Origin of the sequence: Pseudomonas sp. TE3-3-F2023, assembly GCF_036784815.1 — a bacterium.
Taxonomy (GTDB): Bacteria; Pseudomonadota; Gammaproteobacteria; order Pseudomonadales; family Pseudomonadaceae; genus Aquipseudomonas; species Aquipseudomonas pudica.
Genome location: NZ_CP145113.1, coordinates 4,487,178 through 4,602,520 on the forward strand (window position 1 = coordinate 4,487,178; position 115,343 = coordinate 4,602,520).

A 115,343-nucleotide genomic window follows, 5' to 3' on the forward strand; every position below is an offset into this window, starting at 1 on the left:
TCGCCCAGTGCGCCACCGGCGGAGAACGGCATGCTCGCAGGCGGGTGGAAATGAATATGCGCCAGCGCCGCACCCGACAGCACCAGGAATACAAGGCCGATCAGCCGCCAGGAAAACAGCCAGCCGCTCCAGTCCCAGGGCTGGTGGCGTTCGCGAAAGATCTGCCAGGTCTTTATCGCCAGCAGCAGCGGGAAGATGTAGGCAAAGTACCCCAGTACCATGAACAGGATGTCGGCGAAGTAGGCACCGGCACGCCCGGCGGCGTTCTGCACCTGGTCGACGTTGCTGGTGTGGCTGAAGCCCGGGTCCGACGTATCGTAGGTCAGCAGCGCCATCCACAGGTACAGGCACAGGGCGCCGACAGCGATCAACGCACCTTCCTTGAGGCGATAATGCAGCTGCTGCCGCCACAGAGGGACGGGCAAGGGAGCTGGAGTTGCGGTGGATTTCTTCAAAACGCGTCTATTCCTGCGCGTGCTGCGCGTCCAATAGTGATCGGCCGACGGTGCGGCCAATGAACCACTACTTTTAACATTACTGCCCGCCAGCCGCCATGGCAGCACGCCGTAAGGAGCTTGAGTGGGGGCGACTTTCGTATACCTGCAATTTGAGCACGCATTGTCTTCTGTGACAAAGGCTTATGCTGTGTTTTTGCACAGGTGTGACAGCAAATGTAGCGGATGGTGCCTGCGGTTTCATGAATGTGTAGGAAATTGCCTATTTTCATCGCCAGTGCCGGCCTCTTTGCGGGCTCGCCCGCTCCCACAGGTACCCCGCAGGGTTCAGAGCCTGTAAATGGCCTGTGGAAGCGGGCAAGCCCGCGAAGAAGCCAAAGAGATTGACCCTGCTTTTCACCCGCGCCATGCTGCCCTCTCCCCTCCCCCACCGCACGATAGACCATGCTCACCTGGCTGACCCGCGACTCGTTGACCTTCCCGCCCCTGGAAAAGGCCCTGCACGACCCCAACGGCCTGCTCGCCGCTGGCGGCGACCTGAGCCCCGAGCGCCTGGTGCAGGCCTATCGCCATGGCTGCTTCCCGTGGTACCAGGACGGCCAGCCGATCCTCTGGTGGTCACCCGACCCGCGCACCGTGCTGCTTCCGGACCAGCTGCACGTGTCGCGCTCGCTGGCCAAGTTGATGCGCCAGGGCCGCTACCAGGTCAGCTTCGACACCGACTTCCCGGCGGTGATCGCCGCCTGCGCCGCGCCACGCGACTACGCCGACGGCACCTGGATCACCGACACCATGCGCGCCGCCTACTGCGAGCTGCACCGACGCGGCATCGCTCATTCGGTGGAGGTGCGCCAGGACGGCGAGCTGGTTGGTGGCCTGTACGGCCTGGCCATCGGCCAGCTGTTCTTCGGTGAATCGATGTTCAGCCGCGCCGACAATGCATCCAAGGTCGGCTTCGTGACCCTGGTCAACCACCTGCGCCAAGCCGGTTTCGTCCTCATCGACTGCCAGATGCCGACCAACCACCTGCACAGTCTGGGGGCACATGCCATCAGCCGCGCCGAGTTCGCCGCCTACCTGGCACGCCACCTCGACCAGCCCAACAGCGCCACATGGCTTCCCTAGGCGAGTTCCCATAGCTGGCTTACACTTAAAGCAAAGTCTCACCGAGGGGGTTGATCATGACAGAGTTGGCGCGGTTGAAGTTCTATGCCACTCAGCCCCACTCCTGCAGCTACCTGCCCGACGAACAGGCAACCACGCTGTTCCTCGACCCCAGCCAGCCGATGGACGTGCACGTGTACGCCGACCTTTCGGAAATGGGTTTTCGCCGCAGTGGCGATCACCTGTACCGCCCGCACTGCCAGAACTGCAATGCCTGCGTGCCGGCACGCATCCCGGCGGCGCGCTTCATCCCCAACCGCCAGCAACGGCGCATTCTCAAGCGCAACGCCGACCTGACCGTGACCGCCGCACGCCCGGCGTTCAAGGAAGAGTACTTCGAGCTGTACCGGCGCTACATCGAAACGCGCCACGCCGATGGTGACATGTACCCGCCCAGCCGCGACCAGTTTTCCACCTTCCTGGTGCGCGACCTGCCGTTCTGCTGGTTCTACGAATTCCGCCTGGAAGGCCGTTTGATGGCAGTGGCCGTGTGCGACCTGCTGCCCAACGGGCTGTCGGCGGTGTACACCTTCTACGAGCCGGAGGAAGAACGCCGCAGCCTGGGCCGCTTTGCCATCCTCTGGCAGATCACCGAAGCCCTGCGCCAGGACCTGGAGGCGGTTTACCTGGGTTACTGGATCAAGAACTGCAAGAAAATGAACTACAAGACGCAGTATCGGCCTATCGAATTGTTGATAAATCAGCGCTGGGTCACCCTCAACTGAAAGGCATTGGCTTGACACACAGTTTTCGGGCATAATCCACGCCACTTTTTTGCCCGGTGCGGTTATGCGTCGGGCCAACACTGGATCCGAGGGCTCTACTGCATGTCGAAAGAAGACAGCTTCGAAATGGAAGGTACTGTCGTCGACACCCTGCCCAACACCATGTTCCGCGTGGAGTTGGAAAACGGGCACGTCGTAACCGCGCACATCTCCGGAAAGATGCGCAAGAACTACATCCGTATTCTCACTGGCGACAAAGTCCGCGTCGAACTGACGCCGTACGACCTGAGCAAGGGCCGCATCACTTATCGTGCGCGCTAAGCTCAAGCCATGAAAAAGCCCGGCCATGTGCCGGGCTTTTTTGTACCTGTCAGATTGCAGGGGCTGCGTAGCAGCCCTGTGGGAGCAGGTTCACCCGCGAAGAGCCCAACGCGATGGAAGGCACCGGCTGCGCCGGTGTTCGCGGCTAAAGCCGCTCCCACAGGTACAGCCCTGCCCCGTTGTCACGCAACCTCGGCCGTCGTCTCGAAGTCGAACACCAGCTCGCCATCACGCAGGTCGACATGCACCACGCCACCATGCTCGGCCAGTTCGCCAAACAGGATCTCCTCGGCCAGCGGCCGCTTGATCTTGTCCTGGATCAGCCGCGCCATCGGCCGCGCGCCCATCTGCACATCGTAGCCCGAGGCCGCCAGCCAGCCACGTGCATCATCGCTGACTTCCAGTAGCACCCGTTTGTCTTCCAGCTGCGCCTGCAGTTCGATAAGGAACTTGTCGACGATGCTCTTGATCGTCTCGTGGCTCAGGCGACCAAACTGGATGATGGTGTCCAGGCGGTTGCGGAACTCCGGCGTGAAGCTCTTGCGGATGACTTCCATTGCATCGGACGCATGGTCCTGATGGGTGAAGCCGATCGAGGCCCGCGCGGCTGTTTCTGCGCCGGCGTTGGTGGTCATGATCAGGATCACGTTGCGGAAGTCGGCCTTGCGCCCGTTGTTGTCGGTCAGGGTGCCATGGTCCATAACCTGCAGCAGCAGGTTGAAGACTTCCGGGTGGGCCTTCTCGATTTCGTCGAGCAGCAATACGCAGTGCGGCTGCTTGGTGATCGCCTCGGTCAGCAAACCACCCTGGTCGAAGCCAACATAGCCAGGAGGCGCACCGATCAGGCGCGACACAGTGTGGCGCTCCATGTACTCGGACATGTCGAAGCGCACCAGCTCAACGCCCAGCGCCTTGGCCAGCTGCCGTGCAGCTTCGGTCTTGCCGACGCCGGTCGGGCCGGCGAACAGGAACGAACCGACAGGCTTGTCCGGCGACTTGAGCCCCGCGCGAGACAGCTTGATGGCGGTGGCCAGCGAATCGATCGCCTGGTCCTGACCAAATACGGTCAGCTTCAGGTCACGCTCGAGGTTGCGCAGCAGTTCCTTGTCGGAACTGGTCACGTGCTTCGGCGGAATCCGAGCGATCTTGGCGACGATGTCTTCGACCTGTGGCACATCGATGCGCTTGACGCGGTTGGCCTCCGGCTGCAGGCGCTGGTAGGCACCGGCTTCGTCGATCACGTCGATGGCCTTGTCCGGCATGTGCCGGTCATTGATGTAGCGTGAGGCCAGTTCAGCAGCGGCGCGCAAGGCTTCGTCGCTGTACTCGATGTTGTGGTGGCTTTCGAAGCGGCCTTTCAGGCCACGCAGGATGCCCACGGTGTCTTCGACCGATGGCTCGCTGACATCGACCTTCTGGAAGCGCCGCGCCAGGGCACGGTCCTTCTCGAAGATGCCGCGAAACTCCTGGAAGGTGGTCGAGCCGATGCAACGGATTTCACCGGACGACAGCAATGGCTTGAGCAGGTTGGACGCATCCATCACCCCACCCGACGCCGCACCGGCACCAATGATGGTGTGGATTTCGTCGATGAACAGGATCGCCTGCGGGCGCTTGCGCAGCTCGCCGAGCAGCGCCTTGAAGCGCTTCTCGAAATCGCCGCGGTATTTGGTGCCGGCCAGCAGCGCGCCGAGATCGAGGGAATACACCACGCTCTGCGCCAGCAGATCGGGCACCTGGCCATCGACGATGCGCTTGGCCAGGCCCTCGGCGATGGCAGTCTTGCCCACGCCTGCCTCGCCCACCAGCAACGGGTTGTTCTTGCGCCGACGGGCAAGAATCTGCGCCACGCGCTCCACTTCCTGCTCGCGGCCTACCAGCGGGTCGATACGGCCGGCACGGGCCAGTTCGTTCAGGTTGCTGGCATAGGCATCCAGCGGGTTGCTCGAGGAAGCGGTATCGCCGCCCTCTTCGTCCTGCATTTCCTGGTCGCTTTCGGAATGCGAACCATGGCCCGGCACCTTGGAGATGCCATGGGCGATGTAGTTGACCACGTCGATGCGGGCCACGCTCTGCTGCTTGAGCAGGAACACGGCCTGGCTTTCCTGTTCGCTGAAGATCGCAACCAGCACGTTGGCGCCGGTGACTTCACGCTTGCCGGAGCTTTGCACGTGGAACACGGCACGCTGCAGTACACGCTGGAAGCCCAGGGTCGGCTGGGTTTCGCGATCTTCGTCATTGACCGGGATCAGGGGTGTGGTGGAATCGATGAACTCTTGCAGGTCGTGCTTGAGTTTGTCGAGATTGGCGCCACAGGCGCGCAGAACGGTCGCGGCAGCCTCATTGTCAAGGAGTGCCAGCAGCAGATGTTCGACAGTCATGAACTCATGACGCTTCGAACGAGCCTCCTTGAAGGCAAGATTGAGGGTGACTTCGAGCTCGCGGTTTAACATAGCTTCACCTCATACCCAAGTGGTCGGCGATTAACCGTCCTTCTCGATTTCACAGAGTAGCGGATGCTGGCTTTCCCTGGCGTATTGGTTGACCTGCATAGCCTTTGTTTCGGCGATGTCACGGGTAAACAATCCGCACACTGCCCGCCCTTCGGTATGGACGGTCAGCATGATCTTGGTCGCCAGCTCGCGGTTCAGATTGAAGAACGTCTCGAGCACTTCGACGACGAAATCCATCGGCGTGTAGTCATCGTTGAACAAAACCACCTTGTACATCGGTGGCGCCTGCAGGATCGGCTTGGCTTCCTGAACTGCAAGACCTGAGCCGTCGTCCTCATTCGATTGCGGGCGATCCTGATTGAATGTTAGTCGAATCTCACTAGGTGCATGCATGGAAAGAATTTCATCATGAGCGACAGGTTAAGGTTGTGGGTTGACTGCGAAAGGCACGGCCAGCACAGGCGCCGGGCGACCTTGACTATCGGCAAAACGGTGTTACAACCAATAAGAACCCACCGTGGTCGATAAAGATCCGCGCAGTCAACCAGATTTTTCGCATGGTTCGTATGCGGATGACGTGGATGATACTCCAGTGATGGAGTCCTTTGCAGAGGGACATAGGGATGGCAAGCGGTAAAGTCAAGTGGTTCAACAATGCCAAGGGCTACGGATTCATCAATGAAGAGGGCAAGACTGACGACTTGTTCGCTCATTATTCAGCCATCCAGATGGACGGGTACAAGACGCTCAAGGCCGGCCAGGTCGTGAGCTTCGACATCGTCCAGGGCCCCAAAGGCCTGCACGCGGTGAATATCAGCAGCGCCACTGCCGCCGCGACCGCCAGGGCTCCGCAGACCAGCAGCACTGCCGACGCCTGAACTGCGGCGCCGCCTGCCGGCACGAAAAAACCGGCCGCTTCCTGACTGGAAGCGGCCGGTTTTCCGTTGCCTTACATGTGCTTGATCATTTCATCGCCAAAGCCAGAACTGCTCACCAGTCTGGCGCCGTCCATCAGGCGTTCAAAGTCATAGGTCACGGTCTTGGCAGCAATCGCGCCATTGGTGCCTTTGATGATCAGGTCCGCCGCCTCGGTCCAGCCCATGTGCCGCAGCATCATCTCCGCCGACAGGATCACCGAACCCGGGTTGACCTTGTCCTGCCCGGCATACTTGGGCGCGGTGCCGTGGGTGGCCTCGAACATGGCCACGGTGTCGGACAGGTTGGCACCCGGCGCAATGCCGATACCGCCCACTTCCGCCGCCAAGGCATCGGACAGGTAGTCACCGTTGAGGTTGAGGGTGGCGATCACGTCATACTCGGCCGGGCGCAGCAGTATCTGCTGCAGCATGGCATCAGCGATGGCGTCCTTGACGATGACCTCACGGCCGCTCTTGGGGTTCTTGAACTTCATCCACGGGCCACCATCGAGCAGCTCGGCCCCGAACTCGTCGCGCGCCACTTCATAGCCCCAGTCCTTGAAGGCACCCTCGGTGAACTTCATGATGTTGCCCTTGTGCACCAGGGTCAGCGACTCGCGGTCGTTGTCCACCACATACTGTAGGGCCTTGCGCACCAGGCGCTTGGTGCCCTCGCGGGACACCGGCTTGACGCCAATGCCGCAGTCCTGGTCGAAGCGGATCTTGGTAACGCCCATTTCCTCCTTCAGGAACTTGATTACCTTGTTCGCCTCGGGCGAACCGGCCTTCCACTCGATGCCGGCATAAATGTCCTCGGAGTTCTCGCGGAAGATCACCATGTCCACATCGCCGGGTTTTTTCACCGGGCTGGGCACGCCCTGGAACCACAGCACCGGGCGCAGGCACACGTACAGGTCCAGTTGCTGGCGCAAGGCCACGTTGAGCGACCGGATGCCACCGCCCACCGGGGTGGTCAGCGGCCCCTTGATCGACACCACATAATCACGCACGGCATCGAGGGTCTCCTGGGGCAGCCAGGTATCCTGATCGTACACCTGGGTGGCTTTTTCACCGGCGTACACCTCCATCCAGGCGATCCTGCGCTTGCCGCCGTAGGCCTTCTGCACGGCGGCATCGACCACCTTGATCATTACCGGCGAAACATCGACGCCAATCCCGTCGCCCTCGATATAAGGAATGATCGGGTTGTCAGGAACGTTAAGCGAATGGTCGGCATTGACGGTGATCTTCGCGCCGTCGGTCGGAACCTTGATTTTCTGGTATCCCATGCTTGCACTACTCCGCTGTCGGGTGTGATTGGACATCATGCGATCCACTGAGCCTAAACCACATCTGTCGACCTGCAAGCTGCAGGAGCGGCGGTGCGGCGATCCGACTGGCCTGTGAAGAATGCACCGCCGGCGCTGCGGCGTTTCGCCACATTGCCGCTTAGTCTTTGGTCTTATAAGTGGGCCGATATCACTTGGCCTTGCTGATTAGCCCGAATGGTTTGGTATACTCCGCCGCGACCGAAGGGTCATTGGGGCGATCCCTTGGAAAAATGCGGACCGCCCTTGGCCATGAAAGGCCGTAAAGCCCGGGCTGTTACCGCAGCTCAGCACTTGACGCTCGACTGATGCATCCACCATCACCGCTCGCAGCCTCTCGACTTTCCGCTCATGGCGCTGCCAGGGCGATGCGCCTACCCTGCGCACCACGAGACTCGAGCACGCTCAGCACACAGAGAGTTAACCCGCATGCCCACCCGTTCCAAGATCATCTATACCTTCACCGACGAAGCCCCCGCCCTCGCCACTTACTCGCTGCTGCCGATCATCGAAGCCTTCACCGCTTCGGCCGACATCGCCGTCGAAACCCGCGACATCTCCCTGGCTGGCCGCATCCTCGCCGCCTTCCCGGAGCAACTGGGCGCAGAGAAGCAAGTAGGCGATCACCTGGCGGAACTGGGCCAGCTGGCTACCACCCCTGAAGCCAACATCATCAAGCTGCCGAACATCAGCGCCTCGGTACCGCAACTGAAAGCCGCGATCAAGGAACTGCAGGGCAAGGGCTTCAACATCCCTGACTACGCCGACGAGCCGGCCACCGCGGAAGAGAAAGAATCCCGCGCCCGCTACGACCGCATCAAGGGTTCCGCCGTGAACCCGGTACTGCGCGAAGGCAACTCCGACCGCCGCGCGCCGCTGTCGGTCAAGAACTATGCCCGCAAGCACCCGCACAAGATGGGCGCCTGGGCTGCCGACTCCAAGTCGCACGTTGCTCACATGACCCAGGGCGACTTCTACGGCAGCGAGAAAGCCGCACTGATCGAAGCTGACGACAGCCTGCGCATCGAGCTGGTCGGCAAAGACGGCAACACCACCGTACTGAAAGATAAGACCGCGGTAAAAGCTGCCGAAGTCATCGACTGCGCCACCATGAGCCGCAAGGCCCTGAAAGCCTTCATCGCCGAGCAGATCGCCGATGCCAAGGCTTCCGGCGTGCTGCTGTCGGTACACTTGAAAGCCACCATGATGAAGGTCTCCGACCCGATCATGTTCGGCGTCATCGTCGAAGAGTTCTACAACGACGTGCTGGCCAAGCATGCCGCCGCCTTGGCTGAAGTCGGCTTCAACCCCAACAACGGCATCGGCGACCTGTACGCCCGCATCAAGGACCTGCCAGCCGAGAAGCAGGCCGAGATCGAAGCCGACATCCAGGCCCTGTACGCCCAGCGTCCGGCCCTGGCCATGGTCAACTCCGACAAAGGCATCACCAACCTGCACGTGCCGAGCGACGTCATTGTCGACGCCTCGATGCCAGCCATGATCCGCGACTCGGGCAAGATGTGGAACGCCGCCGGCGAACTGCAGGATGCCAAGGCGATCATCCCGGACCGCTGCTACGCCGGCATCTACCAGGCCACCATCGAAGACTGCAAGGCCAACGGCGCCTTCGACCCGACTACCATGGGCAGCGTACCGAACGTCGGCCTGATGGCACAGAAGGCCGAGGAATACGGCTCCCACGACAAGACCTTCCAGATCAAGGCCGACGGTGTCGTGCGCGTGGTCGACAGCAAAGGCCAGGTCGTTCTCGAGCAGAACGTCGAAGCCGGTGACATCTTCCGCATGTGCCAGACCAAAGACGCGCCGATCCAGGACTGGGTCAAGCTGGCCGTCAACCGTGCCCGCCTGAGCAACACCCCGGCGGTGTTCTGGCTGGACCCGGCCCGCGCCCACGACGGCGTCATGATCGAGAAGGTGCAGAAGTACCTGAAGGACCACGACACCAGCGGCCTGGACATCCGCATCCTGGCACCGGTCGACGCCATCAAGTTCTCCCTGGCCCGCATCCGCGAAGGCAAGGACACCATCTCGGTGACCGGCAACGTGCTGCGTGACTACCTGACCGACCTGTTCCCGATCATGGAACTGGGCACCAGTGCCAAGATGCTGTCGATCGTGCCGCTGATGAACGGCGGTGGCCTGTTCGAAACCGGCGCCGGCGGTTCGGCACCGAAGCACGTGCAGCAACTGGTGGAAGAGAACTTCCTGCGTTGGGACTCGCTGGGTGAATTCCTGGCCCTGGCCGCTTCCCTGGAGCACCTGGGCAACACCTACGACAACCCGCGCGCCAAAGTGCTGGCCAACACCCTGGACCAGGCCACCGGCAAGTTCCTCGACACCAACAAGTCGCCTTCGCGCAAAGTCGGTGGTATCGACAACCGCGGCAGCCACTTCTACCTGACCCTGTACTGGGCCCAGGCCCTGGCCGCGCAGAACGACGACGCTGCCCTGCAGGCACGCTTCGCACCACTGGCCAAGACCCTGACCGAGAACGAGGAGACCATCGTCGCCGAGCTCAACGCCGTCCAGGGCAAGCCGGCCGACATCGGTGGCTACTATGCCCCGGATGCCGAGCTGACCGCCAAGGTGATGCGCCCAAGCCAGACCCTGAACAGCGCCATTGCCGCCCTGTAAGGTTCGCTTGAAGTAACAGCACAAACCCCGGCCACGCACCGGGGTTTGTGCTTTCTGGACAAATGATATCTAGCGGCCAACACCTACCCTGTGGGAGCGGGTTTACCCGCGAATGCGATGCTGAAGCTACCGACGCATTCGCGGGTAAACCCGCTCCCACAGGGCCCGTGCCGGCCCTTATGGAGCTGTTCATGACCTGGCAACCCCACATCACCGTCGCCACCATCGTCGAACACGAAGGCAAGTTCCTCTTCGTCGAGGAATTCAAAGCCAACAAGCACGTCTTCAACCAGCCCGCCGGCCACCTTGAACCCAACGAGACCCTGCCCCAGGCCGCCCTGCGCGAAACCCTCGAAGAAACCGCCTGGGAAGTCGAGCTCACCGGCGTGGTCGGCATCTACCTGTACACCGCCCCAAGCAACGGCGTAACCTACCAGCGCATCTGCTTCGCCGCCCGTCCCGTGCGCCATCACGCCGACCTGGCGCTGGACAGCGACATCGTCCGCGCCGTGTGGCTGACCCGCGACGAACTGCTGGCCGACCCCGCCCGCTGGCGCAGCGAGCTGGTGCCACGCTGCCTGGACGACTACCTCAAAGGCCCCTTGCACAGCCTCGGCCTGCTGCGCGACTGACGCGCCGCCGCGGGTTTGATAGAATCGGCGTTTTTCCCCCTTGATACACACCGGTAACCATGACCAGCCCAGCACTCAAAGACCCCGCCAAGACCCGCGTCATCGTCGGCATGTCCGGCGGCGTGGACTCTTCCGTCTCCGCCCTTCTGCTCATGGAGCAGGGCTACCAGGTGGAAGGGCTGTTCATGAAGAACTGGGAAGAAGACGACGGCACCGAATACTGCACCGCCCGTGAAGACCTGGCCGACGCCCAGGCCGTGTGCGACCGCATCGGCATCAAGCTGCACACCGCCAACTTCGCCGCCGAATACTGGGACAATGTGTTCGAGCACTTCCTCGAAGAGTACAAGGCCGGCCGCACGCCCAACCCGGACATCCTCTGCAACCGCGAAATCAAGTTCAAGGCGTTCCTCGACTACGCCCTGTCGCTGGGTGCCGACCTGATCGCCACCGGCCACTACGTGCGTCGCCGCGATACCGGCGAGCTCACCGAACTGCTCAAGGGCCTGGACCCGAACAAGGACCAGAGCTACTTCCTGCACGCCGTCGGTGGCAAGGAAATCGCCCGCACCCTGTTCCCGGTCGGTGAGCTGGAAAAGCCCGAAGTACGCGCCATTGCCGAAAAGCACGGGCTGGCCACCGCAAAGAAGAAGGACTCCACCGGCATCTGCTTCATCGGCGAGCGCCGCTTCAGCGACTTCCTCAAGCAATACCTGCCGGCCCAGCCGGGCAACATCGAAACAACCGACGGTGAAGTTATCGGCCGCCACCACGGCCTGATGTACCACACCATCGGCCAGCGCCAGGGCCTGGGGATTGGCGGCCTGAAGGACGCCGGCGACGAGCCGTGGTACGTGCTGCACAAGGACCTGACCCGCAACGTGCTGGTGGTCGGCCAGGGCAATGAACATCCGTGGTTGTTCTCCCGTGCCCTGCTCGCTTCGGAAATCTTCTGGGTCAACCCGGTCGACCTCAGCAGCCCGCGCCAGCTCACCGCCAAGGTGCGCTACCGCCAGAGCGACCAGCAGTGCACCCTGGAACTGACCGATAGCGGTTACCGCGCAGTGTTCGACGAACCGCAACGTGCCGTTACCCCGGGCCAGTCGGTGGTGTTCTATGACGGCGAAGTGTGCCTGGGCGGCGGCGTGATCGAAGCCGCCGAGCCTTGGAGCCCGCGCGCATGAGCAACCTGCAGGAGCAGCTGATTGCGTTGGGCGGTGTGTTCCAGGCCGCCGTACTGGTCGACCGCATCGCCCGCACCGGCCAGGCCAGCGAGGCCAACGTCGGCTGCATGCTGGGCAGCCTGCTGGTGCGCGACCCCAAGGACACCCTGGAGGTGTTCGGCGGTGACGACCTGAATTTGCGCGACGGCTACCGCGCGCTGGTCGGCGCGCTGGAGCGCGACCCCAGCAGCCTGCAGCGCGAGCCGCTGCGTTACGCCCTGTCGATGCTGGGCCTGGAGCGCCAGCTGAACAAGCGCGGCGACCTGCTCGACACCATCGGCAACCGCCTGCCGCAAATCCAGGCCCAGGCCGAGCATTTCGGCCTGGTTCATGAAAATGTCATCGCTTCCAGTGGAGCCTTGTACCAGGACACCCTGAGCACCTTGCGCCAGCGCATCCAGGTGCATGGTGACATGCGCTTCCTGCAGCAGGCCAGCAACGCCTCGAAGATCCGCGCCCTGCTGCTGGCCGGCATCCGCGCCGCCCGCCTGTGGCGCCAGCTGGGCGGGCACCGCTGGCAGCTGGTGTTCAGCCGGCGCAAGCTGTTGAACGAACTGTACGACATGATGCGCAACCCCTCCTGACAGGGGTTTGACAGTTCCGGCCCTATCGCCGGCAAGCCAGCTCCCACAGGACTTGCACTGTGCTCAAGGCCGGTGCAGTACCTGTGGGAGCCGGCTTGCCGGCGATAGGGCCAGAACAGGCAATGCACAATGCACAGCTTATTTATGGCCCGACCTTTGGTCAGCCACCCGACTCGGGCGCAAAATTCATGTATGATATGCGCCCTTCCAAAAGCCTGACTGTCCGAGAACACCCCATGCAGCTTTCTTCGCTCACTGCGGTTTCCCCTGTAGACGGCCGTTATGCCGGCAAAACCCAGGCCTTGCGCCCCATTTTCAGCGAATTCGGCCTGATCCGTTTCCGCGCCCTGGTCGAAGTGCGCTGGCTGCAGCGCCTGGCCGCCCACCCGCAGATCGGCGAAGTGCCGGCGTTCTCCGCCGAAGCCAACGCCCTGCTGGACAGCCTGGCCACCGACTTCAAGCTCGAGCACGCCGAACGCGTCAAGGAAATCGAGCGCACCACCAACCACGACGTCAAGGCGATCGAATACCTCCTCAAGGAGCAGGCCGCCAAGCTGCCTGAGCTGGCCAAGGTCAGCGAGTTCATCCATTTCGCCTGCACCAGCGAGGACATCAACAATCTGTCCCACGCCCTGATGCTGCGCGCCGGCCGTGACGAAGTGCTGCTGCCGCTGATGCGCCAGATCGCCGACGCCATCCGCGCCCTGGCCCACGCCCACGCCGACGTGCCGATGCTGTCGCGCACCCACGGCCAGCCGGCTTCGCCGACAACCCTGGGCAAGGAACTGGCCAACGTCGTATACCGCCTGGAGCGCCAGATCGCCCAGGTTGCCGCCGTGCCGCTGCTGGGCAAGATCAACGGCGCCGTGGGCAACTACAACGCTCACCTGTCGGCCTACTCGCAGATCGACTGGGAGCAGAACGCCCGCGCCTTCATCGAAGACGAGCTGGGCCTGCAGTTCAACCCGTACACCACCCAGATCGAGCCGCACGACTACATCGCCGAGCTGTTCGACGCCATCGCCCGCTTCAACACCATCCTGATCGACTTCGACCGCGATGTGTGGGGCTACATCTCGCTGGGCTACTTCAAGCAGAAGACCGTTGCCGGTGAAATCGGCTCGTCGACCATGCCGCACAAGGTCAACCCGATCGACTTCGAAAACTCCGAAGGCAACCTGGGTATCGCCAACGCGCTGTTCCAGCACCTGGCCAGCAAGCTGCCGATCTCGCGCTGGCAGCGTGACCTGACCGACTCCACCGTACTGCGCAACCTGGGCGTGGGCTTTGCCCACAGCGTCATCGCCTACGAAGCCAGCCTGAAAGGCATCGGCAAGCTGGAAGTCAACGAAGCCCGCATCGCCGCCGACCTGGACGCCTGCTGGGAAGTGCTGGCCGAGCCGATCCAGACCGTGATGCGCCGCTTCAACATCGAAAACCCCTACGAGAAGCTCAAAGAGCTCACCCGTGGCAAGGGCATCACCCCGGAAGCGCTGCTGACCTTCATCGACGGCCTGGACATGCCAGCCGAAGCCAAGGCCGAGCTCAAGCAGCTGACCCCTGCTACCTACATCGGCAACGCGGCAGCACAGGCCAAACGCATCTAAGCTGACCGTCGCGTTCAACGCCCGGCCTGGCCGGGCGTTTTTATTCCCGAACGAAAATTACATTTTTTCAATAGGTTGAACATGAATCCTGATACTCCACTGCAGCTGCTGGGCGGCATCTCGGCCCGCGAATTCATGCGCGACTACTGGCAGAAGAAGCCGCTGCTGGTGCGCCAGGCATTCCCGGATTTCATCAGCCCGATCGACCCCGACGAGTTGGCCGGCCTGGCCCTGGAAGAGGAAGTAGAGTCGCGTATCGTGCTCGAGCACGGCGCGCACCCGTGGGAGCTGCGTCGCGGCCCGTTCACCGAGGACACCTTCGCAGAGCTGCCGGAAAAGGACTGGACCCTGCTGGTGCAGGCCGTGGACCAGTTCGTCCCGGAAGTGGCCGAACTGCTGGAAAACTTCCGCTTCCTGCCCAGCTGGCGCATCGATGACGTGATGATCAGCTTCGCCGCTCCCGGTGGCAGCGTCGGCCCGCACTTCGACAACTACGATGTGTTCCTGCTGCAGGGCCACGGCCAGCGCAACTGGAAAATCGGCCAGATGTGCAGCAGCGAAAGCTCGCTGCTGGAGCACGCCGACCTGCGCATCCTCGCCGACTTCGAACAGAGCGATGAGTGGACCCTGGAGCCGGGCGACATGCTCTACCTGCCGCCACGCCTGGCCCACTATGGCGTGGCCGTGGATGACTGCCTGACCTACTCGGTAGGCTTCCGCGCGCCAAGCGCCGCCGAAGTGCTGACCCACTTCACCGATTTCCTCGGCCAGTTCCTGCCCGACGAAGAACGCTACAGCGACGCCGACGCCCAACCGGTCAGCGACCCGCACCAGATCCAGCACGACGCCCTCGACCGCCTCAAGGCGCTGCTCGACAAGCACATGGGCGACAAGGACCTGCTGCTGACCTGGTTCGGCCAGTTCATGACCGAGCCGCGCTACCCCGAGCAGATCGTCGGTGAAGAGCTGTCCGAGGAAGAGCTGATCGATGCCCTGGAACAGGGCGCCATCCTGATCCGCAACCCGAGCGCGCGCCTGGCCTGGTCGGAATTCGAAGAAGACCTGCTGCTGTTCGCCAGCGGCCGCAGCTGCCCGCTGCCGGGCAAACTGCGCGACCTGCTGAAGCTGGTTTGCGCGGCCGACGCCCTGCACATCGACAACCTGGGCGAATGGCTGCAGGATGAAGATGGCCTTATGCTGGTACAGCAGCTGGTCAAACAAGGAAGCCTGGGATTCGCCAATGAATAAGATTCGTGTGCGCCTCGCCGACTGGCACAAGGACAACGCCGACATCCGCCGCATCCGCGAAGCGGTATTCATTGCCGAACAGCACGTGCCGCCGGAGCTGGAGTGGGATTCGGACGACCCGACCGCCGCGCATTTCCTGGCCCTGGAAGGCGACTACCCGATCGGCACCGCGCGCCTGCTGCCTGATGGCACCATCGGCCGGGTCTCGGTGCTGAAGGACTGGCGCGGGCTGAAGGTGGGTGACGCGCTGATGAACGCGGTGATTGTCGAAGCGCAGAACCGCGACCTGAAGCAGCAGATGCTCAGCGCCCAGGTGCACGCCACGCCGTTCTACGAGCGGCTGGGCTTTCGCGTAGTCAGCGAAGAGTTCCTCGAAGCCGGCATCCCGCACGTGGACATGGTGCGCGACTCGCGCGCCTGATCCACGACTTCCCCGCAGTGCCCCCCACAAATTCTCAAAATTGTGGAGGGGCCCCTGTGGGAGCGGGTTCACCCGCGTAGAGGCCAACACAGCCAAGACATCCCCCTGACAAAAAAACCTGTACATCCATCCAGATAAAACTTGCCTCCGCGCCCTCGCTTGCGCATCCTATCGCCCATCACCCCCGATGAAGCGTCCCCGGCCATGCGCCTGTTCCTCTGCGAAAAACCCTCCCAGGCAAAAGATATCGCCAAAGTGCTCGGTGCCAACCGCAAGGGCGATGGCTGCTGGCAAGGTACCGACGTCTGCGTGACCTGGTGCATCGGCCACCTGCTGGAAACCGCCCCGCCCGACAGCTACGACGAGCGCTACAAGCGCTGGAACCTGGCCGACCTGCCGATCATCCCGGAAAAGTGGAAGATGCTGGTCAAGCCCAAGACCGCCAGCCAGTTCAAGGCAGTCAAGCGCCTGCTCGGCGAAGCGCGCGAACTGGTGATCGCCACCGACGCCGACCGCGAAGGCGAAATGATCGCCCGCGAACTGGTCGAGCATTGCCGCTACCGCGGCCCGGTCCAGCGCCTGTGGCTGTCGGCACTGGACGACGCCTCCATTCGCAAGGCCCTGGCGCGGCTGCTGCCGGGCCACGAAACCTTCAACCTGTACCACTCGGCGCTGGGCCGTTCGCGCGCAGACTGGCTGATCGGCATGAACATGAGCCGGCTGTTCACCCTGCTGGGTCGCCAGTCAGGCTATCAGGGCGTGCTGCCGGTGGGCCGGGTGCAAACGCCTACCTTGCGCCTGGTGGTAGACCGCGACCGCAGCATCGCCGACTTCGTACCGGTACCGTTCTGGGCCATCGACGTGCAGCTCGAACACGCAGGATTTGGCTTCAACGCCCAGTGGCGCGCCCCCGAGGACGCCTGCGACGATCAGGGCCGCTGCCTGAACCAGGCCCTGGCGCAGCAGGCTGCCGCCGAGATCGGCAATGCGGGTACTGCCCGGGCCGTGAAGGTGGCCACCGAGCGCGTGCGTGAAGCGGCACCCCTGCCCTTCGACCTTGGCACCCTGCAGGAGCTGTGCTCGAAAAAGTTCGGCCTCGGTGCCCAGGAAACACTCGACATCGCCCAGGCCTTGTACGAAACCCATAAGCTCATCACCTACCCCCGTAGCGACTGCGGCTACCTGCCGCAAAGTCAGCACGCTGAAGCGCCCGCCATCCTCGCCGCCCTGCAACGGGCCGATGCCAGCCTGGCGCCGCTGCAGCCCTATCTGGAGCCGCAACGCCGCTCACGGGCGTGGAACGACGCCAAGGTCAGTGCCCACCACGGCATCATCCCCACTGCCGCCGCCAGCGACCCGTCGCGCCTGCCGGCCAAGTACAAGGCTGTGTACACCCTGATCCGCGCTCGCTACCTGGCGCAGTTCCTGCCCAACCACGAGTACGACCGGACCCAGGCCGATTTCGACTGCGCCGGCCATGCCCTGCGTGCAGTAGGCAAGCAGATCGTCGAACCAGGCTGGCGCCGTGCGCTGCCCGAGGCGCTGAACCCGGCCAAGGGCCGCGAGGCACCACCGGCCCAGGTGCTGCCGGCGCTGCACGAAGGCCAGGACTGCACAGTGCAGGGCCTGCAACTGAAAGACCTGTGGACCCAGCCACCCAAACCGTTTACCGAAGGCGACCTGATCAAGGCGATGAAGAACGTGGCCAAGCTGGTAGAGGACCCACGGTTGAAGCAGAAGCTCAAGGAAACCACCGGTATCGGCACCGAGGCCACCCGCGCCAGCATCATCCAGGGCCTGCTTGACCGCGGCTACCTGGTGAAGAACGGCAAAGCCCTGTCCGCCACCCCTGCGGCCTTCAGCCTGATCGACGCCGTGCCCCGCGCCATTGCCGACCCAGGCACCACGGCAATCTGGGAGCAGGCGCTGGACATGGTGCAGAGTGGCGAGATGACGCTGGAGGAGTTCGTCGCCCGGCAGTCGGCATGGATGGGCAAGCTGGTCGAACGGTGCAGCGGCATGCGCATGACCATCAGCGGGCCAGCAGCCGGGGCTGCGCCGCCGTGGAAGAAGAAGCGCAGGGGCGGCGGGAAAAGCAAAGCGGCCGCAGGCAAGCCAAGGCAGCCTCGAAAAAAGGCGACAACCTGAAGATTTTGCCCTCCCACGTCAGGCCCCTTCGCGGGTAAACCCGCTCCCACAGTTAAAGCGCCGACCTCAAGACCTGCGATGACTCTGTGGGAATGGGTTTACCCGCGAAAGGGCCAGGACAGGCAACACAACAACCCCAGGTAAACCACAAAGGCGGCCAATGCGTTGGCGACATGAAATTTACCTGCTAAATTTTCATGAAAATAATCAAAACAAATTTCATGAGACCCCTGCATGTTCAAACAATCCGCCCAGCACGTCGCCAGCTACTACGCCCAGACCTACCCCACCAGCATTCCCCTGCGCCCCACCCTGCAAGGCAGCCATGACACCGAAGTCCTGATCATTGGCGCCGGCTTCAGCGGCCTGCACACCGCCCTGCGCCTGACCCAGGCCGGCAAGCGCGTAACGCTGCTGGAAGCCAGCCGCGTGGCCTGGGCCGCGTCCGGCCGCAACGGCGGCCAGGCACTGCTCGGCTGGTCGTGCGACATGCCGCCGCTGGAAAAGGCCCTGGGCGTCGAACGCACCCAACGCCTGTGGGCCAGCATGTGCTGGGCCGCCGATGAAATGCGCGAACTGCCCGAGCGCCATGGCTTCGACATCGACTACCGGCTGGGCAGCCTGTGGACCGCCGTGCTGCCGCGCCGGGTGAAGATGCTGGAAGAAGCCCTGCACGAGGCCGAACACAAATGGGGCTACGACGCCCTGCGCCTGATCGGCCGCGACGAGCTGCCACAATGGATCGACAGCCCGCGCTACCAGGCCGCGCTATACGACGCCAAAGGCGCCCACCTCAACCCGCTGAAGCTGGCCCAGGGCCTGGCCAGCACCATCGAGGCGGCTGGCGGGCAGATCTACGAACAGAGCCAGGTACTCGACTACCAGAATGTCGGCGACGGCTATGTGGCCCGTACCGACCGCGGCGAAGTACGCTGCCAGGTGCTGGTGCTGGCCTGCAACGCCTACATCGACCGCCTCGACCGCAACCTGTCGCGCCGCCTGTTGCCGGTTGGCTCCTATCAGGTAGCCACCGCACCGCTGGGTGCCGACTTCGCCCAGTCGCTACTGCCGCGCAACAGTTGCGTGATCGACAACCAGTTCGTGCCCGACTATTTCCGCCTCACCCCGGACCATCGCCTGCTGTTCGGCGGCGGTTGCACCTACCTCGGCGGCATTCCCAAAGATGTCGCCAGCGCCACCCGCCCCTATCTGGAGCGGGTGTTCCCGCAGTTGGCCGGGGTGGCCATCGACTATGCCTGGGGCGGCCACATCGACTGCAGCATCCAGCGCACCCCGGATGTCGGCCGCGAGGGCCAGCGCTACTGGCTGCAGGGGTTCTCTGGTCATGGCGTGCTGCCTACACTGGCGGCGGCGCGGGCGGTCAGCGATGCCATTCTTGGCGACGACGACCTGCTGACGCTGTACCAAGGCATCGACAACGGCCGCTTCCCCGGCGGCGACCTGCTGGCGGCACCGCTGGAAGCCGCCGCCAAGGCCTGGTACCGGATGCGCGATCGTGTATGAAGACGCCGGCGCTTGATGCCCAGAAATTTCTCCTATCATCAATAGCTCCCTTCGCTTCCTGCACTCAGGAGACACAACCATGAGCTATGTAACCACAAAGGACGGCGTACAGATCTTCTACAAGGACTGGGGCCCGCGCGATGCACCGGTCATCCACTTCCACCATGGCTGGCCGCTCAGCGCGGACGACTGGGATGCGCAGATGCTGTTCTTCCTCGCCCAGGGTTACCGCGTGGTCGCCCACGACCGCCGCGGCCATGGCCGCTCCAGCCAGGTATGGGACGGCCACGACATGGACCACTATGCCGACGATGTGGCGGCGGTCGTCGCTCACCTGGGCATCCAGGGCGCCGTGCATGTCGGTCACTCGACTGGTGGCGGTGAAGTGGTGCGCTACATGGCTCGGCACCCTCAGGACAAGGTGGCCAAGGCAGTGTTGATCGCCGCCGTACCGCCACTGATGGTGCAGACTCCCGGTAATCCGGGTGGCCTGCCCAAATCGGTGTTCGACGGCTTCCAGGCCCAGGTGGCCAGCAATCGTGCGCAGTTCTACCGGGATGTGCCGGCCGGGCCGTTCTACGGCTACAACCGCCCGGGCGTCGAAGCCAGCGAAGGCATCATCGGCAACTGGTGGCGCCAGGGCATGATTGGCAGTGCCAAGGCCCATTACGATGGCATCGTGGCGTTTTCCCAGACCGACTTTACCGAAGACCTGAAGGGCATCCAGCAACCGGTGCTGGTGATGCACGGCGATGATGATCAGATCGTGCCGTATGAGAACTCCGGGGTGCTGTCGGCGAAGCTGCTGCCCAATGGCACGCTGAAGACCTACAAGGGCTACCCGCATGGCATGCCGACCACCCATGCCGATGTGATCAATGCGGATTTGCTGGCGTTTATCCGTAGCTGATGTGATCGCCTGCACCGGCCTCTTCGCGGGTAAACCCGCTCCCACAGGTACTGCACAGGTATTGAAATGTGCAGGTAACCTGTGGGAGCGGGTTTACCCGCGAAAGGGCCGGCACTGGCAACCCATACACCTCAGGATTAACATGCTTCCCTTCTAGCGCGGCCCTTTGCCGCCCCTTGCCTCCCTGCCTGCCAAGAAACCATGCCCTTCGAACTCACTGTAGAACCCCTTACCCTGCTGATCCTGGCCCTGGTCGCCTTCGTCGCCGGTTTCATCGATGCCATCGCCGGCGGTGGCGGCCTGCTCACCACCCCGGCGCTACTCACCGCGGGCATGCCGCCGCACCTGGTACTGGGCACCAACAAGCTCAGCTCTACCTTCGGCTCGGCCACCGCCGGCTTCACCTACTACAGGCGCAAGCTGTTCCACCCAGCGCAATGGCGCCCGGCATTGTTCGCCACCCTCGTAGGCGCTTTGCTCGGCGCAGTGATCGCCCACTTCATGCCGGCCGAATGGCTGAACAAGATGCTGCCGGTGATCGTCTTTGCCTGTGGCGTCTACCTGCTGTTCGGCGGCACGCCGAAGGCGCCGCTCGATGCCGATGCACCGATCAGGAAGAAATGGCAGGCGCCGCAAGGCTTTACCCTGGGCTTCTATGACGGCGTGGCCGGCCCGGGTACCGGGGCGTTCTGGACGGTCAGCACCCTGCTGCTCTACCCCATCGACCTGGTCCGTGCCAGCGGCGTGGCGCGCAGCATGAACTTCGTCAGCAACATCGCGGCGCTGACGGTGTTCATCATTTCCGGGCAGGTGGACTACATCGTCGGCCTCTGCATGGGCCTGTCGGTGATGGTCGGCGCGTTCTTCGGCGCACGCACGGCGATCAGTGGCGGCAGCAAGTTCATCCGCCCGGTGTTCATCACCGTGGTGCTGGCATTGACCGTGCGCCTAGCGTGGCAGCACTGGTTCGGCCAAGCCTAGGCGGCGCGCAACGTACAGATCGATCAGGTACCGGGCAATCGACCGCCCGGCCGGCAGCGGCGGCAGGTCGTGGACGCTGAACCACTTGGCATCCTCGATCTCGTCCGGCTGCATGACGATCTCGCCGCCAGCGTATTCGGCGTGGAAGCCGAGCATCATCGAATGCGGGAACGGCCAGCACTGGCTGCCGACGTACTGAATGTTCTTCACTTCCACCGCCACCTCTTCACGCACTTCGCGCACCAGGCAGTCCTCGGCCGACTCGCCCGGTTCGGCGAAGCCTGCCAGGGTGCTGTACACCCCGGTGACGAAACGCGGCGAGCGCGCCAACAGGATTTCGTCGCCACGGGTCACCAGCACGATCATGCTCGGTGAAATGCGCGGGTAACTGCGCAGGTCGCACGGCTGGCAGTACATCGCCCGCTCCCAGCGAATCTGCGTCATCGCCTGGCCGCAGCTGCCGCAGAAGCGGTGCTCGCGGGCCCAGGTGCCGATCTGCGCGGCATAGCCCAGCACTTTGTAGGTGTCGAAATCACCCTCGAGCATGAACGCGCGCAGGCCCCGCCAAATGCAGCCAGGCACGTGGGTTGCGCTGCGCAGCTCCAGCAGGAACACCGGATGGCCGTCGAAGTGGCCGATGCCGTGCTCGCACAGTACGTCGAGGTCCTGGCGCTTGAGCCAGTCGCGAGGGAACAGCGCGCCGTTGTCGTCCACCAGGAACCCTTCCGGGCTGCGGGCCACGGCCAGCCCCCCGTTGATCTGCGGGTCGATTACTGCGGTAGTCCAGCGTGCTGACATGTCGGGGTTCCTTTACTGCGCGTCCCCCGGCCCGATCAGTCGGCGAACGTCGGTTTCTGTTTGCTCATGTGCGCCGCCACCGCCACCCGCAGGTCTTCGGACTGCAGCATCGCGGCGTTCCAGGTAGCGATGTACTCCAGGCCATCGTCGATGCGATGGTCACGCATGTAGCTGAGCATTTCCTTGGTGCCGGCCACGGCAATCGGCGATTTTGCGGCAATCTCGCCGGCGATGGCAAAGACCCCTTCCATCAGTGCGGCCTGGTCATCATAGACCCGGTTGACCAGGCCGATGCGCAGCGCCTCTTCGGCCTCGACATTGCGCCCGGTGAAAGCCAGCTCACGCATCATGCCGTCACCGATGATACGAGGCAAACGTTGCAGTGTGCCGACATCGGCGGCCATGCCCATGTCGATTTCCTTGATCGAGAACTGCGCGTCGCGGCTGCAGTAACGCATGTCGCAGGCCGAGATCAGATCGATGGCGCCGCCAATGCAGTAACCCTGCACTGCCGCCAGTACCGGCTTGCGGCATTTGTCCACGGCATTGAACGACGCCTGCAGGCGCAGGATTGTGCTGCGCAGGAAACGTGCGTTACGACCCACGTCCTTGCCCATCTGCCCGGCCAGCGAAGCCAGCATCATCAGGTCGATACCAGCGGAAAAATGCTTGCCTGCCCCGCTGATCACTACCGCCCGCACCGCATCGGTGTCGTCGATCCACTGGAAGATATCCACGATCTCTTCCCAGAAGGCCGCATTCATCGCGTTGACCTTCTCTGGGCGGTTGATCTGAACGTGGGCGATGCTGTCGGTCAGTTCGACCTTGAATGCGCTGTACTCGGTCACGGGCGGCACTCCTGCGGGTGAAGGGTTCATGGCACGGATGGTAACCCAGCCGGGTGACCGCACTTGTGCCAAAAACGGGACTTTACGCCTTGCCTAAGGCGCGCTGATCCGGCACCGTGCGCCATCGCCGAATCATAAGGATACAAATTCATGTCGCGCTCCCTGACCGGCGCCCTGGCCCACAGCTTTCTGGGCCAGTCGCCGCTTTGGTACAAGGCAGTCATCTGCCTGTTCCTGGTGCTCAACCCGCTGCTGCTTATGACCGTCGGCCCGGTGGCCGCCGGCTGGGCACTGGTGCTCGAATTCATCTTCACCCTTGGCATGGCGCTGAAGTGCTACCCGTTGATGCCTGGCGGCCTGCTGCTGGTCGAGGCCCTGCTGTTGCAGATGACCACCCCACAAGCCCTGTATGAAGAGCTGCAACACAACTTCCCGGTGATCCTGCTACTGATGTTCATGGTGGCGGGCATCCACTTCATGAAGGAACTGCTGCTGTTCCTGTTCTCGCGCATCCTGCTGGGGGTGCGTTCGAAGGCGATTCTGGCGTTGCTGTTCTGCGTGCTGTCGGCATTCCTGTCGGCGTTTCTCGATGCGCTGACCGTGACCGCCGTGATCATCAGCGCCGCGGTCGGTTTCTATGCGGTGTACCACCGCGTAGCCTCCGGGGCCAACCCGCGCGAAGACAGTGCGCTGGACAGCGACCAGCAGGTCGCACAGTTGCACCGCGAAGACCTCGACCAGTTCCGCGCCTTCCTGCGCAGCCTGCTGATGCATGGCGCGGTGGGTACCGCCCTGGGCGGCGTGTGCACGCTGGTGGGCGAGCCGCAGAACCTGCTGATCGGCCATGAGATGGGCTGGCACTTTGCCGATTTCTTTCTGAAGGTGGCGCCGGTGTCGTTGCCGGTGCTGGGCGCCGGCCTGCTGACCTGCGTACTGCTGGAGAAGCTGCGCCTGTTCGGCTACGGCACGTTGATGCCCGAGCCGGTGCGTCAGGTACTGGCCGCCTACGCCGCCGAGGACGATGCTGCACGTACCACTGCCCAGCGCATCGCGCTTTGGGTGCAAGGGTTCGCCGCACTGATCCTGATCGTCTGCCTGGGCCTGCATGTTGCCGAGGTCGGCCTGATCGGCCTGATGGTGATCGTGCTGATCACGGCATTCACCGGCATTACCGACGAACACCGCCTGGGCCGTGCCTTCCAGGACGCCATGCCGTTCACCGCTTTGCTGGTGGTGTTCTTCGCCGTGGTGGCGGTAATTCATCAGCAGCAACTGTTCAGCCCGCTGATTGCCTGGGTGCTGGGGCTGCCGGCAGAGCAGCAGCCGGGCATGCTGTACCTGGCCAACGGCCTGCTGTCGGCCATCAGCGACAACGTATTCGTTGCCACCATCTACATCACCGAGGTGAAGCAGGCATTTCTCAATGGCAGCATGAGCCGCGAGCATTTCGAGACGCTGGCGGTGGCGATCAACACCGGCACCAACCTGCCGAGCGTGGCTACGCCGAATGGGCAGGCGGCGTTCCTGTTCCTGCTGACTTCGGCGATTGCACCGCTGATCCGGCTGTCGTATGGGCGAATGGTGTGGATGGCCTTGCCCTATACCGTAGTGATGGGTGGGTTGGGGTGGTGGGCGGTCACCTACTGGCTGTGATGTAGCTTGTACCGGCCCTATCGCCGGCAAGCCAGCTCCCACAGGTTTTACGCTGCACCCAAGGACTGTGGTGTACCTGTGGGAGCTGGCTTGCCGGCGATAGGGCCAGTGCAGACACAGCACAAGGCCCCGTCGATTCTGCTGCCCGCCATTCGACTATCCCATGCCCACAGCCACCCCGGCTGCCAACAGGAGAGTCCCCATGCGCAAACTCATCGTAGCCGCCTTCATCAGCCTCGACGGTGTCATGCAGGCCCCCGGCGGCCCGCAGGAAGACACCAGCGGCGGCTTCACCTACGGCGGCTGGATCGTGCCCTACGCCGAGGAAGTCTTCGGCCAGGCCATGCAGGCCCTGTTCAGCCAGCCCTTCGAGCTGCTGCTGGGCCGTCGCACCTACGACATCTTCGCCGGCTACTGGCCAAAGGTAAAAGACAGCTCGGAAGACTTCTCCATCGCCAACCTGTTCAACAGCGTGCCCAAGCACGTGGCCACCCACACCCCCGCAACCCTCGACTGGCACAACAGCCACTCCCTGGGCGCGGACGTCACCGCAGCGGTCCGCGCGCTGAAACAACAGGACGGCGCCAACCTGCTGACTCAGGGCAGCAGCGATCTGGTGCAACAACTGCTGTCGGCGGGCCTGGTCGATGAACTGCAACTGCTGATCCACCCGTTGCTGCTCGGCCACGGCAAGCGCCTGTTCGGCGACGATGCGGCAGCGGCGGCCTTCACCCTGCAGCACTCGCAGGTTTCGCCCAAGGGCGTGGTCATCGCCCGCTACGTGCGTGCCGGCGAAGTGCAGACCGGTTCGTTCTGAAAGGCACGATTCTGTACAACTTTTGCCTCTCGCCCGCATCGAAACACAGGTAAGCCCTGTCCGTATCAAGGAGGTTCACCATGGCGCTACGCAACACGTTGCTACTTTCCTGCATGACCCTGGCCCTGCTCGGCTGCGCCGGCAACGATCACCCGGCGCCGCCGCGCACCCAGCAGGTCGACCTGCAACGTTACCAGGGCACCTGGTACGAACTCGCGCGGCTGCCGATGTTCTTTCAGCGCAACTGCGTGCAGTCCGAGGCGCGCTATGGGCTGCGAGAGGACGGCCGCATCGACGTGACCAACCGCTGCCGGGAAAAGGACGGCCAGTGGAACCAGGCCAAGGGCATCGCCGAAGCCCAGCAACCGGGCAGCACCGACAAGCTCTGGGTGCGCTTCGACAACTGGTTCAGCCGCCTCGCGCCCGGCCTGACCAAGGGCGAGTACTGGGTGCTGTACCACGACCAGGACTACCGCGTGGCGTTGGTCGGCCACCCGAACCGCGAATACCTGTGGCTGCTTTCGCGCACGCCCGCGGTCACCGACCAATTGCGCGAGCAATTGCTGACGATCGCCCGGGAGCAAGGCTATGACACCAGCAAGCTCATCTGGCGGCAGGCCGAGTAGGCAAGACCTGGCGCGCCATCGACGACATGCGGCAATCCGGCTAAGGTGTGCGCCCCCGTACACCTTGAAGGAACGAGCCCGTTGAGTACCACGCCGCCATCAGCACCTTGTCTTCGTCTGACGCACATCGGCCCGCTGGTACTGGCGTCACTGCCGGACTGAAACAAGGAGGCAGACCATGGACCTGCTGTTTCTGGGCACCTCCGCCGGCGTGCCGACCACGGCGCGCAACGTCAGTGCCACCGCTGTGATCGAAGCCAGTGGCAGCCACTGGTACCTGGTCGACTGCGGCGAAGGCACCCAGCACCGGCTGCTGCATACGCCGCTGTCGATTCGCGACTTGCGTGCCATCTTCATCACCCACGTGCATGGCGACCATTGCTTCGGCCTGCCGGGCCTGCTGGCCAGCGCCGGCATGAGCGGGCGCACCCAGCCACTGGACCTTGTTCTGCCCGCCGCCCTGCACGACTGGGTGCGCCAGGGGCTGGTGGCCAGCGATACCTTTTTGCCGTTCGAACTGCGCCTGCTGGCCGTGGAAGAACTGGTGGAGTGGCGCAGTGACGCCCTGCAAGTGACCAGCGTGCAGCTTTCGCACCGGGTGCCGAGCGTCGGCTTCGTGTTCACCGAACTAAAACCCGAACCGCGGCTGGACATCCCGCGCCTGGAAGCCGAAGGCATCCCCCGCGGCCCGTTGTGGGGCGACCTGGCCAAGGGCCTGACGGTGCCGCATGGCGGGAGGCTGCTGCACGGCAATGACTACCTACGCCCTTCACGCCCGCCACGGCGGGTGATCGTGTGCGGCGACAACGACAACCCCGAGCTGTTGGCCGACGTTGCCGAGGGCGCGGACGTGCTGGTGCACGAGGCCACGTTCACCCTGGCGGTGGTCGAGCGCACAGGGGTCACCTTCGGCCACAGCACCGCGGCTGCAGTGGCGCGCTTTGCCGAAACTGCGGGCGTGCGCAACCTGGTGCTGACGCACTTCAGCGCCCGCTACCAGAGCGACCCACGGCGCAGCCCGAGCATCGACAACGTGCGCGACGAAGCCCTCGCCCACTACAGCGGGCGGCTGACCCTGGCGCAGGACCTGCAGCGTTATCACATTGGGCGCGATGGCTGTCTTGAGCCCGCGGGATGAATTGTGGAGCTTCGCAGGTGCTCGCCACAACCCGCTGCTCCACTATGCCGCCAACCGGCCACTGGCAATCGCCTCGGACGCCGCCAGCATCGCGCGCAGCAACACCGCGCAGCCCGCGGCGAGGTCCTCGGGTGTGGCGTTCTCGATCTCGTTATGGCTGATACCGTTCTCGCACGGCACGAAAATCATCCCCGCCGGCCCCAGTTCGGCCAGGAAGATCGCGTCGTGCCCCGCGCCGCTGACAATGTCCATGTGCGGCAGGCCCAGCGCCTGCGCAGATTCACGCACAGCATCGACACACCCCTGGTCGAAGTACAACGCCGGGAAATCGGCCGTGGGTACCAGTTCGTGGCTCAGGCCATACCTGGCACAGGTCGCCTCGATCACCGCGCGCACATCGGCAATCATGGCATTCAGCTGCTCACCCTCCAGATGACGGAAGTCCAGGGTCATGCGCACTTCGCCCGGGATCACGTTGCGCGAACCTGGGTAGGCCTGCAGGCAACCCACCGTGCCACAGGCATGGGGCTGGTGGCCGAGGGCGGTGCGGTTGACTGCCTCCACCACCGCCGCCGCGCCAACCAGGGCGTCCTTGCGCAGGTGCATGGGCGTAGGGCCGGCGTGCGCCTCGACACCGCGCAGGGTCAGGTCGAACCACTTCTGGCCCAGCGCGCCCAGCACCACGCCGATGGTCTTGCGCTGATCTTCGAGGATCGGGCCCTGCTCGATATGCGCTTCGAAATAGGCCCCCACCGGGTGGCCTGACACGACGCGCGGGCCGGCGTAGCCGATGGCGTTCAACGCCTCGCCAACGCTGACACCCTGGGCGTCGCGCTTGGCCAGGGTTTCCTCCAGGGTGAACTTGCCGGCGAACACCCCGGAGCCCATCATGCAGGGCGCAAAGCGCGAACCTTCCTCGTTGGTCCACACCACCACTTCCAGCGGTGCTTCGGTTTCCACGCCGAGGTCGTTGAGGGTGCGGAGCACCTCCAGCCCGGCCATCACCCCGAAGCAGCCGTCGAACTTGCCACCGGTGGGCTGCGTGTCGATGTGGCTACCGGTCATCACCGGGGGCAGCTTGGGGTTACGCCCCGGGCGACGGGCGAAGATGTTGCCGACGGCGTCGATGCTGACCGTGCAACCGGCGGCCTCGGACCACTGCACGAACAGGTCGCGGGCCTGGCGGTCGAGGTCGGTCAGGGCCAGGCGGCACACGCCGCCCTTGGCGGTGGCACCGAGGCGGGCCAGGTCCATCAGGGACTGCCAAAGGCGGGTGCTGTCGATATGGTGAGTGGTGGTCTTCAGGATCTCTTTGACTGGGGTCACGGGTTTCTCCTTCAGGCTTTTCTGTTGTCTGTGCTGGCCTCTTCGCGGGTAAACCCGCTCCCACAAGGACAGCGCTGGCCTCGGGACCTGCGCTGTACCTGTGGGAGCGGGTTTACCCGCGAAAAAGCCAGCGCGGTCTCACGGCAAGGGCTTGGCCACTCGCGCCGGGCTGCGCGCGACCACGCCGGCGAAGAGGTAATACAGCGCCCCACCCAGCAGCGAACCGGTGAACCAGCCGTAGTCGTAGAACCAGCTGAAACTGTTGTTGCCAATCGCCATGACGGTCAGCGCCACCGGCAACGCAAAGGCGGCAAAACCGGCCCAGTTCCACGCCGGGTACACGTCGTCGCGGTACAGCCCGGCCAGGTCCAGCTTCTGCCGGCGAATCAGGAAGTAGTCCACCACCATGATCCCGGCGATCGGCCCCAGCAGGCTGGAATAACCCAGCAGCCAGTTGGAGTACACACTCTCCAGGCTCAGGTCGGAGACGATCCAGCCCAGCTTCTTCAGCAACTCATGCCCCATAAGCGCCAAGCCGATGAAGCCGGTCAGCCACACCGCTCGGCTGCGACCGATCAGGCGTGGGGCGATGTTCTGGAAGTCGTTGGTCGGCGACACGATGTTCGCCGCGGTGTTGGTCGACAGCGTGGCGATCACGATCAGCGCCATGGCCAGGGCCACCCAGAACGGGCTGTGGATCTTGCCGATCAGGCTGACCGGGTCGGACACGGTCTCGCCAACCAGCGACGCCGAGGCAGCGGTCAGCACCACGCCCAGCGCGGCGAACAGGAACATGGTCAGCGGCAAGCCGAAGATCTGCCCGAGAATCTGGTCCTTCTGGCTGCGGGCGTAACGGCTGAAGTCGGGAATGTTCAGCGATAGCGTGGCCCAGAAACCGACCATGGCGGTAAGCCCGGCGCAGAAGTAGCCGAGCATGTTCGCTCCTTCCGGGCGCTTGGGCGGCTGGGCCAGCAGTTCGGTCATCGACATGTGCGGCAAGGCCCAGAACAGCAGGCCTACGCCAACCGCCACCAGCAGCGGTGCCGACAGCGTTTCGAGCCACTTGATCGACTCGGCGCCGCGCAGCACCACCCACAGGTTCAGGCACCAGAAGATCATGAAGCCGATCACCTCGCCAGTGCCGCCCAGGGCCTTCCAGCCGTCGAACACCGAGCCGAGGAACAGGTGGATGGCCAAGCCGCCGAACATGGTCTGGATGCCGAACCAGCCACAAGCGACTACCGCGCGGATCAGGCATGGCACGTTTGAGCCGATGATGCCGAACGACGAACGCAGCAGCACCGGGAACGGAATGCCGTACTTGGTGCCAGGGAAGGCGTTGAGGGTGAGCGGAATCAGCACGATCAGGTTGGCCAGCAAGATCGCCAGCAAGGCTTCGCCCACGCTGAGGCCGAAGTAGGCGGTGAGCACGCCGCCGAGGGTGTAGGTGGGCACGCAGATGGACATGCCCACCCACAGGGCGGTGATATGCCATTTGTTCCAGGTACGCTGGTGCACCTTGGTCGGGGCGATGTCGTGGTTGTAGCGCGGGCTGTCGAGAACATCGCTGCCCTCGGACAGCTCGAACAAGCCATCCTGCTCGACCACTTCCGATCTGCTTTGCTGCATGGGAGCCTTCTCCAGATTTTTTGTAGTTGTTTGCCCATCGGGTTCACTCGATGGCCGGAGTACACACGCATTCATGTGTTTGAAAATCTCGACCAGATTTTCATCTTGTCAAGTTAGTCAACGCTTTGGAGAACCGCGCAGTCAGCGCACTGAAATAAATTAACCCTTTAATATCAATATCTTAAAAACCACAAATTTAATGTGAAAATCTTCTTGCCGAATCCAGGATCTGCATCTAGCCTCGAATCTTGTCAGGCCTGACAGGATTAACCACCCCTGCCCGCCCTGCACCAAGACAATTCCAAGAACCGGCCCAGACCGGTCAGCCTGCGAGGAAAACGGCATGTCCCTGTTGATCCGTGGCGCCACCGTGGTCACCCACGAAGAGAGTTACCCCGCCGATGTCCTGTGTGCCGATGGCCTTATCAGCGCCATCGGGCAAAACCTCGAACCGCCCACCGGCTGCGAAACCCTCGACGGCAGCGGCCAGTACCTGATGCCCGGCGGCATCGACCCGCATACCCACATGCAGCTGCCGTTCATGGGCACCGTGGCCAGCGAGGACTTCTTCAGCGGCACCGCCGCGGGCCTGGCCGGTGGCACTACCTCAATCATCGACTTCGTCATCCCCAACCCTCAGCAGTCGTTGCTGGAGGCCTTTCACACCTGGCGCGGCTGGGCGCAGAAAAGCGCCAGCGACTACGGCTTCCATGTCGCCATCACCTGGTGGAGCGAGCAGGTAGCCGAAGAGATGGGCGAGCTGGTGGCCAACCATGGGGTGAACAGCTTCAAACACTTCATGGCCTACAAGAATGCGATCATGGCCGCCGACGACACCCTGGTGGCCAGCTTCGAGCGCTGCCTGCAACTGGGTGCGGTGCCCACCGTGCATGCCGAGAACGGCGAACTGGTGTACCACCTGCAGAAAAAACTGCTGGCCCAGGGCCTGACCGGGCCGGAGGCCCACCCGCTGTCACGTCCGTCCCAGGTCGAGGGCGAGGCGGCAAGCCGCTCCATCCGCATTGCCGAGACCCTGGGCACGCCACTGTACCTGGTGCATGTTTCCAGCCGCGAAGCGCTGGACGAAATCGCCTATGCCAGGGGCAAGGGCCAGCCGGTGTACGGTGAAGTCCTGCCCGGCCATCTGCTGCTGGATGACAGCGTCTACCGCGACCCGGACTGGGCCACCGCCGCAGGCTATGTGATGAGCCCACCATTCCGCCCGCGTGAACACCAGGAGGCGCTGTGGCGCGGGCTGCAGTCGGGCAACCTGCACACCACCGCCACCGACCATTGCTGCTTCTGCGCCGAACAGAAAGCCATGGGCCGCGACGACTTCAGCCGTATCCCCAACGGCACTGCCGGCATTGAGGACCGCATGGCGGTGCTGTGGGATGCCGGGGTGAACAGCGGGCGCCTGTCGATGCATGAGTTCGTCGCGCTGACCTCCACCAACACCGCGAAGATCTTCAACCTGTTCCCGCGCAAGGGTGCCATTCGTGTTGGCGCTGACGCCGACCTGGTGCTGTGGGACCCGCAAGGCACCCGTACCATCTCGGCCAAGACCCACCACCAGCAGGTGGATTTCAACATCTTCGAAGGCCGTACCGTACGCGGCATCCCCAGCCATACCATCAGCCAGGGCAAGGTGCTCTGGGCCGATGGCGACCTGCGTGCGGAAAAAGGCGCGGGGCGGTATGTGGAACGGCCGGCGTATCCGTCGGTGTACGAGGTGCTGGGGCGCAGGGCTGAAGTGCAGCGGCCGACGCCTGTGAAGCGTTAAGGCCATTGGGGCTGCTGTGCAGCCCATCGCGACACAAGGCCGCTCCTACAGGAGTGTGCGGTTCCTTGTAGGAGCGGCCTTGTGTCGCGATGGGGCGCGCAGCGGCCCCAGAAACCACCGCAATGCTTGTCGCCTGCATCCATAAAAAATAGAGAGGCTACAACCGTGATCGACGCTCTGAACCACTTGCCGCGCCCCCGGGCCGGTGCCGACCAGCTGGCCGAGCGCTTCAGCGACCTGGCCCCACCCCTCACCGCCCGCCAGGCCGCCGTCGAAAGCGCACGCTGCCTGTATTGCTATGACGCTCCCTGCGTCAACGCCTGCCCCAGCGAGATCGACATCCCGTCGTTCATCCACCGCATCAGCGACGAAAACCTGCAAGGCGCCGCCGAGCGCATTCTCTCGGCCAACATCCTCGGCGGCAGTTGCGCCCGCGTCTGCCCCACCGAAATCCTTTGCCAGCAAGCCTGCGTACGCAACAACGCGCAGGAATGCGCACCGGTGCTGATCGGCCAGCTGCAGCGCTATGCCCTGGACAACGCCCACTTCACCGAGCACCCGTTTCAGCGCTCGCCGGCCACTGGCAAGCGCATCGCCGTAGTTGGTGCCGGCCCCGCCGGGCTGTCGTGCGCCCACCGCCTGGCCATGCACGGGCATGATGTGGTCGTGTTCGAGGCCAGCGACAAGGCCGGGGGCCTCAACGAGTACGGCATCGCCCGCTACAAGCTGGTGGACGACTACGCCCAGCGTGAAGTGGAATTCCTGCTTGGTATCGGTGGCATTGAAATTCGCCATGGCCAGCGCCTGGGCAGCAACCTCGGCCTGGGCGAACTGCGCGACCAGTACGACGCAGTGTTCCTCGGCCTCGGCCTGAATGCCGTGCGCCAGCTCGGTCTGCCGGATGAAGAGGCCCCCGGCCTGCTCGCCGCCACCGCATACATCCGCGAACTACGCCAGGCCGACGACCTGAGCCAGTTGCCCCTGGCCGACCGCTGCCTGGTGATCGGCGCCGGCAACACCGCCATCGACATGGCCGTGCAGATGAGCCGCCTGGGTGCTCGCGACGTCAACCTGGTGTACCGCCGCGGCCATGCCGACATGGGTGCGACCGGCCACGAGCAGGACATCGCCAAGGCCAACCAGGTACGCCTGCACACCTGGGCCCGCCCCGATGCCGTGCTGCTGGACGACAGCGGCAAGGTGCGCGGCATGCGCTTCGCCTGCACCGAACTGGCAGACGGCCACCTGCGCGACACCGGCGACACCTTCGAACTGGCCGCCGATGCGATCTTCAAGGCCATCGGCCAACGCTTCGACGACACCAGCCTCGGTGACCCGGTGGCCGCACAGCTGGCGCGCGACCGCGAGCGCATCCGCGTCGACGAAACGATGCAGACCAGCCTGCCGGGCGTATACGCCGGCGGCGACTGCACCGCCCTGGGCCAGGACCTTACCGTCCAGGCCGTGCAACACGGCAAGCTGGCCGCCGAAGCCATCCATGCCCAACTCATGCTCAACGTGGAGGCTGCGTAAATGGCCGACCTGTCCATCGAATTTGCCGGCATCAAGGCACCCAACCCCTTCTGGCTGGCCTCCGCACCGCCAACCGACAAGGCCTACAACGTGGTCCGCGCCTTCGAGGCCGGCTGGGGTGGCGTAGTGTGGAAAACACTGGGCGAAGACCCGGCGGCAGTCAACGTGTCGTCGCGCTACTCGGCGCATTACGGCCCCAACCGCCAGGTGCAGGGCATCAACAACATCGAGCTGATCACCGACCGCTCGCTGGACATCAACCTGCGCGAAATCACCCAGGTGAAGAAGGACTGGCCCGACCGCGCACTGATCGTGTCGCTGATGGTGCCGTGCGTGGAAGACTCGTGGAAGTTCATCCTGCCGCTGGTGGAAGCCACCGGGGCCGATGGCATCGAACTGAACTTCGGCTGCCCGCACGGCATGCCGGAGCGCGGCATGGGTGCGGCGGTCGGCCAGGTGCCGGAGTACGTCGAAATGGTCACCCGCTGGTGCAAGACGTACTGCTCGCTGCCGGTGATCGTCAAGCTCACGCCGAACATCACCGACATCCGCCAGTCGGCCCGCGCCGCCCACCGTGGCGGGGCCGATGCGGTGTCGTTGATCAATACCATCAACTCGATCACCAGCGTCGACCTCGACCGCATGGTCGCCCACCCCATCGTCGGTGACCAGAGCACCCATGGCGGTTACTGCGGTTCGGCGGTGAAGCCGATTGCCCTCAACATGGTGGCGGAAATCGCCCGCGATCCGCAGACGCACGGTTTGCCGATCTGCGGTATTGGCGGCATCGGCAGCTGGCGTGACGCAGCCGAGTTCATGGCCCTGGGCAGCGGTGCCGTGCAGGTGTGCACGGCAGCGATGCTGCACGGCTTCCGCATCGTCGAGGACATGAAGGACGGCCTGGCGCGCTGGATGGACCAGCATGGGCACCACAACATCGAGGCGTTCCGCGGCCAGGCGGTAGGGCATACCACCGACTGGAAGTACCTGGACATGAACTACAAGTCGGTGGCGCACATCGACCAACAAGCATGCATTGGCTGCGGGCGCTGCCACATTGCCTGTGAGGATACTTCCCACCAGGCGATTGCCAGTACGCTGAAGGCAGATGGCACGCATGCCTACAGTGTGATCGAGGAAGAATGCGTGGGCTGCAACCTGTGCCAGATCACCTGCCCGGTGGAGAGCTGCATCGAAATGGTGGCTCAGGATACCGGCAAGCCTTACCTGAACTGGACGCAGGACCCGCGTAACCCCTACCGCGAGGCCAGCTGAAACCCATTGGGGCCGCGCGGCGGCCCCGACCTCAAGGCTCCAGCCCGATCCCCCGCAAGATCACACTGGTCACCGTCTGCACGGCATTTTCAAAGGCCATGTCCGACAACGCCTCCCCGCCATTGAGCAACGTCACCTGGTAACCAAAGTCGGCATAGTGCTGGGTCGAGGCCCAGATCATGTACAAAAGCGCCGACGGCTCCACCGGCAGGATGCGCCCCTCCTCCACCCAGCGGCGGATCTTGGCTTCCTTCAGCTTGGCCCAGGGCACCAGGCTTTCATCCAGGTTCACCCCCAGCACCGGCGCCCCATGCAGCATCTCTTCGGCCCAGATCTTCGAGCCCAGCGGCCGCGAGCGCGAGTGGCCCATCTTTGCCCGGATGTAACTGGTGAGCACCACGCGCGGGTCGTCGAAGTTCTCGAAGCACAGCGCGTCCTGCTTCCACACGTCCAGCAGGTCCTGCAGCACAGCACGGAACAGGTCGTCCTTGGTGCTGAAGTAGTAATGAAGGTTGGAACGCGGCAACTCGGCCTGCTCGGCGATATCACCCATCGAGGTGGCGCCATAGCCCTTCTCGGCGAACACCTTTTCCGCTGCCTGCAGAATCTTCTCGATATTGCGTCGGCGGATTTCGATCTTGTGGTTGGCCATCAGGCTTGGGCCGTCCACACCGCCAGCTCATGACCGTCTGAGTAGATGAAATTGAACTCGATGTTGCCGATCTGCCGGTCAGTACCGCGAATGCCCATGTGTGCTCCGTGCCAAAGGGGTTTGCCCTAGTCTACTCCGCTTACTCCAAGCCAGCGCAATCCCTGTAGGAGACCGCCACCTGACTTAGCTACAGCTCGCCCGATCACGCACCGGGCACTGTGCGCGGTGCAGGTTCAGTGCGGTGTTGATGATGCCGATATGGCTGAACGCCTGGGGGAAGTTGCCAAGCATGCGCTGGCCCGCCGGGTCGTACTGTTCAGCCAGCAGGCCAAGGTCGTTGCACAGGCCGGTCAAGCGTTCGTACAGTGCCTGCGCTTCTGCCTGGCGGCCCAGCAATACATACACGTCGGCCAGCCAGAACGAACACACCAGGAAGGTGCCCTCCCCGGACGTCAGGCCATCGCTGCAGCGATCGCTGTCATAGCGCAGCAGCAGGCCGTTTTTCAGCAGGCGTTGTTCGACCTGTTCGAGCGTGCGCAAAAAGCGCGGGTCATCCGCCGGCAGAAAGCCGGTCAGGGCGATCTGCAACAAGCTGGCGTCCATCTCGGTCGAGCCATAGGCCTGGACGAAAAAGCGGCCGCTGGGGTCCAGGCCCTGCGCGCACACTTCACGACGAATCTCGTCAGCCACCTGGCGGTAATGCCGCCCGCGCTCGCGGCCCTCCTCGGTGGTGTCGGCCAGCCCCGCGGCACGGTCGAACGCCACCCAGGCCATGACCTTGGAGTGCACGAACTGCTGCCGGCCGCCGCGCACTTCCCAGATGCCCTCGTCCGCCTGGCGCCAGATGCGCTCGACGTAAGGCAGGATCGAGCGGGCGATGGCGGCGCTGCGCGAGTGGCGGGGCAAGCCGCCCTTGATTGCCTGGGTCATGGCATCGGCGAGCTCGCCGTAGATGTCCAGCTGCATCTGCGCTGACGCTGCATTGCCCACCCGCACCGGTTGCGAGTGCTCGTAGCCGGCCAGCCACGGCAAGGTGTATTCCTGCAGGTCGCGTTCGCCGGCCAGGCCGTACATGATCTGCATCTGCTCCGGGTTGCCGGCCACCGAGCGCAACAACCACTCGCGCCAAGCCTGGGCTTCATCGAAGTAGCCGAGGTTCATGAAGGCCAGCAGTGTCATGGTCGCGTCGCGCAGCCAACAGAAGCGGTAGTCCCAGTTGCGCTCGTGACCGATGCGCTCGGGCAGCGAGGTGGTGACGGCGGCAACGATGCCGCCGGTGGGCGCATAGGTCATGGCCTTGAGGGTCAGCAGCGAGCGGCGCACCAAGGCGGAGTATGGGCCCACCTGTGGGCAGCGGGCGGCGAAGGCCTGCCATTGGTCGATGGTCTGCGCCAGCGCTTCGTCGCTATCACAGCCGGGCTGCACCGGCAGGTGCGATGGCTGGTGACGCAGGCTGAACACCTGGCGTTCGCCCGCACCGACGCGAAAGCGGGCGACGGTGTGCTGGTCGCGGGCATGCGGGGGAACGGTGCTGCACAGAATCAGTCGGTCGGGGCCGGCGACAGCGCTGAGGGTCAGCGGGTCGAGCCGTTCTACCCAGGGCACGCTGCGGCCGTAGTCGAAGCGCATTACCAGGTCCATTTCGAAGTTGGTTTCGCCGGCTAGGCCTTCGACGATGCGCACCAGCGCGTTGACCTCGCCCAGCGGCATGAAGTCCAGCACGCGGGCGCGGCCGGTGGCGGTGACCCAGATGGTTTCCAGTACCAGGGTGTCGTCCAGGTATTGGCGGCTGCTGTGTTCGACCGGGTCGCTGGGGGCAAGGCGCCAGCGGCCGTTTTCCTCGTTGCCCAGCAGTGCGGCGAATACCGCGGGGGCGTCGAAGCGTGGCAGGCACAGCCAGTCGAGCGAGCCATCGCGGCTGACCAGGGCGGCGCTGCGGCAATTGCCCAGCAGGGCATAGTCTTCGATGTGGGCCGGCATTGAGGCTCCTTAGTATGGTTGCCTGTGCTGGCCTTTTCGCGGGTGAACCCGCGAAAGGGCCAGCACAGGCTTTACAAACAACTCACCCCAACCGATGCCACTCCCGCTTGTCCCGGGTCAGCAATTCATTGCCGGCCTCGGGCCCGTCTTCACCGGCCGGGTATTCGTGCACCTCGCCGCCCTGGGCCCAGGCATCCAGGAATGGCTGCACCGCGCGCCAGCCGTTCTCGATGTTGTCAGCCCGCTGAAACAAGGTCTGGTCACCGGTCAGGCAGTCGTAGATCAGCGTCTCGTAACCGGTCGCCGGGGTCATCTTGAAGAAGTCCTTGTAGGCAAAGCCCAGCTCGACATTCTCCATTACCAGCTCCGGCCCGGGGCGCTTGGCCTGCAGGTCGAACCACATGCCCTCGTTGGGCTGGATCTGGATTTTCAGGTAATTGGGCTTGGGCCGCTCCAGCTCCGATTCGCGGAACTGCGCATAAGGCGCGGGCTTGAAGCAGATGGCAATTTCGGTATCACGCACGCTCATGCGCTTGCCAGTTCGCAGGTAGAACGGCACGCCAGCCCAGCGCCAGTTGTCGATCATCACCTTCAGCGCCACATAGGTCTCGGTCTGGCTGTCCGCCGCGACGTTGGCCTCGTGGCGGTAGCCAGGCAACTGCTTGCGCCCCTGCTTGCCGGCGCTGTACTGGCCGCGCACGGAGTTTTTCAAGGCCATCTTCGTCGACCACGGACGGATGGCGCCGATCACCTTGGCCTTTTCGCTGCGCACGGCATCGGCGGCAAACGCCGCCGGGGGCTCCATGGCTACCATCGCCAGCAACTGGAACAGATGATTGGGCACCATGTCGCGCAACGCGCCGGTGCTGTCGTAGAACGCACCACGGGTCTCGACACCTACGGTTTCCGCAGCGGTGATTTGCACATGGTCGATGTAGTGGTTGTTCCAGAACGACTCGAACAAACCGTTGGAGAACCGGCTGACCAGGATGTTCTGCACCGTCTCTTTGCCCAGGTAATGGTCGATGCGGTAGATCTGCCGCTCGCCCATCACCTTCAACAGGCAGGCGTTGAGCGCCTCGGCGCTGGCCAGGTCGGTGCCGAAGGGCTTTTCCACCACGACGCGGCGAAAACCGCCGGCCGATTCGTCGAGCAGCCCGGCCTGCCCCAGGCGCTGCGCCACTTCGGGGAAGAAGCGCGGCGAGGTCGCCAGGTAGAAGATGGCGTTGCCGTGGCGGGTTGTGTCGATGCGCTTGGCGAGGGCCTCGTAGGTAGCCGGGTCGAGGAAATCGCCGGTCTGGTAATCCAGGCGCTTGGCCAGGCGTGCCCAGAGCTTCTCATCCAGGCACTTGGCCGTGCCCTCGCCACCTTTGTCACGCTCGACCATGAACGCATGCAGGCGCCCGGCGAATTCCTCGGCAGTGGCCGGGTTGTGGTCGACACCAACGATACGCAGGTTGCGGTCCAGCAGACCGTCACGGCTGAGGTTGTAAAGCGCCGGCATCAGCAGGCGCTTGACCAGGTCGCCATTGGCGCCGAACAGGAACAGGGTGCATGGCGGAGCGGCCGGAATGCTCTGTTTGGTCATTCGGCTTTTTTCTCGACGTGGCCACCGAAGCCCAGGCGCATGGCCGAGAGAATCTTGTCACCATAGGTGCCTTGCTGCTGGCGCGAGCGGAAGCGGGCGAACAGCGCGCTGGACAGCACCGGCACCGGCACCGCCTGCTCGACGGCGGCGTCGATGGTCCAGCGGCCTTCACCACTGTCGGATACCGAGCCACTGAACTGCGACAGCTGCGGGTCGGCCACCAGCGCATCGGCGGTGAGGTCGAGCAGCCACGAGGTGACCACGCTGCCACGCCGCCACACTTCGGCGATTTCGGCCACGTTCAGGTCGAAACGCTGGTCTTCCGGCAGTTCGTTGCCGCCCTTGCTGCGCAGCAGATCGAAACCTTCGGCATAGGCCTGCATGAGGCCGTACTCGATGCCGTTGTGCACCATTTTCACGTAGTGCCCGGCACCGGGTGGGCCGGCGTGGATGTAGCCGTGTTCGGCACGCTGGTGCTCGCCGCTGCGGCCATGGGTACGCGGGATGTCACCCACGCCCGGGGCCAGCGCCTTGAACAGTGGTTCCAGGCGCTCGAACACGTCCTTTTCGCCACCGATCATCATGCAGTAGCCACGGTCCAGGCCCCACACGCCGCCCGAGGTGCCAACGTCCAGGTAATGCAGCCCGCGCTTGGCCAGCTCGACGGCGCGGCGCACGTCATCCTTGTAGAAGGTGTTGCCGCCGTCGATGATCGCATCGCCCGGCTCCAGCAGCTCGGCCAGTTGAGCAATGGTCTGCTCGGTGGGCTCGCCGGCGGGCAGCATGACCCACACCGCACGCGGTGCTTTCAGCTTCTGCACCAGTGCACCGAGGTCGTGCGCACCCTGGGCGCCCTCGCCCTCCAGGCCGGTGATGGCCTCGCGGTTGCGATCGTGTACCACGGTGCGGTGCCCTGCGCGCATCAGGCGCCTTGCGATATTGCCGCCCATGCGGCCCAGCCCGATGATTCCCAGTTGCATGAGCCGATGCTCCCCTTTCGAAATAAATGACAACACAAATTAGCTTTTCAGCTTAGTCCAGCGAACCGCTCGAGGGTTCAGCGACGAACGGCGAGACCACAATAAACAAAAAAGTTCCCAAGACCTGCGAAAGAATTCAAAATGCGCCCGCCTGAAGCGTCTACGCTTTAACTTGTCACCAGCCAAAACCGCGAGGTGTGCTCATGGGTACCTTGATGCCTGCAACCCCAACCCAGACCCTCTATGTCTCCGTGCGCCGTGATGAGCTGCGTAAACTGAAGGACGAACGTGACCAGCTGCGCCAGCAGGTCGCCCAATTGAACCTGCTGCTGGCGCAAGCACGCACAGACGGCAAGGCCGTCAGCCTCTGAAGTTGCCCCGTCCCTGTGGGAGCTGAACTGCTCCCACATCGCTCAATCGAGCAGCCAGCTATTATCGCCATTTTCCAGGGTACCGCCATGACTGGTGGCATCGCCGACCCTGGCAAGCGGCTGCCCATCATCCATCATCAGTGCCGAGCCGCTGGTAATCACCGCCCCACACCCGAGCCTGTCGCCAACCCTGGCGGCTGCCCTGCCGTTGACGAAGAACAGACTGGAGCCGCTGCTGATGCTGGTCGGGCCGCACAATGGGCAGTGGTGAGGGTGACCCAGCAGAACGATGGCGGGCATTGTTGCCACTCCCGAATCATGTGAGGCGCCAGGCACGCATGCCGGCAGCGCCAATCAGAACGTTCTCGACAGCCGCCAGTGAACGACCTGGCCATCGATCTCAGGGAAAGGTACCTGGTGCATGAACACCTGCTCGCCCACCATGCGCTCGACGCAGACGTAGTACCCGGGCCATGGGCAAGGCGTGCCGGAAGGCCAGCCTGGGGCATCCTCGCGCCTGGCGGTTTCCGGGTCGCGGAACTGCTTGCCCAGGCGTCGGTAATGCGCCCTTTCGATGAGCGCCTGCGGGTAAAAGTAAGGAGCGCTTTTCAGGCCATCACCCTGCACAGACCATAAAAACGCCACCAGTGCGGCCTCGAAGGCCCAGTAACCCAAGTGGTCACTCCGTGCCCGGGTGTGGCGCTCGTGCCAGTAGCAAACGTGCGCATTGGCGTACCACTGCCCGAGATATTGCATGAGCGCGTCATGCTGCGCGGGCCCTTTCAGGTCGAGGCTCTCCAGCAAGGCGCCATAAGGTTCGGGGTGAAGCAATGAGGTGCCAGGGTAGGCCTTGCCCAGCCGCTGGAACAGGCGATGCAGCAGCAGGTCGGGGCTGCGCTCGTCGTCCTGGTTCAGCCAGCCCAGTACCTGGTCGACACGCTCGGGGTAACCGCACAGCACCGCCAGCGACAATAGCCACAAGGCAAGCCGGTATTCATCCGACACCCAGGGGCGCAACTGCTCGCTGGTTGCCGGGTACGCCGAAAAATGCCGGGCGAACTGGGCGAACGCATAGTCTGCATAGGCCTCTACCAGTTCCATCGGCTCGCCACCGGAATACCGCTGCACTGCCAGCTCCAGTGCCATGTGGGCCCAGTCACGGCTAAGGCCACGGTAGTGGTGCCTGTGCTCGGCTGGCCCGCTCAGCAATGCCTGGGCGTCAGGGTCGGCGAATTCCTGCTCTTTTTCACGGGTCGAAGCCAGGTAATGCTGCTCGACCATCCACGGGTCGCGCTTGATGCTGTCGAACTGGCCCATCGGCCCTCCCGCACGCTATAAGCCTTTCACCAAGCGCCAAACCAGAGAGCGCCCATTTTCGCTCGGCATCTCTACGCCTTGCATGAATGTCTGAGGCCCCACCGCCCATTCATCACATACCCACACACCCGTGCGCGGGCAGATTTCGCCCGACCTGGCAAGCGCATCCGAATATGGCGCGCTTTGCAGTTGTTCAGGGAAGCTTTTGATAACTTGACGCTTGCGAGCATCGTCTACCAAATCCTTCGGGTAGAAAGGAAGATCTCTATAGGGCGTATCGTCGACGCCCCACAACACAGTGACCAATCCTGCCTCAAAGGCCCAATAGCCAAAGAAACCCGCATCGCTTCGTGCCTTGTGCCGGTCATGCCAATAACAGTTGCGCATGCCTCGATACCACTGCTTCAGGTAACTACGCACCGCCTGTTGCTGCTCATCCTTCTCGGTAGTTACGGCATTGAGCAATTCATGATAGGGGCGCTCATGAATCAACGTACTCCCGGGAATCGTCACCCCCACACGGGAAAACAGTTGCCGCAACAGGATGTCCTCACCGTCATCTGGGGCTTCACTCAAAAAACCTGCGATTTGCCTGATGCGCCCGGGCTTGTTGAACAGCACTGCAAACGATAGAAGCCAGAGTGTGTACTGATACGCATCCGGCTCCCACAGCTTCAAGCTGAAAGCCGGATAAGCTTGCTTGTGACGTTGAAACTGGGAAAACATGTGATCCACGTAAAACTCAAGCGCTTCAACGGGCTCTCCCCCCGAATAAAGTGCTACTAGTAACTCCAGAGATTCAAAGCACCAATCCCAACTCAACCCTTCAATATTTACGTAATCTGGGCGTTCCAACGCTAGACACTCTTCAGCCTTTAGCTGCACATAGTATTTCTTCCAAAAATCAACAGAGTCCAGATAGGCTGTCTCTTGCAGCAAAGGCTCACGTTTGATCTCATCAAATTTCTTCATTTTCAGATCCTACTGAATTACATCACCTATAGATTTAGCATGCCCATCAAGCTTGACTACCTGGGTTACAGCACCCTTCTCATCTACGGTTATCAACCAACGCTCATATCCAGCCGAGCGAATATTCATTGCCTGTTCTTTCCCCAAACTTTCGGAAAGCCTTGGACGAATCCACGCATCACTCATCTGCCTGGCGCTCGGAAACCCCTTACTCCCCTTTGTAACCGGCAAACTACCCGGCGAAAACGCGCCCCCCGTTCGATACTTGGTCTCGGTAATGATGAACGGCGGCGGTGGATGGGCATTACGATAGACGCCATCCAGCCCGCGCCCGGTGGGTTTCATTTCCAGGCTGCGAGGCCCACGAGCGACCGACAGCAGGTTCTCATGGCCTTTGCCGAGCATGTACTGATCACTGACCACCTCCCCATAAATGCCCTTCTGCGCCCGGGTCGCCGTGGAATGATCGAACACGTGCACATTGGCGCCATGCGTGGCGGCAGCCGCAGAGGTGGGCACCGGCGGGCCGAGCGCACCTTCGGGGCGCTCGAGGTAACGCGGACGCATGCCAATGCCAGAAGTCACCCGCCCACCACTCATCGCCATGGGCACCGGCTTAGGCGCATGCACCCCGGCCTGCGCAACCTGCGCGGGCAGATCGCTGGCCTGTTCCAGCACCTTGGCCAACCTGGCGTCGAGTTGCATCAGCGCCTGTGGGATTTCCCGCACTGCATGCACCTGCACCGCGTAGAACTGCGCTTCCATGGCCTGCAGCCGCACCAACAGGTGCGAGGCCGCCTGGTTGAAGGGCCAGTTGCCCAGGTAGCTGCGAAGCTTTGCCGTTGCAGCGATGACCTTGGTCAAGAACTGGTTCAGATAGGCCAGCAAATCCTTTTCATAGCTCGTGAACCTGACCTGGCGCAGCCAGAACTCCACGCTGCCGCGGGTGAACTTGCCAAGAAACGCAACCACGGTCCGCAAGATGATCTGGCTTTCACGGATAAGTAGCAGGCACAAACCTCGCAGAAACGCTGCCGCTTCCTGGCCGACCAATGCACCTGCCACCGAGCCCACGGGCGTACCCACCGCCCCCACCACGGCACCGATGATCGGCGCGATCAAGGTAATCAGGCAGGCGACCAGCAGCACCCACTCCTGCCACTGTGGCGGCTGCGCCGTTGCCTGGCTGTCATCCGCTGTGTAGCGCTTGCCCAGGCGCAGGCACACTGCGGCCAGGTCACGGGCACTGAGCACGATCACCACCCCAGGCACCAACGACAGCAGCATGTCGGCAATGACCACGCTCAGTGGCCGTTCCTCGGCAAACTCGCCCAGCACCAGATCACGCAGCCAGCCAAAGCCACCTGCCACCCTTTCCACCGCTTCATCCAGCCAGTCAGCAGCGGAGTTCATGACTGGCCACCTGCCGAGGTACAGCCGGCAAGCAATGCCTGCAGGGCAGCATCCGGCTCGGTTGCGGTCGTCAGCTGCAGCGAACCTTGGCCAACCTCGTAGCGCACCTGGGCGCTACAACCGGGGGTAACGCCAGCCAGGCGGGCATAGCCGTTCTGGTCGACCATACCCTGGCGCTGGGTGCCATCGGACAACGTCGCTACGTAGGCCGTGCCCGCAATCGGCGTACCGTCGGCATGCACCAGGCGAAACTCGATTTCCTCCTGCGACGGTGCAGGCGGCTCGCCGTAACGTGCAGGCGCCTTTACCTGGGCGATGGCATGCAACAGCAGTGGCTCGGGGCAACCGATTTCGATGCGGCCATCAACCAGCTTGATGAACGCCCCGCCGCAACTCAGGGTCAGCGACGTTCGGCTGTCGATGTGCACATGGCCGTGATGGCTGGTGATCGACACATCGTCATTGGCATCGACCCGCAGTTGCCCGCCGACCTGCACACGCTTGTCCTGCGCGACCTGCTCGCTGGCCTCGAGGCCAACCATCACGCTCAACGCCCCGCCAACGGCCAACGACTTGCCCAGGCCTATGCTTTCGACTTTGCCAAGGGCGACCGTTTCGCTCTTGCTGGCGCCGACCTTGACACTGCGGTTGCCACCTATGTGCACCACTTCGTCATGCTCGACGCGCTCGCTACGATCATTGCCGATGAGCGTGGTTTCGTTGTGTTTCACGACGTTGTTCTGGTCGCGCTCGGCATGAATGAATACTTCCTGGCGCCCCAGTTCGTCCTCGAAGCGCAACTCGTTGAAGCCATCGCCTTTATGGGTCTGGCTCTTGATGGTCATGCGGGTCTTGTGTTCGGGCAGGTCGTAAGGCGGCAGCTGGTCACCGCAGTAGGTGCGCCCGGTGATCATCGGCTGGTCCGGGTCGCCATTGACGTACTGGACAATCACATCCTGGCCAATACGCGGAATGGCCATCGAACCCCAACTGCCACCGGCCCAGCCTTGCGACACCCGCACCCAGCAGGAACTGAATTCGTTGTTGCTGCTTTCACGGTCCCAGGGGAAGCTGACCTTGACCCGCCCCCACTGGTCGCAAAAAATCTCTTCGCCCGGCGGGCCGACCACGGTGGCCATGTGCGGGCCATCGATACGCGGCTTGGCCAAGGGTGCCGGGCGCCATTCGGCCATGCCTTGCACCAGCTGCGCATCGTTCACATAGCGGGTACCTTGTTCGGCGCCGACGGCTTCTTCCTGCAGGCTGGTGAACTGCGTACCTTCGTGGCACAGGCTGATTACGCGCCAGTGCACATTAAGGTCTTCACGCGGGTGGCCGACTAGGGTGAAGCTCAGGCCTGGCTGCAGGCGCACGTCATCGCCCTGTACTTCGGCCAGGCGGGCGTCATGGCGCAGCGCCGTCAGCCGCGTTTCAGTGAAGGGCTTGCCGACCGCATCGCGCTTGTAGCGCCCCGGGTAATCAAAAAACTCATAGTCCAGCGACTGGTGCGTGATTCCGCTGGCCTGGGCCTTGTGCTCCTGGCGATAGGCCGGGTTGGTGAAGGTGTAGTCGCGCTGCACCTGCTGCGCAGTACGCACCTGCTCGCAGTAGCGCAAACGCCGCAGGCAAGCACGGGCCTGGTCGCCACCGCTACTGGCGTGGTACAGCACCTTGTCGGGGCCGAGATCATCTTCATCCAGCCAAAGCGCTTCATCATCTACGGGCTTTAGCGTGCCCCGGCTGAGCAACCCAAGCGATAGCAGGCGATCGGTAACGATCAGCGTGTGGTGCCTGGCGCAGTGTGCAAAGCGGTAGACGAAGCCCTCTTCAGCGGCAAGGCGATGGATGAAGTCGAGGTCGGTTTCCCCCGCCTGGACACAAAACTCACGCACCTGGTGCTCGGCGCTGCTATTGAGCTCAAACCGGGCAATGCCCTGACGCTTGAACATCAGTTCAAGAATCTGCGGCACGGTTTTTTGCTGGAAGATGCGCCAGTTCGAACGCAAGCGGGCGCGGGCCAGTTGCGGCTCGACCACAGCGTGGTAGCGCGTGCGACAGAAGCCGGTTTCACCTTGGCTGAAGGCACTGACCAAGCCATGCACATGACGCAGTGGCCGGCCTGCGCAATAAAGGGTGAATAGCGCAGGCTTGTCGAGCAACTGGCCGAAGTCGACATCACTGTCGTAGCTGACAAGTTCAAGGCTCAGCACAAATGGCTGGCTGATAGCTTCTTCCAGCTTGAATGAAACCACTTCGAACTCCGTGCGCCCGGCGAGCGCCTGAAATCCGAAACGAAAGTCCGACTGTTTCATGAGTTGCTCTACCCGCCATCATGTTTACCGGCGAAAAAACAACCACATCCTGGCTTTCTTCAAGATGAGTACGTCGAATGAAAATTGCCCGTCGCCAACGCCCAAGCCGGCTAGATCCGTGGTATTGGCGGACTTGACCGATGACGACAGTGAGGATGAGGCAGTGAATGAAGAGCAACTTAAACCGTACCGCTCCGCCATGACAGGAACGATGGGTTTCATGCATTGACGACTTCGTAGGAAATTTCCTAAAGCATCAACTTACAAACTTTTGCGCGTGCGAGTCCGCTCACTGAAAAACCAGCAATTCAAGCCAGAAAAATAATAAATACAGTTACTAAAAGTTCGCGAAACAGCCCCTTTCATTCATCCTGAAATCACTTGAATTCCGAAATGCACCATTCTGTTGGAGGGCGATGACCTTGGCACCCCTCAATCGCACCAAAAAGGTGCATGAGTGGCAAGAATTGGGGCATGCCGTCTGCCCCTCATCCACCGCGCCAGACCTATCGTCACATCCGGTCACAACCGCCAACGTTTGCGTCTACTCCGCGGCACGACAATGGTGACCAGTGGGTCACATTTTTATCTCTTTCTCTCCTACACTCGGTTTTCGGCCCGCCATTTGCTCAACGGAAGAGTGACGAAAAAAAGTCGAACTTTACGGAACGCGGGCAGGTCAGGAACTAAGTAGGCCAAACGCAAAGGGACTTCCCAGCCTCGGCCCACACACCCCACCAGCCCAATCGCCTTCGGCGGGAATGCCGATCGCGCCGTGCCTGCGCGCACGACCTTGGGGCATGGAACGCACTACGCAGAATCCAGAAACAGAGAGAACCAACACGAAACATTGCCACGGGTGCCAGCACCCGGCCAAGCATAGGGATGGAGAGAAGTATGATCAGTGCCGCTGTCGAGCCTCACGTAGATTCATTCAACCCGGACAACCGCGAACCGCTCACCCCGGACTTCGCCACGACAGGCAAGGCACCCGGCGCCCAGCGCCAGCACAACCGCAACAAGCGCAAGATTTTGTTCGTGACCTCGGAAATCGCCGACCTGGTGAAAACCGGTGGCCTGGGTGACGTGTCCGCCGCCCTGCCCCGGGCACTGGCCCACCTGCACGACGTGCGAGTGCTGATCCCCGGCTACCGCCAGGTGATGGAAAGCGACAACCCCATCCACATTGTCGGTGAGCTGGGTGGCCACGCCGCCCTGCCGCCATGCAAGATCGGGCGCATGGACATGGCCGACGGCCTGGTCATCTATGTGCTGATCTGCCCCGAACTGTACCAGCGCGACGGCACCCCCTATGGTGCCAACAACGGCCGCGACTGGCCCGACAACCACATCCGTTTCGCCCGCCTGGGCCTGGCCGCCGCCGAAATCGCCGCCGGCGAAGGCAGGATCCACTGGAAGCCCGAAGTGGTGCACGCCCACGACTGGCCCGCCGGTCTGGCGCCGGCCTACATGCACTGGCGCGGGTTGAGCACGCCTACCCTGTTCACCATTCACAACCTGGCCTACCAGGGTGTGTACAGCCGCGGCTGCAGCCCGGAGCTGGCAATCCCCGAACATGCCATGCAGCAGGAAGGCATGGAGTTTTACGGCAAGCTGTCGTTCCTCAAGGCCGGCCTGGCCTATTCCAGCCACATCACCACGGTCAGCGCCACTTATGCCCGGGAAATCACCACCCCGGAATTCGGCTGCGGCCTGGACGGCTTCCTCGCCAGCAAGGCCCAGCAAGGCCTGCTCGGCGGCATTCCCAACGGCATCGACGAAAGCTGGGACTCGGCCACCGACAAGCACCTGCAGCACAACTTCAGCATCAATGACTGGGAAGGCAAGGCGCGCAATGCCCAGGCAGTGCGCGAGCTGTTCGAACTGCTGCCCTCCGAAGGCCCGCTGTTCGCCGTGGTTTCGCGCCTGGTCTACCAGAAAGGCCTGGACCTTACCCTCGGTGTCGCCGACTACATCGTCGAGCAAGGCGGGCAGATCGCGATCATCGGCCGTGGCGAGCCGGAAGAAGAACAAGCCATGCGCGAGCTGGCGCTACGCCACCCGGGCCGTATCGGCGTGCGCATCGGCTTCAACGAAACCGATGCCCGGCGCATGTTCGCCGGCAGCGACTTCCTGCTGATGCCGTCACGCTACGAGCCGTGCGGCCTCAGCCAGATGTACGCGCAGCGCTTCGGTTCGTTGCCGGTGGCACGCAATACCGGCGGCCTGGCCGACACCATCGAGTCCGGTGTCACCGGTTTCCTGTTCGATGAGTCCACCGTCGAGAGCTATCGCCAGGCCCTCAGCCGCGCCTTCTATGTCTATGGCAAGAAGGACCTGCTGAATGCGATGCGCTGCCTGTCGATGACCCAACCGTTCAACTGGTGCCAGGCCGTGGAACCCTACGCACGCCTGTACGAAGACCTGGTCAAGCAGGCGCAGCACAGCCACTACTGAACGGGGATTTGAAGATGCACAGACATGGCGCACACCTGCTGGACGCCACGTCGGCGCGCTTCGCCCTCTGGGCGCCGGATGCGCGCAGCGTGAGCGTGGAACTGGAGCAGCAGCCGGCCATCGAGCTGTTGCCCGATGATGAGGGCTGGTACAGCGGCGTGGCCCCGTGCCAGGCCGGTGACCGTTACCACTACCGTATCGACGGTGAACTGCAGGTAGCCGACCCGGCCTCGCGCTACCAGCCCGACGGCGTACAGGGGCCGAGCCAGGTCGTGGATGTGGTCGGCTATGCCTGGCAACACCCCTGGCAAGGCCGGCCCTGGCACGAGGCGGTCATCCAGGAGCTGCATGTCGGCCTGCTCGACGGCTACGCCGGGGTCGCCCGGCAACTGCCGCGCCTGGCCGAGCTGGGTATCAGCGCCATCGAGCTGATGCCGCTGGGGCAGTTCCCAGGCGAGCGCAACTGGGGTTACGACGGCGTGCTGCCCTATGCACCGCAAAACACCTACGGCAGCCCCGAGCAGTTGTGTGCGCTGGTCGACCAGGCCCATGGCAATGGGCTGATGGTGCTGGTCGATGTGGTGTACAACCACTTCGGCCCCGACGGCAATTACCTGCACCAGTATGCCAGCCCGTTCTTCCGCGAAGACCGGCAGACCCCCTGGGGCGCAGCCATCGACTTTCGTCGCCCGCAGGTGCGCGAGTACTTCATCCAGAACGCCCTGATGTGGCTGTGCGACTACCGCTTCGATGGCCTGCGCCTTGACGCCGTGCACGCCATCGACCAGCCCGACTTCCTGGTCGAGCTGGCACAAAGGGTACGCGCTGCAGTGGAGCCGGGCCGCCAGGTGTGGCTGGTACTGGAGAACGAGCACAACCAGGCCTTCCTGCTGGAACAAGGCTTCGACGCGCAGTGGAACGACGACGGCCACAATGCCCTGCACGTGCTGTTGACCGGCGAAACCGAAGGTTACTACGCCGACTACCAGCATCGCCCCATCGACCAGCTGGCCCGCTGCCTTGGCGAAGGCTTCGTGTTCCAGGGCCAGGCCAACCGCCATGGCACGCCCCGCGGCGAGCCCAGCGGGCACCTGCCACCCAGCGCCTTCGTGCTGTTCCTGCAGAACCACGACCAGGTCGGCAACCGTGCCCTCGGCGAGCGCCTGACCCGCCTGTGCCCGCCGCCGGCGCTGCGGGCAGCCACCGCCCTGTTGCTGCTGGCGCCGATGATCCCGCTGCTGTTCATGGGCGACGAAGACGGCAGCTGCCGGCCGTTCCTGTTCTTTACCGACTTCCATGACCAACTGGCCGACGCCGTGCGCGAAGGCCGGCGCGGCGAGTTCGCCCATTTCGCCGCCTTCGCCGACCCCGAACAGCGCCAACGCATCCCCGACCCCAACGCCGAACAGACCTTCGAGGCGTCCCGCCCGCAGGCCCGGGAAGTCGTCGCCGGTTGGCACGGTCTGTACCAGCAGTTGCTTGACCTGCGTCGCCGCCATGTGATCCCGCGCCTGCCAGGCAGTCGCGCGCTGGGCGCCGAGGTGCTCGGCGACAAGGCACTGACCGCACGCTGGCGCCTGGGTGATGGCAGCACCTTGCGCATCGACCTGAACCTGGCCGCCACCCCGCAGCCCGCCGAGCTGCCCGCACCAGCAACCCGATTGTTCGACAGCAGCGACACCCGTCACCCCGACACCCATCTGGCCGCGTACAGCTGCGTGGTCAGCCTGCTTCCCCCTGCCAAGGAGCGCCCATGAGCGAAACCGCCCTGCACCGGCTGGCGACCCGCGTCGGGCTGAGCCGCGACTGGATCGACGCCAATGCCCGGCCCCAGCGTGTCAGCGACGAGGTACTGCGCAACATCCTTGAAGGCCTTGGTCACCCAGCCTCCGATGACGCCGCCATTGCCGCCAGCCTGCGCGCCGTGGACGCTGCCGAAGACAGTGAGCACCTGCCGCCACTGCTGACCGCCGACCTCGGCCAGCCGCTGCCACTGGCGCGCTATTTCAGCGCTGCCAGCGTCGCACACTGCACCCTGGAGGACCACAGCGCCCTCACCCTGAACCTCGACGACCAGGCCCGCCTGCCCGGTGCACTGCCCATCGGCTACCACCAAGTGGAAATCGACAGCCGCCGCTTCACCGTGGCCGTGGCCCCGCCACGCTGCTACAGCCTCGAAGACCGGGTGCAGCAGCCGCCCCCGCGCTGCTGGGGCCTGGCGGTGCAGCTGTACAGCCTGCGCCGCCCCGGCGATGGCGGCTATGGCGACTGCCTGGCCCTGGAACAACTGGCCCGCGCGGCCGCCGAGCGCGGTGCCGATGCCTTGGCCATCAGCCCGATCCACGCGCTGTCGGCCATCGACCAGACGCACTACAGCCCCTACTCGCCCTCCAGCCGCCTGCTGCTCAATACCCTGTACGCCAGCCCTGCCGCGCTGCTGGGCGAGCGGGAGGTGCGCGTGGCCATCGAAGCCTGCGGCCTGGAGCAACAACTGGAAGACCTGGAGCAAAGCCCGCTGGTTGACTGGCCGCGTGCCGCCAGCGCCCGCCAACGCCTGCTCGAAGCCCTGTACCAGGGTTTCAGCCAGGGCGACCACCCACTGCGCAAGGATTTCGACAGCTTCCGCGAAGCCGGTGGCCAGGCGCTGGAGCACCATTGCCGCTTCGAGGTGCTGCAGGCCCAGGCCGTGGAGCATGGCCTGGGCGCCGACTGGCGCCATTGGCCCAAGGCCTGGCACGACCCATACCACCCGGAAGTGGAGGCCTTCGCCAACGCCTACCCGGCCAAGGTCGAGTTCCATGCTTTCTGCCAATGGCTGACCGAACGGGGCCTGCAACGCGCCCAGGAAGCGGCACGCGGCAACGGCATGGCGATCGGCCTGATCGCTGACCTGGCGGTGGGCGCCGATGGTGCCGGCAGCCAGGCCTGGAGCCGCCAGGACGAGCTGCTGGCAGGGCTGAATGTAGGCGCACCGCCCGACATCCTCAACCGTGCCGGCCAGGACTGGGGCATCTGCGCCTTCTCGCCCGAGGGCCTCAAGCGCAACGGCTACCGCGCCTTCATCGAAATGCTGCGGGCCAACCTCGCCCACGCCGGCGGCCTGCGCATCGACCATGTCATGGGCCTGCGCCGGCTGTGGCTGATCCCGCAAGGGGCCAAGCCCAGCGAAGGCGCCTACCTCAACTACCCGCTGGACGACCTGCTGCGCCTGCTGGCGCTGGAGTCGGTGCGCCACCAGGCAATCATCCTCGGCGAAGACCTGGGCACCGTGCCGGAAGGCCTGCGCGAGCAACTGGCGGCCAAGGCCGTGCTGGGCATGCGCGTGCTGCCCTTCGAGCAGACCCAGCCCGGCCATTTCAAGCCGATTCTCGACTGGCCGGACAACGCCCTGGCCACCACCGGCACCCACGACCTGGCGCCGTTGGCCGGCTGGCTGGAAAACCGCGACATTGACTGGAGCCACCGCCTGCAACTGATCGATGCCGCCACCGAACTGCACTGGCGCCACGACCGGCAGAAGGAACACGATGGCCTGCGCCGTACCCTGGAAGCCAACTACGGCACGCTGCCGGACAACGACGCGCTGATCGACGCAGCCATCCGCTACGTTGGCCACACCCGCGCACCGCTGGTACTGGTGCCGCTGGAAGACCTGCTGGGCTGCGACGAGCAACCCAACCTGCCCGGTACCACCGCCGGCCACCCCAACTGGCGCCGGCGCTTCGCCCGGCCGGTACGTGAACTGCTCGACGACGAAGACGCCGCGCGGCGCCTGGAGCTCCTGGCCCAGGCTCGCGAACAGGCCTGGGAGCGTGACCGATGAAAGCGCTGACCGCGACCGTGCGCCTGCAGTTTCACAGTGACTTCACCCTCGATCACGCTGTGCCGCTGGTGCCGTACTTCGCCCAGTTGGGCATCAGCCACCTGTATGCCTCGCCCATCCTCAAGGCCCGCGCCGGCTCGCGCCACGGCTACGACGTGGTCGACCCGACCTGCGTCAACCCCGAACTGGGCGGCGAAGCGGCGCTGCAACGGCTGGTCGCCGCCCTGCGTCAGCACGGCATGGGGCTGATCCTCGACACGGTGTCCAACCACATGGCCGTGGGCGGTGCCGACAACCCTTGGTGGCAGAGCCTGCTGGCCTGGGGCCGGCGCAGCCCGTATGCAGAATTCTTCGACATCCAGTGGCACTCCAGCGACCCGTTGCTGGCCGGCCAGTTGCTGCTGCCGTTCCTCGCCAGCGACTATGGCATGGCGCTGAAAAACGGCGAGATACCGCTCGAGTTCGACAAGCACCATGGGCTACTGCAGGTTGCCCACTACCAACACCGCTTCCCGATCTGCCCGGTCGACTATGGCTGGATTCTCGCCCTCAGCCCGGAGCCGGCACTCAAGGCCCTGGCCGAACGCTTCACCGCGTTGAACGCATCGGCCACGCCGCTCGCCGACGCCCTGCCTCTGCAAGCCGAACTGGTGCGCCTGGCAGGCGAAGGCGCCGACCTCGAATCGGCCCTGATGGCGTTCGACAGCCGTAGCGAGAATGGCTTCAAGCGCCTGCACCTGCTGCTGGAGCGCCAGACCTACCGGCTGGCCAGCTGGCGCACCGCCGCCGACGACATCAACTGGCGCCGCTTCTTCGACATCAACGAGCTGGGCGGCCTGCGGGTGGAACGCGCGGCGGTGTTCGAGGCCACCCACGCCAAGCTGTTCGAGCTGATCGAGCGCGGCCTGGTGGACGGCTTGCGTATCGACCATATCGACGGCCTGGCCGACCCGCGCGGTTACTGTCGCAAGCTGCGCCGGCGGGTCGATGGCCTGCTGGCACGGCGGCCGTTGAACGCTGCCCTGGAGCACTTCCCGATCTACGTGGAGAAGATCCTCGGCGCCAACGAGCACCTGCACCGCGACTGGCTTACCGACGGCACTACCGGCTATGAATTCATGAACCAGGTCTCGCTGCTGCAGCACGACCCGGCGGGCGAAGCCGCGCTGACCGAGCTGTGGGCCAGTGTGAGCGAACGCCCCGACTTCCCCGAAGAAGTGCGTCAGGCCCGCCACCTGGTGCTCAATGCCAGCCTGGCCGGCGACTGCGAGTCGGTGGCCCAGGCGCTGTTGCAGGTGGCGCGCAACGATCTGATGACCCGCGACCTGACCCTGGGTGCGATCCGCCGCGCCTTGCAGGCACTGGTGGCGCATTACCCGGTGTACCGCACCTACTTCAATGCCTGCGGGCGCCCGGCAGAGGACGAAGGGTTTTTCCAGCAGGCCCTGGCCAATGCCCGGCAGGATCTGGGCGAAGCCGACTGGCCGCTGCTGGAGCACCTGCAACAATGGCTGGGCGGGCAAGCCTGGCGCAGCCTGCCAGCAGGCCGGGCGCGCAAGCAGCTACGCCACGCCTGCGTGCGCTTCCAGCAACTGACCGCGCCCAGTGCCGCCAAGGCCGTGGAAGATACTGCGTTCTACCGCAGCGCGCGGCTGCTGTCGCGCAACGATGTAGGCTTCGACGCCGAGCGTTTCAGCGCCCCGCTCGAGCACTTCCACAACGAGGCCCAGCGGCGCCTGCGCGATTTCCCCGACAACCTGCTGGCCAGCGCCACCCATGACCACAAGCGCGGCGAAGACACCCGTGCACGCCTGGCCGTGCTCAGCGAGCGCGGCCCGTGGCTGGCCAGCCGCATTGAACATTGGCGCGAACTGGCCACCCCGTTGCGCACGCAACTGGATGACGGCCCGGCACCCAGCCCCGGCGACGAGCTGATGCTGTTGCAGACCTTGCTGGGCAGCTGGCCGCTGGACCTCGAGCTGCACGATGACAACGCCCTTGGCCACTACGCCGAACGCATCCGCCAGTGGCAGCAGAAGGCCTTGCGCGAGGCCAAGCTACGCAGCAGCTGGAGCGCGCCGAACGAAGCATACGAAAACGCCTGCGCCCGCTACATCGATGGGCTGTTGCTGGACGGCGAGAACCAGCAGCTGCGCAAGTCGCTGGCCGACGCCGCGCACTTGCTGGCCTGCCCCGGCGCCCTCAACGGCTTGGTCCAGGCCCTGCTGCGCATGACCACGCCGGGCGTACCGGACCTGTACCAGGGCAACGAATACTGGGACTTCAGTCTGGTCGACCCGGATAACCGCCGCGCCGTGGACTACGCCTGCCGGCGTCGCACCCTGGACGATGCAACGCCGGTAGCCGAGCTGCTGGAACACTGGCGCGATGGCCGCCTCAAGCAGGCGCTGATCGCCCGGGTGCTGGACTGCCGCCAGGCCCATGCCGAGTTGTTCCGCCGTGGCGCCTACCTGCCACTGACCGTGCACGGCCGGCATGCCGACAAGGTGGTCGCGTTCGCTCGCCTTGGCGAAGGCGAACGGGCCGTCATCATCGCGCCACGCCTTGCCAGTACCCTGCTGGCAGGCGCACCGATACCCCTGATCCCGGCACAGAACTGGGACGATACCCGGGTGAGCCTGCCGTTTGCCTTGTCGCCTGCCAATTCGACGGGACTTTTCCCCGGTACTGCGGTCAGCTCTTCCAGGGAGCTGATGTTGAGCGCCGTGCTGGCGGAGTTTCCGGTCAACCTGCTGATACAACAATCTTGAGCATCAGGAGCGTCATGATGAGTGTTGATGAAAAGCGTATCCGCGAATTTGCCTACCAGATCTGGGAATCCGAGGGTAAGCCCGCCGGCCAGGAAGAACGTCATTGGGACATGGCGCGCAAGCTGGCCGAAGCCGAGGCGCTGGCACCCAAGGCGACGCCGCGCAAGCGGGCCCCGGCCAAGCCCAAGGCAGCCGCTGAGCCGAAGGCGCCTGCCGAGCCCAAAGTGGCTGCCCTGCCGGGGGTTAAACCGGCTGTGGCGAAAAAGACCCGGGCGGTGAAAAAGCCTTCTGCCGGTTAAGCCTTTCCTGGCCCTATCGCCGGCAAGCTCAGGTCCCCAAAGTACAGCGCCGGTTTTGAGACCTGTGAAGACCTTGTGGGAGCTGGCTTGCCGGCGATAGGGCCAGGACAGGACTACACAACCCTCCCCTTCACCACGGCCACTAGAGGACCACCATGAGCCCCCGCACCCCGAAGAAAACCCGCTCGGTCGCCCCGTCGCGTATCCGCGAAGGCCTGCCCTTCCCCCTCGGCGCCACATGGGATGGCCTTGGGGTCAACTTTGCCCTGTTCTCGGCCAACGCCACCAAGGTCGAGCTGTGCCTGTTCGACTCCACTGGCGAGCACGAGATCGAACGCATCGAGCTACCCGAATACACCGACGAGATCTACCACGGCTACCTGCCCGACGCGCACCCAGGGCTGGTCTACGGCTACCGCGTGCACGGCCCGTACGAGCCGGAAAACGGCCACCGTTTCAACCCCAACAAACTGCTGATCGACCCCTATGCCAAGCAACTGGTCGGCAGCCTTCAATGGTCCGAAGCACTGTTCGGCTACACCATCGGCCACCCCGACGGCGACCTGTCGTTCGACGAGCGCGACAGCGCGCCGTTCGTGCCCAAGTGCAAGGTGATCGACCCTGCCTTTACCTGGGGCCGCGACCAGCGCGTGCTGATCCCCTGGGAGCGCACGATCATCTACGAGGCCCACACCCGTGGCATCAGCATGCGCCACCCGGCGGTACCCGAAGAACTGCGCGGCACCTTCGCCGGCCTGGCCAATGACGAGTTGCTCAAGCACATCAAGGAGCTGGGCGTTTCCAGCATCGAGCTGCTGCCGATTCACGCCTTCGTCAACGACCAGCACCTACTGGACAAGGGCCTGAACAACTACTGGGGCTACAACAGCATCGCCTTCTTCGCCCCCCACCCGCGCTACCTGGCCAGCGGCAAGATCGCCGAATTCAAGGAAATGGTCGCGCACCTGCACGATGCCGGGCTGGAGGTGATCCTCGACGTGGTCTACAACCACACCGCCGAAGGCAACGAGCGCGGCCCCACGCTATCGATGCGCGGCATCGACAACGCTTCCTACTACCGCCTGATGCCGGACGACAAGCGTTACTACATCAACGATTCCGGCACCGGCAACACCCTGGACCTGAGCCACCCCTGCGTGCTGCAGTTGGTCACCGACTCGCTGCGCTACTGGGCAGGCGAAATGCACGTGGACGGCTTCCGCTTCGACCTGGCGACCATCCTTGGCCGCTACCACGACGGCTACAGCGAACGCCACGGCTTCCTCGTCGCCTGCCGCCAGGACCCGATGCTGAGCCAGGTGAAGCTGATTGCCGAACCCTGGGACTGCGGCCCGGGCGGCTACCAGGTGGGCAACTTCGCACCGGGCTGGGCAGAGTGGAACGACCGCTTCCGCGACACCGTGCGGGCCTTCTGGAAAGGCGACGAGGGTCAACTGGCCGACTTTGCCTCGCGCATGACCGCGTCGGGGGACATGTTCAACAACCGTGGCCGGCGCCCCTATGCCTCGGTCAACTTCGTCACCGCCCACGACGGTTTCACCTTGCGCGACCTGGTGTCGTACAACCACAAGCACAACGAAGACAACGACGAAAACAACCAGGACGGCACCGATAACAACCTGTCGTGGAACTGCGGTGTCGAGGGGCCAACCGACGACCCGGCCGTGAATGCCCTGCGCATGCGCCAGATGCGCAACTATTTCGCTACCCTGCTGCTGGCCCAGGGCACGCCGATGATCGTCGCTGGTGACGAGTTCAGCCGCACCCAGCACGGCAACAACAATGCCTATTGCCAGGACAGCGAGATCGGCTGGGTGAACTGGGACCTGGACCAGGAGGGCGAAGAGCTGCTGGCCTTCGTCAAACGCCTGACCCGCCTGCGCCTGGCCTACCCGGTACTGCGCCGTTCGCGCTTCCTGGTGGGCGACTACAATGAGGCGATCGGCGTCAAGGATGTGACCTGGCTGGCACCGGACGGCAACGAGATGAGCGTGGAGCAATGGGAAGACCCGCACGGGCGCTGCCTGGGCATGCTGATCGATGGCCGCGCCCAGGTCAGCGGCATTGCCCGGCCAGGTGCCGAGGCCACCGTGTTGCTGATCGTCAACGCCCATCATGACACCGTGCCGTTCAAGTTGCCGACCGTGCCCGAAGGGGATTACTGGAGCTGCCTGGTCGATACCGACCGGCCAGAGCTGCGCAAGGGGCAGCATCTGCAGTTCGACAGCACCTTCGAGGTGAAGGGGCGATCGTTGCTGCTGATGGTGTTGCAGCGTGATGAGGAGTGAACCCCGGGGGACCCTCGTCGGTCCCATTGTGTATCGGTTGCCTGTACTGGCTTCATCGCCGGCAAGCCAGCCCCCACAGGTAATCCGCTGGCCGACGGGCCTGTGCGTTACCTGTGGGAGCCGGCTTGCCGGCGATAGGGCCGGGACATACAACACCCATGCACCCGCCATTGAGGAGTAACCGTGAACCCCGAAGCCGGCAGTAAAGGTTTCGCCAGTATCAACCAGGCCCCGGCCGTGAAGCGCCTGCAGGTGCTGACGGTGAATACCCACAAGGGCTTCACCGCCTTCAACCGGCGCTTCATCCTGCCAGAACTGCGCGAGGCGGTGCGCAGCACCCAGGCCGACATCGTCTTCCTCCAGGAAGTGCTCGGCAGCCACGACCGCCACGCCGCGCGCTACCCCGGCTGGCCGCAGACTTCACAGTACGAGTTCCTCGCCGACAGCATGTGGAGCGACTTCGCCTACGGCCGCAACGCGGTCTACCCCGACGGCCACCACGGCAACGCGCTGCTGTCCAAATACCCGATCATCGAACACCGCAACCTCGACGTGTCGATCACTGGCCCCGAACGACGTGGTCTGCTGCACTGCATTCTCGACGTGCCCGGCCAGCACCAGGTGCATGCCATCTGCGTGCACCTGTCGTTACTGGAAAGCCACCGCCAGAAGCAGCTGCAACTGCTGCGCAAGTTGCTCGAATCTCTGCCTGCCGACGCCCCGGTGATCATCGCCGGCGATTTCAACGACTGGAAAACCCACGGCAACCGTACCCTGCACCTGCAGCGCGACCTGCACGAGGCTTTCGAGCGCCACCACGGTCACCTGGCCCGCACCTATCCTGCGCGCCTGCCCCTGTTGCGTCTGGACCGCGTTTACCTGCGCAACGCCGAAAGCCATGGGCCGCGGATTCTGGGGCACAAACCTTGGTCGCACCTTTCGGACCACCTGCCGCTGTCCGTCGAAGTCAGGCTTAGCAATCATTCTTCATAGCCATGCCACGGCAAATAGCGAACCCCGCTATACCCGACAGATTTATCAGAAGATTCAACACGTTGAACAAACACACACATCCTGAACACTTCCTTCACACTTTCTTGACGCAAGCGGCCGCCTCTCCTTAGCTGAACATATCAAGCAGTAAAGATCTCGCGCCGGGCGTCTAGCTCGCGCCTTCGTGCGCGCTGGCGAAAGCCTGGCGTGCTGGTTTGGGTCGCCCACTGTTTTTGCCGTACAGCTCGTGACAACAGGCCAGGTCCTCGGGCTGTAACACAAAAACAAAGGAGATCCGCCATGAAAAGAACCTCGAACCTCTTGCGTTTCGACAGCATTTTCTGCGCGGTTTCCACGTCGCTGCTTCTGGCAACCCCGGTGGAAACTATCGCGTATGAACTGCAGGGCGACCCGACCTCGCCCGGTTTCCTGCACCAACCGGCAGTATCACAGCTGTCGCTCGACCCGGTCAGCGCCAGTGGCTTGAGTATCGGCACTTTGAACGCGTTTTCGCAAAAGATGAGCGAGCGCCATGGGCAGCCTGCACCGGATCTGGTCGCCAGCCAGTGGGCACAGTTCTTCCCCAACACTGCGCGCGGTATCGCGCAGCCCCCGGACCAGCTGGAGGCACCCAGCCAGCAACTGATGATCGGCCCGGACCTGTTCGTGCGTGAAACTGCAGCGGGCAATGTGCACCGCGCGGGGATATTCGTGGGGCAGAACAACCTGCAGACCAACTTCAACGGTACGCGCCGGCTGCTGGGCGACAAGCAACGCAACGCCGTGAACCTCAGCGGTGAAAGCCTGGGGGTGTACTGGAGCATGACCCATGAACAGGGCTGGCACCTGGATGCCGTGGCCATGGGTTCGCGCATCGACGTCAATGGCCGTGGCGAGAACGGCCAGCGCCTGGACGACAGCGGCCACGCGATGACCTTCTCGCTGGAAGGCGGCATCCCCATCGGCCTGGGTGGCGGCTGGGTGATCGAGCCGCAGGCGCAGTTGATCAACCAGCAGTTCTTCCCCGGCAGCCGGGCGCAGGAAGAGACCTTGCAGGCCTTCGACAGCCAGCCGAGCTGGAGCGGCAGGGTCGGCGCCAGGCTGTCCGGGCGTTATGAAGTACGCGGCATGCCAATCGAACCCTATGTGCGGACCAACGTGTGGTATGACTTCAGCAATGCCGATGAGGTGAAGCTGGACCAGGTCGACAAGATCTCCAGCTCACGCTACTCGACCACGGTGGAACTGGGGCTGGGGCTGGTGGCGCGGGTGACGCCCTCGGTGGCGCTGTTTGTCAGTGCCGATTACAGCAGTGACGTGGACGACAATGATCTGAATGGGTTGATTGGCAGCCTTGGGGTGCGGATGCGGTGGTAGGCAGGTTCGGCCCTTTTGCGGGCACGCCCGCTCCCACAGGGATAGCACAAGGCCAGAGGCTGGCGCCGTACCTGTGGGAGCGGGCATGCCCGCGAAGAGGCCAGTACAGGCAGAAGATCAGACCGGTTTCAACACCAGCACACCCAGCGGCGGCAGGTTCAGGGCCAGCGACAGCGGCTGGCCATGGCTGGCAATCGCGTCGCTCTGCACCACCCCCAGATTGCCGACATTGGACCCGGCATACAGCTCTGCATCACTGTTCAACAGTTCCTGCCAGCGCTCGCCAAACGGCACACCGATGCGATACCCCTCGCGCGGCACCGGGGTGAAGTTGGCCACCACCAGCACCGGCTCGCCACTGCTGCTCCAGCGCAGCCAGGCATACACGCTGTTCTGCGCATCGTCACCGATCAGCCACTGGAACCCTTGCGGCTGGCAATCCTGTTCGTGCAATGCCGGCACCTCGCGGTACAGGCGGTTGAGGTCGCCGACCAGGCGCTGTACGCCCTGGTGCTCAGGGTACTGCAGCAGGTACCAGTCCAGTTCGCCGTCATGGTCCCACTCACGCCACTGGCCGAACTCGCAGCCCATGAACAGCAGCTTCTTGCCAGGATGCGCCCACATGAAGGTGAGGTAGGCACGCAGATTGGCGAACTTCTGCCAGCGGTCGCCGGGCATCTTGTCGATCAGCGAATGCTTGCCATGCACCACTTCGTCGTGGGAGATGGGCAGGATGAAGTGCTCGGAATAGGCATAGATCAGCCCGAAGCTCATCTCGTTGTGGTGATAGGTGCGGTGCACCGGGTCGTTCTGGATGTAATGCAAGGTGTCGTGCATCCAGCCCATGTTCCACTTGTAGGCAAAGCCCAGGCCGCCCTGCTGGGTCGGCTGGCTGACGCCGGGCCAGGCGGTGGATTCCTCGGCGATGATCAGCGCACCCGGGGCCTCGTGGGCCGCCACGCCGTTGAGGTGGCGGATGAAGTCGATGGCCTCCAGGTTCTCGCGCCCGCCGTGGCGGTTGGGCACCCATTCGCCGGCCTTGCGCGAATAGTCGCGGTACAGCATCGAAGCCACCGCATCGACGCGCAGGCCGTCGATATGGAAGTGCTTCAGCCAGTGCAACGCCGAAGCCATCATGAAGCCGCGCACTTCGTTGCGGCCAAGGTTGTAGATCAGCGTGTTCCAGTCCTGGTGGTAGCCCTCCAGGGGGTTGTCGTATTCGTACAGGGCGGTGCCGTCGAAACGCGCCAGGCCATGTTCGTCGGTGGGGAAATGCGCCGGTACCCAATCGAGCAGCACGCCAATGCCGCCCTGGTGGCAGGCGTCGATGAAGGCGGCGAAGTCCTCGGCGCTGCCGTAGCGCGAAGTAGGCGCGAACAGCGACAGCGGCTGGTAGCCCCAGGAGCCGCCGAACGGATGCTCCATGATCGGCAGCAGTTCGATGTGGGTGAAGCCCAGTTCCTGAACGTACGGCACCAGGCGCTCGGCCAGCTCGCGCCAGTTGTAATAGCGCCCGACCTCGCCCGCCTCATCCAGCTCGCAGCGCCACGACCCTGGGTGCAGTTCGTAGATCGACAGCGGCGCGCTGTAGGCATGGCGCTGCGCACGTTGCGCCATCCAGTCGTGGTCTTGCCAGTCGTGGCTGAGCGCCCCTGCCACCTTGGATGCGGTGCTCGGCGGCAGTTCGGTGGCGCGCGCCAGCGGGTCGGCCTTCAAGGGCAGTATGCCGTCCTTGCCCAGCACCTCGAACTTGTAGGTTTCGCCCACGCCCAGGCGCGGCACGAACAGCTCCCACACCCCGGCGCTGTGGCGCAGGCGCATGGGGTGGCGACGGCCATCCCAGTTGTTGAAGTCACCCACCACCGACACCCGCCGGGCGTTCGGTGCCCACACCGAGAAACACACGCCATCGACGCCATCGACCTGGATGGGTTGGGCGCCGAAGCGCCCGGACAGGTCGCGGTGGTTGCCTTCGGCAAACAGGTACAGGTCCATGTCGCCCAGTTGCGGGCCGAAGCTGTAGGGGTCTTCGGTGACCTGCTCGCCACCGGCCCAGCCGATCTGCAGCAGGTACGGGTGTGCCTCATCGAGGTGCGCGGTGAACAACCCCGGCAGGCTGCCCTGCTCCATTTCGGCGAGGATGCGCCCGTCATGTCGGGCCAGTATGCGCACATTCAGGGCGTTGGGCAGGAAGGCTCGGACCACTTGCCCGCCCGCGCCGTCGCCATGGGGGCCGAGTACCGCAAATGGATCGGCGTGCTCGGCGCGGGCCAGGGCGTCGAGGTCCCGTTGCCGAAGGCCGCCGTTTTCACGCGTGGTTGCATTCATCTATGACTCTCCCCAGGTACTGATCAGTCCATGCAGGCCATGCAAAGGCACGGCCAGCCAGCTCGGACGGTTCTCGGCTTCGTATGTGATTTCGTAGGCAGCTTTTTCCAGGCAGAACAGCTCCAGTGCGGCACGCTCGCCCTCGGCCTGTTGCCAGGCGTGAGGCATGGCCGCGGTGGCCAGGCCATAGGCTTCGACAAAGGCATGCCGCGATTGGTGCAGGTACTGCCTGGCAACCCGTTGCCGGGCTTGGCGCGCCGGGTCGGAAAGGTCGACCGCAGACGCGCTGCGCAAGATCATGGCAGCAGCATAGTCGAAGGATCGCAGCACGCCGCTGACATCTTTGTACGGGCTGTGTTTTGCCCGACGCTCTTGCAGCGGCCGGGCCGGTTCACCTTCAAAATCGATGAGGTAGGCGTCGCCCTGCACCACCAGCACCTGGCCCAGGTGCAGGTCGCCATGCACGCGCATCAGCAGGCCACCCTGGGCCTGGCGGGTCAGCTCGGCGATGTGCTGGGCCAGGCCGTCGCGCTGTTGCTGCAAGTCGTCGACCAGCGCCTGGCTTTCGCTGTCGAGGCTGTCGCGGTGCTGGGCCAGCAGGTCGAGGGCATGGGTGAGCTCTGCGCTGATCTGCGCACTCCAGCGTTCGCTGTCGTCGGCATCGCTCGGGCGCGGCTGGAAGGCCTCGTCATTGGTCGGTGCGGCCAGCAGCAGGTGCATCTCGCCCAGGCGCTGGCCGAGCAAGGCGGCAAAGCCGGTGAGCTCGGCCAATGCATCGGTGTGCGCATCGGCGTCGAGGCTGGAGGGCTCCATCTGGTCGCGGATGGCCCGCTCCAGGGTGTTTTGGGTCCAGGCCCAGGCGTCACCCTGGTTGCTCAGGTAGCCCTGGGCGATCATCAGCAGGTGTGGCGCCCCCTGCTCGTCCACCCGGCTGACCCAGGCCAGCAAGGGCGATATGTTGGCAAAGCCTGCGGCAGTCAGGTAGGCACTCATTTCCAACTCGGGGTGCACACCCGGGTTGACCCGTCGAATCAGCTTTAGCACCACCTGGTCGCCGATCACCACCGAGCTGTTGGACTGCTCGGCGCTGAGATAGCGCACGCTGCTTTCGTCGTTCAACGCCAGGCCCGCCAACTGCTGCGTGCTTTCGAAACGCAACTCGCCCTCGCCGTTGCCACACGGTAGATGCATGCCATTCTCACAGGCACGCAGCACCGCGCGGATGAACGGCTCGAGGACGAAGGCGTCGGTGATCAGGCCAACCTGATGGGCTCGGCGCACCCGTGACAGGGCCAGCTGTTGTGGCAGTGCGCTGTTGATCTGCTCTTCGGGCAGCAGGCCGAACGGCAGTTGGTAGCGATTGGCCACACCGTCGCTGAGCACTTCGATTTCACTGAGCAACACCGGTGTGGTCGACGTGCCGAAACGCACGCCGTAGCACAGGCGCACCTGGTCGATCGGCCCTTCCTTGCCGGCGAACCAGCGCCGCTTGGGCAGATACTGGGGCAGAACGGTGCTTTGCAGGGTATCGCTGGAGGGGGCCTCCAGCAGTTCTTCCAGGCGTTTGCGCAATACCAGTGTGGTCAATTCGGGTAACCCCTCGGTGGCCTTGATGTGCCAGCTGGGCATGCGGTCATGGCTGGCCAGCAGGAACCAGTAGAAGGCGTAGGGTGGCAAGGTCAGCAGGAACGGCAGTTGGCCGATTGGCGGGAAGGCGCTGCCGCCGAGCATCTCCACCGGTACTTTGTCGGCGTACTGTGACAATTCCAGTTCAGCCGCCTGGGCGGCGCGGGAGACGTTGGCCACGCACAGGATGACTTCGCTGTTGCCATCGGCGTCGGTGTACTCGCGCAGATAGGCAAGGATGCGCCGGTTGTTAGGCGTGAGGGTACGCAGGCTGCCGCGGCCGAAAGCCTTCTGCTGCTTGCGCACCGCCAGCATGCGCCGGGTCCAGTTCAGCAGCGAGTGCGGGTCGTTGGCCTGGGCTTCGACGTTGACCGTCTGGTAACCGTACAGCGGGTCCATGATCGGTGGCAGCACCAGGCGCTGCGGGTCGGCACGGGAAAAACCGCCGTTGCGGTCCGGCGACCATTGCATGGGCGTGCGCACACCGTCACGGTCGCCCAGGTAGATGTTGTCACCCATGCCCAGTTCGTCGCCGTAATACAGGGTGGGCGTGCCGGGCATCGAGAGCAGCAGGCTGGTGAGCAGTTCGATGCGCCGGCGGTCACGCTGCAGCAACGGCGCCAGGCGACGGCGGATGCCCAGATTGATGCGGGCGCGACGGTCTTCGGCGTAGTAGTTCCACAGGTAGTCGCGCTCGCGGTCGGTGACCATCTCCAGGGTCAGCTCATCGTGGTTGCGCAGGAATATCGCCCATTGGCAGTTGGCGGGAATTTCCGGTGTCTGGCGCAGGATGTCGGTGATCGGGAAGCGGTCCTCCATGGCCAGGGCCATGTACATGCGTGGCATCAACGGGAAGTGGAAGGCCATGTGGCATTCGTCGCCCTCGCCTTCGCCGAAGTACGGGCGGGTGTCCTCGGGCCATTGGTTGGCCTCGGCCAGCAGCATGCGGTCGGGGTAGTTGGCGTCGATTTCGGCGCGGATCGCCTTGAGCACGTCGTGGGTTTCGGCGAGGTTCTCGTTGTTGGTACCGTCACGCTCGATCAGGTAGGGGATGGCATCCAGGCGCAGGCCATCTACACCCAGGTCCAGCCAGAAGCGCATCACCCCGATCACTGCCTTGAGCACCTGCGGGTTGTCGAAGTTGAGGTCGGGCTGGTGCGAGTAGAAGCGGTGCCAGAAGTACTGGCCGGCGACCGGGTCCCAGGTCCAGTTGGACTTCTCGGTGTCGAGAAAGATGATGCGCGTGCCGTCGTACTTCTGGTCGTCATCCGACCACACGTAGAAGTCCCGTGCCTTGCTGCCGCGCTTGGCGTGGCGGGCGCGCTGGAACCAGGGGTGCTGGTCGCTGGTGTGGTTGATGACCAGCTCTGTGATTACCCGTAGCCCGCGTTTGTGCGCCTCGGCGATGAAGCGGCGGGCATCGGCAAGGTTGCCGTAGTCGGGGTGCACGGCCTTGTATTCGGCGATGTCGTAGCCATCGTCGCGGCGTGGCGAGGGATAGAACGGCAGCAGCCACAGGGTGTTGACGCCAAGCTGGGCAATATAGTCGAGCTTGCTGATCAGGCCAGCGAAATCGCCGATGCCGTCGTTGTTCGAATCGAAGAACGACTTGATGTGCAGCTGGTAGATGACGGCGTCCTTGTACCACAGCGGGTCGTCGATGAAGGCTGCCGGGCGGGAACGCTTGGCCATGTGCGACTCCTTTCAATTCCAGGTTGCTCTGGCCCCAATGCACAAGCAACTGACTTGACACAATCCCTGTGGGAGCGGGGTTACCCGCGAACACCGGCGAAGCCGGTGCCATGCTCCGCGGCGCCTGCTTCGCGGGTAACCCCGCTCCCACAGGGGATGGCGTGTACCTTGCTAACGGGCCTTTTCGATGCGCCAGATACCGAACGGCAGATGCCAGGGTTCGATGCGCATCCATTGGGTCTTGCCGTACCACGACCAGCGATGGCCGTTCATCAGGTCTTCCCCCAGGGTTTTGGCGTTGTCATCCAGCCCCAGCTCCCACAGCGGCAGCTCGAAATGCGCTTCCTGGGCGTTGTGCGGGTCGAGGCTGATTGCCACCAGGATGTAGTTGTCGCGCTCGGGCGTGCGCTTGGCGAAGTACAGGATGTTGTCGTTCCAGCAGTTGAAGAACGCCACGCCCAGGTGGGTCTGCAAGGCGCGGTTCTGCCGGCGGATGCGGTTGAGCTGGGCAATCTCGGCAATGATGTTGCCGGGTTGGCTGAAATCGCGTGGGCGAATTTCGTACTTCTCCGAATCCAGGTACTCCTCCTTGCCCGGCAAGGCCGCCGCTTCGCACAGTTCAAAGCCCGAGTACATACCCCACAAGCCCGACCCCATGGTGGCCAGCGCCGCGCGGATGAGGAAGCCGGCACGCCCTGAGGTGTGCAGGAAGTACGGGTTGATGTCGGGGGTGTTGACGAAGAAGTTGGGCCGGTAGCACTGGCTCCATGGCGGCTGGTTAAGCTGCTCGAGATACTCGCGCAGTTCCTGTTTGTGGTTGCGCCAGGTGAAATAGGTATAGCTCTGCGCGTACCCGACCTTGCCCAGGCGGGCCATCATCGCCGGCTTGGTGAAGGCTTCGGCGAGGAAGATGACCTCGGGGTGCTGGCTGCGCACGTTGGCGATCAGCCATTGCCAGAATGGCAGTGGCTTGGTGTGCGGGTTGTCGACGCGGAAGGTCTTCACCCCCTCCTCGACCCAGCCGACCACCACGTCGCGCAGGGCCAGCCACAGTGAGGGCACGGCTTCGGGGGCGTAGAAATCGACGTTGACGATGTCCTGGTACTTCTTGGGCGGGTTCTCGGCATAGCGGATGGTGCCGTCCGGTCGCCAGCTGAACCAGCCGGGGTGCTCCTTGAGCCAGGGGTGGTCCTGGGAGCACTGGATGGCAAAGTCGAGGGCGATTTCCAGGCCATGCTCGGCCGCCGCGGCCACCAGGCGGCGGAAGTCGTCGCGGCTGCCCAGCTGCGGGTGAATCGCCTCGTGGCCGCCTTCCGCGCTGCCGATGGCATACGGGCTGCCCGGGTCGCCGGGCTCTGCCGTGAGGGCGTTGTTGCGGCCCTTGCGGTGCTGCATGCCGATGGGATGAATGGGCGGAAAGTACAGCACGTCGAAGCCCATGTCGCGGATCATCGGCAGCCGCTCGTGCACATCATTGAAGGTGCCGTGGCGCTCGGGGCTGTCGGTGATCGAGCGCGGGAACAGCTCGTACCAGCTGGCGAACTGCGCTGCCGGGCGGTCGACATCGACGGGGAAGTCGCGGCTACGGGTCAGGTAGCTGCGGTGCTCGGCGTCACTCATCAGGCGGGCGGTGGCGGGGTCGAGAAACAGCGCTACCTGGTCGTCGGCATTCAGCGTGGGCAGGCGCTGCTGCAAGGCCTGCAGCTCCTCGCGCAGGGCACCGCTGCACAACTCGATGCCCTTGCCGAGCATCAATCGGCCTTCTTCCAGCTCCAGCCGCACCTCGACACCGGCGTGGTATTTCTTCTCCAGGTCGTGGCAATAAGTGGCGAACGGGTCGATCCAGGCCTCGATGCTGAAAAGGTGCGGGCCCAGTTCGGTGGGCGTGAACTCGGCCAGCCAAAGGTCGTTGCCCGGCGAGTGCATGGGCACGCAATGCCAGCGCCGGCTGTGGGCCTGACGCCAGTTGAGCATCACTGCCAGGCGGTCGTGGCCGTCGCTGTAGACCTTGCTGCTGACCGCCACCGGTTGGCCACTGATGGCCTTGACGGCGAAGGTGCCGGCTTCGAGCACGGGTTGGGTGTCTTCGATCACGATGCGCGGCGCCAGCAGCGCCTGGGACAGGCTGATGGCCTGGTCCGGGTGATCATTGGCCATGGGCACGCTTTCGAAGGGCTCGTTTCGTGACATCGGACCTTGCTCCCTCAGGCTGGTGGCGGTAAGGGTTCAGAGCCGGGCACAGGCGTGGGGTTCAAAAAAAATGAGCGAACGGCAGCTGCCAGGAGTCGAAGCCTGCAGCACCTCTTCAATCACCCAAGCGAGGTCAGGCCATGAACATTCCCATTCCACCGGAGACCCCCGATCCCAACATCGACGACCCGAGCCTGCCGCCGCCCGTGCCGGAGGAAGACCCGGACGAGCTGCCGATCAAGCCGACCGTGCCGCCGACGGTGGGCGACCCGCCGAGCCAGGAACCACCGGTGAAGGTTTAAGGGTAGACCAGGATCTTGTGCTGGCAGGGCCGGCCTCTTCGCGGGCACGCCCGCTCCCACAGGGACTGCGCCAACCTCGAAAGCGGCGCTATACCTGTGGGAGCGGGTTCACCCGCGAAAGGGCCGGCAGCATCAATACATCAACCAGCAGTCAAAGCCGAGATCTCCGCCACGCTGATCTCCCTCATGCGGAACTTCTGCACCTTGCCAGTCACCGTCATCGGGTACTCGTCGACAAAGCGGATATGCCGCGGCACCTTGAAGTGTGCAATGCGCGCCTTGCACCAGCCCTGCAATTCCTCGGCCGTGGCGCTGTGCCCAGGGTGCAGCTTGATCCAGGCGACGATCTCCTCGCCATAACGGCTGCACGGGATGCCGATCACCTGCGCATCGGCCACCGCCGGGTGGGTGTAGAAGAACTCTTCCAGTTCACGCGGGTAGATGTTCTCGCCGCCGCGAATGATCATGTCCTTGTTGCGCCCGACGATGCGTACGTAGCCGTGCTCGTCCATTACCGCCAGGTCGCCCGAGTGCATCCAGCCGGCCGGGTCGATGGCATCCGCCGTGGCCTGGGGGTTGTCCCAATAGCCGAGCATCACGCTGTAGCCGCGGGTACACAGCTCGCCGATCTCGCCGCGCGGGACGATGCAGCCGTCGGCGTCCACCAGTTTGTTTTCCAGCTGCGGCTGGGTGCGGCCGACGGTGGTCACGCGCAGTTCCAGGTCGTCGTCCGGGCCGGTCTGCAGCGACACCGGGCTGGTTTCGGTCATGCCGTAGGCGATCTGTACTTCGGCCATGTGCATCTGGTCGATGACCCGGCGCATCACTTCGATCGGGCAGGTGGCGCCGGCCATGATGCCGCTGCGCAGGGGCGACAGGTCCATTTGCGCACGTGCGGGGTGGTCGAGCATGGCGATGAACATGGTCGGTACGCCATAGAGAATGCTGGCGCGCTCTTCGGCCACCGCGCGCAGGGTGAGCTCGGCGTCGAAGGCGTCGTTGGGGTAGATCATGGTGCTGCCATGGGTGATGCAACCCAGGTTGGCCATGACCATGCCGAAGCAGTGGTACAGCGGCACCGGGATCACCATGCGGTCGCGTGCGGTCAGGCCCAGGCTTTCGCCGACCATGAAGCCGTTGTTGAGGATGTTGTAATGGCTGAGCGTGGCGCCCTTCGGTGCGCCGGTGGTGCCGGAGGTGTACTGGATGTTCACCGGCTGGTCGAACTGCAGGCTTTGCTGGCGCTTCGCATAAGCCTCGACGGAGGTCTGCCCTGCCCGCTCGGCCAGCGCTTGCCAAGGCAGGAAGCCTGCCGGCGGGTTGGCGGCCAGGCTGACCACACCACGCAGGTCGGGCAGGCGTTCACTGGCCATTTCACCGGTGGTGGCTCTGGCCAGCTCCGGCGCCAGTTCCTGGACCATGGCGTGGTAGTCGGACGTCCTGAAGGCATCGGCACATACCAGCCAGCGGCAACCGGACTGGCGCAGCACGTATTCCAGCTCGCCCACGCGGTAGGCCGGGTTGATGTTGACCAGAATCGCGCCGACCTTGGCACTGGCCAGCTGCAGGATGCACCACTGGGCGCAGTTGGGCGACCAGATGCCGACCCGATCGCCGGTGTTCACGCCCAGGGCCATCAGGGCACGAGCATGCACCTCGACCTGCTCGGCCAACTGCCGCCAGCTGTAGCGCAGGCCCTGATGGCGCGACACCAGGGCCTCGCCGTCGGCACAACGGGCCACGGTGGCGTCGAAGGCCTGGCCGATGGTCTGGGTCAGCAAGGCTTGGTCCTGGCGACCGCGGGTATAGCTTGGTTGACTCATGGGTGTCCCTTCTTGTGGTTGTTCTGGGCACGACTGAAGCAAGCGGGAATACTTTGGCGCAGATTTACGTTTACGTAAAGGTGATGATCCGATTGACAGTGAGCATCTGCAGGTTTACGTTAACGTAAAGGTGAAAACGACATCGGGTTTGTCGGCGTATCACCGACCCGCTCCACAGGGTCGGTGGATAGCCCTTGAGCTACGGTGTTACCCAATTTCAAGAACAACAAGGTGCCCCAGCATGCATTACCCCACCCTGAACTTCGCCCTGGGCGAAACCATCGACATGCTGCGCGACCAGGTGCGCACCTTCGTCGCCGCCGAGCTGGCCCCGCGCGCCGCGCAAATCGACCACGACAACCTGTTCCCTGCCGACATGTGGCGCAAGTTCGGTGACATGGGTCTGCTGGGCATCACCGTGCCGGAAGAATATGGCGGTGCCGGCCTGGGCTACCTGGCCCACGTGGTGTCGATGGAGGAAATCAGCCGTGGCTCGGCCTCGGTGGCCCTGTCCTACGGTGCCCACTCCAACCTCTGCGTCAACCAGATCAACCGCAACGGCAGCCACGAACAGAAGCTCAAGTACCTGCCCAAGCTGATCAGCGGCGAGCACATCGGCGCCCTGGCCATGAGCGAGCCCAATGCCGGTTCCGACGTGGTGTCGATGAAACTGCGCGCGGAAAAGCGCGGCGACCACTACGTGCTCAACGGCAGCAAGACCTGGATCACCAACGGCCCGGATGCCAACACCTACGTGATCTACGCCAAGACTGACCTGGAAAAGGGCGCGCACGGCATCACCGCATTCATCGTCGAGCGTGACTGGAAAGGCTTCAGCCGCAGCAACAAGTTCGACAAGCTGGGCATGCGTGGCTCCAACACCTGCGAGCTGTTCTTCGATGGCGTCGAAGTGCCGGAAGAAAACATCCTCGGCCAGCTCAACGGTGGCGTGCGCGTGCTGATGAGCGGCCTGGACTACGAGCGCGTGGTGCTGTCCGGCGGCCCGACCGGCATCATGCAAAGCTGCATGGACCTGGTGGTCCCTTACATTCACGACCGCAAACAGTTCGGCCAGAGCATCGGCGAGTTCCAGCTGATCCAGGGCAAGATCGCCGACATGTACACCCAGCTCAACGCCAGCCGCGCCTACCTGTATGCCGTGGCCCAGGCCTGCGACCGTGGCGAGACCACCCGCAAGGACGCCGCCGGGGTGATCCTGTACACCGCCGAGCGTGCCACGCAAATGGCCCTGGAAGCGATCCAGATTCTCGGCGGCAACGGCTATATCAACGAATTCCCGGCCGGCCGCCTGTTGCGCGACGCCAAACTGTACGAGATCGGTGCCGGCACCAGCGAAATCCGCCGGATGCTGATCGGCCGCGAACTGTTCAACGAAACCCGCTGAGCACAAGGGACGGGCGCACATGGCTACCTTGCACACCCAGATCAACCCGCGTTCGGCGGAGTTCGCCAGCAACAGCGCGGCCATGCTCGAACAGGTCCAGGCCCTGCGCGGCCTGCTCGCCCAAGTGGCCCAGGGCGGTGGGCCCAAGGCACAGGAGCGGCACACTTCGCGTGGCAAGCTGCTGCCGCGCGAGCGCATCGACCGCCTGCTGGACCCGGGCTCGCCGTTCCTCGAAATCGGCCAACTGGCTGCCCATGAGGTATATGGCGAAGACGTGCCCGCTGCGGGCGTGATCGCCGGCATCGGCCGCGTCGAAGGCGTGGAATGCATGATCGTGGCCAACGACGCCACGGTCAAAGGCGGTTCCTACTACCCGCTGACGGTGAAGAAGCACCTGCGTGCGCAGACCATCGCCCTGCAGAACCGCCTGCCGTGCATCTACCTGGTGGACTCTGGCGGCGCCAACCTGCCACGCCAGGACGAAGTGTTCCCCGACCGCGAGCACTTCGGGCGGATCTTCTTCAACCAGGCCAACATGAGCGCCCTGGGCATTCCGCAGATTGCAGTGGTGATGGGCTCGTGCACCGCCGGCGGTGCCTACGTGCCAGCGATGGCCGACGAAGCGATCATGGTGCGCCAGCAAGCGACCATCTTCCTCGCCGGGCCACCCTTGGTAAAGGCCGCCACCGGTGAAGTGGTGAGCGCCGAAGACCTCGGCGGTGCCGATGTGCACTGCCGCACCAGCGGCGTGGCCGACCACTACGCCGACAACGACGAACACGCCCTGGCACTGGCCCGACGCAGCGTGGCCAACCTCAACTGGCACAAGCTGGGCAAGCTGCAGCGCCTGGCCCCGGTGGCACCGCTGTATGCCGCCGATGAGCTGTATGGCGTGGTGCCGGCCGATGCCAAGCAACCGTTCGACGTGCGCGAGGTGATCGCGCGCCTGGTCGACGGCTCGGTGTTCGACGAGTTCAAGGCGCTGTTCGGTACCACCCTGGTGTGCGGCTTCGCCCACCTGCACGGCTACCCGGTGGCGATCCTCGCCAACAACGGCATCCTGTTCGCCGAGGCCGCGCAAAAAGGCGCGCACTTCATCGAGCTGGCCTGCCAGCGCGGCATCCCGCTGCTGTTCCTGCAGAACATCACTGGCTTCATGGTCGGCAAGAAGTACGAAGAAGGCGGCATAGCCAAGCACGGCGCCAAGCTGGTCACTGCCGTGGCTTGCGCCCAGGTGCCGAAGTTCACGGTGATCATCGGCGGCAGCTTCGGCGCCGGCAACTACGGCATGTGCGGCCGTGCCTACGACCCGCGCTTCCTGTGGATGTGGCCCAACGCGCGGATTGGCGTGATGGGGGCCGAACAGGCCGCCGGCGTGCTGGCCCAGGTCAAGCGCGAACAGAGCGAGCGCAGTGGTCACCCGTTCAGCGCGGAAGACGAAGCCCGGCTCAAGCAGCCGATCCTTGACCAGTACGAGCACCAGGGCCACCCCTACTATTCCAGCGCCCGCCTGTGGGACGACGGTGTCATCGACCCGGCACAGACCCGCGACGTGCTCGGCCTGGCGTTGTCCGCAGCGCTGAACGCACCGATCGAACAGAGCCGCTTCGGCATTTTCCGGATGTGACCCATGAGCGATTTCAGCACCCTCGAAGTGATCCGCGACCCGCGCGGCTTCGCCACCCTGTGGCTGAGCCGCGAGGACAAGAACAACGCGTTCAACGCCTTGATGATCCGCGAACTGATTGTCGCCCTGGACCAGTTGGCCGAGGACGCCACCCTGCGCTTCGTGCTGCTGCGCGGCCGCGGCCGGCACTTCAGTGCCGGTGCCGACCTGGCCTGGATGCAGCAGTCGGCGCAGCTGGACTTCAACACCAACCTGGATGACGCCCGCGAGCTGGGCGAGCTGATGTATGCCCTGCACCGCCTCAAGGCGCCGACCCTGGCCGTGGTGCAAGGCGCGGCCTTTGGCGGTGCGCTGGGCCTGATCAGCTGCTGCGACATGGCCATCGGCGCCGAAGACGCCCAGCTGTGCCTGTCGGAAGTGCGCATCGGCCTGGCACCGGCAGTGATCAGCCCGTTCGTGGTCAAGGCCATCGGCGAGCGTGCCGCGCGCCGCTATGCCCTCACCGCCGAGCGTTTCAGCGGTGTGCGGGCCCGCGAGCTGGGCCTGCTGGCCGAGGTCTACCCAGCCAGCGAGCTGGACGCCCAGGTCGAAGCCTGGGTGAGCAACCTGCTGCAGAACAGCCCCCAAGCGCTACGCGCCACCAAGGACCTGCTGCGTGAAGTGGACGACGGTGAACTCAGCCCGGCCCTGCGCCGCTACTGCGAAAACACCATCGCCCGCATCCGCGTCAGCGCCGAAGGCCAGGAGGGCCTGCGCGCCTTCCTGGAAAAACGCCGACCCGCCTGGCAAACCGACGACAAGAAGGAACCGCGCCCATGAGCCGCCCCGCTTTGACCACCCTGCTGGTCGCCAACCGCGGCGAAATCGCCTGCCGGGTGATGCGCACCGCCAAGGCCATGGGCCTGACCACCGTGGCCGTGCACAGCGCCACCGACCGTGATGCTCGGCACAGCCGCGAAGCCGATATCCGCGTCGACCTCGGCGGCACCAAGGCTGCCGAAAGCTACCTGCTGGTCGACAAGCTGCTGGCTGCCGCCAAGGCCAGCGGCGCCCAGGCCATCCACCCGGGCTATGGCTTCCTGTCCGAGAACGCAGGCTTTGCCCGCGCCATCGAAGAGGCCGGGCTGATCTTCCTCGGCCCTCCGGCCAGTGCCATCGACGCCATGGGCAGCAAGTCGGCGGCCAAGGCACTGATGGAAGCTGCTGGCGTGCCGCTGGTGCCGGGCTACCACGGCGAAGCCCAGGACCTTGACACCTTCCGCGCCGCCGCCGAACGCATCGGCTACCCGGTGCTGCTCAAGGCCAGCGCCGGCGGCGGAGGCAAGGGCATGAAAGTGGTCGAGGAGGAAAGCCAGTTGGCCGACGCCCTGGCCTCGGCCCAGCGCGAGGCACAGTCGTCGTTCGGCGATGCACGCATGCTGGTGGAAAAGTACGTGCTCAAGCCTCGCCACGTGGAAATCCAGGTATTCGCCGACCAGCACGGCAACTGCCTGTACCTCAACGAGCGTGACTGTTCGATCCAGCGCCGCCACCAGAAGGTGGTGGAAGAAGCCCCTGCGCCAGGCCTTTCACCCGAATTGCGCCGGGCCATGGGTGAAGCGGCGGTACGCGCGGCCCAGGCCATCGGCTACGTGGGCGCAGGCACCGTGGAATTCCTGCTCGATGCCCGTGGCGAGTTCTTCTTCATGGAAATGAACACCCGCCTGCAGGTGGAGCACCCGGTCACCGAGGCCATTACCGGGCTCGACCTGGTGGCCTGGCAGATTCGCGTGGCCTGCGGCGAGGCCCTGCCGATCACCCAGGAACAGGTGCCGCTGATCGGCCATGCCATCGAAGTGCGCCTGTATGCCGAAGACCCGGCCAACGAATTCCTGCCCGCGACCGGCAAGCTGGCGCTGTACCGCGAGTCGGCAGTCGGCGAAGGCCGAAGGGTGGACAGTGGGGTCAGCGAAGGTGATGTGGTGTCGCCGTTCTACGACCCGATGCTGGGCAAGCTGATCGCCTGGGGCGAAGACCGCGAGCAGGCGCGCCTGCGCTTGCTGGCCATGCTCGACGAGTTTGCCATTGGCGGGTTGAAGACCAACATCGCCTTCCTGCGGCGCATTCTCGCCCACCCGGCGTTTGCTGCAGCGGAGCTGGATACTGGCTTCATTCCGCGTCATCAGGAGGTTTTGCTGCCCGCGCCACAAGCGCTGCCGGCAGGCTTCTGGGAAGCAGCGGCCGAGGCCTGGCTGCAGGGTCAGGCCGCACATCAGCGGGACGACGACCGCAGTTCGCCATGGGCCGAGCGCAACGGCCTGCGCCTTGGCCTGCCGGCGCGCAGCAGCCTGCATCTGGTGAGTGGCGGGCAGGACCAGGCGGTTGCCCTGGAGCGCAGCGCTGCGTCTACCTGGCAGCTGGTGGGCGAGCAGTTGGTACATGACCAGGCGGGCGTGCGTCGCCAGCATCTGGCGATCCGCCGCGGTGGCACGCTGTACTTGCACTGGGACGGCGAGATGCATGCCATCGAAGCCTTCGACCCGATTGCCGAGGCCGAGGCCAGCCATAGCCATCAAGGCGGCCTGGGTGCGCCCATGAACGGCAGCATCGTGCGGGTGCTGGTGGAGCCTGGGCAGGTGGTGGAAGCAGGTACGGCGCTGGTAGTGCTGGAGGCCATGAAGATGGAGCACAGCATTCGCGCGCCGCATGGCGGCACGGTAAAGGCGTTGTTCTGCCAGGAAGGGGATATGGTCAGCGAAGGGACGGTACTGGTCGATTTGGCAGAGTAAGCGTCCTGGGGGCCGCTTTGCGGCCCTTTCGCGACACAAGGCCGCTCCTACAGGTACGGTGCATGCCCTGAGGTTGGTGCGGTACTTGTAGGAGCGGCCTTGTGTCGCGAAAGGGCTGTGCAGCAGCCCCGGCAATCTAGAAGGAGCCATGCACTCGCACGACCACACCCAGAAACTCGCAGCCTTCCTCACACAACAGCGTCGGGTAGTTGCTGTTGAGTGCCTTCAGGTACCGTTGCCCACCTTCCTCCGCCAACTCACGGAAAATCGCCGGTTTGCCTGGCTGACGAGCGATAACCAGACGCCCTGGCTCGACATCTACCCCAGGGTCCACCAACATCCGCATGCCCTGCGGCACACTGCGGCCACTGGCGGCACTCATCGCATCATTCTCGACGGTCAGCCAGAACGCCTTGCCCTGGGCCAGGTAGTCCGTCTGCTCGAACACACCTGGCTTCGCCCCCTCTGCGATACCTAGCTCATCCCAGCCCAGCACCGGGTAGCGGAAGCACACGATGTATTGCATGAGGTCCAGGTCATCATCGGAGTCATCGACCTCGTAAACGCTCGGCTCCCCGTCCTGCCCCTGAATACGCAGCTGCAAGCTGACGCTGTAATGGGGCATGCCAATCTCGACGAGCGTGCGATTCATCGACTCGATCTTCGGCTGACGCCGCTTGTTCACCCAATGCCCCACGCTGCCTTGAGACACGCCAACGCGCTCGGCCAGCTGTTCTTGAGTGAGCCCTAGCTCTTCCATCCGGTTACGGACCAGGGCGATCCATTTATCCATATTCATCGCTGCCATGAGCCTCCTGCAAAGGCGTGCGTCACGATCAAACCCGACGCGACCGCTGTAGGAGCGGCCTTGTGTCGCGACAGGGCTGCACAGCAGCCCCCGGCAAGCTAGAAAACCTCGTGCCCCCGCACGACCACGCCCAGAAACTCGCAGCCTTCTTCACACAGGACTGTCGGATAGCGCGTATTCAGCGGCTTGAGCATCTTGTCTCCGCCCTCCTCGACCAACTGCCGCAATACTGCCGGCCGCCCGGGCTGCCGCGCGATTACCAACCTCCCTGGTTCTGCGGGCAGGCCGGTATCCACCAGCACACGCATGCCCTCAGGCACGCTCTTGCCGCTGGCGGCATTCATCGAGTCGTTTTCCACCACCAACCAGAATGCATTGCCTGCGGGCATATAGTCCGTCTGTTCGTGGGCCTTGCTTGCCTCTGGCAAAGGCCCCTGCAAGTCAGCCCAACTCAGCACCGGGAAGCGAAAGCTCGCATACAGCAGCGCTTCGGCCGAAACCGGCTGTTCAGCCGCATAGTGACCAGGCGATTCGCGCACGATATCGCGCTCCACCACCATCACTTGGGCTTCCAGAAACACCAGCCCAAGTTTTTCGAGCTTTTCGTTGATGGTTTCCAGCGTCGGCCGCCGCGTGCCACGCAGCCAATGCCCCACGCCCCCCTGAGTCATGCCCAGGCGTTCGGCCAGCTTCAGTTGGCTGAGATTGTGTTCGCGCTTGTAGCGCTTGAGAAATGCGTTCCAGTTTTCCATGAGCGGCAACAATACGGACTGTATTACTCGCAGCAATACACAATCTGAATTATTTATTTTTAGATAGATAGTACAGACTGACCTATCCTGTGATTCCCGCGTGTTTGAAGGGAAATCAGAAGGTATCGCGATGAAACATCCGAAAAACGACGAAACAGATCTCGACAGCGAAGCCGCCCGCCGCGCTCTCGACTACTACCTCAACCCCAACCCGCCGCGTCCCACTCTGGACAACAAGATCTGGACCCTGCACGAGGGCGTAACCACCGACCAGGCCCAGGAGCACGCCATCGCTCTGCTGCGCTGCGCCGCCGCCACCGCACAGGAAACCGCCACCCACCAGCAGGGCAGCCAGCGCGAGCTGACCTTCGCCCTGATGCACATGATGGACATGGCCCGCGCACTGCTGGAGCACAAACGCACCGGGAAACCGGGTTTGTAGACACGAAGAGAAGGGAGAGAACGTGATGGCCGGGTAACGGCAAAGGCCCCGATTGCCGGGACAAGGAAGCGCATCGGTAAAACTTTTTTACCGGATTAGCGAAAATTCATTTGACTGGCAAATGATAACGATTATTATTGCACTCAGCTGATCGCAAGATCTGCTGGATAACCTGGAGCTTAGGTCGCTCTCAGATTATCTCCTCATCAGGCTAATCACGGTTTTTGACCCGGCTTTTTGCTGGGTCTTTTTTTTGGCTCTTCAGGCTAATGAAGATCGTGATGGCGCGCATGATAGCAAAAGTGTTTCAGGGCGTGAACGCTCATTACAAAACTTTGCGGAATCAGCACTTGAGAATCAATCTCGTTTCACCTACGCTGATCACGCATCACGGAAGATGCCCCCATCCCTCCCCCTCCATAGAGCAAGGAGCTGTCCATGAGCCGTCTGCTGCTGCCCCTTGAGCACCCAACCCCTGCTGCCGAACATCATGCCGACGACGCCCTGCTGCACGCCCTGAAACGCCTGCCACGGCGTGTGCAACAAGTATTCCTGCTCAACCGCCTCGACCAACTGGACTTCGCCAGCATCGCCGCCCGCCTCGACCTGCCATTGGCGAGTATCGAGCGGCACATGGACCAGGCACTGCAGGCCGGCCGCTCGCGCCGGGATGTGCTGGCGAGTGTTGCCGGGCAATGGTACGTGCGCTTGCAGAGCCCACAGGTAACGGCCTGCGAGCGGATTGATTTTCGCCGTTGGCTGGATGCGGACATGGCGAATCTGCAGGCGTTCCATGACACGGAACTGCACTGGCGCAGCCTGTTGGCACCGGCACGGCAACTGGGCCAGGACGGCTGGTACCAGCAAGGTCGGGCGGCGCTGTCGTTGGGCGGCTGTTCAGTTGCGGTCGGGCTTGGCGTGGCGGTGTTGGTGCTGTTCGGTATCTGGGCCTGATCAACACCTCAGCTACGCCGTAATCGCTTTCAACGAGGATGGCTCGTTTGCTATCAAGTTCGAGTGCTGGTCAGCGTTTCCATCAGGCATGCAAGCAGTAGCCATCCGCACAAGCTGGCACCCAGGAACAGCAGCCCCAGGCCCATCGGCAACGCGCTTTCGACGCCAGCAACCAGACTGCCAGCCAGACCACCACCTGCGAACAACAATGTCGTATTGAGCGACGCAGCCGCACCGGCCTGCTGCGGGTAACGCGCCAAGGCCTGGGTCGTTGCAGCCGGACGCACCAGCGTTGTCCCGGTCGTGCAGATGATCATCGACAGCAGCAGCCCCGCCACCGTCAATCCTGCTACCTGTTCCCAGATCACCAGTGTGATGCCCCCGGCAGCTATAAGCAGGAACCCTGTCTTGATCTGAACCTGCGGACTTACACGATTGTTCAAGTAGGTCGCGGCTGCCCCTCCTGCGATATACGCAAGCCCATAGGCAATAAATACCACCGAGAATTGATAGGGCGTCAGCCCCAGGCTGTCCATCAACGCCAATGGCGCGACAACGATGAAGGAAAAATGGCAGGCAAACGCGAAACTGGACAGCAGGGAGTGCGCAAGAAAGGTCGTATCACGCAGCAGGACCCAATAGCTGCTCATGCCTGAACGGCCTCGGGATACAGGCGTGTCCTGCAACAATACACAGGAGAGGCATGAAACGATCACGGCGATGAAAGCGAATACCGTAAAGCTGCCCTTCCAGCCAAAGAATTGTTGGAGAAAAGCGCCTGCGACCGGTGACAACGAAATGAACAGCCCACTTGCGCTGGTCAGCAGGATCCGCATGGCATTGCGCTGTTTACCACTGTACAGATCCTGCACAAGCGCCTGGCCCAGCACGAAACTCCCGCACCCCACGGCCTGCAGCAAACGGAACGCCAAGAACGTCTCATAGCGGGTTGAAAATACACAACCCACCGCCCCTGCAATGGACACACCCAGCCCAGCGAGCAACAACCGCTTGCGCCCCATACCATCCGACAATGGCCCGATCACCAGTTGCGCCAAGGCAACACCAAACGCAAAGAAGCTCACCGAGTAGGCTATCTGCTGTGACTCGACGTGAAACTCGTCTGCGAGCGCCGGGAATGATGGCAGGATTACATCCAGCGGGAATACACCCAATAGACACAACAGAATCAACAAGGCCGAGCACAGATAGCTATTGAGTGACCCCAAGGGCCCGGAAATAGTCACTGGAATCTCCCTGAAAGCGCCGAGCCCTGATGGTAGCGATACCCTGAAGATGTACAACCCGGACCGGGCAGCGAAACCTCCGATGGAGTTGTAGGACCTTTCCCTATCACTTATTACCGATGAGGTCAGATGCCATATAGCTTTCTGCTGACTGGACAGCGAGCGCCCAGCGACGTCTCGGGATTCGGATCCTGACACTGTCGCCGGGCAAGCCCTTCCAGAAAACCGCTTAGCCTTCCAGCCCTTTCTTCAGCGCCGCCAGGCCGTCTTCATAGATACCAGCGAACAGCGCAGTTGCCTCAGCATCGCTGATACCCACCGGCACGAACGACCCGGACCATTCCACACGAGACCCGCTACCTTCAGCCACCACGCGCAGGGTCGACTGGTAGTCACGTACTGGCGCTGGGCCGCTGAGGATGGTGTAGCTATAACTGCGGCCGGCTTCGTTGAAGTCCAGCAGGCGCTCGATGATGGTGTCGCCAGCCACGCTCTTCAGGGTACGAACGCGGCCGCCTTCGCTCAGGGTGCTTTCGGGGATGAACGGCAGCCAGTCGGGCAGCGCGTCGAAACCGCCAATCAGTTGCCAGACGCGGTTGGCATCGGTTGCCAGGGTGATGGAAGCTTGTGCAGTTGCCATGGTGATTCTCCTCGGGGCGTGGCCCCATTGATTCGGGGTAGACAGGGCCGCAATGCGGCCCTGCAAGATCGGTTCAAACAGCAGGTACCGGAGCCTGGGCGTTGATCAGCCCTTGCTGGCGCAGGTCGTTCCAGAAGGCTATCGGAATCACCTTGCTCAGGGCGGCGAGGTCTTCGTGGGCGTGCGCCGGGCGAGTGGAGCCCGGGATCACCGAGACCACGGCCGGGTGTGCCAGGGCGAACTGCAGGGCCGCCGCCTTCACATCCACGCCATGGGCACGGGCCACGGCACGGATGCGCTCGAGCTTGGCCAGCACCGGCTGGGTGGCTTTCTGGTACTCGAAGTGCTCGCCGCCGGCGGTAACACCCGAGCTGTACGGGCCACCCACGACAATGCCGACACCCTGCTCCACCGCTTGCGGCATGACGCGTTGCAGTGCGCGGTCGTGGTCCAGCAGCGAGTAGCGGCCGGCCAACAGGAAGCCGTCCGGACGGGCTTCTTCCAGGTCGAGGGTCAGCTCGATCGGCTCGACGCGGTTCACACCCAGGCCCCAGGCCTTGATCACACCTTCTTCACGCAGACGGGTCAGTACGCGGAAGGCACCAGTACGGGCGACTTCGAACTGGCTCAGCCATTCGTCACCGTAGAAGTCCTGGGCGATGTCGTGGATCCAGACGATGTCCAGGCGGTCGGTCTTCAGGCGGCGCAGGCTGTCTTCGATCGAGCGCAGGGTGGCGTCGGCGCTGTAGTCGTTGACGATGCGGTTGCGGTTGCCGTGCTCGAACAGGCCGCTTTTTTCGCCCAGTTCACGGGCAGCCGGGTCTTCCAGTTCGTCGAGGATGATGCGACCAACCTTGGTGCTGAGCACGTACTCGTCACGTGGGCGACCGACCAGGGCATTGCCCAGGCGGCTTTCGGAGAGGCCGGCACCGTAGAAAGGCGCGCTGTCGAAGTAGCGCACACCGTTGTTCCAGGCGGCATCGACGGTAGCCTGTACTTCGTCTTCAGGCACGTTGCGGAACATGTTGCCCAGTGGGGCGGTACCGAAGCCCAGCGGGTTGGCGATAAGGGATTTGAGGTTCATGTGCATTTTCCTGATGAGGGAGTCGGTTGTGAACTCCAGTGGCTGCAATCCTATGCGCCACCCACCAAGACCGTCCAAGTCATATTTCGAACGACTTGAGACCTTTTATGCAACACCGAGAAATCTTCATTCGAACTGCTGCTGCGGCATGCTGGTACCTGGCGGGGCCAAGGCCGTGGCGTTACGCCGGATGGCATAAGCCACGCCAAGGCTGGCCGAGGCTCAGCGGTTCCAGGGTGCCTCGGCATGTGCGTCGATGCCATAACGCAGCCGCGCTGCGGCGTGCTTGCCAGGATCGATGCCTGCCAATGCCGCCAGGGCAATGTGCTGACGATCAACCTCGAAGAAGCGACGCAATGCCGAGCGCGTGTCGCTCCGGCCAAAGCCATCGGTACCCAGGGCAGTGAACGGCGCGCTGACATGGGCAGCGATCAACTGGGCATAGGCGCGCACGTAGTCACTCGCCGCCACCACCGGCACAGGCCCGGGCAGGCAATGCTGCAAGTGGCTCTGCCCTTCGCACTGGCTGCCGAAAAGGCGCTGGCGCTCTACCTCGCGAGCATCGCGTGCCAGCTCCGAGAAACTGGTGACACTCCAGATCTGGCTGCTGATACCCCAGTCCTGCAGCAACAGCTCGGCGGCGGCAATCACCTCCCGCATGATTGCGCCGGAACCCAACAGGCGTACCGCTGGCTCTTCCGTTCCGCGCATGCCGTACAGGCGCATGCCGCGGATCACATCGTCGTGTTCGCTGTCCTGCAGCGGGGCCTGGGTGTAGTTCTCGTTGGTCACCGTCAGGTAGTAGAACTCATCGCACTGCTGCTCGAGCATGCGTCGGCTGCCATGGTCGATGATCACGGCCGCTTCGCTGGCGAACGCCGGGTCGTAGGCGCGGCAGTTAGGCACCGTCGAGGCGATGAGCTGGCTGGTACCGTCCTAGTGTTGCAGGCCCTCGCCTGCCAGGGTGGTGCGGCCAGCGGTGGCGCCGATCAGGAAACCACGGGCGCGCTGGTCGGCAGCCGCCCAGATCAGGTCGCCGATGCGCTGGAAACCGAACATCGAATAGTAGATATAGAACGGCAGCATCGGCTCGCCGTTGACGCTGTAGGAAGTCGCTGCGGCGACCCACGAAGAGACAGCACCGGCTTCGGTAATGCCCTCCTCCAGCAACTGGCCGTCGGTGGATTCCTTGTAGTACAGCAATGCACCGGCGTCTTCCGGTTCGTAGAGCTGGCCAACGGGTGAATAGATGCCAACCTGGCGGAACAGATTGGCCATGCCAAAGGTACGCGCCTCGTCGGCCACGATGGGCACTATGCGTGGGCCGAGTTGCTTGTCCTTGAGCAGGTTGGTGAAGAGCCGTACCACAGCCATCGTGGTGGAGATTTCCCGATCGTCGGGGGCCAGGGCGAACCGGGCATAGTCAGCAAGTGGTGGTACGGCGATGCTGGGGGCCAGGCTGCTGCGTCGAGGCAGGTAGCCACCCAGCGACTGCCGGCGGGCATGCAAGTAGCGCAGTTCGGGGCTGTCATCGTGCGGTCGATAAAAGCGCATCTCCTCCACCGCCTGGTCATCCAGTGGCAGCGCAAAACGGTCCCGAAACGCCTTGAGGGCCTCGACGTCCAGTTTCTTCTGTTGGTGCGCGGTGTTGCGCGATTCCCCGGCCTGGCCCATACCGAAGCCTTTCTTGGTCTTCGCCAGGATGACCGTCGGGTGCCCCTTGTGGCGCTTCGCTGCGTCGAATGCAGCGTGCAACTTGCGAAAATCGTGGCCGCCGCGACGCAGGCCATCGATTTCGGCCGGGCTCATGTGAGCGACCAGCGCGTGCAGCTCCGGGTCGAGGTCGAAGAAATGCGCAAGGTTGTAGGCTGCATCGTTGGCACCCAGGGCCTGGTACTGGCCATCGACGGTGCTGGCCAGGCGGCGCAGCAGAACGTGGTGGTGGTCCCGGGCGAACAGGGCATCCCAGCCCGAGCCCCAGACCACTTTGATAACGTTCCAGCCAGCACCTTTGAACAGCGACTCCAGCTCCTGGATGATTTGCCCGTTACCGCGCACAGGCCCGTCAAGCCGCTGCAGGTTGCAGTTGATCACGAAGGTGACATTGTCCAGCTTCTCCCGAGCGGCAAGCGACAATGCTGCGACCGACTCCGGCTCATCCATCTCGCCATCGCCGAACACCCCCCAGACATGGCGGCCTTCGGTCGAGGCAATGCCACGGTGTTGCAGGTAACGCAGGAAGCGGGCCTGATAGATCGAGCTGATCGGGCCGATGCCCATGGAGCCTGTCGGAAACTGCCAGAAGTCTGGCATGAGCCACGGATGGGGATAGGAGCACAGCCCGCCGCCATCCACCTCTTGCCGATAACGCTCGAGTTGCTGTTGCTCCAGCCGGCCCTCCAGGAAAGCGCGCGCATAGACACCTGGCGCGGAATGCGGCTGGAAATACACCAGGTCGCCTTTGCCTTGTGCAGTATCGGCGCGGAAGAAATGGTTGAAGCCCACTTCGAAGATTTCCGCGGCAGAGGCGTAACTGGCGATATGGCCGCCCAGCTCGCCATAAGCCATGTTCGCCTTGGCCACCATGGCCAGCGCGTTCCAGCGGATGATCGAAGTAATGCGCTCTTCCATCGCCAGATCACCGGGGTACTCCGGTTGCTGTTCCACGGCGATGGTGTTCTGGTAAAGCGAGTATGGGTTGGCAGCGATTCGAGCCCCCAGGTGGCCGGCATGCTCGGCCAGGCGTTGCAGCAGGAATTCCACCCTCCCACTGCCCTCGGTGCGAGCGACGCCCTCCAGGGCATCCAGCCATTCGTTCGTCTCGACGGCATCAACATCTTCAGTACCTTGATCGGCGATCCTGGGCACTTGAATCGGATTACTCATTTCACACGACCTCAGGTAATTGAAACGACAGCCGCGGGTGCGCCTACTCAAGGTAGCCCCACATTCATCATGCGCAGGCATAAATACCCTGCGCACTTGTATCTATGCGCCCTGCAGGGCCGACCGATAGGCGAAGATCCCCGGTGCCCCTCCGGTCATCAGCAGCAAGATGTTGTCGCCCTGTGCGTACAAGCCGCTTTCCAGGTCGGCGACCAGGCCGGCGAACGCTTTTCCGGAGTAGACCGGATCAAGCAACAGCCCCTCGGAACGGGCCATGAGTTGCAACGCCGACAGCATGGCCTTCGTTGGCACACCATAGCCCGCGCCGCGATGTGCACCATCGACGGCAATCATTGACGGCTCGATAACCTGCTCGCTGCCAAGCAGCTCCAAGGTCTGCCGGGTAAGCTCAAGCGTGCGACGGTGCGACTCAGGCGCTTCGGCCAGTACCGCGAAGGACTTGATGAAGCCCGGCGCACGCCCCATCGCAGCAAACCCGGCGGCCATGCCCGCATGGGTGCCGGAACTGCCATTGGCCATGACCATGTGCGTGAACTCAAGGCCCATGCTGGCTTCTTGTCGGGCAATTTCCAGCGCAGCCTTGGCGTAGCCCAGGCAACCCACGGCTGTCGAGCCGCCGGTAGGAATAACCCTGACCTTGCAGCCCTGCATTTGCAGCTCCTGCGCACGGGTGTCGGCCCAACTCGCCGTGGTAAAGCCTTCAGGCACGATATGCACGACGGCCCCGAACAGCGCATCCAGAAGCATATTGCCGTTGTGCTCGTACTCTTCATCGTCCCGGGGGACGGCACGGCCCAGCACAAGTTCGCAACGCATGCCCAGCTTCGCACAGGCTGCCGCAGTCAAACGTGCATGATTGGATTGCAGCCCGCCCATTGTCACGACCACATCCACCTTGTCTCGAAGGGCCTCGCCAAGGTGAAACTCAAGCTTTCGCAGCTTGTTGCCACCGCCGCCCAGGGCCATGTAATCGTCACGCTTGGCGAACAGCTTGATACCGCGCTTCACCAGCCCCAGCGAACGCTCAAGGCCTTCAAGCCGCTGGATAGGTGTTGGCCGGTCAACCAGGCTGATTTGTGGGAAATGATCGAGCAGAGAGTGCAAGGGCGCCACGGGCGTACCTCATTGATGACTTGACACTCATCACGTTAAGAAAAAACAATTTGTTAATAAATAAAGCTACCGTTCAATTATCTTTAACCTGGAGTTAAAAGATGGACCGCCTGCGCGCCATGGAGGTATTTGTCAGCGTCACCGAACAGGGCAGTTTCAGCCAGGCGGCCGAGCATCTGGAACTGTCCGTGGTGATGGTGAGCAGGTATATCCGCCAGCTTGAAGATGCGATGCAGGTCGAACTGATCCAGCGCAGTACCCGGCGCATGCATGTCACCGAAGCAGGTCGCATGTTCTACGAAGAGTCCAAGCAGGCCCTGGATCAGGTTCGCCGGGCATATGAGCGCGTCGAAAGCTTGCAACAGGCCCCTAGCGGATTACTGCGCGTCAGTGCCCCCATGACCCTGGGCTCGTCCTTGGTTGCGCCGCTGGTTGCCGGCTTCCTCGCCGAGCACCCGGACGTGCGCATTGACCTGGTGCTCAGCAACAGTGTCGTCGACCTGATGGCGGAGGGCTTCGATGCGGCTTTTCGCATTGGCAACCTGGGCGATGTCGATCTGGTGGCGAAAGGGCTGCGCCCTTATCGCATGGTAATCTGCGCCGCCCCCGGCTACCTGGACAGGCACGGGCACCCAGCCGTACCGGCAGACCTGGCCGGGCACAGGTTACTGGCGCACTCCACATGGACCAACCGTTTCACCTGGCCCTTGCTGGACGCTGGGAAGGAATACCCCTGGCCGGAACACTGGGTGCTGAAAAGCAACGATGGCCAGGCACTGCGGCTGGCCGCCCTGGCAGGCAACGGGATCCTGCTGCAACCCGAGTTCCTGGTAGCCGAAGACCTTCGCGAAGGGCGTCTGGTCACGTTGCTTGACGACTTCCTGCCCGCTACCCGCCCGGTCAATCTGGTCTATCTGCGCCAGCGCAGCGCGCTACCCAAACTGGATGCCTTCATTCGCTACATCCTGAGGCACGCGGGGTAAGAGGCCGCGCCGAATCGGCATTGGCGCCATCGCAGGGCAACACGATGCTCCTTAACCTCCTGCCACGCTACCGATGAAGTTCGCCAGCTCTGCTGTTCGGGGTGCCGCAAAAACCTCGCGCGGATGGCCCGTCTCGTGGACTTTGCCCTGATGCATGAAGACCAGCTTGTCACCGACTTCCCGGGCAAAACGCATTTCATGGGTGACCATGATCAGGGTCATGCCTTCACTGGCCAGCTGGCGCACCACACCGAGCACCTCGTTGACCAGCTCGGGGTCGAGCGCCGAGGTGATCTCGTCGCACAGCAATACCTTGGGCGACATGGCAAGCGCCCTGGCAATCGCCACCCGCTGCTGCTGGCCGCCGGAAAGGCGGTCCGGGTAGGCGTCGAACTTGTCGCCCAGGCCAACCCTGGCGAGCATCTGCTCGGCCAACTGGCGGGCCTCGGCCTTGCCGGCCTTCTTCACCACCTGGGGCGCAAGCATGACATTCTGGCCCACGGTCAGGTGAGGGAAGAGGTTGAACTGCTGGAACACCATGCCGACCTTCTGCCGCAGCGAGCGCAAGTCGGCGCGGCTGGCATCCAGGTATTCGCCATCCACCTCGATCACCCCGTCGCTGATCGACTCCAGACCGTTGAGGGTTCGCAGGAAGGTACTCTTGCCGGAACCGCTACGGCCGATGATGGCAACCACCTCGCCTTCCTCGATCGCCAGGTCGACACCCTTGAGCACGTGGTTGTCGCCATAGTACTTGTGCAATGCGGACACTCTAAGCAGGGGCATGCAGCCTCCTCTCCAGGTAACGGGCGCTCAGCGAGAGCGGGTAGCAAAGGACGAAGTAACCCACGGCCACCAGACCGTAGATCAGGAACGGTTCAAAGGTGGCGTTGGCCAACATGCCGCCGGTCTTGGTCAGCTCGGTGAAACCGATGATCGAGGTCACCGCCGTGCCCTTGACCACCTGCACCGAGAACCCGACTGTCGGTGCGACGGCAATACGCAGGGCCTGGGGCAGGATCACGTGGCGCAACTGCTCCAGACGGCTCATGGCCAGGCTGCCGGAGGCCTCCCACTGGCCATGTGGTATGGACTCGACGCATCCCCGCCAGATCTCGGCGAGAAAGGCACTGGTGAACAGCGTCAAGGCGATGGCCGCCGCCATCCAGGCCGACACATCGATACCGAACAGGGCGATGCCGAAAAACACCATGAACAGCTGCATCAGCAGTGGCGTCCCCTGGAACAGCTCGATGTAGCTCCTCGCCGCGCCACGCAGCAACCGGCTAGCGGAGATGCGCGCCAACAGCAGCAACAGCCCGGCAATACCACCGCAGACGAATGCCACCAGCGACAGCAGCAAGGTCCATTGCAAGCCTGCGAGCAGGTTGCGCACGATGTCCCACAAGGTGAAATCCATTCAGCGTCTCCCCGTCAAAGCGCGCCGGCCGAACCATGCCAGCAGCTGACGAACCAGGATGGCCATGACCAGATACAAGGCCGTGGTCAGCAGGTATGTCTCGAAAGCCCGGAAGTTGCGCGACTGGATGAAGTTGGCAGCGAACGACAGTTCCTCCGTGGCGATCTGCGAGCACACCGCCGACCCGAGCATGACGATCACGATCTGGCTCGACAGGGCCGGCCAGACCTTGGCCAGTGCCGGTTGCAGCACCACATGGCGAAAAGCCTCGAAACGGCTCATGGCCAACGCCGCAGCAGCCTCCAGTTGCCCTCTGGGGATTGCCTGGATACCCGCCCGAATGATCTCGGTGGAATAGGCGCCAAGGTTGATCACCATCGCCAGTACCGCCGCCTGCCATTCCGTCAAACGAACGCCAAGCGCGGGCAGGCCGAAGAAGATGAAGAACAACTGGACGATGAAAGGCGTGTTGCGGATCAGCTCCACGTAAAGGCCGAACAGGGCATCGAACGGCCGTAGTCGCCAGGCGCGCACCACCGCGCCAAGCACACCGATGGCCACGCCGAACAGTGTGCCGATCAACGTCAGCTCAAGCGTGAACACAGCCCCTTCGAGCAGCAGGCCGCCTTGAGCCAGCACCGGGGAAAAGTCAAATTGATAGGCCATGGGTCAGCGACTCCAGGGCCGTTCAAAGGTCGGCCGGCAATGGCTGCTTCAGCCATTTTTCGGCATTGCGATTGAGGCTGCCGTCGGCCTTGGCCGCATCCAGGGTGGCGTTGACTTTTTCGAGCAAGGCCGGCTCCTGCTTGGCCAAGCCCACATACACGGGCGAGTCCTTGAGCTTGACCTTCATCACCGGCACCTTGCCCGGATTCTTCTCGGCAATGACAGCCATCACCACACTGCCGCTGGCGATCAGTTCGACCTGGCCCGACAGGTAGGCGGCAATGGTCGAGTTGTTGTCCTCGAAGCGCTTGATGATCGTACCCTGTGGGGCGACCGCGGATAACGCCATGTCCTCGATCGAGCCACGCGTGACACTGATGGTCTTGCCGGCAACGGCACCGATATCGTCGACCGACGTCTCGGCCGGCCCGAACACTGCCAGGTAGAACGGTGCGTAGGGGCGGGAAAAATCGATCACCGCTTCTCGCTCCGGGTTCTTGCCCAGGCTGGAAATCACCAGGTCGACCTTGCCGGTCGTGAGGAACGGAATGCGGTTGGTGCTGTTGACCGGGGTCAGCGCCAGCTTGACGCCGAGCCTGTCGGCCAGCAGTTGTGCGGTGTCTATGTCCAGGCCGCGGGGTTTGAGGTCCGGCCCTACCGAGCCGAAGGGAGGGAAGTCCTGGGGTACGGCAACCTTGAGCACGCCCCGGGCAGTGATGTCGGCCAGCGCATCGGCCTGGGCATGGGAAACGCTCATGACGCCGCCGCAAAGCAGGGTGGCCAGAAACAGGGTACGGATGTTTTTCATGGAAAATGCCTCGGGTGCATGCGAAGAAGTTGCCTAGCCCGAAAAGCACAGGCCGTGCCAGTGTTGCCCGGCAGCCCCGGAATACGCTTTCGCCCGTGGGCATCACGCGGTCTTACTGGTCTGAACAGATAGCGCCAATCGCTCTGCCTTCGCCCCCCTTTCGTGCAGCCACCTGCCCCGTTGCGTCAGCGTGGGGCGAGGCTTGCCAGGCAACCGGTAAAGCCTTTAAAAAGCGCAGACCCCTTGCCAGCTGGTCTGAACAGATGCTCGACACACTCCCCCGTGCAGTTCCGGAAATCGCTTTGCAGGCTATCCGCAGGCTGATCCAGGACGGCGACTACCAGCCTGGTGATGCCCTGCCCTCCCAACGTGACCTGGCAGAGCAGTTGGGTGTAAGCCGCGCCTCACTGCGCGAGGCGCTGTCCTCCTTGAGCGCCTTGGGGCTGGTGAGCGTACAGCCGGGCAAGGGGGTATTCGTCCAGGCGCCGCCACCCGTTACCGGTTTCTCCTGGCCCTATGCCGAACAGGTATCCGCCATCGATACGTTCCAGTTGCGCTATGCACTCGAAGGGTTTGCCGCCAGCTTGGCGGCGCTGTACCTGACGGCAGCGGACATCGATGCGCTCGAAGCCAATGTCGAGTCGATGCGCCAGGAGCTGCGCGCCGGCAATTTCGAGGCCGCAGCGCGACTGGACTTCGCCTTTCACCGTCGCCTGCTGGAAGCGAGTGGCAACCACGCCATGCTGCAGGTGATCACCACCAACCAGGACATTTTCCTGGAGAGCCAAAAGCTGCCGTTCATTCGCCCGGAACGCGCCATGGAGACCTGGCAGGAGCACCGCAAGATCCTGCGCCAGCTTGCCCGTGGCAACCAGGCCGGGGCGCAGCGTGCGATGCAGGACCATATCCGCAGCGCGGCATCGCGCACGAACGTGGTGTTCGCATGCTGACTAGTCCGCCAAACGCCGGAACACCAAACCGGAAATTCCGCACATGGCAGCGCACAGCAACATCACCGCTGCGATATCTGCCACCGAGGTTTCGCTACGCCCATCCAACCCGGCCAGCATCCCCAACAGCCCCCCCTGCCAGGCTCACCGACATGGCCATGGTCAGCTGCACGGACATCGCCGACAACGAACTGGCCGCCGCTGAGCGCTCACCGGGCACGTCCTGATAACTGGCAGCCCCCAACGTCGAGAACTGCCTCACCGACCATCCACCAGGGTGTCGAGGCCGGCCTGAACACCCGACTCTGGGAAAACTCTCAGGGCGACCTGGTACGCTGGCGCCAGGTGTACACCTACAACGACTTCTACTACCGGCATGACGAAACCTTCGGCGACAACCAGTTGCCGGGCGTGCCCAAGCACATCTACCAGGGCGAGCTGCAGTACCAGGACCACAGCGGCTGGTACACCGGCGTCAACGTGCAGTCGGCCTCGCGCACGGCAGTGGACTATGCCAATACCCTGTATGCGCCGTCGTATACCATCTGGGGGGCAAACCTGGGGTATGAGGCGCCGAAGGGCAACTGGAAGGTGTCGCTGGACCTGAAGAACCTGGCGAACAAGGCGTACGTGACGGCGGTGACGCCGGTATACAACGCGCGCGGGCAGGATACTGCGTCGTTCTGGCCAGGGGATGGGATTGGCGCTTACGTGGGGGTCGAGTTCAGGTACTGACCATGCAGCAATGTGTTTGATGGCACGTCCATTACGCTTCCGAAATAGAGCGCCGCCACACGGCGCTCGGTTTCAAGGAGCGCTGTTCGCACTGAAAGGCCTCACAGGGCAAGTGGAAAGGTTTCAGCACTGACCTGAATCAATCAAACACCATAGGCGGTGTTGTAAACAGCACACCAAACATATGGGAATGCAGTTTGATGAGCGAGTCCAACCAGGCAACCAGAATTATCTGCAACAATCTTGAACTGGCCGATCAACTGCGCCAGCTGTTGGCGCCTATAGCACCCGATTGTGAGGTGCTGAGTACACCTGGCAATTGCAGCGCCGTCCCGCTTTGCCGCTGGCTCGGCGAAGCTCAGTTGGGCTCGGCCGGGCAGGTACAGGCTGCTTTGCTGGATGCCACCGAGGTGCTCGAACAGACCCGACACGCCTTCAAATCCCGCGAACTGGGGCTACTGCGGCGACGCTTGGTTGCATTGCTGGATAAATTGTCGGAAGATCGCCAATGATGTGAATGTGCCATCACCAGGTTCCGCCCTGCGGGAACCGGCTTTGCCGAGCAGGATAATAGGCCTGAAAGACGAAGCGCCGTGACAACAAGTTCTCGAACTGAACTTGTTGTCACGGCGCTTTTTTTTGTTCAGCAAAAAGGAATCTTCTCCAACACCGGGGGATGTGAATGAAGGTGACAAAAGACCTCGAGGAATTACTCAAGCGTATCCGTCTCGACCAGGCGGAGATTGCCGAACGCTTTCGCTTTCTCGACTGGAGCGCCGAAGATGCCAGGCGACTAGGCGCAGCAGCTCGGTACATGGCCCCGTCCCAGCAGGCTTTCGTCGACCATCTGTACCGTCACCTGGCGCAATTCTCCACCCCTTCTGCATTGCTACGCACGCCGGAGGTCACCGCTCGTTTGAAGCAGAGCCAGGCTCAGTACTATCAGTGCCTGTGGGGCGGTCCATACGATGAAACCTACGTCAACGGCCGCCTGCGCATCGGGGTGATCCATCAGCAGATCGGCCTGGAACTGAAGTGGTACCTCGGCAGCTATCGGCTGTACCTCGACGACATGCTTGAAAGCGTGTTCGGCGACAGCCCGGATGCCACGCTCTATTCAAGCCTGTTGAAGGCGGTGTTCTTCGACATGACGCTGGCCATCGATACCTACAGCGCGGCCCAGCACAAGGCGCTGGAAGACAGCGAGGCTCGCTTCGCCCGCGCGCTACGCGGTGCCAACGATGGGCTGTGGGACTGGCATGTCGATCAGGATCGGCTTTACGTTTCGGAGCGCTGGGCCAGCATGCTCGGCCTCAGCCGCGATAGCATCGGCGAGAGCAGTTCCAGTTGGTTCGGTCGCGTGCACCCGGACGACCTGCCGGACTTTCGCCATGCCATCGATGCGCATCTACAAGGGCTGACATCGTCCGTTCACCATGAGTACCGCATCCGCAAGCACAACGGTGACTACATCTGGGTCCTCGTGCGAGGGGTCGCCGAAATGACGCCCCCTGGTGAGCTACGCATGGCCGGCTCGCAGTCCGATATCAGTGCACGCAAGGATGCCGAGCAGCGCCTCCAACATACCGCCCAGCACGACCCGTTGACCGGCCTGGCCAACCGCATCCGGCTTGACGAGCAGATGCAGAAGACCTTCAGGAAGCAGCGCAAGGGCGGTGACTACGAGGCGCTGCTGTTCATCGATCTCGACCGCTTCAAGCTGATCAACGATAGCCTCGGCCACAATGTCGGTGATCGCGTGCTGGTGGAAGTGGCAATGCGCTTGAAAGAGTCGCTGCGCCCTACTGACCAACTGTTCCGCTTCGGCGGCGACGAATTCATCGTCCTGCTTCATGACCTCACCTGCGACCGCGACGCCGAGCAGATATCCCAACGCATCCTCGACAATCTGCATCAACCGCTGCACATGGACGGTCGTACCTTGGTAGTCAGCGCCAGCATCGGCATCGCGCCATTGCACGACAATGGCAAAGCCCTGGATGTCCTGCAGGCTGCCGACCTTGCCCTCTACCGAGCCAAGTCCGCCGGCAAGGCGCGCTTCGCCCACTACGACGAAACATTGCAAGACACCGCACAACAGCATCTGGAACTGGAGTCCGCGCTAGGCCAGGCACTGCAACATAACGAATTCGAGCTGTACTACCAACCGATCTATCGCCTGGACCAAGGGGCACCGCTGGTGACCGGGGTCGAAGCGCTGTTGCGGTGGCGCCACGGCGAACGTTTGATCTCGCCACTGGAGTTCATTCCTGCGCTGGAGGAATCGGGAGAGATCATCCGCGTCGGCGAATGGGTACTGCGCCAGGCCTGCCAACAGACCCGGGCCTGGCAACTGGCCGGGCATGAGCACCTGCGCTGCTCGGTGAACATCTCCAGCACCCAATTGCAACAAGCCGACTTCACCCTCTGGCTGATCGATATCCTGCAAGAAAGCGGCCTGCCTCCCGCCAGCCTGATCCTGGAGATCACCGAAAGCCAACTGATGCATGACGACATGGACACATTGGCCTGCCTGCATGAGTTGACCAGCCTTGGTGTCCTGCTGGCGCTGGATGACTTTGGCACGGGTTACTCCTCGCTTGGCTACCTCACGCGCTTTCCGCTGCACATCCTCAAGCTCGACAAGAGCTTCATCACCGGCGTTCCTCACGAGAACAAACAGCGCGCGATCAGCCAGGCGATCATCGTTCTCGGCCGTAGCCTCGGCCTGGAAGTAGTGGCCGAAGGCATCGAGAGTTCGGCACAACTCGAATTCGTGGTCGGTGAAGGCTGCCACTACGCACAAGGCTACTGGTTCAGCCGGCCACAACCCGCCGCCCAGATACAACACCTGCTCAGCACAGAAGACCGTTTCGAGGGAAGCGCAATTACGCGGCGCGTACCAGTCAGTTCAGGAGAAAAACAATGAAAAACAATCTTCCGGTCAGTGGTCGTGCCGTCGAATTCAGCGCAAACGCGAACATTCTTTCAACAACCAACCCCAAGGGCGCCATCACCTACGTCAATCCCGACTTCATCAACCTCAGCGGGTTCAGTGAAGCGGAATTGCTCGGCGTCAATCACAACATAGTGCGCCACCCGGACATGCCGCCGGAAGCCTTTGCGCATATGTGGCAGACACTCAAGGATGGGCGCTCGTGGATGGGGCTGGTAAAAAACCGGTGCAAGAATGGTGACCACTATTGGGTCAGTGCCTACGTCACGCCGATGCAGCGCAATGGCGAAACAGTGGAATACCAATCGGTTCGCACGCTACCGGCCAAAGCGCTGGTGCAAGCCGCTGAACATCTCTACGCACAGTTGCGTAGTGGTAAAAACACCAACTGCCTGCGTATGTCACGGCTGTCCGTCGGCATGCGCCTGGCACTTGTCAGCACTGGCGTGAACCTGCTGTGTTTTGCGGCCTTGGGCTTGCTGGGCGCGTTGTCCTGGAATCATGCCGCCCTCTCCATGATGCTATCGAGCTTGCTGCTCGGCGGCGTGTTGCGCTTCAGCCTGCGCCCCTTGGACGCCCTTGCCCGAAAAGCCAGGAATATCGCCAACAACCCTCTGAGCCAGATACTCTACAGTGGCCGCCGCGACCAATTTGGCCAGATCGATTTCACCCTGCAAATGCTCGAGGCCGAGACCCGGGCAATTGTCGGACGCATTGCCGATTCGTCCCGCCAGTTGAGCAAGGAAGCCGAAGAGCTCGTCTGCGCAGTGGACAACAACAATTGCGCGACCCTCCGCCAGCAGGGGGAAACTGCCCAGGTAGCCAGCGCGATAACGCAGATGGCCAGCAGTGTGCAGGAAGTGGCGCGCCACGCTCAGCTCACCGCCAGCGCCGCGAACCTGGCCAACCAGGAATCCGACCGCGGCCACCAACTGGTCGAGCAGACCCGCCAGCACATTGATAGCCTCGCCGGCGAGGTACAACAGACCAGCATGGTGATTCATCAACTGGAACAGCATGGCAATGAAATTGACCGCGTACTCGAGGTCATTCAAAGCATCGCCGAACAGACCAACCTGCTTGCCCTCAATGCGGCCATCGAGGCTGCCCGCGCCGGCGAGGCCGGCCGCGGTTTCGCAGTGGTCGCCGACGAGGTGCGCGGGCTGGCTTCGCGGACCCAGCAATCCACCGCGCATATCCAGGGCACCATCGATACCTTGCGACGCTCCACCGGGGATGCCGTACTTGCGATGCAGCGCAGCCACAGCAAGGCCGGCGTCAGTGTCGAGCAGGCACTGCTGGCCGCCCGGGCGCTGGACGGGATCACCCAGCGCGTCGATGAGATAAGCGGCATGAGTGTGCAGATCGCTGCCGCCGTAGAGGAACAAAGCGCGGTGGGTGACAGCATTCAGTGCAACCTGGCCGATATCAGTCAAACCACCCAGAAAAGCGTGCTTGCCAGCAACCAGAGTCGCACCACTGCCGCCCATGTCGCCAAGCTGGCCGAGCGCCTTCAACTGCTGTCGGCGCAACTTTGGGGGCGCCAGCGCAATGGGTGACGGGTACGCACCGTACTCCCAAGCCAACCCTCACAAGCCGGCCTGCGTGGTCGGCCCCAGCTTGGGCGACTTCTGCAACAACCCTCGTGGCAACTGGAAACCTTTGAAAGGCTCTTGCGTGATAGGGTTGAAGGCTTTCTGCGCGTTAAGCCTGTAGCGCATCACGCCATCGCCGGCCCTGAAGCTCAGGTCCACGCTGGTCGCCGTGCGACCGTTGAGCGAACCACGGCTGAGCAAGCGGAACATCGACCAGGGGCCACGGTACTCAAGGCTGCTGCTGTTTCCGTTCTGCCGGAGCAAGGTCAGGTTACTGCGCACCTGCTGCCCCAAGGTATTGGGCCAGACGATACCGGTGATCTGGCTTGGGCCATGGGTGTAGGGAATCAGTTGACCGTCCAGGTCCAGCAAGCTTGTACGCTGGTTGGCACTCAGGCCCAACGGCTCGATGCTGAACTGCACACTCAGGTTGCCGCGCTGATCGAAAAAGGTCTCACGGATACGATCTGCCCGCTCCAGTTGTTCGAGCACATCACTGCGGATCAGTGACTGCCCATGCTGGCCGGCCTGCAACGCTTCGAGGTTATCTTTCAGGAAGACCCTCAGGTATTGATCATGAAATTGCTGCAGCCGCCCCTTCGGCCCGAAGAAGGCTTCAAAGTCGTCCAGCGAAGCGTCGGGAGCTTTCACGACGAAGGGGTAGCGCCCTGCCAGGCGTTGCTGGAAGAAGCTGTAAACCTCGGCGTCCCAGCGTCGCTCCAACTCGCGCAGGGCTTCGACATTCAGCACTTGTGCTGTTTGATCGGCCATTTTTCTGACCTGGTGGTTGATCGGTTCCGGTAAGCCGGTGGCCACCCTCTGCAGGGTGCCGATGGGGTCTTGCCCGGTCATCGAGAATCGCTGATGCACGGCCTGGAGTGCGGCCTTGCCTCGGTCCGGGCTGTCCTGAACCGCTTTGGCATAGTCGTGCACGGCCGCGATGGCACCGAGCGTCTCATCGTAGTAGCTGGGCTTCTCACCGGTTGCCTGCAGCATGGCACTCAGCCCGGCAAAGGCCCGCTGAATCGCCCAGGCTTGTTGTTGATCAGGCCTGCCACTTGTGGGTCGCGCCTCTTCGACCTCTCCAGGCGCCTGAGCGCCAAAGGCTGATGAAAGCGAAGTGTTGTCCCTCACTGTGTCCAACAACCGATGCAGGGGTGCTGCTGGCCCGGTCAACTGCTCCAGGATCGCGACACCATGATCCAGGTCGCGGAAGTCGGCCACCGAGAAGGCGTTCAAGGCACGACGCCAACTGTCAATGAAATCGGCGCTGTACAGGTTCCGTAGCCGTTCGCCCAGCGCCTCCCGGTCGGCATCCGAGTAATCGAACTGGTCGCGCTCTCCCAGTGCCCACTGGTCGATCATCGCCATATCTGCAAAGCGCTGGCTACGGGGCTCGAAGTACTCTTTGAAGCCCTTGGCGGTGAGCATTGGTGCTATCAGGACACCATCGCCCTGCTTGAGGCCGGGAGAGGCCTGATACACCACATCGAACGCTGGCCCCACCCGATGACGCAGGTCCAGGCCAGCATTCAACTGCTCGCCAGCCTGCTGTTTCAGGCTCGCGTAGACCCGCTCTGGCAACGGTACCTTGCGCAGCACCTGCTGCACCTGCGCCATACGCTGGCTGTACTGCGGAAGTTCGGTATCGGCATAGGCCAAGGCATACTTCAGGTGCCGCATGAGGTCGCGTTGCAATTGCCCCTGCCCGGGGAACTTCTGTTGCCACTGCCGGGCCATCCAGTCCTCGACCCATTCGGGGCGGCGGCTCTGGCGGTCCTCCAGCATTCGATAAACCCGAAGTGCAGCCATCTGCTGTTCGCTGCCCGGCGGCGCGGCGTCCATGGCATCGATCACACCGCTGGCCAAGGCTGGCAGGAAACGCCTGGAGAGCAGGCTCAGGTAGGCCTCATCGACGCGAGGGCCAATGGCGCGCCCCTGATACAAGCCAAGGTCGGAAACACCCGGCCACGCGGCACGATAGTTGCCAAACACCGACACGGCATCGCGTATCTGGTCCAGCGGCTCCAGCAGGTTGCGCCCGGTGGGGTCCAGACGCTGGTCCACTTCGTGATGACTGTACTCCCTACTCTTGGCAAGCACGTTGGCGGCCTTGGCGCCATTGATGTCAAAGTAGCGTTGCCAACTGGCGATAGCGACACAGAAGGCCAGCACGCCTACTGCAGAACCAACCCAGAGCAACCGACGTTTGTTGCGCGCTACCTTGATGTTGTCCCCGGCAAGGCCGGCCTCCTGGTAGATGACTCGCCGGAAGGCGTGCTGAATGAAGTAGACCAGCGCCTGCCCCTGCGCCTTGCCTTCACGCAGCGGAAACTCGGTCTTGTACGGCTGTGCCGCCTCACGCACGAACGCATTGAGCATGTCGCCCTGCTGCAAGACCGAAGACCAGTACACGCCACGTACCAAGGCAGGCGTGGTGAAGCGGTCACTTGCGAGGGTTTCCTTCAGGAAATCCAGCAGTATCGGACGCAGCCCGATCAACTGGGCATGCAACGAGAACAAGCGAACACGCAATGGCGCACCGCCCAATACATCGAGCCGATCCACTACCTGTTCAAACAATTGACTGATCAGCCGGTCGTAATGATCGCCATATTCATCCAGCCAGGCATCGAACGTGCCGACCGCATCCAGTTTGAAGGTGAACCCCAGCATGTTTTCCCGCATGGCGGCGGGAAGCCCGGCGTACAGCTGATCGAAACCGTCCAGCAGATCGAATTTGGCCAGGACCACATACAGCGGCAGGCGCGAGCCCGACTGACTGCTCACTTCATACAGACGCGTGCGCAGCACATGTGCCAAGGCGACACGTTGCTCAGGCGTGCCATGCAATAGCGCAGGCAGGTCAACGACCAACAGCAAGCCGTTGAGTGCCCTCTGGCTTCGGTTACGCACCAACCAGCCCAGCATGTGTTCCCACAACCTGGCCGAGGTTGCGGGTGGTGCTTTCGACGTGTCCGACTCCTCGGCTGATGAACCTGCCAACGACTCCTGGCGGACGAAAGCGCCCGGCGGGTCGATGATCACCGCATCGTTACTGACCCACCAGCCTATCGGATAAGCCAGCACCTGCGCTTGCCTGCCTCGCGCTTGTGCCTTGTCGATGCGGGTCAGGGAAAAACTCTGTTCGGTACGGTCGATGAAACTGGTCTTGCCGGCCTGCTGGTCCCCCACCACCAGATACCACGGCAGTCGGTACAAGGCACGCCTGCCACCCGCATTGTCCAGATAGCGTGCCAGCCCTTGGTCCAAGGCTTTCTCTTGTGCCTGGACGAACGGCAACACGTTGTCCAGTTCAGCGTCCACCGCCTGCTTGCGTTCGGCCTGCAAACGGCGAAAACGCCTGCGCAGCACCACAAGCCAGCAGAGTAGCGGCACCAATACAAGCGTCAGGCTGGCCAAACCGCGATGCGCCACGCTAGCCAGCGGCTGCTGCTCGTGCCAGACCCATTGCGGGCCAAGCCACCAGATTGCAACCAGCATCAATGCGGCCCCCAGCCCGAGCAGCAGCGGCATGGCCAGGCCGATACGGACCACCAAGGGCAAGCCCCAACGTTTAAGATGCTTCCACAGTTGATTCATCGTGACTCCCGTTCCTTGTTCCAATCAACCCGCGAGGGACAGTGCACGCGTGCTGCTGAAGGCGTTGAAACACCTCAGGCTCCCAGGCGCTGGCGGTGCTTTCCTGCATCGTTCGGGCAACGCCTGCGCACAAGTCCTGGGCCAGCCAGGACACGCCCCGAGCAGCCAGCAGATCAGCCGCGATCACGGTGGTATGGCAGCGCTCACGCAGGCTGCGGAAGTCCACCTGCATGCCCTGCAGCCTGAGCAACACCGCTTCTACGCCGCTCGTTTCCAGTTGGCAGGCCAGTTCCTCTCGCAACGTGGCGAATTCCTGAGAGGCTGCGCCCGAATCGGATTGCCCTTGCGCCCCCCTGAGCCACGCCAGGCATTGGTCATCGACAAATACCTTGCCGTCGCTGAAGCACAACTGCTGCAGCGCGGGCATGCGCTGCACGAACCGCGCGGTCGCAGCGCGAATGGCCTCAGCTACCTCGCCCATCGCCAGCCGCGTGGCAGCACTCGCTGCCAGAAAACTGCCGCGAATCCAGTAGGGGCAAGCCGTCACGCTCTTTTCGATCCGCTGGAGCAGTGCCGCGTCGATTGCAGTAGCGGCAATGGCATCTTCATAGTCACCGGCAATGTCCTGCGGCACCGCCATCAGCTCCGTGCGGTTGCCTTGCCTGGTTTGAGGCGGCGCCTGGATGTGTGCCCACAAGCCGAACCGACGCAACTGGTAGCCAGCAGGATCGTACGGGTCCTGTTGATTGATCAGCTCGGCCATGGTCAGCATGGCCCTTCGTGATTCCCGCTCGTTGCCCAACGACACACGGGGAGTCGGCGTGGCGATGACCTCGGCCAGTGGCGCAGCCTTGATGCCCTTTGCAGGGGGCTTGTCCGTGGCAGGCTCGGCACGGCCGTTTGAAAGCTCCGTGTGCTTGCGTAGCAGGCGCTCCAGTTCGCCAAGGGCCGCTTCATCGAGCTGCGCTGCTTCCCGCTGCTGGTGCAGACGTTGCAGCGCGCCCTGAGCCGCCGCGGCGTGCGCGGGGCTGAACGTGAAGCGGTCCAGGCGCGGCAACGCCACGAGCAGACGGTTGAGCATCAGGCCAACCAGCTTGCGCTTGCCGAGGAACCCTTTGGGGCCCGGTTTCGGGTATGCACTTTCCCAATAGGCTTCGACCATGCCGGCCAGCAGTGCGAGGGTAAAAACCCAGCGCTCCCAGCATTGGCTGCGCAGCCAGGCGACACCGAGATGGGCGACGATGCGCAGGTGCTTGCACTCCTGGCCCAGGTACTGGCGGGACGCTTCTTCGATATACGCCCAGTCGATGGACGGCTCCTGCAACCCACCCAGCTTGACCATTTCCTGGTCGATGGCCTGGTAGGTTTCGTTCTCCACGTCGAACAGCCCGGCAGGGTTCTGCGCGTCGATGGGGGCAAGCAACCGGGCAATTTCCTCTGCGGTGACCTCTTCTACCAGCGACATGCCTTGCGCGCCTCATCGATGAGTGGGTCCAGCCCCTGAGCGTCGAAAACCAGCCCATCGACGGCCGGGTTGTCGCTCTCGACCTGAATACGATGGGCCCCGATCAGTGGCTTGATCTGCTCGATGCCCGGCAATCCCCTGCCAGCGTCAAGCACCTGACCGTTTTCCGTCACCTGCCAGGGTGTAGCGAGAGTGGAGCCACGCTCCCCCTGCAATCGCACCATCACCCGACGGGAATCGATGGGTTGTGCGGTAACCAGTTGCAACCTGGAAATGTTCTGCACACAACTGATCACCAGGTAGGGGTACGGTGCGACCGCAGCGATTGCGGGCGCTGAGATCATCAGCCCGTCATCCCCTTTTTCGAGGCGAAACGTCAGCTCCTCCGGCGGCCGCCCCGCCTCATGGGTCATCACACGACGCAGCGTGGGCGAATCCTGCTCCGGCGCGGACCATTGCAGTTTCGTCACATGCGCCGGCGTGCCAGCGGCCTGGTCGAAACAAGCCAGGCGCTCGACGTTGGAAACGATCCGCGGGCAGTCCCTAGTCTGGCTTGCCAAACTTGGCGCCAGGGAGAGCAACATCGAAAGCCCAACGCCATATGCATAGCGGACAATCATTGATTTCACTCACTCATCAAATATGGCAACAGCGCTATCCGACTGATCAGTCACGCTTCTACAGTAGTCATCAAATATAACTACCGGATAGTGGAGCATCGAAACAAAACAAAGGCTAGTACAGACAAAACAATATTCACAACCAAATATTTCCTTACACTTTCACGCTCGACGCACAATATTTTTTCGGTGCATGGTTTTTTACACGCACATAGCGAGAAGCCAACTACGTTTAAATTTAAACACAACTTTGTAGGATGCTTCCTACATATATCAAAACTTCACGAAGGCTGACACCCATGAATAAACGCTCGGGCTCCGTTGCACCCAAAGAACGCATAAACATCAAGTACGTACCGGCCACCGACGGCGAACAAGCCGAGGTGGAGCTGCCACACAAGATGTTGGTACTAGGCGATTTCGGCTTGGATGATGCCCGCGCGCTGGAAGACCGTTCGATCATGCGAATCGACAAACACAGTTTCAACGATGTGTTGAGCGACGCCGATGTCAGCCTCGCCATGTCAGTGCCATCCATGCTCAGCACTGCCCCCGACGCAGAGCTGGCGGTCAACCTGCAGTTCAAGTCCATGAACGATTTCGGGCCAGACAGCATCGCCCGCCAGGTACCGGAGCTGAACAAGCTGCTGGAGCTCCGCGAGGCATTGGTCGCGCTGAAAGGCCCGCTGGGCAATGTGCCCACTTTCCGCAAGCAACTGCAGCACCTGCTGAATAACGAACAGGCGCGCAAACAACTGGCAGAAGAACTTGACCTGGTGCTCGAGGCGCCAAAAGAAGACTGAGACAACGGAGCGTCCCCATGCCAAAGCAAAACAGCACGACCGTCGCGGTTGAAACAACAACCGAAACACTGAGCAACGCCACCCTGCTCGATCAGATCATGGCAGAAACCAGGCTGGTGCCTACTCAAGAGGGCTATCAAGTCGCTCGCCAGGGTGTATCTGCTTTTATCGCCGAAATCCTTAAAAGCCATGACCCTGATCAACTCATCAACAAACATCGCGTCGACCAGATGATCGCTGAACTGGATCGGCTGCTAAGCAAGCAGATGGATGCCATCCTGCATCAACCCGAGTTCCAGCAACTTGAATCCGCGTGGCGCAGCCTCAAACTCTTGGTCGACCGAACCGACTTCCGCGAGAACATCAAGCTTGAAGTCTTGCATGTCAGCAAAGATGACTTGCTCGATGACTTCGAGAATGCCGCCGATATCACTTGCAGCGGCATCTACAAGCATGTTTACACCGCAGGTTATGGCCAATTTGGTGGTGAACCCGTTGCAGCGATGGTTGGCAACTACAGCTTCGGCCCATCTTCTCCCGATATAAAACTGCTGAGTTACATGGCCTCGGTCGGTGCCATGGCACACGCACCTTTTCTCGCTGCGCCCTCTCCTGAGTTCTTCAACCTGAGCAGCTTTGAAGAGCTGCCCAATCTGAAGGAGATCAAGGACATTTTCGCCGGCCCCCGGCATGCCAAGTGGCGTGCGTTCCGTGAAAGCGAGGATGCCCGTCATACCGGGCTGACCGGGCCGCGATTCATGCTGCGTTCTGCCTATCACCCGCAAGAAAACCCGGTCCAGAGCTTCACCTACGACGAGGACATCGCCGGGCGGCACGACAACTATCTGTGGGGCAACTCCGCCTTCCTGCTGGCCAGCTGCATCAATGACAGCTTTGCCCGCTACCGCTGGTGCCCGAACATCATCGGCCCGCAGTCGGGTGGTGCCGTCGAGGACCTGCCGGTGCACCTGTACGAGTCCCTGGGTCAGCTGCAGGCCAAGATTCCGACCGAGGTCCTGATTTCCGACCGCAAGGAGTTCGAACTGGCCGAAGAAGGCTTCATTGCCCTCACCATGCGCAAGGACAGCGACAACGCCGCGTTCTTCTCGGCCAACTCGGTACAAAAACCGAAGAACTTCCCCAAGACCCCGGAAGGCCTGCAAGCGCAAACCAACTACAAGCTCGGCACCCAGTTGCCCTACCTGTTCATCGTCAACCGGCTGGCCCACTACATCAAAGTGCTTCAGCGCGAGCAGATCGGTAGCTGGAAAGAGCGCAAGGACCTTGAGTCCGAACTGAACAAATGGATCAGGCAGTACGTTGCCGACCAGGAGAACCCGTCAGCCGATGTGCGCAGCCGTCGCCCGTTGCGTGCTGCAAAGGTTGAGGTGTCGGACGTTGCCGGTGATCCGGGTTGGTATCAGGTCTCGCTCGCCGTGCGCCCGCACTTCAAGTACATGGGGGCGAATTTCGAGATTTCCCTGGTAGGTCGGCTTGATACCCAATGAGTGGTTTTTTCGACCGTTTGGTGACAGATCAACACGCAAACCGGGTGCCCTCCAGGCAAGAGAACGCTACCCAGAAGTTCGCCGCCATCAAGCGCCACCTGGAAACGCTGCTCAATGCTCGCCAGGGTTGCTCGCAAAGCAGCCCTGAACTGGGCCTGAGTGACTTCAACGGGCACGACGCAAGCAGTGGCGACCTCCTGAAACAGGTGAGCGCGGACATCCGCCGCACCATTCAGCGCTTTGAGCCGCGTGTGCACGTGCGCGCGCTCAAGGCTGTACCCGATTGTCATGCCCCGCTGGAACTGCATTTCAGGCTGGACTGCCACGTGCAGGTCAACAACCACACGGAGCAGTTGCAACTGGAGCTGCTGGTCAATGGCCATAACCGCCACACCCGAGTGAGGTGACCTATGTCACTCAAGGATCGATTCAGCGAAGAGTTGCGTTACCTATATGAACTGGGGAACGACTTCGCCCAGGACAACCCACAACTTGCCCGCCTGCTAGGCAAGGGTGGCAGCGACCCGGATGTCGAGCGCCTGATGGAAGCCTTTGCGTTCCTCACGGCCAAACTGCGGCTCAAGCTGGAGGACGACCTGCCCGAGCTGACGCACCCCATGCTGCAGTTGCTGTGGCCCAACTACCTGCGGCCGCTGCCGAGCGCCACGATCATCCAGTTCACGCCGCGCAAGCAAGCGCTCAGCCAGTCGCAAACCATCGCCAAAGGCTCGCGGTTGTTTTCCAGCCCCGTGGATGGAGTGCCCTGCGAATTCCGCACCTGCACGGCAGTGGACATTCACCCGTTCGAGATCGAGTCGGTAAGCGCTACCCAGACACTTGACAGTTCGGTGGTTCGCATCGACCTGCAAAGCTTGGTCGAGCGCCCGTTGAACACCCTGGGCTGCGCCAGCTTCGACTTTCATCTGAGTGGTGATACCCAAACTGCCCGCACGCTGTACCTGTGGATCGCTCAATACCTCAAGCACGTCTCGGTGACAGTCAATGGTGAGGTACGCCGGCTGCCGGCCAGCAGCATCGTCTTCCCGGGTTTCAGCACGGACGAAGCACTGCTGCCATACCCACAGAACGTCTTTGACGGTTACCGGATCCTGCAGGAGTACTTCATATTTCCCGAGCGTTTTCACTTCGTCAGCATGACCGGCCTGGAGAAAGTCTGGCCTGATCAAGCGGCTCAGCGTGTCGGCCTCGAATTTCACTTCACCCGGCAGTTACCTGATTCGCTGCGTGTCGGCAAAGCAGACTTCAGCCTGTTCTGCGCCCCGGCAGTGAACCTGTTCGAGCACAGCGCCGAGCCCATCGACCTGTCCAGCCGGCCCGCCCAGGTCGAGCTTGTGCCCAGAGGCAAGGAGCGGCACGCCTATGAAATCTTCAGTGTCGATCGGGTCATCAGCACCCGCACCACGACTGACGGGAGTACCGGCGAACACCTGAGAACCTTCCGCCCCTTCGAGTCCTTCGCCCATGAGATCGAGCATGTGCAGGGGCGTACAGCGTTGTACTACCGCTACACACTCGAGGACTCCCTGCGCGGCGATGGCGTCACCCATCGCATTGCTTTCGTGCGCGCCGATGCCAACGCCTACATCGGCGAACTGGAAACAGCGTCCATCGACCTGACCTGCACCAACCGCGACCTGCCGCTGGCGTTGGGTATCGATGACATCAACGTACTCACCGAGATCACGCCGCCCCTGGCCACCTATACCAACATCCGTACACCCACCCGCCCGTACAGGCCGGTACTGGACGGCCAGCTGCAATGGGCCCTGATTTCCAACATGTCGCTCAACTACCTGTCGCTGCTCTCGGCCGAGCCGCTCAAAGCGGTCATCCGCGCTTACGACTTCGCAGCCTTGCACGACATCCAGCAGACACGCACCACCCGCAAACGCCTCGATGGCATCCGCGAAGTGCAAACGGAACCGCTGGACTGGCTGATCAAGGGCCAGCCCATTCGTGGCTTGCGCACGCGGCTGAAGCTGGATCAAAGCGCATTCCTCTGCGAAGGCGACCTGTACCTGTTCGGTTGCGTGCTCGCGCACTTCTTCGCCCTGTACGCCAGCATCAATTCCTTCCACCAACTGGAAGTGATCAACACCACCAACAACGAGCACTACACATGGCCAATCCAGACCGGCAAACAACCGCTGATCTAGCCGACAAGCTGTTGGCCGAAGCACACCAGTACAACTTTTTCCAGTTGCTGGAGCGCCTGCACGGCTTGCACGGGGATGACCTGGAACCACGCTGGCCAGACCAGGCCACCCGGCTGAGGGTGCGGCTTGCCAGCGACCCACGGCTGAGTTTCCCGGTTTCCGACGTGTACAAGGTCGAACGCATGCCCGGGGAAGCTGACCGCTATCGCGTGTGCACCACCTTCATGGGTTTGCATGGCACCGACTCGCCGTTGCCCACCTATTACCTGGAGCAGGTGGCATACGAGCATGCACAGGGCATCGGCGTGCGGCCGGCGTTCTTCGATTTCTTCAACCACTACCTGCTCAGCCTGCTGCATCGCATCTGGCGCAAATATCGCTATTACATCCGCTTTCAGCCGGGAGCTACCGATGGGTTCTCCCAGTACATCTTTGCCCTGCTCGGGTTGAATGACAGGCAGTTGCGCGGGGACACGGCACTGCCGTGGAGCCGGCTGCTCAGTTTCGCCGGCGTCATTGCCAGCCGCAGCCGTGCGCCAGGCACGGTCGCCGGCATCATTGCCCATTGCTTCGACTTGAAGCAGGTACAGATTCGCGAGTTCGAAACCCGCTCGGTCCCCACAGCCGCCAAGCAACTGGTCAGCCTTGGCAGAAGCAACGGTGAGCTGGGCAGTACTTTCATGGTGGGCAGCCGCACGCGAACACGCAGCAGCAAGTTCACCATCGTGATCAGCGAACTCGACCCTGCACAGTTGCGCGACCTGCTGCCCAGCGGCATCAACTTCGGCCGGTTACGGGCATTGATCGACTTCCTGCTGCGTGATGGCCTGGCCTATGACCTGGAGCTGCGCCTGAAGCAGAACGCACTGCCTCCCTTCTGCTTGCACCGCAGCCTGGGTGCCTACCTGGGCTGGACCAGCTTCGTCGATGACCGTCACGGCCAGAGCAGCCCTGTCGTGCGGTTCCGGGGGCGCTCATGAGCACTTTGACCTTGAGCATCACCAACCTGGATCAGTTGCAGCACAACGTCACTGCCCGACATCAGTTCGACCGCGCAGGCGGCACCATCGGCAGCGCGAAAGCCACCTGGCAGATCAACGATCGTGAGCAGACCATTGCACCGATCCATTGCGAGATCCGCTGGATCGAGGGCAGCTTCTGCATCATCGATCGCTGCCAGCGTACCTACCTGAACGACAGCCCCCACAGCCTGGGGTCGCTTACCGCCAGGCGGCTGCTCGAGGGTGACCAGTTGCGCATTGGCGCCTATCGACTGAAGGCCCAGCTTTCGCAGGCCGATGCACGCTCACTGGAGGACCTGTTCAGCCCTGAACAACGAACCCTCGATCACTGGTTGCTGGCTGTTCCACCCAAGACTTGCCATGCCGCTGCAGCCGCTCCCCAGGCTGTCGCAGACATCTGCTCGGCATTCGAACCGGGCATGGGCAACGACCCTTTGGCGGCACTGGACACAGAGGCAGCACCAGCGCAGCAGAGCCCACTGGAACGTTTGATTGCAGGAGACCGCCCATGATGCGTCCAACATTCATGGCCGGCCTGCTGACGGCGTTGATCGGGCTCTCGGGTTGCACGTCCCTGAGCAAGATTGGCCAGGTGGTGATGGACCCCTCATTACCCGTCGGACCGCCCGGGGAGCACCCCACCCAGGTCGCGTTCAGCATCAACGCCAGCCCAACGCTCAATGGCAACCCGAACAGCCTTGAGGTGGCGCCCGAGCTCGGGCCGGTTGTGGAGCCCAGCCCTTACGCGGTCAGCCTGAGTGCAGGCGACCCCTACGTGCTGACCGAGAAAGTCGGGGCCCTGTTCGAGTACCTGCTGGAACAATTCCCAGCCATGTCGCCCGTCGATTCGCCAGTTGACGATGGCGAGGATCCGGCGCGCTCCCCCATGGAAGAAAGTACCCCGGGTAGCTACGACGACCCTACCGTGGTGCTGACCTTGCCGCGCACCACCACCATGGCCGCCGAGCCCGTCGCTACGCCCATGGCCGTGAAGATCCTGCAACTGCGCGACGACTCTCTCTTGCGCAACAGTGTTTACGAATTGCTGGACAAGGACCCTGCCGAGGCGCTGCGCAGCACCTACATACGCGATGACGATTACCTGCTGCGCCCTGGGCAGTTCAAGTTCATCCCCTTTGCGCCCATCGAGCCCGAAACGCGCTTCGTCGCGGTGATCGCCGACTACCGGAACCAGGAAAACGCCACCTGGAGCCAAGTGCTGCGCATTCCGCCCCGCGGGCACCAGATCATCCTGTCGGTGTTGCTCAACGACACGCAGCTCCTGCTCAAGGAGGAAGACTGATGGCGCCTGTAACGCTGCCCTTCCCGCTCAATCACGCTGACACGGAGCGCTCATGAGTTCACGTAACCCCGTCTTGTGGCCTGAAGGCCTGTTCGTCAAACCGCAGCACTTCCAGCAAGCTGCCCGTGCCGCCGAAGCGGCTTTGCATCAACGTCTTGGCAGCCTGAACGCCGCCTTCTATGGCTTCAGCGAGCTGCAGTTGAACGATGAGTACCTGAGCCTGGGCAAGGTCGCCATCACCCGTGCGCGGGGCATCATGCCGGACGGCACGGTGTTCGATATACCTGCAGACATGCCACCACCGCCACCGCTGGAAATCGAGGACGACGGCGCGAAAGATAGCGAGATCTACCTGTGCCTGCCGCTGCGCACCGAAGGTGGCCGTGAGGTGAGCTGGCCCGATAACCCCGCCAACTTCCGTTACAGCGCCCAGGCCCAGGAAATCAAGGACACGCACAGCGCCGACGGTGACCTGGTGCAGATTGACCTGGCGGTACCCAACCTGCAGCTCAAACGCAAGGCCGACGACAGCAGCGCCTACACCCGCCTGGCCGTGACGCGCATTCTGGAACGGCGCCCCGATGGCAGCCTGCAACTGGATGAAGGCTTCTATCCCACCAGCGTTTCAGTGCGCGCCGTACCCGCGCTGCAACGGTATCTGGAAGAAATCACCAACTCCCTGCGCGAACGTGCGCGCAACCTCGCCGCCCGCATTGGCGCCTCAGGGCAGTCCGGCATCGCCGACATTCGCGACTTCAACCTGCTGCAGGCCATGAACCGCTGGTGGCCATGCTTCCAGCATCTGGCCAGGCAAGGGCAGACCCATCCCGAACAGTTGTACCTGTGCATGAGCCAGGCCTGTGGCGAGTTCGTGACGTTTACCGACGAGAGCCGGCTGCCGCAGGAATACCCCGCCTATCACCATACCGCGCTGCGCACCTCCTTCAAGCCGCTGGAGGACACGCTACGCCGGGCACTGAGCACGGTGCTGCAACCCCGCGCCGTTTCGCTGCCGCTGGAGACGCTGGAGTACGGCTTGCTGACAACCACGCTGGAGGATCGCCGCCTGATCGACGAGGCCGACTTCATTCTGGCAGTGCGAGCCCACATGCCGCCTCAGACATTGCGTCGGATGTTCGTGCAGAAGGCAAAGGTCGTCTCGCTGGAGTCGTTGAACGAGGTAGTGCCGCTGCAGCTTCCAGGTATTCCACTGGTGCCGCTGCCCGTGGCTCCTCGGGATCTGCCCTTCCATGCAGGCTTCACCTACTTCGAGCTGGACCGTCGCTCCCCGGCTTGGGCGGGCATGGAGGCATCCAGTGGCTTCGGTATCCATGTCGCGGGGGAATTCCCGGGGTTGGAACTTCAGTTCTGGGCGATCAGGAGTGAATGAAATGAAACAAGAAAACAGCCCCCCAACTGATACCGAACAGGTCGAAAGCGAGCAACTGCACGCGATGCTCGATGCGTCATTGTCCAACGACTCATCCGCACCAACAGCAGCTGATGGCGCTGAGCGAAAGCCGAAGGCAGAGCCAGTGTATGAAGGCTACCCGGCAGACCCGGACTTCCAGCTACGTGGCGGCTACGACAACCTGATGCTGGATGCCGCCGCGCCGCTGTTCGGCCTGGTGATACGCCTGCGCACACTGGATGCGCTGCCCAACATCAAGGAGGTGCACCAGCAGGTGCGCAACCAGATCGAAAACGTGCGGGAAGAGATGCGCCAGCACGGCTACGAGCCCGCTCAGTTGCTGGCGTACTCATACGGTCTTTGCCTTTTCATCGATGAGGCTGTCATGGACAGGCCTTGGGGTAAAACCAGCTGCTGGAGCCAGGAGCCCCTGCTCAGCATCTTCCACGACGAAACCTGGGGTGGAGAGAAAGTCTTCACCGTACTGTCGCGCCTCATGCAGGAACCCAAACGTTATAAGGACGTGCTGGAGTTCATGTACTTCGCGCTTTGCCTCGGTTTGAAGGGCAAGTACGCCATCGCGCCGAAGGGCGAAGAATCCCTCAACGCATTGATACACCAACTCCACGGGATCATTCGCGAGCTGCGCGGCCCTACGCCGGAGACAGTCTGCGATCCGTACACCAACGTCGCCCCAAGCAACTTCCGCATGAACCGGCAATGGCCGTGGTGGAGCCCGTTGGTCATTTCCGCCCTCGCCATGGCGGTGGCCTACGGCATCTACAGCTACCGCCTGCACCTCATTACCACCGAGGTGCTGGAGTCGCTGAACGGCATCTTGCAGCAGTAGCGAGCCCACACACGGCTCAACTGACTTTAAGGAATTAGCGAAGCGTTTGCTTCGTTGACAAGCCCATCATTCCCGATGGCCACGCCACCCTGGGTGCGCGTGTTTATATCCACATGGACGCAGGAGAAACTGCCATGCCAACACCCGCTTACATCAAGATCGAAGGCCAAACCCAAGGCAACATCACAGCTGGTGCATATACCGCTGACTCCGTCGGCAATGGTTACCAGCAAGGCCACGAAGATCAAATCCTGGTTCAGGAGATCAAGCATGAAGTGACCACGCCCACTGATCCACAGAATGGTCAACCCAGCGGTCAACGCGTACACAAGCCGTTCAAGTTCACCAGTTCGCTCAACAAGGCCACGCCACTGCTGTATCAAGCGTTGGTCACAGGCGAAATGCTGCCGATGGTCGAAGTCAATTGGTACCGCACCTCGACGGAAGGCAAACAAGAGCACTTCTTCTCCACAACGCTTGAAGACGCAACCATCGTCAGCATCAACACCGTCCTCCCCCACGCTCAAGACAAGGTAAACGAGAACTACACGCAGCTGGTCGAGGTTGCAATGACCTATCGGAAGATCGTCTGGGAGCACACCGTAGCCGGTACCGGTGGCTCTGATGATTGGCGAGCACCAGTCGCCTGATATTCATGAATGCTCCGGGCGGGTTTACCTGCCCGGACTTTGTGTCACCTCAGACGGCGGACAAGGATTGCTTATGCCTAGCCAATCTGACTTGCGTTACAGCTTCCAGCCGCTGGTTGGAAAAGCTGAATTCGAAGTGGTGTCGTTCGAACTCCGAGAGGGGATCAGCATGCCCTTCGAGTTGGAGCTGAAACTCATCAGCTTCGAAAACGATATCGACTTCGGCCACCTGCTCGACAAGCCCGTACTTTTTACCATCTGGGACGGCGAACGCCCGGTGCGCTACGTGCACGGCCTGGTCAGCCGATTCAGCCAGGCTGAAAGCGGCTTCTACCGCACCTACTATCACGCGCTGGTCGAGCCCCAGCTGGCCCGTGCCGACCTGCGCTCGAACTGGCGCATCTTCCAGCAGAAGACCGTCCCGCAAATTCTTGAGCTGATGCTCCAGCGCCAGGGCATCAACCAGTACGAACTGCGCGCCAGCATGGACCATCAGGTCCGCGAGTTCTGCGTTCAGGCCGGTGAGACGGACCTGGCGTTCATCGCCCGCCTGGCGGCTGAAGAAGGCTTCGTCTACCGCTTTGCGCACAGTGAAAAGCTGCACAAGCTGATCATTACCGATCGGCTGCAATCATTCGGCTTGATCAGCCATGGGACCATCAAGGCCGAGGATGACGACGAGGGCTTCTTTGATGCCGACGAGCCTGTAGACCCTGACAGCGTGCTGTACCAAGCCACCGGCGGTGGCGATCAAGCCATGCCGTGCCTTCGCCGCTTGCGCTACAGCGAACAGGTGCGCACCGCTCGCCAGGTTCAGCGCGACTACACCTTTACCAACCCGGCCTACCGCCAGGAACACAGAGCTGCCGGGCCCTTCCTGGAGCATCAGTCCAAAGAGTACGAATACTTCGATTACCCAGGCCGCTATAAACGCGATGCCGTGGGCAAGCCGTTCACTAAAAACCGCATCACTGCGCTGCGCCACGATGTCCGTATTGCCGAGGTTGAGGGTGACGATGTTCGCCTGCAACCGGGCCTGAGCTTCACCCTGACAGGTCACCCACGTGACGACCTCAACGCGCATTGGCGGGTGAACACGGTTACCCACAAAGGCAAACAATTCACCAGCCTGCAGGAAGAAGCCGCCGGCGCAGATGTAAGCACGCACTACGAGCAGACCGCCGTGCTGGTCCCCGGCCGGACCGAATGGCGCCCTGCCCCACTATCAAAACCACGCGTTGACGGCCCGCACATGGCGACCGTGGTCGGCCCGAAGGGAGAAGAGATCTATTGCGATGAGTGGGGCCGGGTGAAGGTCAGCTTTCCCTGGGACCGTGAAAGCCAGAACAACGAGTTCAGCTCCTGCTGGGTACGTGTGTCGCAAGGCTGGGCCGGTGGCAGCTGGGGCGCGATGGCGATCCCGCGCATCGGCCAGGACGTGATCATCCAGTACGTCAATGGCGACCCCGACCAGCCGATGATTACCGGGCGTACCTACTGTGGTGATCAGCTCCCGCCCTACGACCTGCCCGACCACAAGACCCGCATGACCATCAAGAGCCAGACCCACAAAGGTGATGGCTACAACGAGTTGCGTTTCGAGGATGAGCTGGGTCGGCAAGAGGTGTTCATCCATGCCGAGAAGGACCAAACCAACGTCGTCAAGCACAACGAAACCACCTTCGTCGGCAACGACCGCAGTGAACGGGTTGACCACAACGAAACCATCTCCATCGGCGACCACCGCACTGAAGACGTTGGCAAGAACGAAACCATCAGCATTGGTGCCAACCGCAGCGTGACCATCGGCGCCAACAAGACCGAAACCGTCAAGCTGGCCAAGGCAGAAACCATCGGTTTGGCCAAGGCCCTGACCATCGGTGCGGGATACCAGGTGAGCGTGGGCGCGGCCATGAACACAACGGTTGGGCTCAGCCAGAGCGAACAGGTGGGGATTCATAAGTCAGTGGTGGTCGGCAACAGGTTCAGCATCACCGCAGGCGACGAACTGAGCATCACAGTTGGCAAGGCCACTTTGGTGATGAAGTCCGACGGTGCCGTGCTGATCAACGGCAGCAACTTTGACTTCAGTGCCACAGGGCCTGTGCAAATCAACGGCAAGGATGTCGATCTCAACTGAAGGGGGCAAACCGACATGGAATTTCGCAACCTGACGCCATTTGACGTCATGTGCTTCAGTGCGCTCGCGCCCGACGGTCAGGAACATCCTGTCATCGCTATGAAGGTCGGATATCGACTCAGACCAATTGAGGGCTGTCCTGGCCGACTCCGGGCCATCGTCATCGATGATGAACCACTGCCGCTGTGCATGGCCGACACTTATTACGCAGAGACTGGCAGCAGCTCCATCCTCGAAGAAAGCGACCTAGCGCCATTCAAGCCACGCTGCGATGTCATCGTCGTCGGCCATTCCTATGCGCCGGCAGGGCAACCTGCGACTTCGTGGGAGGCCGGTGTCCGTATTACATCAACCCGTCCCAAGCAAGTGATCCCTGATCCGCCACCTCCGCAGCGGGCGCCAAATGTTTACCTCACAGCCGATGAATTACAGGCGCACCAAGCAAGAATACTCGAGGTTCGACAACGCAACAGAGAGCAACTTACACCACACATATTGTTGGACAAGACCCTGCGCTTCACCGGTCCACGAGAGTTTCATCACAACTTTTTCGGCTGGCATCTCACCGACCCAGAGCTTGCCACACGCGTTCCTCTGCGCTGGGAACATGCTTTTGGTGGCGCAAGCCAGTTCGCCAACCCCGAACATGGGCATAACCCCGATGCCTCTGAGTTCCTGATCAATGAAGTCTGCTTCAGTAATCCGCTGGGCTGTGGCTGGCTGGAACATCGCCATGAGAAGCTGCACTACGAGCAGACCGGCGAAAAGCTCGCCAGCCTGCCAGCGCCTCAGATCGAGCATTTGGACGAGCCCATCGAGCGCCTGCTGCGCTCGCGGCATCCATCTGGCCCGCTAAATGCCGCTGCCATGGCGGAGCTGGCGGCCTCCTATGGCTGCAGGCCGGCCGGCTTCGGCATCGTTGGCCGCGCGTGGGCACCGCGCTTGGCACTTGCTGGCACTTATGACGAAAGCTGGGAAGACAACCAATGGCCGGGACTGCCGCAGGACTTCGATTTTGGCTATTGGAACGGAGCCCCGGTTGACCAGCAAGTTGCTTTTCCTACACCAGATGCACGCGTTGCCCTGTTCAACCTGATTGATCCATCCCTGAGCCAGGATGGGCAATGTGAAGTCCAGCTTCCAGGCCATCGCCCCTTCGTGCTCATGCGCATGACCAACGGCGTAATGCTGCCGCTGCCGATGCTCACCGACACATTGCGCATCGACACCGATGCCATGACCCTGTCGATGACGCACCGCATCAGCCTGCCCAGCTCGCTTGATATTCGGGTGCTCGAAGCGCGTTTCGAAACCAATCCCGACGCTCCCATCATTCGGCGCGCCCCACACCGCAGCAGGGAGCACGTCTGATATGGCCGATAACGTAATGGCTCGGCAACAGACGAAATGGACGGTCATCAGCATCGCGCCAGACGTTTGCAAAACACCGATGGGCAGCAGCGTTCCACCCGTTCCCTATCCGGTCACGGCCGAGCTGGATACCAGCACCGGTGTAGCAAAGAGCGTTCGCGCCAATGGGCATCCGGTAGTCGTGTACAAGCGCAGCTTCACACCCAAAACCATCGGTGACGCCGCCGGCCAAGCCAAAGGCGTCAAGAGCGGTACCGTCGAGG

Annotated in this window: 91 protein-coding genes and 1 pseudogene (2 of these 92 cut by a window edge); 57 read left to right on the plus strand and 35 right to left on the minus strand. The window is 62.9% G+C overall.

Going from position 1 to position 115,343, the window contains the following annotated elements:
- Positions 1-455, minus strand: the beginning of a protein-coding gene (locus V3314_RS20780) for a DNA translocase FtsK (protein ID WP_178081761.1). The gene continues 2,038 nt to the left of window position 1, outside the view; the window shows 455 of its 2,493 coding nt (coding positions 1-455); its start codon is at positions 453-455; the stop codon falls past the left edge of the window.
- Positions 456-899: 444 nt separating this feature from the next.
- On the opposite strand from V3314_RS20780, the gene aat reads away from it, so the two are divergent.
- The 3 genes from aat to infA all read left to right on the plus strand — a co-directional run bounded on the left by aat (position 900) and on the right by infA (position 2,665).
- Entirely contained in the window at positions 900-1,580 is a 681-nt protein-coding gene (gene aat / locus V3314_RS20785) for a leucyl/phenylalanyl-tRNA--protein transferase (protein ID WP_046614853.1), read from the plus strand.
- A 56-nt stretch (positions 1,581-1,636) separates the two neighbouring features.
- Entirely contained in the window at positions 1,637-2,344 is a 708-nt protein-coding gene (locus V3314_RS20790) for an arginyltransferase (protein WP_085599367.1), read from the plus strand.
- 102 nt (positions 2,345-2,446) lie between these two features.
- Entirely contained in the window at positions 2,447-2,665 is a 219-nt protein-coding gene (gene infA, locus V3314_RS20795; protein ID WP_002553999.1) for a translation initiation factor IF-1, read from the plus strand.
- A 182-nt stretch (positions 2,666-2,847) separates the two neighbouring features.
- Here the strand turns inward: infA and clpA are convergent, their stop codons facing one another.
- Positions 2,848-5,118, minus strand: a complete 2,271-nt coding sequence (gene clpA / locus V3314_RS20800) for an ATP-dependent Clp protease ATP-binding subunit ClpA (protein ID WP_013973289.1) — start codon at positions 5,116-5,118, stop codon at positions 2,848-2,850.
- A 30-nt stretch (positions 5,119-5,148) separates the two neighbouring features.
- Complete coding sequence (clpS, locus tag V3314_RS20805; protein WP_013973290.1) at positions 5,149-5,511, minus strand: ATP-dependent Clp protease adapter ClpS; 363 nt, start codon at positions 5,509-5,511, stop codon at positions 5,149-5,151.
- 230 nt (positions 5,512-5,741) lie between these two features.
- Here clpS and cspD point away from each other — a divergent pair, with 230 nt between their 5' ends.
- Positions 5,742-5,996 carry a cold shock domain-containing protein CspD gene (cspD, locus tag V3314_RS20810; RefSeq protein ID WP_046614852.1) on the plus strand — a complete coding sequence of 85 codons (255 nt, stop codon included), beginning with the start codon at positions 5,742-5,744 and terminating at the stop codon, positions 5,994-5,996.
- Positions 5,997-6,067: 71 nt separating this feature from the next.
- Here the strand turns inward: cspD and icd are convergent, their stop codons facing one another.
- Positions 6,068-7,324, minus strand: a complete 1,257-nt coding sequence (gene icd, locus V3314_RS20815; protein WP_046614851.1) for an NADP-dependent isocitrate dehydrogenase — start codon at positions 7,322-7,324, stop codon at positions 6,068-6,070.
- A gap of 468 nt (positions 7,325-7,792) precedes the next feature.
- Between icd and V3314_RS20820 the strand changes: the two genes are divergently transcribed.
- The 11 genes from V3314_RS20820 to V3314_RS20870 all read left to right on the plus strand — a co-directional run bounded on the left by V3314_RS20820 (position 7,793) and on the right by V3314_RS20870 (position 21,296).
- The gene (locus tag V3314_RS20820; protein ID WP_338459583.1) at positions 7,793-10,018 is read left to right on the plus strand and encodes an NADP-dependent isocitrate dehydrogenase; all 2,226 of its coding nucleotides are present in this window, start codon (positions 7,793-7,795) and stop codon (positions 10,016-10,018) included.
- A 191-nt stretch (positions 10,019-10,209) separates the two neighbouring features.
- Positions 10,210-10,650, plus strand: coding sequence for an NUDIX hydrolase (locus V3314_RS20825; RefSeq protein ID WP_338459584.1), 441 nt, complete (start codon positions 10,210-10,212; stop codon positions 10,648-10,650).
- A gap of 59 nt (positions 10,651-10,709) precedes the next feature.
- On the plus strand, positions 10,710-11,834 hold the full coding sequence (gene mnmA / locus V3314_RS20830; RefSeq protein WP_046614848.1) for a tRNA 2-thiouridine(34) synthase MnmA: 1,125 nt from the start codon (positions 10,710-10,712) through the stop codon (positions 11,832-11,834).
- Positions 11,831-12,457 carry a high frequency lysogenization protein HflD gene (hflD, locus tag V3314_RS20835; protein ID WP_046614847.1) on the plus strand — a complete coding sequence of 209 codons (627 nt, stop codon included), beginning with the start codon at positions 11,831-11,833 and terminating at the stop codon, positions 12,455-12,457. The genes mnmA and hflD overlap by 4 nt, the downstream gene beginning before the upstream one ends.
- Positions 12,458-12,693: 236 nt before the next feature.
- Positions 12,694-14,064 (plus strand): adenylosuccinate lyase, encoded by a 1,371-nt coding sequence (gene purB, locus V3314_RS20840; protein WP_013973297.1) that lies wholly within the window; start codon positions 12,694-12,696, stop codon positions 14,062-14,064.
- An 81-nt stretch (positions 14,065-14,145) separates the two neighbouring features.
- Positions 14,146-15,312, plus strand: coding sequence for a cupin domain-containing protein (locus V3314_RS20845; protein ID WP_046614846.1), 1,167 nt, complete (start codon positions 14,146-14,148; stop codon positions 15,310-15,312).
- Positions 15,305-15,733, plus strand: coding sequence for a GNAT family N-acetyltransferase (locus tag V3314_RS20850; protein ID WP_003258855.1), 429 nt, complete (start codon positions 15,305-15,307; stop codon positions 15,731-15,733). Before V3314_RS20845 ends, V3314_RS20850 begins: the two co-directional genes overlap by 8 nt.
- A 204-nt stretch (positions 15,734-15,937) precedes the next feature.
- Positions 15,938-17,881: a DNA topoisomerase III gene (locus tag V3314_RS20855; RefSeq protein WP_338459585.1), complete on the plus strand. Its 1,944-nt coding sequence runs from the start codon at positions 15,938-15,940 to the stop codon at positions 17,879-17,881.
- 234 nt (positions 17,882-18,115) lie between these two features.
- Entirely contained in the window at positions 18,116-19,405 is a 1,290-nt protein-coding gene (locus V3314_RS20860; RefSeq protein ID WP_046614844.1) for an FAD-binding oxidoreductase, read from the plus strand.
- Between the two features lie 79 nt (positions 19,406-19,484).
- Positions 19,485-20,315, plus strand: coding sequence for an alpha/beta hydrolase (locus V3314_RS20865; protein ID WP_046614843.1), 831 nt, complete (start codon positions 19,485-19,487; stop codon positions 20,313-20,315).
- Positions 20,316-20,516: 201 nt separating this feature from the next.
- Positions 20,517-21,296: a TSUP family transporter gene (locus V3314_RS20870; RefSeq protein WP_046617240.1), complete on the plus strand. Its 780-nt coding sequence runs from the start codon at positions 20,517-20,519 to the stop codon at positions 21,294-21,296.
- On the opposite strand, the gene nudC is transcribed toward V3314_RS20870, so the two are convergent.
- Both nudC and V3314_RS20880 read right to left on the minus strand, forming a co-directional pair.
- The gene (nudC, locus tag V3314_RS20875) at positions 21,264-22,094 is read right to left on the minus strand and encodes an NAD(+) diphosphatase (RefSeq protein WP_046617239.1); all 831 of its coding nucleotides are present in this window, start codon (positions 22,092-22,094) and stop codon (positions 21,264-21,266) included. The genes V3314_RS20870 and nudC overlap by 33 nt on opposite strands.
- A gap of 35 nt (positions 22,095-22,129) precedes the next feature.
- A complete protein-coding gene (locus V3314_RS20880) occupies positions 22,130-22,942 on the minus strand; it encodes a crotonase/enoyl-CoA hydratase family protein (RefSeq protein WP_046617238.1) in 813 nt (270 codons plus the stop codon).
- Positions 22,943-23,092: 150 nt separating this feature from the next.
- Here V3314_RS20880 and nhaB point away from each other — a divergent pair, with 150 nt between their 5' ends.
- From nhaB to V3314_RS20900, 4 genes are all read left to right on the plus strand, one after another.
- Positions 23,093-24,595 (plus strand): sodium/proton antiporter NhaB, encoded by a 1,503-nt coding sequence (gene nhaB / locus V3314_RS20885; RefSeq protein ID WP_046617237.1) that lies wholly within the window; start codon positions 23,093-23,095, stop codon positions 24,593-24,595.
- Positions 24,596-24,797: 202 nt separating this feature from the next.
- The gene (locus V3314_RS20890) at positions 24,798-25,412 is read left to right on the plus strand and encodes a dihydrofolate reductase family protein (protein WP_108481125.1); all 615 of its coding nucleotides are present in this window, start codon (positions 24,798-24,800) and stop codon (positions 25,410-25,412) included.
- A gap of 80 nt (positions 25,413-25,492) precedes the next feature.
- Entirely contained in the window at positions 25,493-26,038 is a 546-nt protein-coding gene (locus tag V3314_RS20895) for a lipocalin family protein (protein ID WP_046617235.1), read from the plus strand.
- Between the two features lie 178 nt (positions 26,039-26,216).
- Positions 26,217-27,176 carry a ribonuclease Z gene (locus V3314_RS20900; protein WP_046617234.1) on the plus strand — a complete coding sequence of 320 codons (960 nt, stop codon included), beginning with the start codon at positions 26,217-26,219 and terminating at the stop codon, positions 27,174-27,176.
- Positions 27,177-27,218: 42 nt separating this feature from the next.
- Here V3314_RS20900 and V3314_RS20905 read toward each other — a convergent pair whose 3' ends face one another.
- Together V3314_RS20905 and V3314_RS20910 are read right to left on the minus strand one after the other, a co-directional pair.
- Entirely contained in the window at positions 27,219-28,502 is a 1,284-nt protein-coding gene (locus V3314_RS20905) for a Zn-dependent hydrolase (protein WP_135001666.1), read from the minus strand.
- Between the two features lie 138 nt (positions 28,503-28,640).
- Positions 28,641-30,131: an NCS1 family nucleobase:cation symporter-1 gene (locus tag V3314_RS20910; RefSeq protein WP_046615651.1), complete on the minus strand. Its 1,491-nt coding sequence runs from the start codon at positions 30,129-30,131 to the stop codon at positions 28,641-28,643.
- Between the two features lie 343 nt (positions 30,132-30,474).
- Here V3314_RS20910 and hydA point away from each other — a divergent pair, with 343 nt between their 5' ends.
- From hydA to preA, 3 genes are all read left to right on the plus strand, one after another.
- On the plus strand, positions 30,475-31,914 hold the full coding sequence (gene hydA, locus V3314_RS20915) for a dihydropyrimidinase (RefSeq protein WP_338459586.1): 1,440 nt from the start codon (positions 30,475-30,477) through the stop codon (positions 31,912-31,914).
- A gap of 165 nt (positions 31,915-32,079) precedes the next feature.
- Complete coding sequence (locus V3314_RS20920) at positions 32,080-33,447, plus strand: NAD(P)-dependent oxidoreductase (protein ID WP_338459587.1); 1,368 nt, start codon at positions 32,080-32,082, stop codon at positions 33,445-33,447.
- Positions 33,448-34,722 (plus strand): NAD-dependent dihydropyrimidine dehydrogenase subunit PreA, encoded by a 1,275-nt coding sequence (gene preA / locus V3314_RS20925; protein ID WP_046615648.1) that lies wholly within the window; start codon positions 33,448-33,450, stop codon positions 34,720-34,722.
- Between the two features lie 31 nt (positions 34,723-34,753).
- Here preA and V3314_RS20930 read toward each other — a convergent pair whose 3' ends face one another.
- The 4 genes from V3314_RS20930 to gnd all read right to left on the minus strand — a co-directional run bounded on the left by V3314_RS20930 (position 34,754) and on the right by gnd (position 39,922).
- Complete coding sequence (locus tag V3314_RS20930) at positions 34,754-35,374, minus strand: TetR/AcrR family transcriptional regulator (protein WP_015270992.1); 621 nt, start codon at positions 35,372-35,374, stop codon at positions 34,754-34,756.
- Positions 35,375-35,557: 183 nt separating this feature from the next.
- Complete coding sequence (locus V3314_RS20935) at positions 35,558-37,354, minus strand: glycoside hydrolase family 15 protein (protein ID WP_322492603.1); 1,797 nt, start codon at positions 37,352-37,354, stop codon at positions 35,558-35,560.
- Positions 37,355-37,436: 82 nt separating this feature from the next.
- Positions 37,437-38,942, minus strand: coding sequence for a glucose-6-phosphate dehydrogenase (gene zwf / locus V3314_RS20940; protein ID WP_338459588.1), 1,506 nt, complete (start codon positions 38,940-38,942; stop codon positions 37,437-37,439).
- Positions 38,939-39,922 carry a phosphogluconate dehydrogenase (NAD(+)-dependent, decarboxylating) gene (gnd, locus tag V3314_RS20945; protein ID WP_338459589.1) on the minus strand — a complete coding sequence of 328 codons (984 nt, stop codon included), beginning with the start codon at positions 39,920-39,922 and terminating at the stop codon, positions 38,939-38,941. Before gnd ends, zwf begins: the two co-directional genes overlap by 4 nt.
- 203 nt (positions 39,923-40,125) lie before the next feature.
- On the opposite strand from gnd, the gene V3314_RS20950 reads away from it, so the two are divergent.
- A complete protein-coding gene (locus V3314_RS20950; RefSeq protein WP_013973320.1) occupies positions 40,126-40,293 on the plus strand; it encodes a DUF6026 family protein in 168 nt (55 codons plus the stop codon).
- A 42-nt stretch (positions 40,294-40,335) separates the two neighbouring features.
- Here the strand turns inward: V3314_RS20950 and V3314_RS20955 are convergent, their stop codons facing one another.
- Genes V3314_RS20955 through tssI (V3314_RS20975) form a run of 5 tightly spaced genes read right to left on the minus strand, consistent with a single transcriptional unit; the run spans position 40,336 to position 46,307 of the window.
- Positions 40,336-40,593 carry a PAAR domain-containing protein gene (locus V3314_RS20955; protein ID WP_046615644.1) on the minus strand — a complete coding sequence of 86 codons (258 nt, stop codon included), beginning with the start codon at positions 40,591-40,593 and terminating at the stop codon, positions 40,336-40,338.
- A gap of 54 nt (positions 40,594-40,647) precedes the next feature.
- Positions 40,648-41,610, minus strand: a complete 963-nt coding sequence (locus tag V3314_RS20960; protein ID WP_046615643.1) for a PoNi-like cognate immunity protein — start codon at positions 41,608-41,610, stop codon at positions 40,648-40,650.
- A 15-nt stretch (positions 41,611-41,625) separates the two neighbouring features.
- A complete protein-coding gene (locus V3314_RS20965) occupies positions 41,626-42,582 on the minus strand; it encodes a PoNi-like cognate immunity protein (RefSeq protein WP_046615642.1) in 957 nt (318 codons plus the stop codon).
- Between the two features lie 9 nt (positions 42,583-42,591).
- Positions 42,592-43,995, minus strand: a complete 1,404-nt coding sequence (locus V3314_RS20970; protein ID WP_338459590.1) for a hypothetical protein — start codon at positions 43,993-43,995, stop codon at positions 42,592-42,594.
- On the minus strand, positions 43,992-46,307 hold the full coding sequence (tssI, locus tag V3314_RS20975) for a type VI secretion system tip protein TssI/VgrG (protein ID WP_338459591.1): 2,316 nt from the start codon (positions 46,305-46,307) through the stop codon (positions 43,992-43,994). Before tssI (V3314_RS20975) ends, V3314_RS20970 begins: the two co-directional genes overlap by 4 nt.
- A gap of 897 nt (positions 46,308-47,204) precedes the next feature.
- Here tssI (V3314_RS20975) and glgA point away from each other — a divergent pair.
- The 8 genes from glgA (at position 47,205) to V3314_RS21015 (ending at position 60,336) form a co-directional block, all read left to right on the plus strand.
- The gene (gene glgA / locus V3314_RS20980) at positions 47,205-48,764 is read left to right on the plus strand and encodes a glycogen synthase GlgA (RefSeq protein ID WP_196172724.1); all 1,560 of its coding nucleotides are present in this window, start codon (positions 47,205-47,207) and stop codon (positions 48,762-48,764) included.
- Positions 48,765-48,778: 14 nt separating this feature from the next.
- Positions 48,779-50,521 (plus strand): malto-oligosyltrehalose trehalohydrolase, encoded by a 1,743-nt coding sequence (treZ, locus tag V3314_RS20985; protein ID WP_196172725.1) that lies wholly within the window; start codon positions 48,779-48,781, stop codon positions 50,519-50,521.
- Complete coding sequence (gene malQ, locus V3314_RS20990) at positions 50,518-52,587, plus strand: 4-alpha-glucanotransferase (protein WP_338459592.1); 2,070 nt, start codon at positions 50,518-50,520, stop codon at positions 52,585-52,587. The genes treZ and malQ overlap by 4 nt, the downstream gene beginning before the upstream one ends.
- Positions 52,584-55,358 (plus strand): malto-oligosyltrehalose synthase, encoded by a 2,775-nt coding sequence (locus V3314_RS20995; protein ID WP_196182725.1) that lies wholly within the window; start codon positions 52,584-52,586, stop codon positions 55,356-55,358. The genes malQ and V3314_RS20995 overlap by 4 nt, the downstream gene beginning before the upstream one ends.
- A 14-nt stretch (positions 55,359-55,372) precedes the next feature.
- Positions 55,373-55,657 (plus strand): DUF2934 domain-containing protein, encoded by a 285-nt coding sequence (locus V3314_RS21000; protein ID WP_046615637.1) that lies wholly within the window; start codon positions 55,373-55,375, stop codon positions 55,655-55,657.
- Positions 55,658-55,812: 155 nt separating this feature from the next.
- Positions 55,813-57,966 (plus strand): glycogen debranching protein GlgX, encoded by a 2,154-nt coding sequence (glgX, locus tag V3314_RS21005; protein WP_046615636.1) that lies wholly within the window; start codon positions 55,813-55,815, stop codon positions 57,964-57,966.
- A 183-nt stretch (positions 57,967-58,149) separates the two neighbouring features.
- The gene (locus V3314_RS21010; RefSeq protein WP_046615635.1) at positions 58,150-58,959 is read left to right on the plus strand and encodes an endonuclease/exonuclease/phosphatase family protein; all 810 of its coding nucleotides are present in this window, start codon (positions 58,150-58,152) and stop codon (positions 58,957-58,959) included.
- A 300-nt stretch (positions 58,960-59,259) separates the two neighbouring features.
- Positions 59,260-60,336, plus strand: coding sequence for an autotransporter outer membrane beta-barrel domain-containing protein (locus tag V3314_RS21015; RefSeq protein WP_153671510.1), 1,077 nt, complete (start codon positions 59,260-59,262; stop codon positions 60,334-60,336).
- Between the two features lie 117 nt (positions 60,337-60,453).
- Here V3314_RS21015 and glgB read toward each other — a convergent pair whose 3' ends face one another.
- The 3 genes from glgB to V3314_RS21030 all read right to left on the minus strand — a co-directional run bounded on the left by glgB (position 60,454) and on the right by V3314_RS21030 (position 68,172).
- Positions 60,454-62,664, minus strand: coding sequence for a 1,4-alpha-glucan branching protein GlgB (glgB, locus tag V3314_RS21020; protein WP_046615633.1), 2,211 nt, complete (start codon positions 62,662-62,664; stop codon positions 60,454-60,456).
- Positions 62,665-65,982 carry a maltose alpha-D-glucosyltransferase gene (gene treS / locus V3314_RS21025; RefSeq protein ID WP_085599428.1) on the minus strand — a complete coding sequence of 1,106 codons (3,318 nt, stop codon included), beginning with the start codon at positions 65,980-65,982 and terminating at the stop codon, positions 62,665-62,667. It abuts the gene before it with no gap.
- Positions 65,983-66,153: 171 nt separating this feature from the next.
- Positions 66,154-68,172 (minus strand): alpha-1,4-glucan--maltose-1-phosphate maltosyltransferase, encoded by a 2,019-nt coding sequence (locus tag V3314_RS21030; protein ID WP_338459595.1) that lies wholly within the window; start codon positions 68,170-68,172, stop codon positions 66,154-66,156.
- 140 nt (positions 68,173-68,312) lie between these two features.
- On the opposite strand from V3314_RS21030, the gene V3314_RS21035 reads away from it, so the two are divergent.
- The gene (locus tag V3314_RS21035; protein ID WP_173015129.1) at positions 68,313-68,474 is read left to right on the plus strand and encodes a hypothetical protein; all 162 of its coding nucleotides are present in this window, start codon (positions 68,313-68,315) and stop codon (positions 68,472-68,474) included.
- 140 nt (positions 68,475-68,614) lie between these two features.
- Here V3314_RS21035 and V3314_RS21040 read toward each other — a convergent pair whose 3' ends face one another.
- A complete protein-coding gene (locus V3314_RS21040) occupies positions 68,615-70,297 on the minus strand; it encodes an AMP-binding protein (protein ID WP_338459596.1) in 1,683 nt (560 codons plus the stop codon).
- A gap of 241 nt (positions 70,298-70,538) precedes the next feature.
- Between V3314_RS21040 and V3314_RS21045 the strand changes: the two genes are divergently transcribed.
- The 4 genes from V3314_RS21045 to V3314_RS21060 are packed head-to-tail and all read left to right on the plus strand — an operon-like array spanning position 70,539 to position 76,097.
- Entirely contained in the window at positions 70,539-71,702 is a 1,164-nt protein-coding gene (locus tag V3314_RS21045) for an isovaleryl-CoA dehydrogenase (protein ID WP_013973339.1), read from the plus strand.
- A 19-nt stretch (positions 71,703-71,721) separates the two neighbouring features.
- The gene (locus V3314_RS21050) at positions 71,722-73,329 is read left to right on the plus strand and encodes a carboxyl transferase domain-containing protein (protein WP_046615628.1); all 1,608 of its coding nucleotides are present in this window, start codon (positions 71,722-71,724) and stop codon (positions 73,327-73,329) included.
- 3 nt (positions 73,330-73,332) lie between these two features.
- Positions 73,333-74,148 carry a gamma-carboxygeranoyl-CoA hydratase gene (locus tag V3314_RS21055; RefSeq protein ID WP_046615627.1) on the plus strand — a complete coding sequence of 272 codons (816 nt, stop codon included), beginning with the start codon at positions 73,333-73,335 and terminating at the stop codon, positions 74,146-74,148.
- Positions 74,145-76,097 (plus strand): acetyl/propionyl/methylcrotonyl-CoA carboxylase subunit alpha, encoded by a 1,953-nt coding sequence (locus V3314_RS21060; protein ID WP_085599434.1) that lies wholly within the window; start codon positions 74,145-74,147, stop codon positions 76,095-76,097. The genes V3314_RS21055 and V3314_RS21060 overlap by 4 nt, the downstream gene beginning before the upstream one ends.
- Before the next feature lie 136 nt (positions 76,098-76,233).
- Here V3314_RS21060 and V3314_RS21065 read toward each other — a convergent pair whose 3' ends face one another.
- A complete protein-coding gene (locus V3314_RS21065) occupies positions 76,234-76,896 on the minus strand; it encodes a S24 family peptidase (protein WP_046615656.1) in 663 nt (220 codons plus the stop codon).
- 107 nt (positions 76,897-77,003) lie between these two features.
- Positions 77,004-77,657: a S24 family peptidase gene (locus tag V3314_RS21070; protein WP_046615625.1), complete on the minus strand. Its 654-nt coding sequence runs from the start codon at positions 77,655-77,657 to the stop codon at positions 77,004-77,006.
- Positions 77,658-77,787: 130 nt separating this feature from the next.
- Between V3314_RS21070 and V3314_RS21075 the strand changes: the two genes are divergently transcribed.
- Together V3314_RS21075 and V3314_RS21080 are read left to right on the plus strand one after the other, a co-directional pair.
- Positions 77,788-78,099 carry a hypothetical protein gene (locus V3314_RS21075; RefSeq protein ID WP_046615624.1) on the plus strand — a complete coding sequence of 104 codons (312 nt, stop codon included), beginning with the start codon at positions 77,788-77,790 and terminating at the stop codon, positions 78,097-78,099.
- Positions 78,100-78,537: 438 nt separating this feature from the next.
- Positions 78,538-79,053, plus strand: a complete 516-nt coding sequence (locus tag V3314_RS21080; RefSeq protein ID WP_046615623.1) for a DUF4880 domain-containing protein — start codon at positions 78,538-78,540, stop codon at positions 79,051-79,053.
- A gap of 53 nt (positions 79,054-79,106) precedes the next feature.
- On the opposite strand, the gene V3314_RS21085 is transcribed toward V3314_RS21080, so the two are convergent.
- From V3314_RS21085 to V3314_RS21105, 5 genes and pseudogenes are all read right to left on the minus strand, one after another.
- On the minus strand, positions 79,107-80,294 hold the full coding sequence (locus V3314_RS21085; RefSeq protein ID WP_338460327.1) for a Bcr/CflA family efflux MFS transporter: 1,188 nt from the start codon (positions 80,292-80,294) through the stop codon (positions 79,107-79,109).
- A gap of 235 nt (positions 80,295-80,529) precedes the next feature.
- A complete protein-coding gene (locus V3314_RS21090) occupies positions 80,530-80,940 on the minus strand; it encodes an SRPBCC family protein (RefSeq protein WP_046615622.1) in 411 nt (136 codons plus the stop codon).
- Positions 80,941-81,013: 73 nt separating this feature from the next.
- Positions 81,014-82,024, minus strand: coding sequence for an aldo/keto reductase (locus tag V3314_RS21095; RefSeq protein ID WP_046615621.1), 1,011 nt, complete (start codon positions 82,022-82,024; stop codon positions 81,014-81,016).
- A gap of 222 nt (positions 82,025-82,246) precedes the next feature.
- A pseudogene (gene mdeB / locus V3314_RS21100) lies at positions 82,247-84,910 on the minus strand (alpha-ketoglutarate dehydrogenase).
- A gap of 102 nt (positions 84,911-85,012) precedes the next feature.
- Positions 85,013-86,044, minus strand: a complete 1,032-nt coding sequence (locus tag V3314_RS21105; protein WP_338459597.1) for a D-cysteine desulfhydrase family protein — start codon at positions 86,042-86,044, stop codon at positions 85,013-85,015.
- 101 nt (positions 86,045-86,145) lie between these two features.
- Here V3314_RS21105 and V3314_RS21110 point away from each other — a divergent pair, with 101 nt between their 5' ends.
- Positions 86,146-87,027 carry a LysR substrate-binding domain-containing protein gene (locus tag V3314_RS21110; RefSeq protein WP_046615619.1) on the plus strand — a complete coding sequence of 294 codons (882 nt, stop codon included), beginning with the start codon at positions 86,146-86,148 and terminating at the stop codon, positions 87,025-87,027.
- Positions 87,028-87,078: 51 nt separating this feature from the next.
- Here the strand turns inward: V3314_RS21110 and V3314_RS21115 are convergent, their stop codons facing one another.
- The 4 genes from V3314_RS21115 to V3314_RS21130 are packed head-to-tail and all read right to left on the minus strand — an operon-like array spanning position 87,079 to position 89,921.
- Positions 87,079-87,813, minus strand: a complete 735-nt coding sequence (locus tag V3314_RS21115; protein ID WP_046615618.1) for an amino acid ABC transporter ATP-binding protein — start codon at positions 87,811-87,813, stop codon at positions 87,079-87,081.
- A complete protein-coding gene (locus V3314_RS21120) occupies positions 87,800-88,447 on the minus strand; it encodes an amino acid ABC transporter permease (RefSeq protein WP_046615617.1) in 648 nt (215 codons plus the stop codon). The genes V3314_RS21115 and V3314_RS21120 overlap by 14 nt, the downstream gene beginning before the upstream one ends.
- The gene (locus V3314_RS21125; RefSeq protein WP_046615616.1) at positions 88,448-89,113 is read right to left on the minus strand and encodes an amino acid ABC transporter permease; all 666 of its coding nucleotides are present in this window, start codon (positions 89,111-89,113) and stop codon (positions 88,448-88,450) included.
- Between the two features lie 22 nt (positions 89,114-89,135).
- Positions 89,136-89,921: a transporter substrate-binding domain-containing protein gene (locus V3314_RS21130; RefSeq protein ID WP_085599452.1), complete on the minus strand. Its 786-nt coding sequence runs from the start codon at positions 89,919-89,921 to the stop codon at positions 89,136-89,138.
- A 263-nt stretch (positions 89,922-90,184) separates the two neighbouring features.
- On the opposite strand from V3314_RS21130, the gene V3314_RS21135 reads away from it, so the two are divergent.
- From V3314_RS21135 to V3314_RS21155, 5 genes are all read left to right on the plus strand, one after another.
- Complete coding sequence (locus tag V3314_RS21135) at positions 90,185-90,871, plus strand: FadR/GntR family transcriptional regulator (protein WP_135001648.1); 687 nt, start codon at positions 90,185-90,187, stop codon at positions 90,869-90,871.
- A gap of 291 nt (positions 90,872-91,162) precedes the next feature.
- Positions 91,163-91,606, plus strand: coding sequence for a TonB-dependent receptor (locus V3314_RS21140; RefSeq protein ID WP_338460328.1), 444 nt, complete (start codon positions 91,163-91,165; stop codon positions 91,604-91,606).
- Between the two features lie 200 nt (positions 91,607-91,806).
- A complete protein-coding gene (locus V3314_RS21145) occupies positions 91,807-92,118 on the plus strand; it encodes a hypothetical protein (protein WP_046615611.1) in 312 nt (103 codons plus the stop codon).
- A 170-nt stretch (positions 92,119-92,288) separates the two neighbouring features.
- Positions 92,289-94,535 (plus strand): EAL domain-containing protein, encoded by a 2,247-nt coding sequence (locus V3314_RS21150; RefSeq protein ID WP_338459598.1) that lies wholly within the window; start codon positions 92,289-92,291, stop codon positions 94,533-94,535.
- The gene (locus V3314_RS21155) at positions 94,532-96,121 is read left to right on the plus strand and encodes a PAS domain-containing methyl-accepting chemotaxis protein (RefSeq protein WP_338459599.1); all 1,590 of its coding nucleotides are present in this window, start codon (positions 94,532-94,534) and stop codon (positions 96,119-96,121) included. The genes V3314_RS21150 and V3314_RS21155 overlap by 4 nt, the downstream gene beginning before the upstream one ends.
- 30 nt (positions 96,122-96,151) lie before the next feature.
- On the opposite strand, the gene tssM is transcribed toward V3314_RS21155, so the two are convergent.
- From tssM to vasI, 3 genes are read right to left on the minus strand one after another with little or no spacing between them, the layout of a single operon-like run.
- Positions 96,152-99,760 carry a type VI secretion system membrane subunit TssM gene (gene tssM / locus V3314_RS21160; protein ID WP_338459600.1) on the minus strand — a complete coding sequence of 1,203 codons (3,609 nt, stop codon included), beginning with the start codon at positions 99,758-99,760 and terminating at the stop codon, positions 96,152-96,154.
- Positions 99,735-101,225 carry a type VI secretion system protein TssA gene (tssA, locus tag V3314_RS21165; RefSeq protein ID WP_338459601.1) on the minus strand — a complete coding sequence of 497 codons (1,491 nt, stop codon included), beginning with the start codon at positions 101,223-101,225 and terminating at the stop codon, positions 99,735-99,737. The genes tssM and tssA overlap by 26 nt, the downstream gene beginning before the upstream one ends.
- Positions 101,213-101,845 (minus strand): type VI secretion system-associated protein VasI, encoded by a 633-nt coding sequence (gene vasI, locus V3314_RS21170; protein ID WP_338459602.1) that lies wholly within the window; start codon positions 101,843-101,845, stop codon positions 101,213-101,215. The genes tssA and vasI overlap by 13 nt, the downstream gene beginning before the upstream one ends.
- Before the next feature lie 299 nt (positions 101,846-102,144).
- Between vasI and tssB the strand changes: the two genes are divergently transcribed.
- From tssB to V3314_RS21235, 13 genes are all read left to right on the plus strand, one after another.
- Positions 102,145-102,648, plus strand: a complete 504-nt coding sequence (gene tssB / locus V3314_RS21175; protein WP_338459603.1) for a type VI secretion system contractile sheath small subunit — start codon at positions 102,145-102,147, stop codon at positions 102,646-102,648.
- A gap of 17 nt (positions 102,649-102,665) precedes the next feature.
- The gene (gene tssC, locus V3314_RS21180) at positions 102,666-104,156 is read left to right on the plus strand and encodes a type VI secretion system contractile sheath large subunit (RefSeq protein WP_338459604.1); all 1,491 of its coding nucleotides are present in this window, start codon (positions 102,666-102,668) and stop codon (positions 104,154-104,156) included.
- Complete coding sequence (gene tssE / locus V3314_RS21185) at positions 104,153-104,563, plus strand: type VI secretion system baseplate subunit TssE (RefSeq protein WP_085599496.1); 411 nt, start codon at positions 104,153-104,155, stop codon at positions 104,561-104,563. Before tssC ends, tssE begins: the two co-directional genes overlap by 4 nt.
- Positions 104,564-104,566: 3 nt before the next feature.
- Positions 104,567-106,333 carry a type VI secretion system baseplate subunit TssF gene (gene tssF / locus V3314_RS21190; protein WP_135002458.1) on the plus strand — a complete coding sequence of 589 codons (1,767 nt, stop codon included), beginning with the start codon at positions 104,567-104,569 and terminating at the stop codon, positions 106,331-106,333.
- Positions 106,297-107,313, plus strand: coding sequence for a type VI secretion system baseplate subunit TssG (gene tssG, locus V3314_RS21195; protein ID WP_085599500.1), 1,017 nt, complete (start codon positions 106,297-106,299; stop codon positions 107,311-107,313). Before tssF ends, tssG begins: the two co-directional genes overlap by 37 nt.
- Positions 107,310-107,867, plus strand: a complete 558-nt coding sequence (locus tag V3314_RS21200) for an FHA domain-containing protein (protein WP_085599502.1) — start codon at positions 107,310-107,312, stop codon at positions 107,865-107,867. Before tssG ends, V3314_RS21200 begins: the two co-directional genes overlap by 4 nt.
- Entirely contained in the window at positions 107,864-108,658 is a 795-nt protein-coding gene (gene tssJ, locus V3314_RS21205; RefSeq protein WP_085599504.1) for a type VI secretion system lipoprotein TssJ, read from the plus strand. Before V3314_RS21200 ends, tssJ begins: the two co-directional genes overlap by 4 nt.
- A 52-nt stretch (positions 108,659-108,710) precedes the next feature.
- The gene (gene tssK / locus V3314_RS21210) at positions 108,711-110,048 is read left to right on the plus strand and encodes a type VI secretion system baseplate subunit TssK (RefSeq protein ID WP_085599506.1); all 1,338 of its coding nucleotides are present in this window, start codon (positions 108,711-108,713) and stop codon (positions 110,046-110,048) included.
- A gap of 1 nt (position 110,049) precedes the next feature.
- Complete coding sequence (gene icmH / locus V3314_RS21215; RefSeq protein WP_196173995.1) at positions 110,050-110,919, plus strand: type IVB secretion system protein IcmH/DotU; 870 nt, start codon at positions 110,050-110,052, stop codon at positions 110,917-110,919.
- 134 nt (positions 110,920-111,053) lie between these two features.
- Entirely contained in the window at positions 111,054-111,569 is a 516-nt protein-coding gene (locus V3314_RS21220) for an Hcp family type VI secretion system effector (protein ID WP_085599511.1), read from the plus strand.
- 73 nt (positions 111,570-111,642) lie between these two features.
- Complete coding sequence (gene tssI, locus V3314_RS21225; RefSeq protein ID WP_338459605.1) at positions 111,643-113,709, plus strand: type VI secretion system tip protein TssI/VgrG; 2,067 nt, start codon at positions 111,643-111,645, stop codon at positions 113,707-113,709.
- 15 nt (positions 113,710-113,724) lie between these two features.
- The gene (locus tag V3314_RS21230) at positions 113,725-115,080 is read left to right on the plus strand and encodes a DUF2169 domain-containing protein (RefSeq protein ID WP_338459606.1); all 1,356 of its coding nucleotides are present in this window, start codon (positions 113,725-113,727) and stop codon (positions 115,078-115,080) included.
- A gap of 1 nt (position 115,081) precedes the next feature.
- Positions 115,082-115,343, plus strand: the 5' portion of a protein-coding gene (locus V3314_RS21235; RefSeq protein WP_338459607.1) for a DUF4150 domain-containing protein. It continues 95 nt past the right edge of the window; only the first 262 of its 357 coding nucleotides appear in the window; its start codon is at positions 115,082-115,084; its stop codon lies beyond the right edge, outside the window.

Coding starts and splice junctions, on each gene's coding strand:
- aat (WP_046614853.1), top strand. CDS start 900: ATGCTCACCTGGCTGACCCGCGACTCGTTGACCTTCCCGCCCCTGGAA.
- V3314_RS20790 (WP_085599367.1), top strand. CDS start 1,637: ATGACAGAGTTGGCGCGGTTGAAGTTCTATGCCACTCAGCCCCACTCC.
- infA (WP_002553999.1), top strand. CDS start 2,447: ATGTCGAAAGAAGACAGCTTCGAAATGGAAGGTACTGTCGTCGACACC.
- clpA (WP_013973289.1), bottom strand. CDS start 5,118: ATGTTAAACCGCGAGCTCGAAGTCACCCTCAATCTTGCCTTCAAGGAG.
- clpS (WP_013973290.1), bottom strand. CDS start 5,511: ATGCATGCACCTAGTGAGATTCGACTAACATTCAATCAGGATCGCCCG.
- cspD (WP_046614852.1), top strand. CDS start 5,742: ATGGCAAGCGGTAAAGTCAAGTGGTTCAACAATGCCAAGGGCTACGGA.
- icd (WP_046614851.1), bottom strand. CDS start 7,324: ATGGGATACCAGAAAATCAAGGTTCCGACCGACGGCGCGAAGATCACC.
- V3314_RS20820 (WP_338459583.1), top strand. CDS start 7,793: ATGCCCACCCGTTCCAAGATCATCTATACCTTCACCGACGAAGCCCCC.
- V3314_RS20825 (WP_338459584.1), top strand. CDS start 10,210: ATGACCTGGCAACCCCACATCACCGTCGCCACCATCGTCGAACACGAA.
- mnmA (WP_046614848.1), top strand. CDS start 10,710: ATGACCAGCCCAGCACTCAAAGACCCCGCCAAGACCCGCGTCATCGTC.
- hflD (WP_046614847.1), top strand. CDS start 11,831: ATGAGCAACCTGCAGGAGCAGCTGATTGCGTTGGGCGGTGTGTTCCAG.
- purB (WP_013973297.1), top strand. CDS start 12,694: ATGCAGCTTTCTTCGCTCACTGCGGTTTCCCCTGTAGACGGCCGTTAT.
- V3314_RS20845 (WP_046614846.1), top strand. CDS start 14,146: ATGAATCCTGATACTCCACTGCAGCTGCTGGGCGGCATCTCGGCCCGC.
- V3314_RS20850 (WP_003258855.1), top strand. CDS start 15,305: ATGAATAAGATTCGTGTGCGCCTCGCCGACTGGCACAAGGACAACGCC.
- V3314_RS20855 (WP_338459585.1), top strand. CDS start 15,938: ATGCGCCTGTTCCTCTGCGAAAAACCCTCCCAGGCAAAAGATATCGCC.
- V3314_RS20860 (WP_046614844.1), top strand. CDS start 18,116: ATGTTCAAACAATCCGCCCAGCACGTCGCCAGCTACTACGCCCAGACC.
- V3314_RS20865 (WP_046614843.1), top strand. CDS start 19,485: ATGAGCTATGTAACCACAAAGGACGGCGTACAGATCTTCTACAAGGAC.
- V3314_RS20870 (WP_046617240.1), top strand. CDS start 20,517: ATGCCCTTCGAACTCACTGTAGAACCCCTTACCCTGCTGATCCTGGCC.
- nudC (WP_046617239.1), bottom strand. CDS start 22,094: ATGTCAGCACGCTGGACTACCGCAGTAATCGACCCGCAGATCAACGGG.
- nhaB (WP_046617237.1), top strand. CDS start 23,093: ATGTCGCGCTCCCTGACCGGCGCCCTGGCCCACAGCTTTCTGGGCCAG.
- V3314_RS20890 (WP_108481125.1), top strand. CDS start 24,798: ATGCGCAAACTCATCGTAGCCGCCTTCATCAGCCTCGACGGTGTCATG.
- V3314_RS20895 (WP_046617235.1), top strand. CDS start 25,493: ATGGCGCTACGCAACACGTTGCTACTTTCCTGCATGACCCTGGCCCTG.
- V3314_RS20900 (WP_046617234.1), top strand. CDS start 26,217: ATGGACCTGCTGTTTCTGGGCACCTCCGCCGGCGTGCCGACCACGGCG.
- V3314_RS20910 (WP_046615651.1), bottom strand. CDS start 30,131: ATGCAGCAAAGCAGATCGGAAGTGGTCGAGCAGGATGGCTTGTTCGAG.
- hydA (WP_338459586.1), top strand. CDS start 30,475: ATGTCCCTGTTGATCCGTGGCGCCACCGTGGTCACCCACGAAGAGAGT.
- preA (WP_046615648.1), top strand. CDS start 33,448: ATGGCCGACCTGTCCATCGAATTTGCCGGCATCAAGGCACCCAACCCC.
- V3314_RS20930 (WP_015270992.1), bottom strand. CDS start 35,374: ATGGCCAACCACAAGATCGAAATCCGCCGACGCAATATCGAGAAGATT.
- V3314_RS20935 (WP_322492603.1), bottom strand. CDS start 37,354: ATGCCGGCCCACATCGAAGACTATGCCCTGCTGGGCAATTGCCGCAGC.
- zwf (WP_338459588.1), bottom strand. CDS start 38,942: ATGACCAAACAGAGCATTCCGGCCGCTCCGCCATGCACCCTGTTCCTG.
- gnd (WP_338459589.1), bottom strand. CDS start 39,922: ATGCAACTGGGAATCATCGGGCTGGGCCGCATGGGCGGCAATATCGCA.
- V3314_RS20950 (WP_013973320.1), top strand. CDS start 40,126: ATGGGTACCTTGATGCCTGCAACCCCAACCCAGACCCTCTATGTCTCC.
- V3314_RS20955 (WP_046615644.1), bottom strand. CDS start 40,593: ATGCCCGCCATCGTTCTGCTGGGTCACCCTCACCACTGCCCATTGTGC.
- V3314_RS20960 (WP_046615643.1), bottom strand. CDS start 41,610: ATGGGCCAGTTCGACAGCATCAAGCGCGACCCGTGGATGGTCGAGCAG.
- V3314_RS20965 (WP_046615642.1), bottom strand. CDS start 42,582: ATGAAGAAATTTGATGAGATCAAACGTGAGCCTTTGCTGCAAGAGACA.
- V3314_RS20970 (WP_338459590.1), bottom strand. CDS start 43,995: ATGAACTCCGCTGCTGACTGGCTGGATGAAGCGGTGGAAAGGGTGGCA.
- tssI (WP_338459591.1), bottom strand. CDS start 46,307: ATGAAACAGTCGGACTTTCGTTTCGGATTTCAGGCGCTCGCCGGGCGC.
- glgA (WP_196172724.1), top strand. CDS start 47,205: ATGATCAGTGCCGCTGTCGAGCCTCACGTAGATTCATTCAACCCGGAC.
- treZ (WP_196172725.1), top strand. CDS start 48,779: ATGCACAGACATGGCGCACACCTGCTGGACGCCACGTCGGCGCGCTTC.
- malQ (WP_338459592.1), top strand. CDS start 50,518: ATGAGCGAAACCGCCCTGCACCGGCTGGCGACCCGCGTCGGGCTGAGC.
- V3314_RS20995 (WP_196182725.1), top strand. CDS start 52,584: ATGAAAGCGCTGACCGCGACCGTGCGCCTGCAGTTTCACAGTGACTTC.
- V3314_RS21000 (WP_046615637.1), top strand. CDS start 55,373: ATGATGAGTGTTGATGAAAAGCGTATCCGCGAATTTGCCTACCAGATC.
- glgX (WP_046615636.1), top strand. CDS start 55,813: ATGAGCCCCCGCACCCCGAAGAAAACCCGCTCGGTCGCCCCGTCGCGT.
- V3314_RS21015 (WP_153671510.1), top strand. CDS start 59,260: ATGAAAAGAACCTCGAACCTCTTGCGTTTCGACAGCATTTTCTGCGCG.
- glgB (WP_046615633.1), bottom strand. CDS start 62,664: ATGAATGCAACCACGCGTGAAAACGGCGGCCTTCGGCAACGGGACCTC.
- treS (WP_085599428.1), bottom strand. CDS start 65,982: ATGGCCAAGCGTTCCCGCCCGGCAGCCTTCATCGACGACCCGCTGTGG.
- V3314_RS21030 (WP_338459595.1), bottom strand. CDS start 68,172: ATGTCACGAAACGAGCCCTTCGAAAGCGTGCCCATGGCCAATGATCAC.
- V3314_RS21035 (WP_173015129.1), top strand. CDS start 68,313: ATGAACATTCCCATTCCACCGGAGACCCCCGATCCCAACATCGACGAC.
- V3314_RS21040 (WP_338459596.1), bottom strand. CDS start 70,297: ATGAGTCAACCAAGCTATACCCGCGGTCGCCAGGACCAAGCCTTGCTG.
- V3314_RS21045 (WP_013973339.1), top strand. CDS start 70,539: ATGCATTACCCCACCCTGAACTTCGCCCTGGGCGAAACCATCGACATG.
- V3314_RS21050 (WP_046615628.1), top strand. CDS start 71,722: ATGGCTACCTTGCACACCCAGATCAACCCGCGTTCGGCGGAGTTCGCC.
- V3314_RS21055 (WP_046615627.1), top strand. CDS start 73,333: ATGAGCGATTTCAGCACCCTCGAAGTGATCCGCGACCCGCGCGGCTTC.
- V3314_RS21060 (WP_085599434.1), top strand. CDS start 74,145: ATGAGCCGCCCCGCTTTGACCACCCTGCTGGTCGCCAACCGCGGCGAA.
- V3314_RS21065 (WP_046615656.1), bottom strand. CDS start 76,896: ATGAATATGGATAAATGGATCGCCCTGGTCCGTAACCGGATGGAAGAG.
- V3314_RS21070 (WP_046615625.1), bottom strand. CDS start 77,657: ATGGAAAACTGGAACGCATTTCTCAAGCGCTACAAGCGCGAACACAAT.
- V3314_RS21075 (WP_046615624.1), top strand. CDS start 77,788: ATGAAACATCCGAAAAACGACGAAACAGATCTCGACAGCGAAGCCGCC.
- V3314_RS21080 (WP_046615623.1), top strand. CDS start 78,538: ATGAGCCGTCTGCTGCTGCCCCTTGAGCACCCAACCCCTGCTGCCGAA.
- V3314_RS21090 (WP_046615622.1), bottom strand. CDS start 80,940: ATGGCAACTGCACAAGCTTCCATCACCCTGGCAACCGATGCCAACCGC.
- V3314_RS21095 (WP_046615621.1), bottom strand. CDS start 82,024: ATGAACCTCAAATCCCTTATCGCCAACCCGCTGGGCTTCGGTACCGCC.
- V3314_RS21110 (WP_046615619.1), top strand. CDS start 86,146: ATGGACCGCCTGCGCGCCATGGAGGTATTTGTCAGCGTCACCGAACAG.
- V3314_RS21115 (WP_046615618.1), bottom strand. CDS start 87,813: ATGCCCCTGCTTAGAGTGTCCGCATTGCACAAGTACTATGGCGACAAC.
- V3314_RS21120 (WP_046615617.1), bottom strand. CDS start 88,447: ATGGATTTCACCTTGTGGGACATCGTGCGCAACCTGCTCGCAGGCTTG.
- V3314_RS21125 (WP_046615616.1), bottom strand. CDS start 89,113: ATGGCCTATCAATTTGACTTTTCCCCGGTGCTGGCTCAAGGCGGCCTG.
- V3314_RS21130 (WP_085599452.1), bottom strand. CDS start 89,921: ATGAAAAACATCCGTACCCTGTTTCTGGCCACCCTGCTTTGCGGCGGC.
- V3314_RS21135 (WP_135001648.1), top strand. CDS start 90,185: ATGCTCGACACACTCCCCCGTGCAGTTCCGGAAATCGCTTTGCAGGCT.
- V3314_RS21145 (WP_046615611.1), top strand. CDS start 91,807: ATGAGCGAGTCCAACCAGGCAACCAGAATTATCTGCAACAATCTTGAA.
- V3314_RS21150 (WP_338459598.1), top strand. CDS start 92,289: ATGAAGGTGACAAAAGACCTCGAGGAATTACTCAAGCGTATCCGTCTC.
- V3314_RS21155 (WP_338459599.1), top strand. CDS start 94,532: ATGAAAAACAATCTTCCGGTCAGTGGTCGTGCCGTCGAATTCAGCGCA.
- tssM (WP_338459600.1), bottom strand. CDS start 99,760: ATGAATCAACTGTGGAAGCATCTTAAACGTTGGGGCTTGCCCTTGGTG.
- tssA (WP_338459601.1), bottom strand. CDS start 101,225: ATGTCGCTGGTAGAAGAGGTCACCGCAGAGGAAATTGCCCGGTTGCTT.
- vasI (WP_338459602.1), bottom strand. CDS start 101,845: ATGATTGTCCGCTATGCATATGGCGTTGGGCTTTCGATGTTGCTCTCC.
- tssB (WP_338459603.1), top strand. CDS start 102,145: ATGAATAAACGCTCGGGCTCCGTTGCACCCAAAGAACGCATAAACATC.
- tssC (WP_338459604.1), top strand. CDS start 102,666: ATGCCAAAGCAAAACAGCACGACCGTCGCGGTTGAAACAACAACCGAA.
- tssE (WP_085599496.1), top strand. CDS start 104,153: ATGAGTGGTTTTTTCGACCGTTTGGTGACAGATCAACACGCAAACCGG.
- tssF (WP_135002458.1), top strand. CDS start 104,567: ATGTCACTCAAGGATCGATTCAGCGAAGAGTTGCGTTACCTATATGAA.
- tssG (WP_085599500.1), top strand. CDS start 106,297: ATGGCCAATCCAGACCGGCAAACAACCGCTGATCTAGCCGACAAGCTG.
- V3314_RS21200 (WP_085599502.1), top strand. CDS start 107,310: ATGAGCACTTTGACCTTGAGCATCACCAACCTGGATCAGTTGCAGCAC.
- tssJ (WP_085599504.1), top strand. CDS start 107,864: ATGATGCGTCCAACATTCATGGCCGGCCTGCTGACGGCGTTGATCGGG.
- tssK (WP_085599506.1), top strand. CDS start 108,711: ATGAGTTCACGTAACCCCGTCTTGTGGCCTGAAGGCCTGTTCGTCAAA.
- icmH (WP_196173995.1), top strand. CDS start 110,050: ATGAAACAAGAAAACAGCCCCCCAACTGATACCGAACAGGTCGAAAGC.
- V3314_RS21220 (WP_085599511.1), top strand. CDS start 111,054: ATGCCAACACCCGCTTACATCAAGATCGAAGGCCAAACCCAAGGCAAC.
- tssI (WP_338459605.1), top strand. CDS start 111,643: ATGCCTAGCCAATCTGACTTGCGTTACAGCTTCCAGCCGCTGGTTGGA.
- V3314_RS21230 (WP_338459606.1), top strand. CDS start 113,725: ATGGAATTTCGCAACCTGACGCCATTTGACGTCATGTGCTTCAGTGCG.